A 113,980-nucleotide genomic window follows, 5' to 3' on the forward strand; every position below is an offset into this window, starting at 1 on the left:
TCTCGCTCCAGGAGCGCGGCTCCGCCCTGCTCGGGATGCTCGGCGCACGCCCGCTGCACACCGACGAGATCACCGAACTGCCCGGCGCCGAGCAGTTCGCGCTGCTCCGCGCCCTGCGGCGGGCCGCGCAGGAGCCCGGCACCGATCTCGTGGTGGTGGACCTCCCGCCGCTGCACCAGGCGATCACCACCCTCGCCCTCCCCGCCCAGCTCCGCCGCTACCTCGCCCGGCTGCTCCCCGCGGAGCGCCAGGCGGCCCGCGCCCTGCGCCCCGTACTGGCCCAGCTCGCCGGGGTCCCGATGCCCGCGCAGTGGCTGTACGAGGCCGCCGCCCGCTGGGACGAGGACCTGGCGGCCGTCCAGGACGTCCTGGAGGCCCCCACCACCTCCGTACGGCTCGTCGCCGAGCCCGGCCCCGCCGCCGACGCCGCGCTGCGCCTGGGCAGGCTCGGGCTCGCCCTGCACCGGCTGCCCGTCTCGGCGCTCGTCGCCAACCGGATGCTGCCCGCCGGGTCCGCCGACCCGTGGCTGTCGGGGCTCGCCGCGCAGCAGGAGAAGTACGCCGCCCAGTGGGCCGGGGACGAGAGCCTCCCGGTGCTCCCCGTACCCCACCTGGGCCGGGACCCGCACGGACCCGAGGAGCTGGCGGAGCTGGCTCCGGCCCCCGCCCCGGCGACCGTGCCGCGGCCCGTCTGGGCCGTCGAGGACCGGATCGCCGAGGACGGGGTGCTGCTGTGGAAGGTCCCGCTGCCCCGCGCGGAGAAGCGGGAGCTCGGCCTGGTCCGGCGCGGCGACGAGCTGCTGCTCACGGTGGGCCCGTACCGCAGGATCGTGCCCCTGCCCGCCGCGCTGCGCCGCTGCACGGTCTCCGGCGCCGCCCTCGCCGACGACGAGCTCCGCATCCGCTTCACCCCGGACCCGGGCCTGTGGCCCCGGAGCGGGGACGAGGCGTAGCCGAGCCGTAGCAGACGGCCCCGGGGGCCTGGGGGGCGTACCGCCGTTCGGGTAACGTCGGAGGGAGCAGGAGTCCGTTCCGCACGCCCAGCAGCCGCCGCAGGAGAGTCCGCCATGAGCGAGGCCACCGACCGCCCCACCGATGCTTCCGCCGGGGACGACGCCTGGGCCGAGGCGTGCGCCGAGGACCTCGCCGCCGAGCGGGAGCGCCGCAGGTCCGAGCAGGGCTCCTCCGCGGGCGCCGGGACCGGTACCGCGGCCGAGGAGCTGTTCAAGCTCTTCGAGGCCGTCGCCGGGAAGGTGTCCGACAAGGTCTCCGCGCTCGACAACCCGCTGTTCGGCGTCGCCGCGCAGGGCGCCGTACGGCAGTTCGTCAACCAGGCGAAGAGCGCCGCCAAACCCGTGGTCGAGCGCAACCCCGAGGTCTTCGAGCACCTCGCGGCGGCCGGCTCGGAGCTGCTCGCCGCCTACCGTTCCGCGGTCGAGGGCCACGAGCGCCGCTGGACGCGCGGTGAAACGGCCCCCGGGCGGGGCGACGGGACCGACGGGAGCGCGTCCGGGAACGCCTCCGGGAACGCGAAGGACCCCCGTGACGAGGGCGACGGCGGCCCGACCGAGCGGATCGATCTCGACTGAACCCCCTCCTCCCTCGGGTACGGTTGACAGCGGCGGGGTTTGACCGGAAACCGAGGGACTAATGGGACTCACCATCGGCGTCGACATCGGCGGCACGAAGATCGCGGCCGGCGTGGTCGACGAAGACGGCACCATCCTTGAGACGTACAAGGTGCCCACGCCGCCGACCGCGGACGGAGTGACGGACGCGATCTGCGCCGCCGTGTCCGAGGTCAGCGCCAGCCACACCATCGACGCGGTCGGCATCGGCGCCGCCGGATACGTCGACGACAAGCGCGCGACCGTACTCTTCGCGCCGAACATCAACTGGCGGCACGAGCCGCTCAAGGACAAGGTCGAGCAGCGCATCGGCCTGCCCGTGGTCGTCGAGAACGACGCCAACTGCGCGGCCTGGGGCGAGTACCGCTTCGGCGCCGGCCAGGGCCACGACGACGTCATCTGCATCACGCTCGGCACGGGCCTGGGCGGCGGCATCATCATCGGCAACAAGCTCCGGCGCGGACGCTTCGGCGTGGCCGCCGAGTTCGGTCACATCCGGGTGGTCCCGGACGGTCTGCTGTGCGGCTGCGGCAGCCAGGGATGCTGGGAGCAGTACGCCTCCGGGCGCGCGCTCGTCCGGTACGCCAAGCAGCGCGCCAACGCCACCCCCGAGAACGCGAAGGCTCTCCTCGCGCTCGGCGACGGCACCCCCGAGGGCATCGAGGGCAAGCACATCAGCGAGGCGGCCCGCGCCGGCGACCTGGTGGCCATCGATTCCTTCCGTGAACTGGCCCGTTGGGCGGGCGCCGGCCTCGCGGACCTGGCCTCGCTCTTCGACCCGTCGGCGTTCATCGTCGGCGGCGGCGTCTCGGACGAGGGCGACCTGGTCCTGGACCCGATCCGCAAGTCCTTCAAGCGCTGGCTGATCGGCGGCGCCTGGCGCCCGCACGCGCAGGTGCTCGCGGCGCAGCTGGGCGGCAAGGCCGGCCTGGTCGGCGCGGCGGACCTGGCCCGACAGGGCTGAGGCCCGCGCCACGGCGCCTCGTATCCGCGGACTGCCCGCCGCGCCCCCTGGGGTGCGGCGGGCAGTCTCGTTATGTTGCCGGGTATGGACCTCACCGAGCCGCCGAACTCCCGTACCGAAGCCGATGGTTCCGCCGTGATCCGGGTGCTCTCCTACAACGTCCGCTCGCTGCACGACGACGAGGACGCACTGGCGCGGGTGATCCGCGCGTGTGCGCCCGACCTGGTGTGCGTCCAGGAGGCGCCGCGGTTCTTCCGGTGGCGCAAGCACGCGGCGCGGCTGGCCGCCAAGTGCGACCTGGTGGTCCTGTCGGGCGGCGCGACGGCGGCGGGACCCCTGCTCCTGTGTTCCCTACGGGCCTTCGTGGAGCGGACCGAGGACATACTGCTGCCGCTCACACCGGGCCGCCACCGGCGGGGTTTCGCCACGGCCGTCGTACGGCTCGGCGGGGTCCGGGTCGGCGTGCTCAGCGCGCACCTGTCGCTGGACGGCCCCGAACGGCTCGCCCAGGCGGAGCTGCTCCTCGACCGGCTGGCCCGGATGGACGTGCCCTACGCGATCGCGGCCGGGGACATCAACGAGGGCCCCTCGGGGCCCGCCTTCCGCCGGCTGGCCGGGGCCCTGCAGGACTGCCGGGCGGTGGCGCCGTGGGGCGGTGAGCACACGTGGGTGCGATCTGCTGTCCCGCGGCGGATCGACGCGGTCTTCGCCACCCCGGGGACACAGGTCCTCGCCTGCGGCGTCCCCGAGGGCCTCCCCGGCGTCACCCCCGAAGACCTGGCCCGCGCCACGGACCACCTCCCGGTCCTGGCCACCCTCCGCCTGCCCGCAGCTCCTTCTTGACGCGCCGCCGGCCTTGTTGTGGGTGCCGGTGGGCGGGTGCGGCTGGTTGGGCCCTGCGGGGCTGGGTCCCCTACCCGCCCTTCGCCCGTTCCCCGGGCTGCGCCCGGACCCTTGCCGGGTGCGGCGCCGTTCCGGGGGCCAGCCCCCGGACCCCCGCTCCTCAAACGCCGGAGGGGCTGAACGATCCAGCCTCGCCGGCGTTTGAGGCGCGGGGTCTGGGGCGGAGCCCCAGGGTCTTGGCGGGTCCGGGCAGGGCCCGGGGAACGGTGGAAGGGCGGGTAGGGGACCCAGCCCCGCAGGGCAGCCCAGCCGCACCCGCCCACCGGGCCCGTGCCGGGACGGGAGCGCCGACCGGCCACCGCCGGACGGAGTCCGGCGCAGCGGGGCGAAGCCCGCGCAGCGGTGCGAGCTCCGCGTGAAAAATCAGACGACCGCGCCCCGGCCGGGGTCGTCGTCCTCGTCCTCGTCCGTGGACATCCGGGCGACCAGCGTCGCGAAGCCGCCCAGGAAGCCGCCGACGCCCAGCGTCGTCAGCCACCAGGTCATGTCCCACTGGAACAGCACCGCCAGGAGCAGCAGGACCGGCCCGCCCACCACCGCCAGCCAGGCGAACTTCGACGTCGTGTCCGCCTCCGGCAGCTCTGGCTCCGGGGGTACGAAGTGCCCCTCGTCCTTCGCGGCCTCGGGGGAGTCGTCGGGCTCGGCCAGGGAGTGGTCCCGGGGGCCCGCGCCGCCGATGCCGCCCACGCCCGGGGCGAACACCACCGAGCTGCCCAGCGCCGCCGCCGCAGGCGGTTCCGGGGAGGCCGGGGCGGCCGGGGAGGCGGGGCCCGCCGGGTCGGGCGCCGGTTTCACGTCCTCCTCCGGCAGGAGGAGGTTCTCGATCGGCCGGAACGGTCTCGCGCCCGGCGGATCCGCCGGCTCCTGCCCGTAGCCGGCCACGATCGCCGCCCACGCCGCTTCCTCGTCCAGCGGGGGGACACCCCCGGAGGACTCCTCGTGCTCAGCCACCGCTGGCCGCCCCCTCCCTGCCCAAGCTCTCCGACAGCCGTCCGACGAACGCGAAGCTGTCCGCGAAGATCTTCTCCGCGTCATGGTCCAACGTCGCGACGTGGTAACTCTGTTCCAGCAGCGTCTCGGTGACGTCCGTGGAGGACACCCGCGCCAGGATCCGCGCCGAGTCCGCGGGCCGCACCACGTGGTCCTGCGGGCTGTGCAGCAGCAGCAGCGGCTGCGTCACCTGCGGCAGTTCGGTGTCCAGCATCTGCAGGAACTTCCGCAGCGAGTGCGCGGCCCGGGTCGGGACCCGGTCGTAGCCGACCTCGTCCGCCCCGGGCTTGGCGATGTCGCTCGCGATGCCCGGCGTCGACCGGACGAAGTGCTTGACCACCGGCAGGGCTACGGCCAGCGGGTCGTGGATCTTGTTGACCGGGTTGACGAGGACGATCCCGCTGATGCTGTCCCCGTGCTTCGCCGCGAGCCGCAGCGTCAGCGCGCCGCCCATCGACAGCCCGAAGACGAACACCTGCTCGCAGCTGCCCTGCAGCTCCCGCAGCGCGCGGTCCACCTCGGCGTACCAGTCCTGCCAGCCGGTGAGCTGCATGTCCTGCCAGCGCGTCCCGTGCCCGGGGAGCAGGGGCAGCGACACCGTCAGTCCCTGCGCGGCCAGATGGTCGGCCCAGGGCCGCATCGACTGGGGGGAACCGGTGAAGCCGTGGCAGAGGAGGACGCCGACCTTTCCGCCCTCGTGGCGGAACGGCTCGGCTCCAGGGAGGACGGGCACCAGGGTCTCCTTAGAGGGGGGCGGGGGGTGCGTAGCGCTGTGTGACTTCACCGTACGCGACGGGGGTGGTACCGACCAGGGTCGTCGGACGGCTCCGGGCGCTACCACGGGATATGGTCTGTTCGACAGACACAGGAAGGCTTTCGAGTTGATCTACGGCGCAATGAAGTTCTCCATCGGCGGTTCTCTGAAGCTCGCCTTCAGGCCGTGGGTGGAGGGCCTCGAGAACATTCCCGCAGAGGGGCCGGCGATCCTCGCGAGCAACCACCTGTCCTTCTCCGACTCCTTCTTCCTCCCGGCCGTGCTGGACCGGAAGGTGACCTTCATCGCGAAGGCGGAGTACTTCACCTCCCCGGGCGTCAAGGGCAGGCTGACGGCCGCCTTCTTCAAGGGCGTCGGCCAGCTCCCGGTGGACCGTTCGGGTGCGCGCGGGGCCGGCGAGGCCGCCATCAAGAGCGGCATCGACGTCATCGAGCGCGGAGAGCTGTTCGGTATTTACCCCGAGGGGACGCGTTCACCCGACGGCCGGCTATACCGCGGAAAGCCGGGCGGTCTGGCCCGGGTCGCGCTGGCCACCGGTGCGCCGGTGATCCCCGTGGCGATGATCGACACGGAGAAGATCCAGCCGCCCGGCAAGGTGGTGCCCAAGCTGATGCGCCCGGGCATCCGGATCGGCAAGCCGCTGGACTTCAGCCGTTACCACGGCATGGACGGGGACCGCTTCATCCTCCGCTCGGTGACCGACGAGGTCATGTACGAGATCATGAAGCTCTCCGGCCAGGAGTACGTCGACATCTACGCGACGGCCGCCAAGCGCCAGATCGCTGACGCGGAGAAGGCCGCCTCCCGGAGCGAGAAGGCGGAGAAGGCGGAAAAGGCAGAGGCCGACAAGGCCGACAAGGACACCGACAGCAAGTAGCGGCACACGGGCGGGACCGCCCGTACGGGGTGGGGGAGATGGCGAAGCGCGAGCGCGTCGTGCGCATGTCGGTCGAGCAGCCGCTGTGGCGTGCCCTGACGGCCTACCGGCTGCTCACCATGGTCTACGCGGCCCTGCTGTTCGCGTCCGCCTACCAGCGGTTCGGCCGCCCCTGGGTCGCAGCCTCCTACCTCGCCTTCCTGGCCGGCTGGACCCTGCTGACCCTCCCCAAGGTGGCCAACGCCGCCAGCTGCACCAAGCGGTTCCTGTGCGCCGACCTCACCGTGGCCTGCGTCGGCATCCTGCTCACCCCGCTCGCGGACAGCCAGCAGCGGATCGCCGACGGCGGCCCCACGCTCCCCTCCATCTGGACGGCGGGCTCCGTCCTCGCCTTCGCCCTCAAGGGCGGCTGGCGATGGGCCTGTTTCGCCTCCACCTTCGTCGCCGTCGCCAACATCGTCATCCACGGCGGGGACCCCACCCGGGACGCCCTGCACAACGTGCTCCTGGTCTGGGTGGCCTCCATCGCCATCGGCTACGTCGTCGAGGTGGCCCGGGCCAGTGAGGCCACCCTGGCCCGCGCCCTGGAGATCGAGGCCGCCACCCGCGAGCGCGAACGCCTCGCCCGCGACATCCACGACGGGGTCCTCCAGGTCCTCGCCATGGTCCAGCGGCGCGGCACCGAACTGGGCGGGGAGGCCGCCGAGCTGGGCCGGATGGCGGGGGAGCAGGAGGTGGCGCTGCGCACCCTGGTCTCCAGCGGGCTCGCGCGCCCGTCCCGGATCTCCCGCGACGAGGCGCTCGGCGCGATCGTCGCCGCCTTCGAGGTCGAGGAGCCGGGCGAGGAGGAGGGCGAGCTCGATCTGTGCGCCCTCCTCGCCCCGTACGCCGGCTCGCGGGTGAGCTTCGCCGAGCCGGGAACCCCGGTGCCGCTGCCGGTGGCCGCGGCCAGGGAGCTGGCTGCGGCGGTCGGAGCCGCCCTCGACAACGTGCGCAAGCACGCCGGCGAGGGGGCCAGCGCCTGGATCCTGGTCGAGGACTGGGGCGACGAGGTGATCGTGACCGTCCGCGACGACGGCCCGGGCATCCCGGCCGGCCGGCTCGACCAGGCCGAGGGCGAGGGCCGGATGGGAGTGGCCCTGTCCATCCGGGGCCGGCTCCGCGACCTCGGCGGCAGCGCCGAGCTGGTGTCCGTCCCGGGGCAGGGCACCGAAGTGGAACTGAAAGTACCGAGGGGGAGCACCCAGTGAACCAGTCGAGCGAGTGGAACGACCCGAGCGGCATCAAGGTCATGGTCGTCGACGACCATCCGATGTGGCGGGACGCGGTCGCCCGCGACCTGGCCGCCGCCGGCTTCGACCTGGTGGCCACCGCGGGCGACGGGCCCGAGGCGGTACGGCGGGCCCGCGCGGCGGCCCCGCACGTCCTGGTCCTCGACCTCAACCTCCCCGGCATGCCCGGGGTCCAGGTCTGCAAGGAGCTGGTCGGCGCCAACCCGGCGCTGCGGGTCCTCGTCCTCTCGGCGAGCGGCGAGCACGCCGACGTCCTGGAAGCGGTGAAGTCCGGCGCCACCGGCTACCTGCTGAAGTCCGCGGGCGCCCAGGAGCTCATCGACGCCGTGCGCCGCACGGCGGCCGGGGACCCCGTCTTCACCCCGGGCCTGGCCGGCCTGGTCCTCGGCGAGTACCGGCGCCTCGCTACCGACCCGGCGCCGGCCGCCTCCGACGAGCCGAAGGCCCCGCAGCTCACCGACCGGGAGACCGAGGTGCTGCGGCTGGTGGCCAAGGGGCTCTCGTACAAGCAGATCGCGGAACGGCTGGTCATCTCCCACCGCACCGTGCAGAACCACGTGCAGAACACCCTGGGCAAGCTCCAGTTGCACAACCGGGTGGAGCTCGTCCGGTACGCGATAGAGCGGGGCCTCGACGACGCGTGAGGCGCGTGAGACGTGTGAAGCGGGCGGCGCGGGGCGGGCAGGGCCTCGTAGGGGCCCCTCGTACGAGTGAACGGGTGGATGCAACGCCCCGCAATTCCCCCGGAATTGACCCTTCCCGGCATCTTGCTGTGACCTGAGTCACCACTAGCGTGACCGTCATGCGGGCCCCGCGGCCTCAGCGGGCCCTGTGGCGAAGGGAAAATTCCATGAAGGCCATGAAGGTCGGAGTGCTGACGGGCGGCGGCGACTGCCCCGGGCTCAACGCGGTGATCCGCAGTGTCGTGCGCAAGGGCGTCCAGGAGTACGCCTACGAGTTCATCGGTTTCAAGGACGGCTGGCGCGGCGCGGTCGAAGGCCGCACCGTCCCCCTCGACATCCCCGCCGTCCGGGGCATCCTGCCGCGCGGCGGAACCATCCTCGGCTCCTCGCGCACCAACCCGTTCAAGCTGGACGACGGCGTCCGCCAGATCAAGGAGAACCTCGCCAAGTACGAGGTCGACGCCCTCGTCGCGATCGGCGGCGAGGACACCCTGGGCGTGGCCGCGAAGCTCTACGAGGAGTACGGCATCCCCTGCGTCGGGGTCCCGAAGACCATCGACAACGATCTGTCGGCCACCGACTACACCTTCGGCTTCGACACCGCCGTCGGGATCGCCACCGAGGCCATCGACCGGCTGCACACCACCGCCGAATCGCACATGCGGGTCCTGGTCGTCGAGGTGATGGGCCGGCACGCCGGCTGGATCGCCCTGCACTCGGGACTCGCGGGCGGCGCCAACGTCATCCTCATTCCCGAGCAGCGCTTCGACGTGGACCAGGTGTGCGAGTGGGTGACCTCCCGCTTCAAGGCGAGCTACGCGCCGATCGTGTGCGTCGCCGAGGGCGCGATGCCCAAGGACGGCGACATGGTGCTGAAGGACGCGACGAAGGACTCCTTCGGGCACGTCCGGCTGTCCGGTGTCGGTGAGTGGCTGGCCAAGGAGATCGAGGCACGGACCGGCAAGGAGGCCCGTACGACCGTGCTCGGGCACATCCAGCGGGGCGGCACCCCCAGCGCCTTCGACCGGTGGCTGGCCACCCGCTTCGGCCTGCACGCGATCGACGCGGTGCGCGACGGGGACTTCGGGAAGATGGTCGCGCTGAAGGGGACGGACATCGTGCGGGTGCCGATCGCCGAGGCCACGGCGAAGCTGAAGACGGTGGACCCGGCGCTCTACAAGGAGGCCGGAGTGTTCTTCGGCTGAGCCGCAGGCGCGGGTGCGGACCTTGGGTCGTAAGGTGACAAACGACCCATGGTCCGATTCTTTGGCGCAGTACGGGAGCGAACGTGGAAATCCTGGCATTCGGGGTGACGGCGGACGAGAAGCCGCTCATCGAGAAGGCATTCGCGGGGCAGCACGAGGTGCGCTGCCTGGACGTCTTCCTGAGCGAGGACACCGCCCCCATCGCGGCCGGGTACGAGATCGTGTCCTCCAGCGTCAACGCCGACCTGAGCGGGCGGGTGCTGCGGACCCTGGCGGCGGGCGGGACGAAGATGATCGCCCAGCGCTCCACCGGCTTCAACAACATCGACCTGGACGTCGCACGGCAGCTCGGCCTGACGGTCAGCCGGGTGTCGTACTACTCCCCGTACTCGGTGGCCGAGTTCGCGTGGACCCTGGCCATGGCGGTGAACCGGCGGATCGTCCGGGCCTCGAACCGGACCCGGGACTTCGACTTCCGGCTGAACGGACTGATGGGCCGCGACATGCGCGGCCGGACGGTCGGCGTCCTCGGCACCGGCAAGATCGGCGAGGCGTTCACCCGGATCGCGCACGGCTTCGGGATGAACCTGCTGGGCTGGGACGTGGCGCAGAACCCGGCCTGCGTGGAACTGGGCATGAAGTACGTGGACAAGGACGAGCTGTTCACGTCCTCGGACCTGATCAGCCTGCACGTTCCGCTGCTGGAGTCCACGCACCACATCATCGGCGCCGACGCGCTGCGGATGATGAAGGACGACGCCATCCTGGTGAACTCCAGCCGCGGCGGGCTGGTGAACACGGAGGCGCTGGTCTCGGAGCTGCGGGCGGGGCGGTTCACCGGCGTGGGCCTGGACGTGTACGAGGCGGAGGCCGGCGTCTTCTTCCTGGACAAGTCCCTGGTGGCGGTCGAGGACGACACCCTCGCCCGGCTGATCACCTTCCCGAACGTGGTGGTCACCTCCCACCAGGCGTACTACACGCACGACGCGGTGGGCCAGATCATCGACACCACCGTCGCCAACGTCGCGGACTACACGGCGGGCCGCCGCTCGGAGAACACGCTGAGCCCCGCCTGACGCGGACGGGCTGGTTTTCCAGCCCGTCCGGCGTTTGAGGACCGGGTCCGGGCAGCGCCCGGGGAACGGTGGAAGGGCGGGTAGGGGACGGCCCCGCGCAGCGGCTACGCCGGGGCGGCGGCCCGGACCCCGGCGATCAGCTCGCGGACGATTTCCGCCCCGCGGAGGGTCAGCACCGACTCCGGGTGGAACTGGACCCCCGCGAACCCGCCGGAGGCGGAGCGCAGGGCGTGCACCTCACCCGTCACGGGGTCACGGGAGACCTCGACGCCCCGCAGGGCCAGGGACCGCTCCCGCTCCGCGGAGCAGTGCGCTGCGTACGTGTTGTAGAAGCCGACGACCTCCTCCGCCCCGAACAGCGGGATCCGCGTCTGCGCCCCCTGCGCCGGCTCCGCCTTGCGGACCAGCGGGAGCCCCAGCTCGGCGGCGAGCAGCTGGTGGCTGAGGCAGACCCCGAGCAGCCCGCCCCGGTGCGAGGCCAGGAGCTCCGCCGTCAGCTCGCGCATCGTCCGGATCTTCGGGTCGCCGAAGTCCCCCGGGTCGCCCGGCCCGGGGCCGAGCACGATCGGCCCGTCCCAGGCCAGGGCGGCGGCCCGCAGCCCCGGGTCGTCGTAGCGGCGTACGGTCACCTCCAGCCCGGTCACCCGCAGCACGTGCCGCAGCATCGAGGTGAAGGTGTCCTCCCCGTCCACCACCAGCGCGTGGCCCGTCACCCGCGCCGGCCGCTCCTGCATCCGCAGCCAGAACGGCGCCAGGTCCTCGCGGCGGGCCGCCAGGGCTGCCTGGACCCGGGGGTCGTCGGCCAGCCGGGCCCCGGTGAAGGAGGGCCGCACCGCCGCCGGGCGGACGCCCAGCGCCGCCAGCACCCCGGCCGCCTTCGCGTGCGTCTCCGCCACCTCGCCCGCCGGGTCGGAGTGGCGTACGAGGGTGGCCCCTACGGGCACCCGCAGCGCGCCGTCGGGCGCGATGTCCGCCGTCCGGATGAGGATGGGGGAGTCGAGGGTCTGCGCGCCCGAGGAGTCCACGCCCAGCAGCGCCAGGGCTCCCGCGTAGTAGCCGCGGCCGCCCGCCTCGTACCGCTCGATGACCCGGCAGGCGTTCTGCACCGGCGATCCGGTCACCGTCGCCGCGAACATCGTCTCCTTCAGGACCTCGCGGACGTCCAGCGAGGAGCGTCCGCGCAGCTCGTACTCGGTGTGCGCGAGGTGCGCCATCTCCTTGAGGCGGGGGCCGACGACCACCCCGCCCATGTCCCCGACGGTGCACATCATCTTGAGCTCCTCGTCCACCACCATGGACAGTTCCTCGGTCTCCTTGCGGTCCCCGAGGAAGGCGAGGAGCGAGTCGGCCGTAGGCCCGCCGGCCGGATGGCGGTACGTACCGCTGATCGGGTTCATCACGACCGTGCCGCCGGACATCCGCACGTGCACCTCGGGGCTGGCCCCGACGAGGGTGCGCTCCCCGGTGTGGACCACGTACGTCCAGTAGGCCCCCCGCTCGCCCTCCAGCAGCCGCCGGAACAGCGCGAGGGCGTCGGCGCGGCCGAAGCCCTCGATCCGGCCCCGGTAGGTGCGCCGGATGACGAAGTTCGCGCCCTCGCCCCGGCCGATCTCGTCCTCGATGACCCGCCGGACGGTCTCCGCGTACTCCTCGTCGGGGATGTCGAAGCCGCCGTCGTCGACCCGTACCCCGTGGGCCGGCAGCGCGGCCAGCGCCTCGGCGAGCGGGATCTCGTACGCCTCCTCGGCGACCAGCACGCTCAGCGGCGTGCCGTCGTCGCGTACGTCGAACCCGCGCTCCCGGATCTGCCGGAAGGGGACGAGGGCGAGGGTGGGCAGCTCGCGGACGGGCAGGTCGGCCAGGTGCTCCGCCTCGTGGACCGGGCCGATCAGCACCTCGACGGTGTCGTGGTCGCGGCCGGGCGTGCGGCGGCGCAGCAGCGCGAAGGGCGGGCAGGTGTCGTCGAGCAGACGGCTCAGGTGCGGGTGAGGCTGGGGCTGCTGGTGCGGGTGCATGGGATGGGCGTCCTGTCCGGTGTCGGAGGGTGGGACGGCCCGGGGTTCCCGCGTCTGTGTTGACTCACAGAATGCGGAAGGCCGCCCCTCGGGGCGGCCTTCGTATCGCTCGTGTCTTCAGGTACGCACGAGGAGTGGGCCGCCGGGAGCGGTCCACCACCAGTTCTGGTTCGAGTGCGCGTACATGCTCCGAACCCTAGCCCACCCGTGGGGCGGAGTCAGGTAAACGGGTGAGTAACACAGTGAGAGACATCCGTCTCACGTAGTGGTCCTCGACCGGGAGGCGAGGTGTGACGCCGTAATGTGTGTGGGGTGACCGTGAACGCTGAAACCCAAGCCCCCGCCTCCAAGGCGACCTGGCGAGACCTTCCCGCGGCGCAGCAGCCTTCGTACCCCGATGCCGAGGCCCTGCGCGCTGTCGTCGCGGACCTCGAGTCGTATCCCCCCCTCGTTTTCGCGGGCGAATGCGACCAGCTGCGCGCCCGTCTGGGAGCCGTCGCCAAGGGCGAGGCGTTCCTGCTGCAGGGTGGCGACTGCGCCGAGGCCTTCGATGCCGTCTCCGCCGACCACATCCGCGCCAAGCTGAAGACGCTGCTCCAGATGAGTGCCGTCCTGACCTACGCGGCCTCCGTGCCGGTGGTCAAGGTCGGCCGCATCGCGGGCCAGTACTCCAAGCCGCGCTCCAAGGACACCGAGACCCGCGACGGCATCACCCTGCCGACCTACCGCGGCGACTCCGTCAACGGCTTCGCCTTCACCGAAGAGGCCCGGATCCCGGACCCCGAGCGGCTGAAGCGCATGTACCACGCGTCGGCCTCGACGCTGAACCTGGTGCGCGCCTTCACCACCGGTGGCTACGCCGACCTGCGCCAGGTGCACGCCTGGAACCAGGACTTCGTGAAGAACTCCCCGTCCGGGCAGCGCTACGAGCAGCTCGCGCGGGAGATCGACAACGCCCTGAACTTCATGAAGGCCTGCGGCACCGACCCGGCGGAGTTCAAGGCCGTCGAGTTCTACGCCTCCCACGAGGCGCTGCTCCTCGACTACGAGGGCGCCCTCACCCGTACGGACTCCCGCACGGGCCGCCTGTACGACACCTCGGGCCACATGGTCTGGATCGGTGAGCGCACCCGCCAGCTCGACCACGCGCACATCGAGTTCTGCTCGCAGATCGCCAACCCGATCGGCATCAAGCTCGGCCCCACCACCTCGGTGGACGAGGCGCTGACCTACATCGACCGGCTCGACCCCGAGCGCGAGCCGGGCCGGCTGACCTTCGTCGTCCGCATGGGCGCCGACAAGGTCCGCGACAAGCTCCCCGAGCTCGTCGAGAAGGTCACCGCCTCCGGCGCGACCGTCGCCTGGGTCACCGACCCGATGCACGGCAACACCTTCGAGGCGGCCTCCGGCCACAAGACGCGCCGTTTCGACGACGTGCTCGACGAGGTCAAGGGCTTCTTCGAGGTCCACAAGGGCCTCGGCACCCACCCGGGCGGCATCCACGTCGAGCTCACCGGTGACGATGTCACCGAGTGCGTGGGCGGCGGCGACGAGATCTTCGTCGACGACCTGCACCAGCGCTACGAGACGGCCTGCGACCCGCGCCTCAACCGCAGCCAGTCCCTGGACCTGGCGTTCCTGGTCGCAGAGATGTACCGCGACCAGTAGGCGGAAGCTCGCTGTGAGCACCTCATGACGATGGGGCGCGGATCGAATGTGATCCGCGCCCCATCGTCGTTACCGGCTCTTTTAGGGAACCCTAAGTTTGGGTATGGTTAGGTAAGCCTCACCGAATAGGGGATGGCTGGCCGAACCATTCCTTCCTGGGAGGTGAACCGCGTGTACGTCTGCTCTTGTTTCGGGGTCACCGACAAGCAGGTCAAGGACCACGCGGAGGCCGGAGCCTGCACGCCCCGCCAGATCGCCTCGGCCACGAAGGCCGGCACCGACTGCGGTTCCTGCGTGCGGACCATCCAGGGTCTCCTCGGCCGCGGGGCCTGCCCGCGCCGTGAACTGCTGGAGAAGGGCGACGCCGCCGCCGTGCTCGCGGCCGACCCGCTGGTACCGGCACTGGCGTCGGCCGGCACAGAGCTCGCCGAAGCCGCGTAGGACGCGCTCCGTACGGACCGGCTCGACGTACTAGCTCGGCTGCTCGATGAGCTGCGAGATGTAGAGCGCCTCGCCGATGGACTCGATGAGCTCCAGCTGGGTGTCGAGGTAGTCGATGTGGTGCTCCTCGTCCTCCAGGATCTCCTCGAAGAGGCGCGCCGAGGTGACGTCACCCTTGCCGCGCATGACCTCGATGCCGCGCTTGAGGCGGTCGATCGCCTCGACCTCGACCTGCCGGTCGGCCTGGAACATCTCGGTCAGCGTCTGGCCGACGCGGACGTGGAAGAGGCGCTGGTAGTTCGGCAGACCGTCGAGCATCAGGATGCGCTCGGTGATCTTGTCCGCGTGCTTCATCTCATCGATGGACTCTTCACGCGTGTACTTGGCGAGCTTGGTCCAGCCCTTGTTGTCCTGGATCCGGTAGTGGAGCCAGTACTGGTTGATGGCCGTAAGTTCGCCGGTCAGCTGCTCGTTGAGAAACTCGAGGACCTCGGGGTCGCCCTGCATCGCAGAGGCTCCTTCCAAGCAATGTCAGCAATGTGACGGGGCAGGTGCGCGCATCCTTGCACCGCCGCAGGAGGCCGTCCAGTAAGTGCCTCCTTAGTGGGAGTTACCGTGACTTGCCCGAATCCGGGCGAAGCTGGTCATGACCACCCCGCCAAGTCTGTCACCATGGAGACATGGGTCAGCCGGAAAGCCGGGAATCTCCGGGATCAGAACAACTGGAGCTCCCCCCGGGCCAGCGGTTGCAGCGAGGCTGGCCGGTCACCCATTACGGGCCGGTACCCAAGTTCAAGCCCGAGCGCTGGGAGTTCCGCGTCTTCGGCGCGACGGCCGACGGTGAGAAGCACTGCTGGAACCACGAGGAGTTCGCGGCCCTGCCGTTCGAGTCCGTCGAGGCGGACCTGCACTGCGTGACGAAGTTCAGCATGACCGGTGCCGAATGGGGCGGCGTGCTCGCCCGTGAGATCCTCACCCTGGCCCCGCCGTCCCCGCAGGTCACGCACGTGATGGTGTGGGCCGAGTACGGCTTCAGCTCCAACATGCGCCTCGCGGACTTCGCCTCCGAGCGGACCGTCTTCGCCACTCATCAGGGTGGTGAACTGCTCACCGCCGAGCACGGTTTTCCGCTCCGGCTGGTCGTGCCGCACCTCTACGCCTGGAAGGGCCCCAAGTGGGTCCGCGGCATCGAGTACATGACCGCCGACCGCCGCGGCTTCTGGGAGGAGCGCGGCTACCACAACATCGGCGACCCCTGGCGCGAGCAGCGCTACTCGTACCAGGAGGAGCCGGGGGACGGCCCCGAGCTGTAGCTCATCCGTTCATCCGTTCGGTGGCTCAGTGGTGGTACTGGTGGACCACCGCGTGGCCCTTGCCGCGGCCGATCATCCACTTGTTGACCGGCGTGGTGACGGCGAAGGCCACCGCGAACGCGATCCCGAGCGCCGTCCAGAACAGCGCGTCCGACAGCATCGCGTCCATGGCTCCGGGCCAGAGCAGGAGCACCCCGTTGTCGATCACTTCCATCACGGTGATCGACAGGGTGTCCGCCGCCAACGCCACCCGAATGGCCGTACGGAAGTCCAGGCCGGCGGAGCGGACCGCCCGCAGAGTGAACGCGTAGCCGAAGAAGAACGCGAGGGCGATCGCGAGGACCATCGTCGGGGCGTTCCCCCAGCCGAGCGCGGTGCCGATGACCATGCCGAGCACCTCGCCGATGGCGCACCCGGTGAGGCAGTGGAGCGTGGCCCGCGCGGCGGTGGCCCAGGTGACCTTTCCGCCGGGGGTGGCGTGGTGGTGCGCGTGGTGTCCCTGGTGCTGCTCGTGCTCGTGCTGCTGCTCGTGCGCGTGTTCCATGACAACCCCCTGGCGAGGAACGCCGGATAGCGGCTCTGTCGGTCGATATGACAGAACCGTATACCCCCCAGGGGTATTCCTCAACAGATCATCGGATCGGGGATCAGCCGAGCCCGCGCAGCTCCTTCAGGAGCGCCACGTCCGCCGCGTGCCCTTCCTTGCCGCCCGGCGTCTCGATGATCAGCGGTACGCCCTCCATCGCCGGGTGCGTGAACAGCTCGGCGAAGGCGTCCCGGCCGATGTGGCCCTGCCCGATCTGCGCGTGCCGGTCCTTGTGGGCGCCCACGCCCTCCTTGGAGTCGTTGGCGTGCACCAGCTTCAGCCGGCCCTCGCCCACCGTGTCCACCAGCAGGTCCAGCGTCTGCTTCGTCCCGCCCGGCTCCGCCAGATCGTGCCCGGCCGCGAAGATGTGGCAGGTGTCGAGGCAGATCCCGAGCATCGGGTGGCGGTCGAGGGCGTCGAAGTACGGGCCGAACTCCTCGGCGGTCGAGCACAGCGAGGAGCCCTGCCCGGCCGTGGACTCCAGCAGCAGGAAGGGGTCGTCCTCGTGCGTCAGCTCGTCCAGCAGTGGCAGCATGTGCTCCCTGACCTGCGCGTACGCCGCTTCGCGCGGCCGCCCGCCGGTCGCCGAGCCGGTGTGCACGACCACCCCGAGGGCGCCGATCGCGCGGGCCCGGCGCAGTGAGTGCCGCAGCGATTCCACGGACTTCTCCACGGTCGCCTCGGTGTGCGAGCCGAAGTTGATCAGGTACGGCGCGTGGACGTACGCCGGTATCCCCTCGGCCGAGCAGGCCTCGCGGAACAGCTCGTCCTGGGCGGGATTGCCGGCCGGGGTGGCCCAGCCGCGCGGATTGGCGACGAATACCTGCACGGCCTCGGCGCGCATCTCGCGGGCGTACGTCAGCCCGACCGAGGCGAGCCCGCCCGCGACGGGCACGTGCCCGCCGACTGGATTGCGGCTCGTTGAGTTGTTGTTCATGGCGTGCTGTTACAGCCCCTTGGTCCTGATGGTGATGGTGCTGCCCTCGGCGGCGTTCTGGCCCGCGGGGACCGACTGGGAGTCGACGGTGTTACTGAAGGAGATGAAGGGCTTGTCGATCTTGACCTTGAAGCCCAGGCCCTCCAGGGTCTTGCGGGCCGCGTCGGCCTCCTGACCGGTGACGTCCGGGACCGGGATCTGGCGGGGCCCCTTGGACACGGTCAGGGTGACCGTGTCACCCGTGGCGGCCTGGCTGCCGGCGCCGATCGACTGGTTGGCGACCGTACCGGCGGGGGAGGGGGAATTGACCTCCTCGGGGGCCGTCTCCACCTTCAGACCGAGGTCCTCCAGCGTGGAACGGGCCTGGTCGAGGGAGACGCCCGTGACGCGCGGGACCGGCACCGGACGGCCCTTGCTGACCACCATCGCCACCGGGGTGTCGAGGGACCGCTTCTGGCCGCCCACCGGGTCCGTGCTGATCACCGAGCCCTGCGCGACGTCCTGGCTGAAGGCCTGTGTGACCGCCCCCGGCGTCAGGCCGGCCGAGGTTAGCTCGGCCTTCGCGGCCTCCAGGGGCTTGCCCTTGAGGTCGGGCACCATGACGACCTCGGGCCCGCGCGAGATGGTGAGCGTCACCGCGCCGTTGCCGCGGATGCGCTTGCCGCCGGCGGGATCGGTGTTCATCACGGTCCCCTTGTCGAAGGCCGCGCTGAACTTCCGGTCGATCCGCTTCACCCCGAGCCCGGCCGCCGACAGCTGCGACTTGGCCTCCGCCTCGGTCTTGCCGAGCAGGTTCGGGACCTTCGTGAATTGGCCGGAGCTGATGTACCAGACCCCCGTGCCGAGGCCGAGGAAGAGCAGGACACCGAGTACGACGAGCAGCGGTCCGGGGCGCCGGATCCGCGAGGCGGCCGGCGCCGGCGCGGGCGGCAGGGGCGGAGCCGCGAGCCGGGAGGTGTGGGACACGGGCTCGGCATGCGAGGCGTGCGTGGTGACCGGGCGCGGGATCACGCCCGTACGGTCCTCGGCGGCGGTCCGCTCCGTGGCCCGGGCCTGCGGCGGTACGGCGTCCAGGTCGGAGTCGGCCAGCTGCGCGCGGGCGTCCATGGCCAGCCCGAGGAGCGCGGCAGCGTCGTACGGCCGCAGATCGGGGTTGCGCGCGGTGGCCTGGGCGACGAGCTCGTCCAGCACGGCGGGCAGCCCGGGGACGGCGGCCGACGGGGGCGGTACGTCCTCGTTGAGGTGCTGGTAGAGCACCTGGGCGGGGTTGTCCCCGGTGTGCGGCTTGGAGCCGGTGAGCATCTCGTAGAAGACGACGCCGCAGGCGTAGACGTCCACCCGGGTGTCGGTGACGCCGTTCTCGATCTGCTCGGGGGCGAGGTAGGAGACGGTACCGAGGACGGACCCGGTGGTGTTGGTCACGGAGTCCACGGACCGGACCAGCCCGAAGTCGGCCACCTTGACCCGGCCGTCGTCGCCGATCAGCACGTTCTCGGGCTTCATGTCCCGGTGCACGAAACCTGCGCGGTGCGCGGCGCCGAGGGCGGCGAGCACCGGCTCGAGGATGTCGAGGGCGGCCCGGGGCTGGAGCGCACCGCGCTCGCGGAGCACGTCGCGCAGCGTGCAGCCGGAGACGTACTCCATGGCGAGGTACGTGTACGGCCCGTGCGTGCCCTGGTCGAAGACGGCGACCACGTTGGGATGGGCGAGCCGGGCCACGGACTTGGCCTCCCGGATGAACCGGTCGACGAAGCCGGGATCGGCGGCGAGCGCCGGATGCATCACCTTGAGCGCGAGCACCCGGTCCAGGCGGGTGTCGACGGCCCGGTAGACCGTGGCCATGCCGCCGGCCGCGATGCGGGCATCCACGCGGTAGCGGCCGTCGAGCGTCTGCCCGACGAGGGGATCATCCAGGGTCGTATCCACCCGGAGATTCTACGAGGGCGCGACGGACCCCCGCCCCGGCCGCCGGGGGGTTGCAGCGCAGCTGTGACGTGGGGCGGCGGTACGGGTTCCCGTGCGAGCGGGGCCCTCGCCCCCTCGCGCTCCACCCCTGGCCGATGGCTGCCCACCCGCCGCCGCTCGGTGCGGGGCCGGAACGGGACCAGTACAGCGGAACCGGGTGGGAAGAGAGGGGTTGTGACGGCGGTCAGTCGCTGAGCCGGGGGGTGTGTGTAGCGATCTGATGCGCCCGTCGCCAGCACTGGCGGTTCGTGGGGTGCCTGGGCTCGGGGCGGGCCTTGCGGAGTTTGGTTGCGCCTCCCTGCTGGGCCCGTCCCTGCCTCTCTGGCCCGCCCGTTCTTTTGGGGTTTTCCGGCTGCCTTCGTTTTTCCGTGGCGGGTCGGTCTGTCAAGGGCGGCCGAAGGCCGTCGCGAAGCGACGCGAACGCAGTGAGCGCCCTTGACAGGCCGGGCCGACGCGGAAGGACGATGAGGCTGCCGGGAAACCCCAACCCTTCGACGCTCCCGGCCGGCCCGGACACCGGTTCTTCCCTGGTCCCGCCGGGCTGGGCGGTTCGGTCGCGGCCCGGCATCGGTGGGCAGCCACCGGCTCGGGGTGGGGTGCGAGGGCCCCGCTCGCACGGGAACCCGTACCGCCGCCCCCTCAGAACGCCGGGCGTTCCGGGTCCAGGGTGGCTCGGCCTTCTGTTGGGGAGGAGGCTTCTGCGAAGCGGCGTTGGGGGATGCGGCCCGCGCGGTGGGCCAGGCGGCCTGCCGTGACCGCGTCGCGCATGGCCGCGGCCATCAGGACGGGGAGCTGGGCCCGGGTGACCGCGGAGGCGAGCATGACGGCCGCGCAGCCCAGTTCCATGGCCAGGGCCACGTCCGAGGCCGTTCCGGCGCCGGCGTCCAGGATGACGGGGACACCGGCGCGTTCGGTGATCAGCTCGAAGTTGTGCGGGTTGCGGATGCCCATGCCGGAGCCGATGGGGGAGCCGAGCGGCATGATCGCCGCGCAGCCCACGTCCTCCAGTTTGCGGGCGAGGACCGGGTCGTCGTTCGTGTAGGGGAGGACGGTGAAGCCCTCGTCGACCAGGGTTTCGGCCGCGTCGAGCAGTTCGACCCCGTCCGGGAGGAGGGTGCGTTCGTCCGCGACGACCTCCAGCTTGATCCAGTCCGTGCCGAGGGCCTCCCGGGCGAGGCGCGCCGTCAGGACGGCCTCGCCCGCCGTGAAGCAGCCCGCGGTGTTGGGGAGGACCGCGATGCCGAGGCGGTTCAGGACGGACAGGACCGAGCCCTGGACCGTCGGGTCGAGGCGCCGCATGGCAACCGTGGTGAGTTCCGTGCCGGACGCGACGAGCGCCCGTTCCAGGATGTCCAGGCTCGGGGCCCCGCCGGTGCCCATGATCAGGCGCGAGGAGAAGGTCCGGCCGGCGAGGGTGAAGAGGTCGTCCGCCATGTGTTCCACCATGTGTTCAGCCTCCCTGGACTGCGGTGAGGACCTCGACGCGGTCGCCGTCGGTCACGGAGGTGTAGGGCCACTGGCCGCGCGGCACCACGGTCTCGTTGAGGGCGGCCGCGACTCCCCTGGTGGCCTCGGTGAGGGTGGCGACGACGGCGGCGAGCATGGTCCCGTCCGCGATCTCGCGCGGCTCGCCGTTGACGGAGACGGAGATGGTCATGCGAACGACTCCTGTCGCGCGAGGGCGGAGGTGGGGGTGGCCGTGAGGGCGGGCGTGGCGGCGAAACGGCGCGGGGTGAAGGGGCGGGCGATCTCCGGCAGTTCGCCGGTGGTCAGCAGGTCCGCCATCACGTCCCCCGTGAGGGGAGTGAGCAGGACGCCGTTGCGGTAGTGGCCGGTGGCCAGGTGCAGGCCCGGGAGTTCGGTCGGGCCGAGGAGGGGGGCGTTGTCCGGCGAGCCGGGACGCAGCCCGGCCAGGGTCTCCACCAGGGGGAGTTCGGTGATCCCGGGCACCAGCTCGTGGGCGTCGCGCAGGAGTTCGTAGACCCCGCCCGCGGTGACGGTGGTGTCCCAGCCGAGTTCCTCGCTGGTGGCGCCGACGACGAGTTCGCCGTTCTCGCGGGGCACGAGGTAGACGTGGCTGCCGCGCACCACGGCCCGTACGGTCCGGGACAGGAACGGGGCGTACGCGGGCGGCACCGCGAGCCGCAGCACCTGACCCTTCACCGGGCGTACGGGGGCCACGGCCTCGGGCGGTACGCCGTCCAGCCGGCCGCTGAGCGAGCCCGCGGCCAGCACCACCTGGTCGGCGCGCAGCTCCGAACCGTCCGCGTCGTCGAGGACCGCGCCGCAGGCCCGGTCGGCGGTGGTCAGCAGGCGGGCCGCGCCGGCCCGGTGCAGGGCGACCCCGGCCCGTTCGCAGGCGGCCAGCAGGGCGGCCGCGAGGCGGCGGGGGTCGACCTGGTGGTCGCCGTCCACGCGCAGGCCGCCGCGTACGCCCGGGGCCAGCATCGGTTCCAGGCGTCGGCACTCGCGGCCGGTCAGCCACTCGGACTCCAGTCCGCAGCGGCGCTGGAGGGCGTGCAGTTCGCGCAGGTGCAGCCGGTCGTCGGCGTCGAGGGCGACGGCGAGGGTGCCGCAGGCGCGGTAGCCGATGTCCATGCCGCCGCTGGCTTCGGCGAGCTCGTCGGCGAACTCGGGGTAGCGGGCGGCGGAGGCGAGGTTGAGCCCGAGCAGGGTCTCCTCGCCGTAGTGCAGCTCGGTGACGGCGGCCAGCATGCCGGCCGCGACCTGCGCGGCGCCGCCGCCGGGGGCCGGATCGGCCAGCGCGGTGCGCAGCCCGCGGCGGGCCGCCCGCCAGGCGGTGACCAGGCCGATGATGCCGCCCCCGATGACGAGGACGTCGTAGCCGGGACTCCGGCCGTTCCTGGATGAATGCATGGGCGTCCAGCCCCTCCCTTCGCCGGCATGACCCGGATCAGGTTCGTACGGTCGGAGGCCGGCCAGCCTCCCTCTCAGCCCGGTGCGCCCGGACTCCCGCGATAGGTTCGGAGTCAGAGTAACGCCGAGGCCGACGGGCGGTAAGGCGGCCTCCCCGGTGGGCCGCCGCGGCCGGGCCGCGGCGGGTTTCCGGTCGGTGCCCGCCCGCTATTCCTGACGGACCGTCAGTTGATTAGGCTGGGCCGCGTGAGCGAGCAGAGGCAAGAGCAGGCGGAGCAGCAGACGCGGCAGGCCGACGGCGATCGGCGCGGCGTGGTGATCGTCGGCGCCGGGATGGCCGGGGTCCAGACCGCGGTCGCCCTACGGGAACAGGGCTGGACCGGGCCGGTCACCCTGCTGGGGGCCGAACCCCACCAGCCCTACGACCGGCCCCCGCTGTCCAAGGCGGTGCTCCTCGGCAAGGCCGAGGACTCGGCCTTCGACGTCGACTTCGAGGAGCTCCGCATCGAGCTCCGGCTCGGGGTCGAGGTCACCGGGCTGCGGGCCGCCGACCGGGAGGTGGACACCGAGGCCGGACCGGTCCCGTACGAGGTCCTCGTGCTGGCGACCGGAGCCCTCCCGCTGACCCTGCCCGGCGCGGAGGGCGTCCCCGGCGTCCACCTGCTGCGCACCCTCGACGACGCGGCCCGGCTGCGGCCCGTCCTGGCGGCCGGCTCCGCCGTGGTGGTGGTCGGGGCCGGGTGGATCGGCGCGGAATTCGCCACCGCCGCGCGCGAGGCGGGCTGCGCGGTGACGGTGGTCGAGGCGGCCGACCGGGTACTGGCGGGCGCGCTGCCCGCGGAGGTCGCCGAACCGATGGGCGCCTGGTACGCCCAGGCCGGCGCCGAGCTGCTGACGGGCGCGCGGGTGGCCTCCGTGGAGCCGGGCCGGGTCCTGCTGGCCGACGGGCGGGCGCTGCCGGCCGGTGCGGTGGTCGTCGGCATCGGCGCGCGGCCGGCCACCGGATGGCTGGCGGGCTCCGGCGTGGAGCTCGGGGCGGACGGGGCGGTGGTCGCCGACGAGTGGCTGCGGACCTCGGTGCCCGGGGTGTACGCCGTGGGGGACTGCGCCTCGTTCCCGTCGGGGCGCTACGGGTCCCGCCTGCTGGTGCACCACTGGGACAACGCGCTCCAGGGGCCGCGGGTGGTGGCGGCGGACATCCTGGCCGGGGGCTCCGGGGAGCAGGTCTACGACCCGGTCCCGTACTTCTGGTCGGAGCAGTTCGGCCGCTTCGTGCAGTACGCGGGGCACCACGGCGGGGCGGACGCGATGGTGTGGCGCGGGGACCCGGGGGCCGACACCTGGTCGGCGTGCTGGCTGCGGGAGGGCCGGCTGGTGGCGGTGCTCGCGGTGGGGCGCCCGCGGGACCTCGCCCAGGGGCGGCGCCTCATCGAGTCGGGGGCCCTGGTGGACCCGGCGAAGGTCTCCGACCCGGGGGTCGCCCTGAAGTCCACCCTCCGCTGACCGGGCGGGGGCGGGCGCGCAGACCGGCGCCGGGGCCACCCAGGCCTCGCCCCGGGCCTTGTCCCGGCTCGGCCCCCCCCGAAATTCGGGTCGGCTCCGGCCCGGCTTGGGGGCTGTGTCGTGGCCCCTCCGGACCCCGGACGGGGTCGCTCGGGTACCGGCGGGGAGTTCGAGGTGGCAGGCTTGTGCTCGTGACCGAGATTGACGCAAAGATCGATGCCCTTGTTCCCGCCTGGCTGTACCTCCCCGACATCGCGGAGATGCTCGACATCGAAGTGACCAAGGTTCGCCAGCTGGTCAAGGAGGGTCAGCTGCTCGCGGTGCGCCGCGGCGAGAACCGCTCCCTCCAGGTCCCCGCCGCCTTCATCGACGGAGACAAGATCGTCAAGGGCCTGGTCGGTCTGCTGACCGTGCTCCGCGACGACCGCTTCACCGACGCGGAGATCCTGGAGTGGCTCTTCACCGCCGACGAGACCCTGCCCGGCACCCCCGTGCAGGCGCTGAGCGAGAATCGCGGCACGGAGGTGAAGCGCCGCGCTCAGGCGCTCGCCATCTGACCTGAACAGCAACAGCAAGCACAAGCGCGGTGTGCGGACCCCGGCCGGGTCCGCACACCGCGTACGTACGTACGACACACCACCCGGGGGTACCCATGTCCGCCATCGCCGCCCAGCTGTCCGACGCCCGGCTCTACCTGTGCACGGACGCCCGCAAGCGGCAGGGCGACCTCCCCGAGTTCCTGGACGCCGTGCTCGCCGGTGGCGTGGACATCGTCCAGCTCCGCGACAAGGGCATGGAGGCCGGCGAGGAGCTGGAGCACCTCCAGGTCTTCGCCGAAGCGGCCCGCCGCCACGGGAAGCTGCTCGCCGTCAACGACCGGGCCGACGTCGCGCACGCGATCGGCTCGGACGTGCTGCACCTCGGGCAGGGCGACATCCCGGTGCCCGCAGCCCGCGCCATCCTGGGGCAGACGGTCCTCATCGGCCGCTCCTGCCACTCCGAGGCGGAGGTCGACGCGGCCGCCGCCGAGCCCGGCGTGGACTACTTCTGCACCGGCCCCTGCTGGCCCACCCCCACCAAGCCCGGCCGGTTCGCCCCCGGCCTCGGCCTCGTCCGGCACGCTGCCTCGCTCGCCCAGGACCGGCCGTGGTTCGCCATCGGCGGGATCGACGCGGGCAATCTGGACGAGGTCCTGGACGCCGGCGCCTCCCGCGTCGTGGTCGTACGGGCCCTCACCGAGGCCTCCGACCCCGGCGCCGCCGCCGCCGACCTCGCCAAGCGGGTCCGGGCCCGGCTCGGCTAGCCGACTCGGGCAGGGCCGCCCGCCGCGCGAAGCACCCCGCGTCTCATTTTTGAGTCCAATCCGTGGACAACGCTTCGGTGGACCCCGACCCGCGTCTAACCTCCCCGTATGGCCTTTGGTACCTCTTCCACCTGGTCGGACCGTGCGCACACGGTCCGAGACCTCATCGCGTCCGGGCGCTCGTACTCCTTCGAGTTCTGGGCCCCCAAGACGGAGAAGGGCGAGCGCAACCTCTGGAACGCGCTGCGCCGGGTCGAGGCGGTGGCGCCGAGCTTCGTCTCCGTCACCTACGGGGCCGGCGGCTCCACCCGCGGCGGCACCGTCCGGGCCACCGAGCAGATCGCCTCGGACACCACGCTGACCCCGGTCGCGCACCTCACCGCCGTCGACCACTCGATCGCCGAGCTGCGCAACGTCATCGGGCAGTTCGCCGACGCGGGCATCCGGAACATGCTCGTCGTGCGCGGAGACCCGCCGGGCAACCCCATGGGCGAGTGGGTGCCGCACCCGGAGGGCGTGCACTACGCGGCCGACCTGGTCCGGCTGGTCAAGGAGTCCGGCGACTTCTGCGTCGGCGTCGCGGCCTTCCCCGAGATGCACCCCCGCTCCACGGACTGGGACACGGACATCCGTCACTTCGTGGACAAGTGCCGCGCGGGCGCCGACTATGCGATCACACAGATGTTCTTCGATCCGGAGCACTACCTCCGGATGCGCGACAGCGTGGCGAAGGCGGGCTGCGAGACCCCGATCATCCCCGAGGTCATGCCTGTTGTGAACATCAAGCAGCTCGACCGGCTCCCGCAACTCAGCAACGCGATCTTCCCTGCGGCTGTGAAAGAGCGCATGCTCGCGGTCAAGGACGACGCAGCCGCTGTACGCTCCATTGGCATCGAGTTCGCCACGGAGTTCTGCGCGCGGCTGCTGTCCGAGGGTGTCCCGGGGCTGCACTTCATCACGCTGAACAATTCCACGGCGACGCTGGAGATCTACGAGAACTTGGGCCTGCACCAGCGGGCCTGATCGGCCGGCCCCCGTTCCCGGGCGGGCGGCCGTACCGAGAGGGGCCCCGCATGGGAATGACGGTCCTCTACATCGCGTTCGGTTTCGTCGCGCTGTGGCTGCTTGCCGAGGTCCTGATGCAGTACAAGGCCCGGCTGCGCTGGCGCCTGCTCGCCTTCGCCGGCTTCGTCGGCGTGGTCGCCGGTGTCGTGCTGCCGTCGGTGCTCGTCATCGGGGCCGGCGCCGTCGCCTTCGCGATCGGCCAGACGCTGGTGACCCTCTCCTTCCGCAAGGGCTTCGTGTCCGGCTGGTCGCTGCGCCGGGGCAAGGCCCCCGCGCCCGAGCCCGCCCAGAGCCGGCGCCGCCGGGCCGGGGGCGCACCGCGTCCCGAGCCGGCCCTGGAGGTCACGGCCCTGGAGTACGGGCCCGACCCGGCCGGGGACGCGGACTCCGAGGACGACTCCGCCGAGGATTCCGGCGCGTTCACCGGGGGCGGCGTGCACGCACCGGCTCCCGGGTTCCACCCCGCGCAGCCGGCCGCCGGTTCGTACGCGGCCCCCGGCGAGACCGCCGCCTTCGCCTCTCCGTTCGCCCCGGCCGAGCAGGACGCCCACCAGTACGCGGCGTACTACGACCCGCAGGGCCAGGGCGGCTACGACTACACGACCGGCTATCCGGCCCCCGGCGAGCAGCAGGTCTACGCCGCGTACTCGGATCCGTACATCGGCACCGGCGGAGCCGTCGCCCCGCAGCAGCCCTACGGCTACCCGGCCCCGTACGGCGGCTACGCCCCGGACCCGTACGCGACCGGGCAGCAGGAGCAGTACTCCTTGGACACCCCGCCCGGCGGGGTCTGGGTCCCGCAGCAGCGCGATGCCACCCAGCCCTACCCGGTGGAGGAGCCGCAGCAGCAGCCGTACCCGAACCCGTACCCGTACCAGGGCACGGGGGAGTACGAGCAGTACCGCTACTAGCGGGAGCCGCGGAAGTCCGCGCCCTCCACGATGAGCCCGGCCACCAGGGCCCCCGTCATCCCGGCGTGCGCCAGTCCGCCGCCCGGGTGCGCCCAGCCGCCGGCCAGGTACAGCCCGGGCACGGCCGTGGTGTTGGCGGGGTGCAGCAGCCGGCCCCCGGCTCCGGCCAGTGAGGGCGCGGGCACGCGGCCCTGCGCCGCGCCGGTGGCCGCCTCGACGTCGGCCGGGGTGCGCAGCTCGTGCCACAGCAGCCGCTCCCGCAGCCCGGGGACGACGCGGGCGGCCGCCGCCAGCAGGTCCTCGGCGGACGGAGCGGCCGCTGCCCCCGCCGTCACCACGGCGTGCACGGTGACCGCCTCGTGCTCGGCGTCCGGCCGGGTGGCGGGGTCGTCGGGGCGCAGCACGGTGACGGGGCCTGCCAGCGTGCGGTGCGCGGCCCCGTCCTCGCGGTCCCCGCGCAGCGCGGCGAACAGGGTGTACCAGTGTGCGGGCTCCGTAGGGGCGGGCGCGGCGTCGAACGCGGGCGGCATCTTCACGAGCTGGGGGTCGGCCGCGCAGACCACGTGGTCGGCCGTCACCTCGGTGCCGTCGGCCAGGCGCAGCCCGGCTGCCCGCCCGCCCTGCACGAGGACCTCCCGCACCGCCACGCCGAACTCGAAGACGACCTTCCGCTCCAGGCACCGTTCGTACACGGCGGTGGCCAGCTCCCGGACCCCGCCGCGCACGTACCAGCTGCCGAAGGTCTGCTCCATGTAGGGGAGCACCGCCGCCGAGGCGGGCGCGGTCGCCGGATCGACCCCGTACGCCCGTACGCGCGCGGTGAGCAGCTCGTCGAAGCCGTTGCCGCCGAGCTCGCGGGCCGCGACCTCGGCCAGGGTGGGCGGCCGGCGGCGCAGCAGTCCGCTCCCGCGCAGCGCGGGGTACGGATCGCGGCCCAGGGCCGACCGGTCCTGCTTCAGCGGCTCTTCCAGGAGCGGCCGGCGGGTGGCGTCCCAGGCGTCCCGGGCACGGCCCAGGACCGCGCTCCAGCGGTCCCCGGAGCCGGGCCCGAAGGCCGCGTCGACCGCGGCGGCGGCGCCGCCGTGCGAGCCGCCCGGGAAGGTGACCGTACGGCCGTCCGGGAGGAGGTAGCGGACGGCGGGGTCGATCTGGACCAGCTCGGCGCACTCCTCCAGGGGGCGCTTGCCGGTCTTGACGAACAGGTCGCGGTAGACGGCGGGCAGGTGCACCAGCCCGGGGCCGGTGTCGAAGACGAAGCCGTCGCGGGCGTACCGGCCGACGGCCCCGCCGTAGGTCGCCCCGCGCTCGTACACCGTCACCTGATGTCCGGCCACGGCCAGCCGTGCCGCCGTCGCCATCGCGCCCATCCCGGCGCCGATCACCGCAATTCGTGCCATGCCGCTGAGCCTATCGAGCGACCCGGGAGACCTCTGCGGCGAGCCTCTTTTCCTCGCGGCGCTGGGCGCGGCGGCGCAGGAAGCGGCGGATCCTGGCCCAGAGGTAGATCAGCAGGGCGAGTCCGATGATCAGCAGGACGGCGCAGATGATCGCGGCGGCCTCCGGATTGAACATGGCGAAGGTGACGATGCCGCCCACGCCGAGGTCCTCGGCGGTGCTCATGATGACGTTGCTGAACGGCTCGGGCGAGGTGTTGATCGCCATGCGCGTGCCGGCTTTGACGAAATGGCTGGCCAGGGCGGTGGAGCCGCCGACCGCGCCGGCGGCGATGTCTGACAGCGAGCCGCTCTGCCCGGCCAGCAGTGCGCCGACCACCGCTCCGGACACCGGGCGGATCACGGTGTGGACGGTGTCCCAGAGGGAGTCCACGAACGGGATCTTGTCGGCGACCGCCTCGCAGAGGAAGAGGACGGCGGCGACGGCGAGCACGTCGGTGCGCTGCAGGGACGCGGGGACCTCGTCGGTCAGGCCGGCCCGGCCGAAGATGCCGAGCAGGAGGACCACGGCGTATGCGTTGATCCCACTGGCCCAGCCGCTGGTGAAGACCAGGGGGAGCACACTCATCTGATCATCATGTCCCAGAAGCCGCGATCCGGCGCGGAAGCGGCGATGGCGACAGGCCGCGGGAACGCAGGCCGCGGGAAAACGGTGAGGGGACGGCCGCCTTCCGGCGGCCGTCCCCTCACCCGAGTCTGTCAGCGGGGCCTACTGCCCCTGTTCGTCACGGCGGCGCTGCCACCGTTCCTCGATACGGGTCATCATCGACCGACGCTGCCGGTTCTGCCCTTGGGGCGAACCGGCTGCACTACCGGAGACGGGCTGCTCACCAGGCTTGGGTGCCTTGCGCCAACCGGTGACCACGAGCACCGTACAGCCCAGCATGACGAGGAATCCCACCACGCTGATCCACAGTACGTTCGGCACGATCACACCGGTCATGAGGAGCGCGATACCCACCACAATGCCTGCGACTGCCTGGTAGACCCGTCGCCGGGTGTACGTGCGCAGTCCGCTTCCCTCAAGCGCTGTAGCGAATTTGGGATCTTCGGCGTACAGCGCTCGCTCCATCTGCTCGAGCATTCGCTGCTCGTGCTCCGAGAGCGGCACGGGAGTCCTCCTCATCCGTCGGTCGCGGGGGGTAGCGACCAGGGGTCCCCTTCAGGATAGGCGGGGAATCGCCCCCGTGATACCCGCCCTCTACGCCACGTTCTAAAAAAACACTGCCCGTAAAAAGTACCGCTTGGGGAATGCTCAGCGCCGTCATGAACGGCCCACTGAGGGCGTTATTCCCCAGAGGTCCGCTCGGCATGCCGGGCGCTGACCCCGATCATACGGGTCACGACGCCGGTTCGGAGGGTGAGTGGCGCACCGCGTTCCCGCAAGCTCCGCAGATCAGGCGGGCTTCTCGCCCAGGACGTGCAGCTGCGTGGCGACCGCGTGGAACGCGGGAAGCTCGGCGGCGGCCTCCTCCAGTCGCATCAGGGCCTCGACGGCGCCCGGCTCGGTGTCGACCAGGACGCCCGGGACGAGGTCGGCGAAGATCCGGACCCCGTGCACCGCGCCCACGGCCAGACCGGCGTCGGAGACCAGGGCGGAGAGCTGCTCGGCCGTGAAGCGGCGCGGTACCGGATCGCCCGCGCCCCAGCGGCCGGCCGGGTCGGTCAGGGCCGTACGGGCCTCCGTGAAGTGCCCGGCCAGGGCGCGGGCCAGGACGGCCCCGCCGAGCCCGGCGCCGAGCAGGCTGAGGACGCCGCCGGGGCGCAGGGCGGCCACCGCGTTGGCCACGCCCTCGGCCGGGTCGTCCACGTACTCCAGCACGCCGTGGCAGATCACCACGTCGTAGGAATCGCGCTCGACGACATCGAGCAGACCCTGCGCGTCGCCCTGCACCCCGCGGACCAGATCGGCCACGCCGGCCTCGGCGACCCGGCGCTCCAGCCCGAACAGGGCGTTGGGGCTCGGGTCGACCACGGTGACCCGGTGGCCGAGGCGGGCCACCGGCACGGCGAACTTGCCCGTACCGCCACCCGTGTCCACCACGTCCAGCACGTCCCGCCCGGTCGCCTTCACCCGGCGGTCGAGCGCCTCCTTGAGGACCTCCCACACCACGGCGGTGCGGAGAGAGGCGCGGGGGCGGGAAGTGTCCGACACGGCTGATGGCTCCTCGGCGCGTTGGTGAGCGGTCGCTGCCCACCCTATTGCCTCGCGCTGCCGGGCAGGTCATCCCGCGTCCGGACGCTCCGTACGAGGCAGCGGCAGGCTCTGGGCCGAGCCGGTCGGCGTCAGCGGACGGAGCGAGAGCATCCGCTCCACCAGGCGCAGGAACATCGCGACGGCACGCACCAGATCGTCCGCGTCCCGGCCGGTGGCCGCTCCCGCTATGCCGGCCTCCGCCCGCGCCCGGCGTGCCGCGCCGGAGGCGAAGAGCGCGCTCCACTCGGTCAGTTCGGGCGCTATCTCCGGGAGCACCTCCCACGCGCTGCGGATCCGCGGCCTGCGCCGGGGGTGCACCGGTTCGGGCCGCCCGCGCGCGGCGAGCACGGCCGCTGCGGTGCGCAGCGCGGCGAGATGGGCGGTGGCGTACCGCTCGTTGGGCCGGGTCAGCCGGGCGGCTTCGGCCAGGCCCTCGTGGGCCTTGGCGAGCAGATCGAGGGCGGCGGGGGGTGCCGCCGACTTCCGGGGGACGGGGTGGACAGGGGACGGGGACGGTGTGGCCATGACGAACCTCCTGTCGTTGCGTGCGCTGCGCGCTGCCTGGTGGAGCTCCTACGAGTTGCGCTGTTCCTGCGGGCTGTACCTGCGTGCCGTTCCTGCGTGCTGTTCTTACGTCCCCCATCGTGACGGCCCCCACTGACAATCGCGCTGACCTGCGGTTTCGCCCCCGGTCCCGGGGCCTTGGCCGGGCAACTGCCGCCCGGTGCGCAGCGGATGCCGCAGGGGATGCTAGTTTTTGAACTGACCGGTCAGTTCAAAAGGAGGGGGAGGGCGTGGACAGCCCGCACGGCGCGGCCGTCAGAGCCGAGGACTTCGGAGTCAAGGGCCCGCGCGGCTGGGTGTTCCGGGGGATCGGGATCGACGCGGCGCCCGGCTCGCTCATCGCGGTCGAAGGCCCCTCCGGCAGCGGGCGGACCTGCCTGCTCCTCGCCCTCACCGGCCGGATGAAGGCCACCGAGGGCCACGCCGAGATCGGCCGCCACCGGCTGCCGAAGAAGATGGCCGCGGTCCGCCGCATCGCCGCCCTCGGCCCGGTACCCGGGGTCAACGACCTCGATCAGGCCCTCACCGTCGCCGAGCAGCTGCGCGAGGGCGCCCTGCTCCAGCGCCGCTACGACGGCCCCGTGCGCGCCCTGCTCCGCCCGCGCGGCGAGCGGCGCGCCTCCGCCGCGGCCCGCATCGACGCCGCGCTGGCCGCCGCCGGACTCGACCTCGGCACCCTGCCGAAGGGTCCGCGCACCTCCGTACGGGACCTGGAACGGCTGGAGTCCGTACGGCTGTCGGTGGCCATGGCGCTGCTCGGCTCGCCGCGCCTGCTGGCCCTGGACGACCTGGACCTCAAGCTCTCGGACGCCGAACGCGCCGAGGCCTGGGACCTGCTGCGCTCCCTCGCGGCCCGCGGGACCACCGTCCTCGCGGTGTGCAGCGAAGCCCCGGCCGACGCGACGGTCCTGCGCACCGGCCCGGCGGCGGAGCCCGCCGCGGAACCGGCCGCGGAACCGGCCGCCGAGCCCGCCGCCGCTCCGGCCGGGGGATCTGCCGCGGGCGCAGCGGTCGTACCCCGGCCCCTGGACTCCAAGATCACCTGGGGCACGCGGACCGCCACCCCGCAGGACTCCGAGGGCGCCGCGGCCGCCGAGCCCGACACGACCGCCGAACCGGCCGAGCCCGGCCCGACCGCCGAGCCCGACCCGCACCACACGCCCGACACGAAGGGGGACGACGATGCGCTCGCCGAAGCTGGCCGCGCTTGAGCTGAAGCGGTTCGGGCGGGGGAAGCTGCCCCGGGCCGCCCTCGTCGCGCTGCTCCTGCTGCCGCTGCTCTACGGAGCCCTGTACCTGTGGTCCTTCTGGGACCCCTACAGCCGCCTCGACAAGGTGCCGGTCGCCCTCGTCAACTCCGACAAGGGCGCCACCGTCGACGGCAAGCAGATCGACGCCGGCGGCGAGATCACCCGCAAGCTGCACGACAGCAAGACCTTCGACTGGCGCGAGGTGAGCGAGAAGGAGGCCGCCAAGGGGCTGGAGAACGGCACCTACTACCTCTCCCTCACCATGCCCACCGACTTCAGCGAGAAGATCGCCTCCAGTTCCGGAGCCGACCCCGCCACCGGAGCCCTCCAGGTCCGCACCAACGACGCGAACAACTACATCGTCGGCTCGATCTCGCGCACCGTCTTCGCCGAGGTCCGCTCGGCGGCGTCCACCAACGCCTCCCGCGGCTTCCTCGACAAGATCTTCGTCAACTTCTCCGACCTCCACGACAAGACCGCCCAGGCCGCCGACGGAGCCGACAAGCTCACGGACGGGGCGGGCAAGGCCCAGAAGGGCGCCAAGGACCTGGCCGACGGCCTGGACACGGCGAAGGAGAAGAACGGCGAGCTCACCGGCGGCCTGAAGAAGCTGAACGGCGCCGCCGGACAGCTGGAGACGGGGACGAAGGACATCGCGGCCGGCACCCAGCGGCTCGCCGACGTGGTCGGCGGCGTCGCCGACAAGGCCCGCCCCTTCCTCAAGGACCCCAAGAGCCTCGCGGACAGCGCCGAACTCGTCGCCGACACCGCCAAGGTCGTCAACAAGCACCTCGAAGCCTTCGCCAAGGCGGCCCCGGCGGCCGCCACCGTCACCCAGCGCGTCTCCACCGGCGCCGCCGAGGTCTACGCGAAGACCTGCACCACCGGCGCCCAGCCGCTCCCCGAAACCTGCCCGCAGCTGAAGCGGCTCAAGGAGGACGCCGCCGAAGCCGCCGAGCTCGCCGGTGACGTGGACACCCTGCTCAAGAACGCGAACGGCGACCTCGCCACCCTCCGCCAGCAGCTCACCGACCTGGAGCGCGAAGCCCGCCTCCTCGTCACGAAGGCCCCGGGCCTCTCCGCGGACCTCGAAGGGGCGGTCACCCAGGTGAACGCCCTCAACGACGGCGCCCACAAGGTCGCCGACGGCATGGTCCGGCTGCACACCGGCATCGGCTCGGCCACCCAGGGCTCCGGCGAACTCGGTGCGGGCGTCGGCAAGCTCGGCGCCGGCGCGCACGACCTCGACGGCGGCCTCGTCAAGCTCGTCGACGGCAACGGCGAACTCGCCGGCGGCCTGCACGACGGCGCCGGACAGATCCCGGCCTACGACCAGCAGCAGCGCGAAGCCCGCACCGAGGTCATGGCCGACCCGGTCCGGCTCGCCAACCAGTCCCTGCACAAGGCGCCCAACTACGGCACCGGCTTCGCCCCGTACTTCATCCCGCTCTCCCTCTGGGTCGGCGCGATGGTCGCCTACATGCTGATCGCACCGCTGAACCGGCGCGCGCTCGCCGCCGGAGCCTCGCCCTGGCGGATCGCCTTCGCGGGCTGGCTGCCCGTGGTGGGGATCGGCGCCGCGCAGGTGGGCGCACTGATGTCCGTACTGCACTGGGGACTCGGCCTGCAGATGGCCCGGCCGGCCCTCACCGTCGGCTTCCTGATGCTGGTCACCGCCTGCTTCGCCGCGATCGTCCAGTGGCTCAACGCCAAGTTCGGCGCCGCCGGACGGATCCTGGTCCTGGCCGTCCTGATGCTCCAGCTGACCTCCGCGGGCGGCACCTACCCCGTCCAGACCAGCCCCGGCTTCTTCAACGCCATCCACCCCTACCTGCCGATGTCGTACGTGGTCGAGAGCCTGCGCCGGCTCATCACCGGCGGCGATCTCGCCCCGGTCTGGCAGGGCTTCGCCGTCCTCACCGCCTTCACGGCGGGGGCTCTCGCCCTCACCGCGCTCGCCGCCCGCGGCAAGCAGGTGTGGACGATGGACCGGCTGCGCCCGGAACTGAGCCTGTAGCCCGATGGGACAAGTTGACCTGTGACAATCAGCGCCATGGACAGCAGCAGCACCGGTACGGCCACGGGCGGCGGACGCCGCCAGGCCACACGGCAGAAGCTCTACGAAGCAGCCGTCACCCTCATAGCGGAGCAGGGGTTCTCCGCGACCACGGTCGAGGAGATCGCGGAACGGGCGGGCGTGGCGAAGGGCACCGTCTACTACAACTTCGCCAGCAAGAACGACCTCTTCGAGGAGCTGCTGCGGCACGGGGTCGGACTCCTGACCGCCTCCCTGCGGACGGCCGCGGAATCCACCGAGGCCAGTGGCGGGACCAGGGTCGAGGCGCTCGACGAGATGATCCGGGCCGGACTGGTCTTCATCGACCGGTACCCCGCCTTCACCCAGCTCTACGTCGCCGAGCTGTGGCGCACCAACCGGACCTGGCAGTCCACGCTGATGGTCGTCCGGCGGGAGGCGGTCGCCGTCGTCGAGACGGTGCTGCGGGAAGGTGTGGAACGGGGGGAGCTCAGCGCGGAGATCGACGTGCCGCTGACGGCTGCGGCGCTGGTGGGGATGGTGCTGGTCGCGGCGCTGGACTGGCAGTCGTTCCAGAGCGAGCGGTCGCTCGACGACGTGCACTCGGCGTTGTCGCTGCTGCTGCGGGGGCGGGTGAGCGGGAACCGCTGACGGTGGCTGTCTGTCGGGGGTGACCCCCGATCGGCGGTGCCGCGGGGGTGGCGGGGCCGCGTAGAACTGGTGGGGCGGGTGAGTATCCGTACCTAGTCGCGGAAATGAGTATCTGCGCGGATGGGGTGCGGGTTGCTGGCACGCCAGACTGGGGGCAACGGACAGGGACCCGGCTCGCACCGCCGACACGGGGCGGCAGGTGCGGATCGGGTCTCTCTGGCCGACGGGGTGGGAACACGGCTGAGGCCGGGGCTCGGGGGGATCGAGCCCCGGCCTCGGCCCTTTCCCCGTTCCGGGCCCGGATCCGGTGCGCGGCCCCGGCTGCGAGTGCCCCGCAGGGCCCGGCCCCGCCGTCAGCCGCGGCCGCGCAGCGGGATGCGGGTACGGAGGCGGGCCGTGGCGGCAGCCACGCGGTCGGTCAGGGCCGACCACCGGGCCGAGGCCGCCCAGGCGACCCGGGCCGCCGAGCGGGGGAAGAGCAGCGCACGCAGCCGCGCCCCGCGGGACACCCCGGAGAGCAGCCCCGCCCGGGCCAGGAGGACGTCCTGGGCCAGCTCCCCGTAGGACGGCTCCGCGCCCGGCGGAGCGTATAGCTCCCGCTCCACCGCGCCCGCGACCCGGCGTACGGCATCGGCCGCCCCCGCATCGAGCCCGCCCAGGGACACCACCCGGTCCGCCGCCCCCCGCGGCGACAGCGCCTCGTCCGGGACGATCCCGACGTCCCACGCCGCGTCGCGCAGTTCCCGCCAGGCGGCCAGCACCCGCCCGGAGCCGAGCCGCCGCGCCCGCAGCCGCCCGCGCCACAGGAACGGGAGCAAGGGGAGGGAGAGGAGCAGGATGCCGGCGGCCGTCCAGGCGAGCACCGCCGCAGCCGAGGTGCCGTCGCCGCCCGCGCCCGTGCTCTGCTGCCCCGCGGCCGGACCGCACTCGCCCAGCCTCTTCAGTTCCGGCGGGCAGTCGTCCGCCGTCGAGGGCCCGGCCGAGGGCTGCGCCGCACTCGCGGAGGGGGCCGCCGTGGGCGCGCTCGGCTGGGTCTGCGGGGTGGCGGGCCGGCTGTAGTCCGGGACGGTGATGCCCGACCGGGGCGTCGGCTCGAAGCGGGTCCAGCCCACGCCCTCGAAGTACAGCTCGGGCCAGGCGTGCGCGTCCCGCATGGAGACGTTGACGATCCCGTCGGCCTGCTTCACCCCGGGCGTGAAGCCGACCGCGACCCGCGCCGGGATCCCGAGCGTGCGCGCCATGGAGGCCATCGAGAAGGCGAAGTGGACGCAGAAGCCCTCCTTGTCGGCGAGGAACTTGGCGATGGCCTGCGAACCCGTACCGGAGGAGACCTTGGTGTCGTAGCGGAACCCGCCGCTCACCGCGAAGTACTCCTGGAGCTTGACCGCCGCCGTGTAGTCGTCCTTCGCGCCGTTGGTCACCTCGCGGGCCGTCTGGGCGACGACCGGCGGCAGGTTGTCCGGCACCTTCGTGTACTCGGCCGCGATCTCCGGATTCGGCGCGGGCGCCTTGCGCAGCTGCTCCGCCGTCGGGTTCAGCAGCAGGCTCCGCACGGAGTACTGCACCCCCTGGGCGTTCTGGAACCGGTCCTTGCCCAGCTGGTCCCCGACGAGGGTCCGCCCGGCCGGCTCGAACCGCCACTTCCCGGGGATGTCCACGCCCGTCGCCGGGTACGGCATCGGCAGGTAGCGCTGCGCGTACGTCTGCGCCGAGGAGATGAAGGTCTCCACCTCGGTCGCGCCGTTCAGGACGCTGTCGCTCACCCCGGGCGGGTTCGGCATCCGCTTCGGGACGTCCGTCAGGGCCCGCCCCGACGCCTCCCACTTGATGCCGTTGAACTCGTCCAGCGCGAGGATCCGCAGGTACTGCTCGCTGAGCTGCGGGCTGTTCGTGCGGTACCGCAGCACCACCCGGTTGTCCTGGGTGTTCAGGCTGCTCTGCAGGGAGACCAGCGGGTTGACCGCCTGGATCGAGGGGCCGAGGCCGTTGCCCTCGCCCTCGCCGGCTCCGCCGCCGTTGCCCAGGACTCCGCTGCCCAGCGAGGGCAGCACCGCCGGTACCACCAGGGCCAGACCCAGCGCGACCGCGCCGATCCGCCGCCCGGTGCGCACCGGGGCCACCGCCTGCCCGCCGCCCGCGTACCCGGCCGCCACCTGGCCCCGAGGGGCCGCGCCGAAGACCCGGCCCCACTGGGCGAGCCGGTCGCGGCCCTCGGCCAGGAGGAGGAGCAGGTAGCCGCAGCCGGCCAGCAGGAAGGAGACCCAGGAGGATCCGCCGGAGCCGGCGGCCGCGCCCGACAGGCCCGCCGCCACCGAGTACAGCGCGAGCAGCGGGAGCCCGGCCGCGGCGGCCGTGCGTACGGTCACCGCCAGCAGGTCCACCAGCAGCCCGATCAGCAGCACGCCGGAGACCAGCAGCAGCCGGATCCCGTCCGTCAGCGGGGCCGGCATCGAGAACTCGTTCACGTCCTGCACGCCCTGGCGGAACAGCGCGCCGAAGTCCGTCACGAGATAGTCGAACAGCCCGTCGCCGGCGGCGGACTGCATCTTCCCGCCGAACAGCAGCATCAGCGCCAGCAGGGACACGAGGAGCTGCGCCGCCACGGTCAGCGTCCGGGCCAGCGGCACCCGCCGTGCCCCCGCGCCCACCGCGCTCTGCAGCGCCAGCAGCGCCGCCGCCTGCGGCAGCCAGCTGCCCGATTCCACCAGCGGGTTCAGCGACCAGGCGGTGAACAGCGTCGCCAGAGCCGCGAAGACCGTCAGTCTCGCCCGTCCGCTCATCCCCAGCCCCCCGCCGAACCCGAACCGCCCGCCGTTCCGATCGGTGCGTTCCCCGCCTGCCGCCACAGTTCCCCGAAGGGCGTCCCGGGCGGGGCGGCCAGCGCCGTCCAGCCCGCGTCGCGCAGCCCGGCCAGGCGCTCCTCCAGCGGAGGCAGCCCCTGCGACATCACCGAAGCCAGCCCCTGGGGCCGGCCCGACCACTCCGCGGAGTCCAGGACGAACGCCACGGCGCCCCCGCCGCGCCGGCACATCTTCGCCGCCAGTCCCGTCTGTACGTCGTCCAGGTCTCCGAAGAAGGCGATGAGGAGCCCGTCACCGCCCGCTCCGCCGAAACCACTGCCGGCGCCGTTGCTGCGCACCGCGTCGCAGGCCCGCGAGAGGCCCGCGCCGTCGGAGTGGCCGACCACCGCGAGCGTGTCCATCATCAGCCCCGCCGCCTCCGCGGACTCCTGGCCGCCGGCGGTGAAGCCGCCGCCCTCGCGGGGCACGCAGTCCCCGGTGTCGGTCAGCAGCCGCACCGAGAAGCCCTGCTCCAGGAGGTGCACCAGGGCCGAGGCGGCGGCGGAGACGGCCCATTCGAAGGCCGAGTCGGGGCCGGCGCCCTCGTAGGCCAGGCGCCGGGTGTCCAGCAGCACGGTGGCCCGGCTGCGCTGCGGCTGCTCCTCGCGGCGCACCATCAGCTCGCCGTAGCGGGCGGTGGAGCGCCAGTGCACGCGGCGCAGGTCGTCGCCGCGCCGGTAGCCGCGCGGGATCACGTCGTCCTCGCCCGCCAGGGCCAGCGAGCGGCGGCTGCCGTCGCCGTAGCCGGATGACTCACCGGTGAAGCGCACCAGGGGCAGGGCCTCGGTGCGCGGGATCACGGTGAGGGTGTCGTAGGCGGAGAAGGAGCGGGTCAGCTCGACCAGCCCGAAGGGGTCGGTGAGCCGCAGCTGGAGGGGGCCCAGCGGGTAGCGCCCGCGCAGGTCGGAGCGGACCCGGTAGGACACCTCGCGGCGGCCGCCCGGCTCCACCCGGTCCAGCACGAAGCGCGGCCGCGGCCCCAGCACGTACGGCACCCGGTCCTGGAGCATCAGCAGGCCGGTCGGCATCCGGGAGGTGTTGTCGAGCCGCAGCTGCACCCGGGCCTCGGAGCCGGCGGGCACCCGCATCGGGGTCAGCCTCCGGTTGCCGGAGACCCGGTGGCGGGTGCGGTGCAGGGCCAGGACGCAGAGCAGCGGCAGCACGGCGAGCAGCAGTCCGACCCGGAGCAGCTCGGACTGGCCGAGGACGTACGCGCACAGCCCGGCGGCGATCCCGGCGGCCAGGAAGGACCGGCCCCGGGTGGTCAGCCCGGACAGCGAGGCGCGCAGCCCGGCGGCGCTCCCGGCGGTCTGCGGTCCCCGGCCGCCCGCGTCGTGCGGGGCGCCGGCGCTCATCAGAAGCCCCGGATGCCCGCGCCGGGCGGGATCTCGCCGTGCGAGGGGGCGGCCGGTACGGGCGTGCGCTGGAGGATGTCGGCGACGACCTGCTCGGCGGTGCGCCGGCTCAGCTGGGCCTGCGCGGTGGGCAGCAGCCGGTGCGCGAGCACCGGTCCGGCCAGGGCCTGGACGTCGTCGGGCAGGACGTAGTCCCGCCCGGCCAGGGCGGCGGAGGCCTTCACGGCCCGCAGCAGGTGCAGGGTGGCGCGGGGCGAGGCGCCCAGGCGCAGGTCCGGGTGGCCGCGGGTGGCGGAGACCAGGTCGACGACGTAGCGCCGCACGGGGGCGGCCACGTACACCTCGCGGACCGCTTCGATGAGCTTGACGATGTCGTGGGCGTGCGCGACGGACGTCAGGTCGTCGAGCGGGGAGAGCCCGCCGTGCACGTCGAGCATCCGCAGCTCGGCGTCGGGGCTGGGGTAGCCCACCGAGACCCGGGCCATGAAGCGGTCGCGCTGGGCCTCGGGGAGCGGGTAGGTGCCCTCCATCTCCACCGGGTTCTGGGTGGCGACCACCATGAAGGGGCTCGGCAGCGTGTAGGTGGTGCCGTCGATGGTGACCTGGCGCTCCTCCATCGACTCCAGCAGCGCGGACTGGGTCTTGGGGGAGGCGCGGTTGATCTCGTCGCCGATGACGATCTGCGCGAAGATCGCGCCCGGCTTGAACTCGAACTCCCGGCGCTGCTGGTCGTAGATGCTCACGCCGGTGATGTCCGAGGGCAGCAGGTCCGGGGTGAACTGGATCCGCTGGACCGAGCAGTCGATGGACTTGGCGAGGGCCTTGGCCAGCATCGTCTTGCCGACGCCGGGCACGTCCTCGATCAGCAGGTGGCCCTCGGCGAGCAGGACGGTCAGCGCGAGCCGGACCACCTCCGGCTTGCCTTCGATCACGCTTTCGATCGATTCCCGTACCTGCTGCGCCGTGCTGGTCAGATCCGCGAGGCTCGCTCGGTCGTCATACGTGGTCACCTGGTTCTCCTCGACCCTTTCCCAGGGCCGGCGCCCCATGGCGCATGACCGGCCCACCCCGAAACACCTCAGAAACCGCGAGCAATCAAGAACGTCGAAACGCGATCACCGGCCCGGAAGGGTTCTTCCGGGTGACGTCTCCCCGCATTCTTGACGGCGCTTGGCCCTGGTGTCACTCAAGAGGTGGGATCGATCTCCCGCAGGAGCCCGGTGTGCACGTCGAAGACGAAGCCTCGCACATCGTCCTTGTGGGGGAGGAAGGGGTTCGTGCGGACCCGCTGCATGGACTGGCGGACGTCCTGGTCCACGTCGCGGAAGGCCTCGACGGCCCAGGCGGGGCGCTGGCCGACCTCGTCCTCCAGCTCGTGCCGGAAGTCCTCGGTCAGGCTTTCGAGACCGCAGCCGGTGTGGTGGATGAGTATCACCGTGCGGGTGCCGAGCGCCCGCTGGCTGATGGTGAGGGAGCGGATGGTGTCGTCGGTGACCACCCCGCCGGCGTTGCGGATCGTGTGGCAGTCGCCCAGCTCCAGGCCGAGGGCGGCGTGCAGGTCGAGGCGGGCGTCCATACAGGCCACGACGGCCACCTGGAGGACCGGGCGGGCGTCCATGCCGGGGTCGGTGAACTTCGCTGCGTAGGCGCGGTTCAGTTCCACGAGCCTGTCGGTGGTGGCGGAGCCCTCGCGGGTCAGGTGGTCGGACTCGGCGGGCAGGGATGCGGAAGTCGTCATGGATACGACGTTAGTGGTCACAGGGCGTCTGAGCATCGAGTGAGGGTGGACAAAGAAGGTCACCTGATCCTGTTGTGAGCTAACCCACAGGGGTGAGGAGCGCACGGCCGTCCGGGTGATTCGGGGCTTTTGCGGCTTCGGTCGCAGCGGGGCGCACGGCGCGCGGGGCGGTTCGTTGACCGCGGCGACCGTTGCACTAAAGTGACGCGAACCGGCCGGAGCCCGGCCCTGACCGGCCGCCCGGCCCTTTGGTAACACTCCGCGTGCGCGGCGCGGCGTATGCCTGCCGCGCCGTTATCTGAGAGGGCGCTTTGACTAGCGAGTCCCGACACGTCCCGGTGATGCTCCAGCGGTGCCTGGACCTGTTGGCCCCGGCACTGGAGAGGCCCGGGGCCGTCGTCGTCGACTGCACCCTCGGCCTCGGCGGCCACAGCGAGGCCCTGCTCACCCGGTTCCCCGAGGCCCACCTGATCGGCCTGGACCGCGACAAGGAAGCCCTGCGCCTCTCCGGGGAGCGCCTCGCGCCCTTCGGGGACCGGGTCACCCTCGTCCACGCCATCTACGCCGACCTGGCCGAGGTGCTCGACGGCCTGCGCATCCCCACCGTGCAGGGCATCCTCTTCGACCTCGGCGTCTCCTCCATGCAGCTGGACGAGGCCGACCGCGGCTTCGCCTACGCGCAGGACGCCCCGCTCGACATGCGGATGGACCAGACGACGGGCATCAGCGCGGCCGAGGTGCTCAACACCTACGCGCCCGGCGAGCTCGTCCGGATCCTGCGCCAGTACGGCGAGGAGAAGCAGGCCAAGCGGATCGTGTCCGCGGTCGTGCGCGAACGGGAGAAGGAGCCCTTCACCAACAGCGCGCGTCTCGTCGAACTGATCCGGGACTCCCTGCCGCAGGCGGCGAAGCGGACCGGCGGCAACCCGGCCAAGCGCACCTTCCAGGCGCTGCGCATCGAGGTCAACGGCGAGCTGTCGGGGCTGGAGCGCGCCATCCCGGCCGCCGTGGACCGGATCGCGGTCGGCGGCCGGATCGCGGTGCTCTCGTACCACTCGCTGGAGGACCGCCTCGTCAAGCAGGTCTTCGCCGCCGGCGCGGCCTCGACGGCCCCGCCCGGGCTGCCGGTCGTACCGGAGAAGTACCAGCCGAAGCTGAAGCTGCTGACGCGCGGTGCGGAGCTGCCGACCGAGGAGGAGATCGCGCAGAACCGGCGCGCGGCGCCGGCCCGCTGCCGCGGAGTGGAGCGCATCCGGGAGGCGCGGCTGTGAAACGCCTGGGGCGGGTACTGGGGGGGCCGGTCGCCGGACAGGCGGCGCGGACCCCGTTCGTCCTGCTGGTCGTGGCGCTGCTCGGCGGCGGGCTGATCAGCCTGCTGCTGCTGAACTCGGCGCTGAACCAGGGCTCCTTCCAGCTGAGCAAGCTGAAGCGGGAGACCACCGCCCTCACGGACGAGGAGCAGGCGCTGCAGCGGGACGTGGACGGGTACTCGGCGCCCGATGCCCTGCAGCGGCGGGCGCACGAGCTGGGTCTGGTGCCCGGGGGCAGCCCGGTCTTCATCGGGCCCGACGGCAAGGTCGCGGGGGCCGCCTCGCCTGCCGCGGAGCCGCCGCCCCCGGCGCCGCCGGCTCCGCCCGCGTCCGCCCCGGCGGTTGCGCCCTCCCCGGGTGCGGCCCTCCCGAGCCCGGCCGGCTCCCCGGCTCCGGCCGGTTCCCCGGCTCCCTCGGGTGCGGCCGCTGCCCCGGCCCCCTCCGGCGCGCCTTCGGGCGGCGCTCCCCAGCCCTCCCAGACCCCTGGACGGTGACGTCGTGACGCGTACCCCTGCGGGGGCGGTCCCCTACCCGCCCTTCCACCGTTCCCCGGAGCTCCGCCCCGGACCCGTTGCCGGGGGCCAGCCCCCGGACCCCCGCGCCTCAAACGCCGGCGAGGCTGGATTTCGGCTGATCCAGCCCCTCCGGCGTTCGAGGAGCGGGGTCCGGGGCGGAGCCCCGGGGGTCGCCGCATGAGCCCGCAGGAGCCGCCGCGGCGGCGGGTGCCCGGGCCCGGGCGGCCCCGGCCCGCCGGGGAACGGGGGCGGGCCACGGCCCGGCCGGGCGGGGCCAGGCCCGCGACCCGCCGCCCCGCCCCCGCGAGGAAGCCGCACACGATCCGGCTCGGCTCGCCCAAGCCCCGGCTGCGGCTGGTCAGCGTGGGGCTGACGGTGGTGATGCTGGTGTTCGTCGTACGGCTGCTCCAGGTGCAGGCCGTCGACGCGTCCGCGTACTCCGCCAAGGCCTCGGAGAACCGCTTCGCCAGCTACACCCTGGCCGCCGAGCGCGGGGAGATCACCGACCGCAAGGGCGTGGCGCTGGCCACCAGCGTGGACGCGTACGACATCACCGCGGACCCGCACATGTTCACCGTGCAGGAGAGCAAGGCCCCCGACGCCCCCGAGCAGGCCGCGGCCCTCCTCGCCCCGATCCTCGGCAAGGACGCCAAGGAGCTCACCGAGCGCCTGCAGACGAAGAACACCCGCTACGTGGTCCTCGCGCGCCGCCAGACCCCCCAGGTCTGGAACCAGATCAAGGACCTCAAGAAGGTCTTCGCCGAGAAGGCGACCGCGGACAAGAGGAACAGCGGCCCCGGCGCCAACGTCCTGGCCGGCGTGTTCAACGAGCCCAGCAGCAAGCGCGTGTACCCGAACGGCGACCTCGCCGCCGGGATACTGGGTTACGTCAACGCCGAGGGCAAGGGCGGCGGCGGTCTGGAGTCCTCCCTCGACAAGAAGCTGGCCGGCAAGGACGGGGAGCTCAGGTACGCCCAGTCGGGCGGCCGCCGCGTGCCGACCGCCGGGTCCAGCGAGAAGCCCGCCGTGCCCGGCGAGGACATCGAGCTGACGATCGACCGCGACATCCAGTGGGCCGCGCAGAGCGCGATCACCGAGCAGGTCGCCAAGTCGGAGGCCGACCGCGGGTACGTCATCGTCCAGGACACCACCACCGGTGAGGTCCTCGCGATGGCCAACGCCCCCGGCTTCGACCCCAACGACCTCTCCAAGGCCACCTCCGCCGCCATGGGCAACGCCGCGCTCCAGGACGTGTACGAACCCGGCTCCACCGCCAAGGTGATGTCGATGGCGGCCGTCCTGGAGGAGAAGAAGGCCCAGCCCGACACCCACGTCGAGGTCCCCAACCGGCTGCACCGCGGCGACCGGCTCTTCAAGGACGACATCGACCACCCGACCTGGTACCTGACCCTCAACGGGGTCCTGGCCAAGTCCTCCAACATCGGCACCATCCTGGCCACCGGCCAGCTCGGCCCGACGCAGCCCGAGGCCAACAAGGTCCTGCACTCGTACCTGGACAAGTTCGGCATCGGCCGGCCCACCGGCCTGAACTACCCCGGTGAGTCCCGCGGCATCCTCGCCCCGCCCGAGAAGTGGTCCACTTCCCAGCAGTACACGATCCCCTTCGGCCAGGGCCTGTCCCTCAACGCCATGCAGGCGGCCTCCGTGTACTCGACCATCGCCAACGGCGGGGTCCGCATCGCCCCCACCCTGGTCCGCGGCACCAAGGGCCCCGACGGCCGCTTCACCCCGGCCCCGGCGCCCGCGAAGAACCGCGTGGTCAGCAAGGAGACCGCCAAGACCCTCGCGGAAATGCTGGAGTCGGTGGTCGACGACCAGGAGGGCACCGGCACCAAGGCCCGCATCCCCGGCTACCGGGTCGGCGGCAAGACCGGCACCTCCAACCGGGTGGATCCGGTCACCGGCCGCTACAAGGGCTACACCGCCTCGTTCGCGGGATTCGCACCCGCGGACAACCCCCGCATCACCGTGTACTGCGCCATCCAGAACCCCACCAAGGGCAGTTACTTCGGTGGCCAGATCTGCGGGCCCATCTACAAGAAGGTCATGGAGTTCGCCCTCAAGACCCTCCAGATCGCCCCCACCGGAACCGCCCCCGCCGGACTTCCGGTCACCTACGAACCCGGCGCGCAGCCCGGCCCCCGGCCGAGCCCGCAGCCGGGCCAGTGACCCCGACCCGGCCGGCCCGCCCCAGAAAAGCGTGAGGCACCATCAGTGACAACGATCACCCCCGAATCCGGGAACCACGCGTCCGCCGCCCCCGAGGCCGGGCCCTCGCTTCGCGAGCGGCCCGCCGGGCCCGGTACGCTCACCGCCGTGCCCCACGCTGATCAGCCCAGAACCACCCAGAACGACGCACCGGCAGCGCCGCCGGGAGCGCCACGCCCCCTGTCCGTCCGCCCGACCCCCCTCGGTGAGCTGGCGGAGCTGCTGGGAGTGGAAGTTCCCGGCGCCCCCAGTGCGCTGACGCGGATCACCGGCATCACGCACGACTCCCGTGCCGTGCGCCCCGGAGACCTCTACGCGGCCCTGCCCGGCGCCAAACTGCACGGCGCGGACTTCGCCGCCCAGGCGGCCGCCCTCGGCGCCGCCGCCGTGCTGACCGACCCGGCCGGCGCGGAGCGCGCCGCGGCCACCGGACTCCCGGTCCTCGCCGTCGCCGACCCGCGCGGCCGGATGGGAGAGCTGGCCGGCGCCGTCTACAACTGGCCGGGCGAGGCCCTGCTCCAGATCGGCATCACCGGCACCTCCGGGAAGACCACCACGGCGTACCTCGTCGAGGGCGGTCTGCGCGGAGCCGGACGCCGGACGGGGCTCATCGGCACCGTCGAGATGCGCATCGGGGACGAGGCCATCAAGTCCGAGCGCACCACCCCCGAGGCCACCGACCTCCAGGCGCTCTTCGCGGTCATGCGCGAACGCGGCGTCGAGGCCGTGGCCATGGAGGTGTCCAGCCACGCCCTGGTGCTCGGCCGGGTCGACGGATGCGTCTTCGACGTGGCCGTCTTCAACAACCTGAGCCCGGAGCACATGGAGTTCCACTCCGACATGGAGGACTACTTCCAGGCGAAGGCGCAGCTCTTCGCCGGGCGCCGGGCCCGCGTCGGCGTGATCAACATCGACGACGAGTACGGCCGCCGGCTCGCCAAGGAGTCGCCGATCCCGGTCGTCACCTTCTCCGCCGCGGGCGACCCGGCCGCCGACTGGCGGGCCGAGGACGTGGTCTCGCGCCACATGGACTCCACGCTGACCCTGGTGGGCCCCGCGGGCGAGCGGATCCGGGCCACGGCCCCGCTGCCCGGCCCGTTCAACGTCGCCAACACCGTGGCCGCCGTCGTCACCCTCGCCGTGGCCGGCCTCGACCCGCAGACCGCCGCCGACGGCGTTGCCGCGGTCCCCGGGGTTCCCGGCCGGCTGGAGCGGGTCGACGCGGGACAGCCGTACCTGGCCGTCGTGGACTACGCGCACAAGACGGACGCCGTCGAATCGGTCCTGCGGGCCCTGCGCGAGGTCACCACCGGCAAGCTGCACGTCGTACTGGGCTGCGGCGGCGACCGCGACACCACCAAGCGGGCCCCGATGGGCGCGGCGGCCGCGCGGTTCGCCGACACGGCCGTACTGACCTCCGACAACCCGCGCTCCGAGGACCCGCTGGCGATCCTCGCCGCGATGTTCCGCGGGGCCGTGTCCGTGCCGCCCGCCGAGCGCGGCGCCGTGCTCGTCGACGCCGACCGGGCGGCGGCCATCGCCGCGGCCGTCGCGCGCGCCGAGCCGGGGGACACCGTGCTGGTGGCCGGCAAGGGCCACGAGCAGGGCCAGGACACCGCGGGTGTCGTCCGCCCCTTCGACGACCGGGCGGTCCTGCGCGCGGCCATCGAGACCCAAGCACGCCAGCGTCCCCGACAGGCCGAGGTGAACCAGTGATCGCCCTTTCCCTCGCCGAGATCGCCGAGATCACCGGCGGGCAGCCCCACGACATACCGGACCGGTCCGTCCTGGTCACCGGTCCCGTGGTCTACGACTCCCGCGAGGTCGAGGCCGGCAGCCTGTTCGCCGCCTTCGTCGGGGAGCGGGTCGACGGCCACGACTACGCCGAACGCGCCCTGGCCGCCGGGGCCGTGGCCGTTCTCGCGACCCGTCCCGTCGGCGTCCCGGCCATCGTCGTCCCCGACGTGGTGGCCGCCCTCGGCGCGCTCGCCCGCGCCGTCGTCGAACGGCTGGGCACCGACGTCGTGGCCCTCACCGGCTCCGCCGGCAAGACCTCCACCAAGGACCTGATCGCCCAGGTCCTGCAGCACCACGCGCCGACCGTGTGGACCCCCGGAAACCTCAACAACGAGATCGGCCTGCCGATCACGACGCTGCGGGTCACCGAGGAGACGCAGCACCTGGTCCTGGAGATGGGCGCCCGCGGCATCGGCCACATCGCCTACCTCACCGGACTGACGCCCCCGCGGATCGGCCTGGTCCTCAACGTCGGCACCGCGCACATCGGGGAGTTCGGCGGCCGGGAGCAGATCGCGCAGGCCAAGGGCGAGCTCGTCGAGGCCCTGCCGTCCGAGGCGGAGGGCGGCATCGCCGTCCTCAACGCCGATGACCTGCTGGTACGTGCAATGGCCGGGCGCACGAAGGCCCGTACGGTGCTGTTCGGCGAGGCCGAGGACGCCGACATCCGGGCCACCGAGGTCCGGATGACGGACAGGGGACAGCCTTCGTTCACATTGCGAACACCGACCGGGTGCAGCGACGTGACCTTGCGGCTGTACGGTGAGCACCACGTGTCGAACGCGCTCGCCGCGGCCGCCGTCGCCCACGTACTGGGCATGTCAGCACAGGAGATCGCCACCGCGCTCTCCGGAGCGGGCAGCCTGTCCCGGTGGCGGATGGAGGTCACCGAGCGGGCGGACGGCGTGACGATCGTCAACGACGCCTACAACGCAAACCCCGAGTCCATGCGGGCCGCACTGCGCGCACTCGCCGCGATGGGCGGTGCCGGCAAGGCGAACGGGGGCCGCACGTGGGCGGTGCTCGGCCCGATGGCCGAGCTCGGGGACGACGCGCTCGCCGAGCACGACGCGGTCGGACGGCTTGTCGTCCGGCTCAACGTGAGCAAGCTGGTCGCGGTCGGGGGCAGGGAAGCCTCCTGGCTGCAACTGGGCGCATATAACGAGGGTTCGTGGGGTGAGGAGTCGGTGCTCGTGTCCGACGCGCAGGCGGCGGTCGACCTGTTGCGCAGTGAGCTGCGCCCGGGAGACGTCGTGCTGGTGAAGGCTTCCAGGTCAGCCGGCCTGGAGCGGGTGGCGCAGGCCCTGCTCGACGGCGAGGTCGCCGGCCGATGAGGCAGATCCTGTTCTCCGGAGTCATCGGACTCTTCCTCACGCTCATCGGCACCCCGCTGCTGATCAAGGGTCTGGCCCGCAAGGGCTACGGCCAGTTCATCCGGGACGACGGGCCGCGCGGTCACGCCGGGAAGAAGGGCACGCCCACCATGGGCGGCATCTCCTTCATCCTGGCCACGCTGATCGCGTACGCCCTCACCAAGGTGATCACCGGAAGCCAGCCGACCTTCTCGGGCCTGCTCGTCCTCCTGCTGATGGCGGGCATGGGCCTGGTCGGCTTCCTCGACGACTACATCAAGATCGTCAAGCAGCGTTCGCTCGGTCTGCGGGCCAAGGCCAAGATGGCCGGCCAGCTGATCGTCGGCATCGCCTTCGCGGTGCTCGCGCTGCAGTTCAAGGACGCGCGCGGACTGGCGCCGGCCTCCACCAAGCTGTCGTTCGTCACGGACTTCGGCTGGTCGATCGGCCCCGTGCTGTTCGTGGTCTGGGCCCTGTTCATGATCCTGGCGATGTCCAACGGCGTGAACCTGACCGACGGTCTGGACGGCCTGGCCACCGGCGCCGCCGTGATGGTCTTCGGCGCCTACACCTTCATCGGCGTCTGGCAGTACCAGGAGTCCTGCGCCAACGCGCAGACCCTGACCAACCCGGCCGCCTGTTTCGAGGTGCGCGACCCACTGGACCTCGCGGTCGTCGCCGCCGCCCTGATGGGCGCCTGCTTCGGCTTCCTGTGGTGGAACACCTCGCCGGCCAAGATCTTCATGGGCGACACCGGTTCGCTGGCCCTCGGCGGCGCGCTCGCCGGCCTCGCGATCTGCTCCCGCACCGAGTTCCTGATGGCGCTCCTCGGCGGCCTCTTCGTCCTGATCACCATGTCGGTCGTCATCCAGGTCGGCTCCTTCAAGCTGACCGGCAAGCGCGTCTTCCGGATGGCACCGCTGCAGCACCACTTCGAACTCAAGGGGTGGTCGGAGGTCCTCGTCGTCGTCCGGTTCTGGATCATCCAGGGCATGTGCGTGATCGTGGGCCTGGGAGTCTTCTACGCGGGATGGGCAGCCGACAAGTGACCGCCTGGCACGGCAAGAACATCACCGTCGCCGGCCTCGGCGTGAGCGGCATCAGCGCCGCGCGCGCCCTGGCCGGGCTGGGTGCGCTCGTCACTGTCGTGGACGGGGGCGACAGCGAGGGCCACCGCACACGGGCCGCGGAGCTGGAGGCGGCGGGCATCTCCGTACGCCTGGGCGACGCCCAGACCCTGCCGGAGGGGACCGGCCTGGTCGTCACCTCGCCCGGCTGGAAGCCCGACAGCCCGCTGTTCGCGGCAGCCGCCGCGGCCGGCGTGGACGTGGTCGGCGACGTCGAGATCGCCTGGCTGCTGCGCGAGGTTGCGGAGGACCTGCGCGCCGCCCGTTCCGGCGAGCCCCGCAGGGAACCGGCCCCGTGGCTGGCGATCACCGGGACCAACGGCAAGACCACCACCACCCAGATGCTCGCCTCGATCCTGAAGGCGGCCGGTCTCAGGACGGCCGCCGTCGGGAACATCGGCACCCCGATCATCGACGTGGTGCTCGGCGAGGAGCAGTACGACGTACTCGCCGTCGAGCTCTCCAGCTACCAGCTGCACTGGGCGCCCTCGGTGCGCCCCCACTCCGCGGCCGTCCTGAACCTGGCCCCGGACCACCTCGACTGGCACGGCTCGATGGAGGCGTACGCCGCCGACAAGGGCCGGATCTACGAGGGCAACACGGTCGCGTGCGTCTACAACGCCGCGGACAGGGCCACCGAGGACCTGGTCGTCGAGGCCGACGTCGAAGAGGGCTGCCGGGCCATCGGCTTCACCCTCGGCGCCCCCGGCCCCTCCATGTTCGGCGTCGTCGACGGCATCCTCGTCGACCGGGCCTTCGTGGCGAACCGGCAGAAGAACGCCCAGGAACTCGCCGAGGTCGCGGACGTCAACCCGCCGGCCCCGCACAACATCGCCAACGCCCTCGCGGCCGCGGCCCTGGCCCGCGCCTTCGGCGTGGAGCCGCGCGCCGTCCGCGACGGACTGCGCGACTTCCGGCCGGACGCCCACCGGGTCAGCCACGTGGACGAGGTGGGCGGGGTCACCTACGTCGACGACTCCAAGGCCACCAACACCCACGCCGCGGAAGCCTCCCTGGCGGCCTTCGAGCCGGTGGTCTGGATCGCCGGCGGCCTCGCCAAGGGCGCGACCTTCGACGAGCTCGTGCAGAAGGCCGGGAAGCGGCTGCGGGGCGCCGTCCTGATCGGCGCCGACCGGGCCCTGATCGCCGAGGCACTGGCGCGACACGCCCCGGAGGTCCCGGTCGTGGACCTCGCACGGACCGACACTGGGGCGATGCTCGCGGCGGTCCGGGAAGCGGCCCGGCTCGCGGAGCCCGGCGACACGGTCCTGCTGGCACCGGCCTGTGCCTCGATGGACATGTTCGCGAACTACGGCAAGCGTGGGGATGCGTTCGCCGACGCGGTGCGCGAACTGGCCGCCGAGCGGGCCTAGGTCCGGCCCGACCCGGGGCAGGTTCCCTCCGGCCGACCGGCTGCTCGCCTCGTACGAGTTGGAGGGGAAGATCACAGATGCCGGCCAAGCAAGTGCTGCCGGGGCGGCGGCCGTCCACCGACAAGAGCGCCAAACCCGGTGCCCCCAGGGCGCCCAGGGCCGGCCGGGGGGTGCTGGGCGGCAGAGGTCGCCCCGCCGCACGTCCGCGGCGGCCCGCCGGCGGCGGGCCGCTGACCCGGCTGCGGCGTACGCACCGGCAGTTGCGCCGGGCCTGGGACCGGCCCCTCACGGCGTATTACCTGATCTTCGGCAGCTCGCTGCTCATCACCGTGCTCGGCCTGGTGATGGTCTACTCGGCCTCCATGATCAAGGCGCTCCAGCTCGGCCTGGGCGACGCGTACTTCTTCAAGAAGCAGTTCCTGGCGGCCGCGATCGGCACCGGACTGCTCCTGATCGCCTCCCGGATGCCCGTCAAGCTCCACCGGGCCCTGTCCTATCCGGTGCTCACCGGCACGCTCTTCCTGATGGTCCTGGTCCAGGTCCCCGGGATAGGAGTGTCGATCAACGGCAACCAGAATTGGATCTCCCTTGGCGGTCCGTTCATGCTGCAGCCCAGTGAGTTCGGCAAACTGGCCCTCATCCTCTGGGGCGCCGACCTGCTGGCGCGCAAGGGCGACAAGGACCTGCTGAGCCAGTGGAAGCACCTGCTGGTGCCGCTGGTCCCGGTCACCTTCCTGCTGCTCGGGCTCATCATGCTGGGCGGGGACATGGGCACCGCGATGATCCTCGGCGCCATCCTGTTCGGCCTGCTGTGGCTGGCCGGGGCCCCGACGCGGATGTTCGCGACGGTCCTGGCCCTTGCGGGCGTGCTCGTGGCGCTGCTCATCAAGACCAGCCCGCACCGCATGGACCGGCTCCAGTGCATCGGAGTGACCGAACTGCCCGAGAACGGCCTGTGCTGGCAGGCCGTCCACGGAATCTACGCCCTCGCCTCAGGCGGATGGTTCGGTTCCGGACTGGGTGCCAGTGTGGAAAAATGGGGGCAACTGCCGGAGGCCCACACCGACTTCATCTTCGCCATCACCGGCGAGGAACTGGGGCTGGCGGGGACGCTGTCGGTGCTCGCCCTGTTCGCGGCCCTAGGCTATGCGGGTATCCGCGTGGCCGGACGCACGGAGGACCCCTTCGTACGGTTTGCCGCGGGAGGCGTGACCACCTGGATCACGGCGCAGGCCGTGATCAACATCGGGGCGGTGCTCGGCCTGCTGCCGATCGCCGGGGTTCCGCTCCCGCTGTTCTCCTACGGCGGGTCAGCCTTGCTGCCGACCATGTTCGCGGTCGGACTGCTCATCGCCTTCGCGCGGGAGGAGCCGGCGGCACGGGCGGCGCTCGCGATGCGGAGGCCCAAGAACGGCCGGACGCGGACCGGGCAGAGATGGAAGTCGATGGGACGGCGCGTCAAGAAGCGTCCGTCCGGAGAGCGGTGATTTTCCGTGCATGTCGTACTCGCCGGTGGGGGGACCGCCGGCCACATCGAGCCGGCGCTCGCCCTCGCGGACGCCCTGCGCAGGCAGGACCCTTCCGTGGGCATCACCGCCCTCGGCACGGAACGCGGACTCGAAACCCGCCTGGTGCCCGAGCGCGGCTACGAGCTGGGACTGATCCCGGCCGTCCCGCTGCCCCGCAGGCCCACGCCCGAGCTGATCACCGTCCCGGGACGGCTGCGCGGCACCATCAAGGCCGCGGAGGAGATCCTGATCCGCACCAAGGCCGACTGCGTCGTCGGATTCGGCGGCTACGTGGCCCTGCCCGGCTACCTCGCGGCCAAGCGCCTCGGGGTGCCGATCATCGTCCACGAGGCCAACGCCCGGCCCGGACTGGCCAACAAGATCGGCTCCCGGTACGCGTTCGCCGTCGCGGTCTCCACCCCCGACAGCAAACTGCGCGGCGCCCGCTACGTGGGCATCCCGCTGCGCCGCTCCATCTCCACCCTCGACCGGGCCCTGGTCCGCCCGGAGGCGCGCGCCGCCTTCGGCCTGGACCCCAACCTGCCGACGCTGCTGGTCTCCGGCGGTTCGCAGGGCGCCCGCCGCCTCAACGAGACGATCGAGCAGATCGCGCCGACCCTCCAGCGCTCCGGGGTCCAGATCCTGCACGCGGTCGGCCCGAAGAACGAACTGCCGCGTGTCGACAACATGCCCGGGATGCCGCCGTATGTGCCGGTACCGTACCTGGACCGGATGGATCTCGCGTACGCCGCGGCCGACATGATGCTCTGCCGCGCGGGCGCGATGACCGTCGCCGAACTGTCCGCCGTCGGGCTGCCCGCCGCCTACGTCCCGCTGCCGATCGGCAACGGCGAACAGCGGCTCAACGCCCAGCCGGTGGTCAAGGCCGGCGGCGGCCTGCTCGTGGACGACGCGGAACTGACGCCCCAGTGGGTGCAGAGCCAGGTCCTCCCGGTGCTCGCCGACCCGCACCGGCTGTACGAGATGTCCCGCGCCGCCGCCGAGTTCGGCCGCCGGGACGCGGACGAGCTCCTCGTCGGCATGGTGTACGAGGCGATCGCAGCCAACAGAGCCCGCTGACGCGGGAAGCACCGACGCAGGAGGCACAGGAGTGGCCGGAGCGAGCACCGCGCGCCGTGGCGGTCCGGGAGCCGCCGGGAAGGGCTCCGGCCCCCTCCGGCGGCTGGGGACCCCGAAGGCCCCCAAGCCGCCGAAGCCGCCCGGGGGATCCGGCCCGGGGGGACCCCGCGGGCCGCGCCCCGGCGGGCGGCTCCCGGGAGGACTGCGCCGGGGTCCCCTCGTGGTGGCCTGCACGGTCCTCGCCCTGCTGCTGGCCGCCGGCTGCACCTGGGTGCTCTACGGCTCCTCCTGGCTCCGGGTCGAGAAGGTCACCGCGGCCGGCACCGAGGTCCTGACCCGGGACCAGGTGCTGGCGGCGGCGGCCGTTCCGGTCGGCGCACCCCTGGTGTCCGTGGACACCGACGAGATCGAAGCCCGGCTCCGCGGCCGCCTGCCCCGTATCGATTCGGTCGATGTGGTGCGGGCCTGGCCGCACGGAATCGGGTTGAAGGTGACGGAACGCAAACCCGTTCTGCTCATCAGGAAGGACGCGCAGTTCGTGGAAGTGGACGGTTCCGGTGTGCGATTCGACACGGTCGGACAAGCACCGGAAGGCGTTCCGCTCCTCGACCTGAGCGCCCAGCAGTCTCCGAGCGGCCGCCGTTTCGACGAGGAACGGCTGCTGCGCGAGGCCGTCGGGATCGCCGGAGTCCTTCCGGAACCCGTCCGCAAGGAGACCGTGCAGGTCAAGGTCCGGTCCTACGACTCGGTGGTACTGGAGTTGACCGGCGGCCGAACGGTGGTCTGGGGGAGCGGCGAACAGGGCGAGGCGAAGGGCCGGGCACTGACCGCACTCCTGAAGGCCTCGCCCAAGGCTGACCGATTCGACGTGAGCGTCCCCACCGCCCCGGCGGTGTCCGGTAGTTGACGTCCGGTCGAACAGCGTCGCACCCTGGTTGGCCACCGATACGGGTGATCACATAGGGTGAAAAGAAAAACGGGAGGTTCGGCGTGTTCGTTGAACACGCGCTACTTGTCGACTTAGTGTCCTGTTCGGAAGAGTCCAAGGAACAGACACACTCATAACCCTAAACTTCAGGGTTAGGGTTCGGGTCGGCGTGTACGGACCGTCCCAATTTCGGCATCAGTCGTCGCACCGCAGGCCCGCGAGGCGAACGACACGTAACTCGAGGCGAGAGGCCTTCGACGTGGCAGCACCGCAGAACTACCTCGCAGTCATCAAGGTCATCGGTGTCGGCGGCGGTGGTGTCAATGCCATCAACCGAATGATCGAGGTCGGTCTCAAGGGCGTCGAGTTCATCGCCATCAACACAGACGCCCAGGCGCTGTTGATGAGCGACGCCGACGTCAAGCTCGACGTCGGCCGGGAACTCACGCGGGGTCTTGGCGCAGGCGCCAACCCGGATGTCGGCCGCAAGGCGGCAGAGGACCACCGCGAGGAGATCGAGGAGGTCCTCAAGGGGGCCGACATGGTCTTCGTCACCGCCGGCGAAGGCGGCGGCACCGGAACGGGCGGCGCACCCGTCGTCGCCAACATCGCGCGCTCGCTGGGCGCCCTGACGATCGGTGTGGTCACCCGGCCGTTCACCTTCGAGGGCCGGCGCCGCGCGAACCAGGCCGAGGACGGCATCGCCCAGCTCCGCGAGCAGGTCGACACCCTCATCGTCATCCCCAACGACCGCCTGCTGTCCATCTCGGACCGCCAGGTCAGCGTGCTCGACGCCTTCAAGTCGGCGGACCAGGTCCTGCTGTCCGGCGTCCAGGGCATCACCGACCTCATCACCACCCCGGGTCTGATCAACCTCGACTTCGCGGACGTCAAGTCCGTGATGTCCGAGGCGGGCTCGGCCCTGATGGGCATCGGCTCGGCCCGCGGCGACGACCGCGCGGTGGCCGCGGCCGAGATGGCGATCTCCTCGCCGCTGCTGGAGGCGTCCATCGACGGAGCCCGCGGCGTGCTGCTCTCCATCTCCGGTGGCTCGGACCTCGGTCTCTTCGAGATCAACGAGGCCGCGCAGCTGGTGAGCGAGGCCGCGCACCCCGAGGCGAACATCATCTTCGGTGCCGTCATCGACGACGCGCTCGGCGACGAGGTGCGGGTCACCGTCATCGCGGCCGGGTTCGACGGCGGACAGCCCCCGGCCCGCCGTGACAACGTCATCGGCGCGGCCTCCACCAAGCGCGAGGAGCCGGCCCCGGCTCCGGTCCGTGCCGCCGAGCCGGCCCGCCCGGCCTTCGGCGGACTCGGCTCGGTCACCCCGCGCGAGGAGCCGGTCCGCAGCGAGCCGGTCCCGGTCGCCGAGGCTCCGGCCCCGCAGGTCCCGACGGCCCGGCCGTACCAGGACAGCCCGGCCGAGGAGCTGGACGTCCCGGACTTCTTGAAGTGACCCTGGAGCAGCACAGCGAGAGCGGCGCCCACTTCGCCTTCACCGACCGGTGGGGCGGGGTGAGCGCCGTTCCGTACGAGGAGCTCAATCTCGGCGGCGCGGTCGGAGACGACCCGGCCGCCGTTCGTGCGAACCGGGCCCTCGCGGCGAAGGCGCTGGGCATCGCGCCGGACCGGGTGGTCTGGATGAACCAGGTGCACGGCCGCGAGGTGGCGGTGGTCGACGGCCCGTGGGGCCCTGACCAGCAGGTCCCCGCTGTGGACGCGGTGGTGACCGCCCGTCGGGGGCTCGCCCTCGCCGTCCTCACCGCCGACTGCACCCCCGTCCTGCTGGCCGACCCCGTCGCCGGCGTCGCGGGAGCCGCCCACGCCGGGCGGCCCGGACTGGTCGCCGGAGTCGTGGGGGCCGCCGTCGAGGCGATGGTCGCGCTCGGGGCCGACCCCGCGCGGATGGTGGCCCGTACCGGACCGGCGGTGTGCGGACGCTGCTACGAGGTTCCCGCCGAGATGCGGGCGGCCGTCGCCGAGGTGGTGCCGGCCGCTTACGCCGAGACGAGCTGGGGAACACCGGCCGTCGACGTGGTGGCAGGAGTGCACGCCCAGCTCGCGGAGGCGGGGGTGGCCGACCTCGGCCGGTCCCCGGTCTGCACACTGGAGTCGCGGGACCACTTCTCGTACCGCCGCGACCGGATGACCGGGCGGCTTGCCGGATATGTCTGGTTGGACTGAAGAATGACGGATCGTAAGTCCGAGCTCGCCGAGAACCTCGCGCGGGTGGAGGAGCGGATCGGGGCCGCCTGCGCGGCCGCCGGCCGCAAGCGGGAAGAGGTGACCCTCATCGTGGTCACCAAGACCTACCCGGCGAGCGACGTACGACTGCTGGCGGACCTGGGTGTCCGTCACGTGGCGGAAAACCGGGACCAGGATGCGGCCCCCAAGGCCGCAGCCTGTGCGGATCTGCCCCTCACCTGGCACTTCGTCGGCCAGTTGCAGACGAACAAAGTCCGTTCGGTGGCGGGATACGCGCACCTCGTGCAGTCCGTCGACCGCCCGAAGCTCGTCACCGCCCTCTCGGCGGCCGCGGAAGGCGCCGGACGGGAACTGGGCTGCCTGGTGCAGATCGCCCTCGACGCCGAGTCGGGCGAACGGGGGGCCCGCGGCGGTGCGGCGCCCGAGCAGCTCGCCGAGCTGGCGGACCTCGTGGCCGCGGCTCCCGGACTGCGCATCGACGGCCTCATGACGGTCGCTCCGCTGGCCGGGCGGTACGCGGGACGCGAACAGGCGGCCTTCGAGCGGCTGGTGGAATTGTCATCCCGCCTGCGCGCGGACCATCCGGCTGCCACGATGGTGTCGGCCGGGATGAGCGCAGACCTGGAACAGGCCGTTGCGGCCGGTGCGACACATGTACGCGTCGGCACTGCGGTACTCGGCGCGAGACCCCGGCTCGGGTAACGTCGCGAAGAAAGTCGGACCACAGCAGAAAATATGGTCATTTCCGCTGATGAGCGGACAGGCCACGTGGATCGCGGGCAGTTGGTGACATTCGTGACACGGCGAGACACCTGCGACAGGGCGATCCACCACAGAGCGGAGGACTCAGAGAATGGCCGGCGCGATGCGCAAGATGGCGGTCTACCTCGGCCTCGTGGAGGACGACCGGTACGACAACCCGGGGTACGACCCCGACGACGAGTTCGAACCCGAGCCGGAGCCCGAGCGGCCGCGAGAGCGGGACCGCCGACAGCCACCCGTTTCGCATCAATCGCCCGTATCGGACGAACCGGTGCGAGTTGCCCAGCCTCCGGCACCAAGAGAACCCCTCCCAATGCCGGTTGAAAACGGACGTCCCGCGCGAATCGCCCCCGTGGCGTCCATCACACCCGAACGCTCGAATCTGGAGAAGAACGCCCCCGTGATCATGCCCAAGGTCGTCTCCGAGCGGGAGCCGTACCGCATCACGACGCTGCACCCCCGGACCTACAACGAGGCCCGTACCATCGGGGAACACTTCCGTGAGGGCACTCCGGTGATCATGAATCTCACGGAGATGGACGACACGGACGCGAAGCGTCTGGTCGACTTCGCCGCAGGCCTCGTCTTCGGTCTGCACGGCAGCATTGAACGCGTGACACAGAAGGTGTTCCTGCTGTCTCCTGCTAACGTCGATGTCACGGCGGAGGACAAGGCCCGCATCGCGGAGGGCGGGTTCTTCAACCAAAGCTAGACCGATCCGTCAGATACGGGACCGGGTACAGGGCGGAAGCAGGGGAGAGGGAAGCGCTAGATGGGCGTCGCACTGCAAGTGGTCTACATCGCGCTGATGTGCTTCCTCATCGTGCTGATCTTCCGACTGGTCATGGACTACGTGTTCCAGTTCGCACGTTCATGGACACCCGGCAAGGCGATGGTGGTCGTTCTGGAGGCCACCTACACTGTCACCGATCCACCGCTCAAGCTCCTTCGGCGGCTCATCCCGCCGTTGCGTCTCGGGGGCGTGGCACTCGACCTGTCCTTCTTCGTTCTGATGATCATCGTTTACATCCTCATCAGTTTCGTGAGCACCGCTGCGAGAAGCGTGTGAACGATGAGCTCCCCCGCAGGTGCGGGGACAGTCCCGATACGGTCCTGCCGACTGCCGACGACTACGTAGAGGTGAAGAAGACATGCCGCTGACTCCCGAGGACGTGCGGAACAAGCAGTTCACGACCGTCCGCCTGCGAGAGGGCTATGACGAGGACGAGGTCGACGCCTTCCTCGACGAGGTCGAGTCCGAACTGACGCGCCTGCTGCGCGAGAACGAGGACCTGCGCGCCAAGCTGGCGGCCGCCACGCGTGCCGCCGCGCAGAACCAGCAGCAGGGCATGCGCAAGCCCGAGCCCCAGGACCAGCGTGGCCCCGGAGCCCCCGTGCCCGCGGCCATATCCGGCCCCCCGCAGCAGCAGCCCCCCATGGGTCAGCCGCAGCTCCAGGGTGGTCCGCCCCAGCTTCCGGCCGGCCCCGGCGGGCACGGCGGTCCGCAGGGTCCCGGCCCGATGGGCGGCCCCATGCAGCAGCACACCATGGGTGGGCAGCAGCAGATGGGTCAGCCCGGCATGCCGCAGGGCATGGGCCAGCAGGGTCCGGGTCCGATGGGCAACCCCATGCAGCAGTCCATGGGTGGCCAGAACCCGCTCGGCCAGCAGATGGGCCAGCCGATGGGGCAGCAGATGCAGCCGATGGGGCAGCAGATGCAGCCCATGGGCCAGCAGATGCACCAGCAGCCGCAGCAGCTCCCCCAGCAGGGTCCCGGTGGCGACAGCGCCGCCCGCGTCCTGTCGCTCGCGCAGCAGACCGCCGACCAGGCGATCGCGGAGGCCCGCTCGGAGGCCAACAAGATCGTCGGCGAAGCCCGGTCGCGCGCCGAGGGCCTGGAGCGGGACGCCCGCGCCAAGGCCGACGCGCTGGAGCGGGACGCGCAGGAGAAGCACCGCGTCGCGATGGGCTCCCTGGAGTCCGCCCGCGCCACGCTGGAGCGCAAGGTCGAGGACCTGCGGGGCTTCGAGCGTGAGTACCGCACCCGTCTGAAGTCCTACCTGGAGTCGCAGCTGCGCCAGCTGGAGACGCAGGCCGACGACTCGCTGGCTCCGCCGCGGAACCCCGCCGGTCCCGCGCTGCCGCCGTCGCCGACCCCGTCGATGGCTCCGGCCGGTGCGATGCACTCCATGGGCGGTCCGTCCATGGGCGGCGGTCCCTCGCCGATGGGTGGCCCGTCCCCGATGGCGCCCTCCTACGGTGGCGGTCAGCAGCAGATGTCCCCGGCGATGACGCAGCCGATGGCTCCGGTGCGGCCGGCTGGGCCGCAGCCGATGCAGCAGGCGCCGTCTCCCATGCGGGGCTTCCTGATCGACGAGGACGACAACTAAGCGGTAGCCGTCGGCAGACGGTTCGGGCCGGGCCCGGTTCCCCCTCGGGGGCACCGGGCCCGGCCCGTTTCCGTACCCCGGGCGGTACGGGGCCCCCGCGGGCCGGGCGGGGGAGCCCTGCGGGGCCGTCCCCTACCCGCCCTTCGCCCGTTCCCCGGGGCTCCGCCCCGGACCCCGCGCCTCAAACGCCGGCGGGGACAGGAAACGGCTGTGGCCCGGTACCCCCCAGGAGGGGCGCCGGGCCACAGGTCGGAGGAGCTATGCCTTGCGGAGGCGGAAGGTCAGGCCCAGGGGCTCGTCCTCGAACGGGTCGCCGTACGACGCGTCGGCCTCGCCGGAGGCGTAGTCCGTGGCCAGGACCTCGTCCGCGATCAGGGTCGCGTGGTCGGTCAGGGCCTTCGCCAGCTCCGGGTCCGACGTGGACCAGCGCAGGGCGATGCGGTCGGCCACGTCGAGGCCGGAGTTCTTCCGGGCCTCCTGGATCAGGCGGATCGCGTCACGGGCCAGGCCCGCGAGCCGCAGCTCCGGAGTGATCTCCAGGTCCAGGGCGACCGTCGCGCCGGAGTCGGACGCCACCGACCAGCCCTCGCGCGGGGTCTCCGTGATGATGACCTCCTCCGGGGTGAGGGTGACGGTCTCGCCGTTCACCTCCACCGAGGCCTCGCCCGAGCGCAGGGCCAGGGACAGCGCCGCCGCATCGGCCGCGGCCACCGCCTTCGCCACGTCCTGCACGCCCTTGCCGAAGCGCTTGCCCAGCGCACGGAAGTTCGCCTTGGCCGTCGTGTCGACCAGGGAGCCGCCCACCTCCGAGAGGGAGGCCAGCGAGGAGACGTTCAGCTCCTCCGTGATCTGCGAGTGCAGCTCGGGGGAGAGGGTCTCGAAGCCCGATACGGCGACCAGGGCCCGGGACAGGGGCTGGCGGGTCTTCACGCCCGACTCCGCCCGCGTCGCGCGGCCCAGCTCCACGAGGCGGCGTACCAGCAGCATCTGCCGGGACAGCTCCGGGTCGATCGCCGAGGAGTCCGGGACCGGCCACGTGGTCAGGTGCACCGACTCCGGGGCGTCCGGGGTGACCGGGACGACCATGTCCTGCCAGACCCGCTCCGTGATGAAGGGGGTGAGGGGGGCGAGGAGGCGGGTGACCGTCTCCACCACCTCGTGCAGGGTGCGCAGCGCGGCGGCGTCGCCCTGCCAGAAGCGGCGGCGGGAGCGGCGGACGTACCAGTTGGAGAGGTCGTCGACGAAGGCCGAGAGGAGCTTGCCGGCGCGCTGGGTGTCGTACGCCTCCATCGCCTCCGTGACCTCGGTGGTCAGGCTGTGGAGCTCCGAGAGCAGCCAGCGGTCGAGGACCGTGCGGTCCGCGGGCGCCGGGTCGGAGGCCGACGGGGCCCAGTTCGAGGTGCGGGCGTACAGGGCCTGGAAGGCGACCGTGTTCCAGTACGTGAGGAGCGTCTTGCGGACGACCTCCTGGATGGTGCCGTGGCCGACGCGGCGCGCCGCCCACGGGGAGCCGCCGGCGGCCATGAACCAGCGGACGGCGTCCGCGCCGTGCGTGTCCATCAGCTGGATCGGTTCGAGGGTGTTGCCCAGGTGCTTGGACATCTTGCGGCCGTCCTCGGCGAGGATGTGGCCCAGGCAGACCACGTTCTCGTAGGAGGACTTGTCGAAGACGAGGGTGCCGACCGCCATCAGGGTGTAGAACCACCCGCGGGTCTGGTCGATGGCCTCCGAGATGAACTGCGCCGGGTAGCGCTTCTCGAAGATCTCCTTGTTCTTGTGCGGGTAGCCCCACTGCGCGAACGGCATCGAACCCGAGTCGTACCAGGCGTCGATGACCTCCGGCACGCGGACCGAGGTGAGCGTGCAGCCCTCCGCCGTGCAGGGGAAGGTGACCTCGTCGATGTAGGGGCGGTGCGGGTCCAGGTTCGACTGGTCCGTGCCCGTCAGGTCGCTCAGCTCCGCGAGCGAGCCGACGCAGGTGAGGTGGTTCTCCTCGCAGCGCCAGATGGGCAGCGGGGTGCCCCAGTAGCGGTTGCGGGAGAGCGCCCAGTCGATGTTGTTGTTCAGCCAGTCGCCGAAGCGGCCCTGCTTGACGGAGTCCGGGAACCAGTTGGTCTTCTCGTTCTCCCGCAGCATCGCGTCCTTGACGGCGGTGGTGCGGACGTACCAGGACGGCTGCGCGTAGTAGAGCAGCGCGGTGTGGCAGCGCCAGCAGTGCGGGTAGCTGTGCTCGTAGGCGATGTGCTTGAAGAGCAGGCCGCGCGCGTCGAGGTCGGCGGTGAGCTTCTCGTCGGCCTTCTTGAAGAAGACCCCGCCGACGAGCGGGACCTCCTCCTCGAAGGTGCCGTCGGGGCGGACCGGGTTCACGACGGGCAGGCCGTACGCGCGGCAGACCGCGAGGTCGTCGGCGCCGAAGGCGGGGGACTGGTGGACCAGACCGGTGCCGTCCTCGGTCGTGACGTACTCGGCGTTCACGACGTAGTGGGCGGGCTCCGGGAACTCGACCAGGTCGAAGGGGCGCTGGTAGGTCCAGCGCTCCATCTCCTTGCCGGTGAAGGACTCGCCGGTGGCCTCCCAGCCCTCGCCGAGGGACTTCTCCAGGAGGGGCTGGGCGACGACCAGCTTCTCCTCACCGTTGGTCGCGACCACGTACGTGACGTCCGGGTGCGCGGCCACGGCGGTGTTGGAGACCAGGGTCCAGGGGGTCGTCGTCCAGACGAGGAGCGCCGCCTGGCCCGCGAGGGGGCCGGAGGTCAGCGGGAAGCGGACGTAGACCGAGGGGTCGACGACCGTCTCGTAGCCCTGGGCCAGCTCGTGGTCCGAGAGGCCGGTGCCGCAGCGGGGGCACCAGGGGGCGACGCGGTGGTCCTGGGTGAGCAGGCCCTTGTTGAAGATCTCCTTCAGCGACCACCACACGGACTCGACGTACTCGGGGTCCATGGTGCGGTAGGCGTCGTCGAGGTCGACCCAGTAGCCCATACGGTTCGTGAGCTCGGTGAACGCGTCGGTGTGGCGGGTCACCGACTCGCGGCACTTGGCGTTGAACTCGGCGATGCCGTACGCCTCGATGTCCTTCTTGCCGTTGAAGCCCAGCTCCTTCTCGACGGCGAGCTCGACGGGCAGGCCGTGGCAGTCCCAGCCGGCCTTGCGGGCCACGTGGTAGCCGCGCATGGTGCGGAAGCGGGGGAAGACGTCCTTGAAGACGCGGGCCTCGATGTGGTGCGCGCCGGGCATGCCGTTCGCGGTGGGCGGGCCCTCGTAGAAGACCCACTCGGGGCGTCCCTCGGACTGCTCCAGGGTCTTGGCGAAGGTCTTGCTCTCGCGCCAGAAGTCGAGGACCGCGTGCTCGAGGGCAGGCAGGTCGACCTGGGCGGGTACCGGGCGGTACTGCGGCGGTGTGGTCATGAGGCTGAACTCTTCCTCCGGCGGGGTGTCACTTCCGTCCGGAGGGACGAGAGCCCGTCCTTGTCTCCAAGGACCAGCCGCTCCCGCGGTACCACCCTCCTTGGCCTCCGGACCTGCGGTCCGAGGGCCCCCTCATTGGGGTGCGAGCCGGTTCTACTCGCCCTACGGGAATCCCGGCGGGCTTTCTTCCGGCGGCTCCGGGGTGATCCTTCACATCGCGCTCGCCCCCGGGCTCTCACCGTCCCCGGGTCGCTCCTGGCTGCGTCCGACGCTACTCGTCCCCATCCATGCCTTTCGCTGGGCCCAGTGTACGGGCCGGGGGGCGCGTCGGCAGACCGGTTTACGGGGCGTGGCGCGGGGGTCCGGGCGGGGCGCGGACCGGGGCTCGGGCTGACCCGAATGGGCCGACGGGGCGCTCCGGGGTGCGGAGGGGGCGGGTGGGGCGGATTATCGGGCTCACCGCTGGGCACAACGGATGCAGGTTGACCTCGATGGACGCGTGCCCCGTTGCCGCGGGGCCGGAGTCGATTTATCGTTCCGGCACGATTCGCGAGCAATGATCACAGTATGTGAAGGGGCCGCGGCCATGGTGGCGAAGAAGACCGCCGGGAGTACTGCCAAGAAGGCTGTCGCGAAGGCTGCGGAGAAGCCGGCTGCCGCGAAGAAGGCGGCTGTCACGACGAAGGCGGCTGCCGCGAAGGCGGCCACGACGAGGACGGGCGCCACGGCGAAGGCGGAGACCGGAACGAAGGCCGCCGGTGCGAAAAAGGCGGCGGCCGCCGTCAGGAAGACGGCCGCGAAGAAGGCCACGGCCAAGACGGCCGGGGCCGAGGGGGCGGCGCAGGCCGCGCACGAGACGGGAGCCCGGAAAGTGGTTGCCAAGAAGAGCACCGGCACGGCCAGGAAGACGGCCGCCGCCGCGACCAGCGGGCTGCCGAAGGCGCGGGGCACCGAGGGCCTGGCGCCCGGAGAGCTCGCCGTACGGCCCGGAGAGGACCCCTGGACCCCGGCGGAGGTCGCCGACGCGCGGGCCGAGCTGGAGAGCGAGGTGCTGCGGCTGCGCGCCGAGCTCCAGGCCTCCGACGAGGCCATCTCCGGACTGATGAGGGACTCCGGCGACGGCGCCGGCGACGACCAGGCCGATACCGGAACCAAGAACATCACCCGGGAGTCCGAGCTCGCCCTCGCCGCGAACGCCAACTCGATGCTGGAGCAGACCGAGCGCGCGCTGGAACGGCTGGAGTCGGGCACGTACGGCCTGTGCGAGAACTGCGGCCAGCCCATCGGCAAGGCGCGGATGCAGGCCTTCCCCCGGGCCACGCTGTGCGTGGACTGCAAGCAGAAGCAGGAGCGGCGGCACTGAGCCGGGAACGGGTGGTGCGGGCAGGGTGGGCCCCCGGAGGGCGCCGGACGGGCGCCTGAGGGCCCGGGGGCCGGGTCGGCAGGCTCCGCCGGTCCGGCCCGGGGTGTGACGGCCGGGGCGGTGCGGCCCGGGGTGCCCTGACGTACTCTCGTGTCTCGTCAGGGTCCAGAACCTGGCGGGTCGGTCGGCGCAGTACCGTTCGACAACCTGGTTCGAGCTAGTTCGAGGGACTCACGTGGCAGAGGCGGAGCGCATCATCGGTACGCCGGAGACCGGGGAAGACGGCACCCAGCCCGACTCCGCCGCGCCCAGGGGGCATCGGCGGATCGTCGCGCTGCTCGTGGTGGCCCTCCTCGCCTACCTGGTCGACCTGGGCAGCAAGATGCTGGTCGTCGCGAAGCTGGAGCACCAGCCGTCGATCCAGGTCATCGGCGACCTGCTGAAGTTCGACGCGATCCGCAACCCCGGGGCCGCCTTCGGCTTCGGCGAGGCCTTCACGATCATCTTCACCTGCATCGCCGCCACCGTCATCGTGGTGATCGTGCGGCTCGCGCGGAAGCTGTACAGCCTGCCCTGGGCGATCGCGCTGGGCCTGCTGCTCGGCGGGGCGCTGGGCAACCTCACCGACCGGATCTTCCGCTCGCCGGGCGTCTTCCGCGGAGCGGTCGTCGACTTCATCGCACCCGCCCACTTCGCCGTCTTCAACCTCGCGGACTCGGCGATCGTGTGCGGCGGGATCCTGATCGTCCTGCTGTCGTTCAAGGGCCTGGACCCGGACGGCACCGTCCACAAGGACTGAATGGACTGAGTGGGCGGGCGGTCCGCGGGCTGATCGCGGGAATGGTCTTCGGCCGAGTCCTGCATACTCGACGGGTGAGTACGATTCCCGAGATCCGCACCCTGCCCGTTCCCGATGGCCTCGAGGGCGAGCGCGTCGACGCCGCCATCGCCCGTATGTTCGGTTTTTCCCGGACGAAGGCGGCCGAACTCGCGGCTGCGGGAAAGGTGCTGGTCGACGGCAGTGTCGTCGGGAAGTCCGAGCGCGTGCACGGCGGCGCCTGGCTCGAAGTCGAGATGCCCGAGCCGCCCCGGAAGGTCGAGGTCGTCGCCGAGCCCGTCCCCGGCATGGAGATCGTCCATGACGACGACGACATCGTCGTCATCATGAAGCCGGTCGGCGTCGCCGCGCACCCCAGCCCCGGCTGGACCGGCACCACCGTCATCGGCGGCCTCGCCGCCGCCGGGTACCGCATCTCCACCTCCGGCGCCTCCGAGCGCCAGGGCATCGTGCACCGGCTCGACGTCGGCACCTCCGGCCTGATGGCCGTCGCGAAGTCGGAGCGCGCGTACACCTCGCTGAAGAACCAGTTCCGCGAGCGGATCGTCGACAAGCGCTACCACGCGCTGGTGCAGGGCCACCCGGACCCGATGAGCGGCACGATCGACGCGCCGATCGGGCGGCACCCCAGCGCCGACTACAAGTGGGCCGTGACCCAGGAGGGCAAGCCCTCCGTCACCCACTACGACCTGATCGAGGCCTTCCGCGCCGCGTCGCTGCTGGACATCAAGCTGGAGACCGGGCGCACGCACCAGATCCGCGTGCACATGGCGGCCCACAAGCACCCCTGCGTCGGCGACCTGACCTACGGCGCCGACCCGACCGTCGCCAAGCGGCTCGGGCTCACCCGGCAGTGGCTGCACGCGGTGCGGCTCGGGTTCGAGCACCCGTCGGACGGGCAGTGGGTGGAGTTCGAGAGCACCTACCCGGCGGACCTGCAGAACGCGCTGGACGTGATCCGCAAGGAGAGCGAGTGACCGCGGGCGGCGTCACCGTACGGGTCGTCGCCACGGAGGCGGACCTGAAGGCCTGCTTCGCCGTGCGGACCGAGGTCTTCGTGGTCGAGCAGTCGGTGCCGGAGTCGATCGAGTACGACGCGTACGACGAGATCGCGGTGCACGTGCTGGCCGAGGGGCCGGACGGGGTGCCGCTGGGCACCGGCCGGCTGCTGTACGGGCCGCGGGCCCTGGGCAAGACGGGCTCCCCGGAGGTCGGCTCGCTCGGGAGGCTGGCCGTCACCAAGTCCGCGCGGGGGCTCGGGGTCGGGGTGGCGCTGGTGCGGGCGATCGAGGCGGAGGCGGGTCGGCTGGGCCTTTCGGCCGTCGACCTCGGTGCGCAGACCCATGCGATGGGGTTCTACGAGCGGCTCGGGTACGAGGCCTACGGGCCGGAGTTCGAGGACGCGGGTATTCCGCACCGGTCGATGAGGCGCGCTCTGCCGTAGCCCGGCGGGGGTGCGCAGCCCTGCGGGGCCGTCCCCTACCCGCCCTTCCACCGTTCCCAGGGCTCTGCCCTGACCCGGTCCTCAAACGTCGGACGGGCTGAAAAGATCGCCTCAAACGCCGGCGGGGCTGGACTGCCCGGAGGGCAATTCCAGCCCCGCCGGCGTTTGAGGCGCGGGGTCTGGGGCGGAGCCCCAGGACACGGCGCGGCACGCGTCCTCAACCGCCTCGCCGAGCGCAGCGCCCTGGCAGGGTGTGGGAGTGGATCAGCTTCTGCTGTTGTTCGTGCTGTTGCTCGGGGCCGTGGTGACGGTGCCGCTCGGGGACCGGCTGGGGCTGCCCGCGCCAGTGCTGATGACGCTCGGCGGCGTCGTGCTGGCGCTGGTGCCCGTGGTGCCCAATGTCGACATCCCGCCCGAGTACATCCTGCCGCTCGTGCTGCCCCCGCTGCTGTACGCCTCCGTGCAGCGGACCTCCTGGCGGCAGTTCGCCGCCAACGTACGGCCCATCCTGCTGCTGGCCGTCGCCCTCGTCTTCGTGACCACCGTGGCGGTCGCCGCCGTCGCGAACGCCGTCGTACCGGGGCTCCCGATCGCCGCCGCCGTCGCGCTCGGTGCGCTCGTGGCCCCGCCCGACCCCGTCGCCGCCACCGCCGTGGCCGGGTCGCTCGGGCTGCCGCGGCGCATGGTGTCGATCCTGGAGGGCGAGGGGCTCTTCAACGACGTCACCGCCATCGTGCTCTACCACGTGGCCGTCGCCGCCGCCGTGAGCGGTACCTTCTCGTGGCCCGGGGCGCTCGGGGAGTTCGTGCTGTCGGCCGTCGTGGCCGTCGCGGTGGGGCTCGGGCTCGGCTGGGCCGCCAACCGGCTCATGGGGCGGCTCGGCGATGCCACGCTCCAGATCGGGCTGACGCTGCTCGTGCCGTTCGTGGCCTACGTGGTGGCCGAGGAGTTCCGCGGTTCCGGTGTGCTGGCCGTGCTGACCACGGCGCTGTTCCTGGCCGAGTACGCGAACGACGCCGACGACGTGCTGGGCCGGCTCGCCGGCCACACGTTCTGGGAGGTCGTCGACATGCTGGTCACCGGTGTCGCCTTCGGGCTCATCGGGCTGGAGCTGCACAACGTCTTCGGGGCGGCCAGCGGCCGGGCCGGGGAGATGGTCGGGTGGGCGGCGGCCGTGGTCGCGGTGGTGGTCGGCGTCCGGCTGGTGTGGCTGCTGCCGGCCGGCTGGCTCGCGAAACGGCTCCACTCGCGGCGCGACTACGACGAGGAGATCCCGCTGAGCTGGCGGGAGTCCGTGGTGATGTGGTGGGCGGGCATGCGGGGCGTGGCCTCGGTGGCGCTCGCGCTCGCCCTGCCGTACGAGACGGACGCGGGGGAACCCTTCCCGGCCCGGCAGGAGATCGTCTTCATCGCCTTCGCCGTGATCATGACCACCCTGGTGGTCCAGGGGCTGACCCTGCCGTGGCTGGTCCGCCGGCTCGGGGTGGAGGCCGACTCGGACGCCGAGGCGGAGATCGCCCGCGGGCTGGCGATCCGCGCCGCCAAGGCCGCGAAGCGGCGGCTGAAGGAGATCGAGGAGGTGGAGGACCTGCCCGAGGACCTGGTGGAGATGCTCTACCGCCGGGCGTACGACGTGGGCGCCAGGATCAGCCCGGACATGGTCGACGAGGAGCGGCGGGAGGCGTACGCGAAGCGGGTGGAGCGGATCCGCGACGTGCAGCGCATCCAGAAGGAGATGATGTCCGCCGCCCGGCACGAGGTGCTGTCCGCACGCAGCGAACCCGGCGCCGATCCGGAGATCGTCGACCGGGTGCTGCGGCATCTGGACGTCCGCAGTCTGCGCAATCCGTAGAACGCGGGCCGACGGAGGCCGGGCGGGCCTATACCTGGTAGCGGTCCGGGGCGAAGAGGTGGAGGTGGGCGGCTATCCACTCCGAGGTGCGGGTCAGGCCCTCCTGGAGGGAGACCTCGGGCTTCCAGCCCGCCCACTCCCGGGCCCGGCTGTTGTCCGACAGCAGGCGCTGGACCTCGCTGCCCGAGGGGCGCAGCCGGGCCGGGTCGACGACCACCTCCGCGTCCCGGCCCGACGCCGTGATCAGGGCCCGGGCCAGGTCGCCGATGGAGATCTCCTCGCCGGCGCCGAGGTTGACCACCTCGCCCAGGGCCCGGTCGCACTCCGCGACCGCGAGGAAGCCGGCCGCGGTGTCGGTCACGTAGGTGAAGTCCCGGGTGGGGGTCAGGGAGCCCAGGCGGACCTCCCGGGCGCCCGAGTGGAGCTGGGCGAGGATGGTGGGGATGACCGCGCGGGCCGACTGGCGGGGGCCGTAGGTGTTGAACGGCCGGACCACCGTCACCGGCAGTTCGAAGGCGTGGTGGAAGGAGAGCGCCATCATGTCGGCGCCGATCTTCGAAGCGGAGTACGGGGACTGCGGCTGGAGCGGGTGGCTCTCGGAGATCGGGGCCGTCAGGGCCGTCCCGTAGACCTCGCTGGTGGAGGTGTGGACCAGGCGGCGCACGCCGTGGCGGCGGCAGGCCTCCGCCATGTTCTCGGTGCCGGTGACGTTGGTCTGGACGTACGCGCCGGGCGAGTCGTAGCTGTACGGGATCCCGATCAGCGCCGCCAGGTGGAAGACGGTGTCGCAGCCGGCCACCGCGTCGCTGACCCGGCCCGCGTCGCGGACGTCGCCGGCCCACATCTCCACCGGGCCGCCGGGGTCGGCCAGGTACCGGGCCAGGTGGCCCTTCTCCGCGTACGGCTTGTAGTGCACGAAGGCGCGCACCTTCGCGCCCCGTGCGACCAGCAGGTCGATGAGGGTGGAGCCGATGAACCCCTCGGCGCCCGTGACGAGGACGGTCCGGCCGCTCCAGTCGGCGGGAGCGTGAAGGGGCGTGGGCGTGGTCATACGAGCTCCAGGGGAATGGGGGTGGGAGTGGGGGAGAGGGAGGGGAATCCGGCGATCCGCAGGACCTGCGAGGCCAGCAGTTCGGCGGCCCGTGCGTGCGGGCCCGGGTCGGCCGCGCCGGCCATCGCCGCCAGCCGCGCCGGGTCGGCCAGGAGCGGGGCGAGCAGGTCCGCGAGGCGGCCGGCCGTGGCCTCGGCGTCCGCCAGCAGCAGGCCGGCACCCGCGTCGGACAGCACCCGCGCGTTGTGGGTCTGGTGGTCGCCCGGGGCGTACGGGTAGGGGACCAGCACCGCGGGGACCCCGGTCGCCGCGAGCTCCGCCACCGTCGCCGAGCCCGCCCGGCACACGACCAGGTCGGCGGCGGCGTAGACCAGGTCCATCCGGTCCAGGTACGGCACGGCCCGCGCGATCCGCCGCCCGCCCGAGGCGGACAGCTCCGCCACCGTGTCCGCGTGCGCCGCCGGCCCCGTCTTGATCAGCAGCTGTACGTCCTCCCGCGCCTGCCAGGCCGCCGCCAGCCCGGCCGCGGCCGCGGTCAGGCGTACGGCGCCCAGGCTGCCGCCGTTGAACACCACCAGCCGCCGCCCGTCCGGCACCCCGAGCTCCCGCCGGGCCCGCGCGCGCAGGGCCGTACGCTCGGGGCCCGGCAGTTCGGCGAGGCCCGACAGGGCGGCGGAGATCGGCATCCCGGTGGTCAGCGCCCGGGCCCCGCCCGCCAGGTGCTCCCGGCTGCGGTCGAAGGCCACCGCCATGTGCGGGGTGAGGCGGGCCGCGAACTGGTTGGCGCGGCCCGGTACCGCGTTGGACTCGTGGATGACCGCCGGCAGTCCCGCCAGCCGGGCCCCGAGCACGGCGGGCGCGCTCGGATAGCCGCCCATCCCGACGGCCACGTGCGCGCCCTGCGCCCGGATCACGGACCGGGCCTGCCCGGCGGAGCGCAGCAGCGCGGCGGGGAGGAGATAGCGCTTGGCGCCCAGCGCCGGGTCGAAGGGGATCATGTCCACGGTGTGCAGGCGGTAGCCCGCGGCCGGGATCAGCTCGGTCTCCAGACCGCGTTCGGTGCCGATGAAGGAGACCAGCGCGTCCGGGAGGGCGGCACGCAGCGCCTCCGCCAGCGCGAGCCCGGGATAGATGTGGCCGCCGGTGCCGCCCGCGCCGATCACGACGGAGAGCGGCGGGTGCGGGGGCCGGCGTGAGGAGGTGGGTGAGGGTGAGGAGGTCATGGACGCAGACTCCCGCTGCGCCCTAAGAAGGTTCTAAGAGGGCGGTCGCCGGCGCGGAGTGCGACGAGGCGCCGGAGCACGACGAGGCCCCGGGGTGTCGTCACCCCGGGGCCTCGTGCGTTTGCTGCGTGCTGACTGCTACTTGACGGCGATGCCGCCGTTGCCCGCGTAGACGGAGTCGGCGATGGGACGCTCACCGTCGGGTGAGTGGTTGACCGAGTCGGTCCGGCCCGTCTGGCGGACACCGCCGACGATCATCGTGGTGGAGCCGCCGCCGTCGAAGTTGATGGCGTCGATCACCTCGAAGTTGTCCTTGAGCATTTTGGCGACGTTCGCCATGAAGTCGCCGTCGGGGTTCCCGGCCGCCGCGTCCCGAGGGCCGGTGAGCGTCGCGAGCACGGTGCGGCCTTGGGCGTCGACGCCCAGTACGGTCCGGGCGTCCAGGCAGGCGTCGCTTTCCTTGACGGTGGGGTCTTCCTCCTGCTCCACCTCATCCGGCAGGGTGCTCGCTCCCTCGCCCGGCAGGGTGCTCGCGGATACGATCAGTCGGGCGCAGGACGGGAGGATCTTGGAGGTCTCCCCGTCCTGCAGCAGCCGGTGGATGCCGCTGACGATGTCGACCGACTCGTCCAGGTCCACCGACCGCTGGACGGTCGTGCTGTCGACCTGCTTGGTGTGGTCCATGTCCTCGACCTGCTGGGTGACCTTGAGCGTGTAGCCCTGCGCGGTCGCGTCGTTGACGAACGCGGTGAGGTCCGTCGCGCCTTGGCCGATGGCCTGGAGGACGTAACCGCCGGACTTCACGGACAGGCCGCCGCGGCCCGTCGTCGGCGGGTCCATCGTGCCGTCGGCTCCGACCGAGACCTCGATGCCCTGGGCGTCGTCCTCGTTGATCGCGGGCGTCGTGTCGAGATTCGGCTTCGGTGTCTTCACGTCGTAGCCGTCGTGGAACAGGACGATCTCGTTGGCGGTCGTGTAGGCCGGCTTCGCCACGGGGGCGAGGGTCTCCTCCTGGCTGTTCAGCGTCGCCTTGTCGTAAGCGCAGGGCGCGCGGCCGGGATCCCGGTTGACACCCCCGACGGTGAGGGTGCGGCCCAGGACCTCCTTCTTGTCCTTGTCGAGGTACGACAGGGTGACGGAGGCCTTCAGGCGTGCGATGTAGGGAACCCCGTACTGAAGGACGACGGCCTGGTTTCCGTAGTCCGGCACCAGCTTGTTCTTGTCGTCCTTGACGAACCCGCCCGCGGAGTTGCGCAGGGGCCTCACACAGCTGATCGAGTTGAGGACCCCGTCCCGGGCCGAGACACCCAGGAAGGCCAGGGTTTCCTCGGAGCCCGGAACACCGGACTTCGGCTCGGGGAGGAAGTAGGAGCCGTTGATCCCGGCGAGCGGCGGGTGATCCTTGAAGAAGCCCGCCTTCAGCTGGTCCCGGACGCTCTCCCTGCCGCTGATCGAGGCGCCGACCGTGCTCTCGATCCGCAGGGCCCCCTTGGCCGGGTCGAGGCGCAGCACGTTCAGCTCGCGCCTGGTCGGGTGGCCCGGGGTCGCGACGTCCTCGATGAAGCGGAAGTGTTCGGCGCCGCCGGCCAGTTCCTTGCTGTCCGGCTGCTTCGTCCACCCGGTGGGGCTTTCGACGGCGGTTCCCGCGGCCCCCGAGGGGCTCGACGTGGCGAGCAGGAGCATCGCGCTCAGGGCGGCGGCGGAGGCGATCAGTCCGCGCGGGGCGCGGCGGAAGGTGTTGGTCATGAGGTGCAGTCCGAGTTCGAGGCGAGCTTGTGGGATTGGACGTCGCCCAGGTACGGCTGTACCAGGCTGGTGCTGTCACCGCTGAGGACGGCGTAGGCCTTGTGGACGCCGTTGGTGACCGAGTTCCAGCTGCCGGTCTGACCGATGTTGCTGTAGAGGCAGGCGTGCTTGGTGGTGCGGTTCATGACGGACATGGCCGCGCGGTCCCATTCCGTGGCGTACGCGTCGGTGCTCGCGGTGAAGGCGATCCACGCGCCGCGGCCGGCGGTCTCCTTGAACAGGCACAGCTGGTTGTCCGGGCAGCGCTCGTAGCCCGTGAAGCAGAGCCCCCTGCTGGGGGCCAGCTTGTGGGAGCTGACGCCCACGGCCGCCATGTTCTTGAGTTCCTCCACAGAGCTCTGCGCGGAGATGTCCGCCGTGCCCCCCGGCTTCACGGCCGCGACGGCCGAGCCCCAGCCGGTCTCCCCGTAGAGGCAGGCCCAGTAGCCGGTGTTGTTGAACACCGACTTGGTCTTGTCGCTGAACTCGCCGGAGTAGGACTGCGGGTTCTGGTGCTCGTAGGCGCGGGGCTTCGTCTCTCCGGCGGCCATCGAACCCTTCTGGCCGGTGTAGAGGCAGAGCCGGTCGGTTGCGCAGTCGGGGTAGGCGTCGGCGGACGCCGGCAGGGCGAACAGCGCTGAACACAGCAGCGCCAGGGCTCCGACAATCCAGGAGCCGCGCAGGATGTTGATCTTCACGGGGCGGGAGTCTGTCATCGCGAACAAGAAAGAGTGAACAGGTTTTCGACACGTGAGATCGGCTCGGGGGACCATCTCGTACTTTGGTGAGACTTAGCGCTCTAGTTTTAGCGTTGTAGTTGGCCTCGATGCGCGTTCTAGTTGGCATGCGGAGTGACGACGCCCGCCTCTACCTGCGATGACTTCGGGGGAATCCCTGTGCGGGCCCTCCCGGGTCTGGGCGAGCCGCGAGATCCTGGACCCCACCCCTGGTCGCACCTCTGCACCCCTTGACGATCTTGTTTTGCCCCATGGCGTTGAGCCGACTGCCTCCGGATGACATCGAGTCGTACCGAGTGACACCGAGCATTCGCGTCGCTGGCCAGGGAAGGCCGCGAGTCTGCGGCCGGCAGAACATCCCGGCTTCGCCGTCGGAACGCGGGCGGGGCATGATTCCCGCTGTGCATGGAGACGAGAACAAGCTCGGGTTCGCGCGGTACACGCTGACCCGGACGGAGGACGGCCACGTCTGGGGCGTCTGCGCCGAGGCGAAGGGACTGTTCGGAGAATCCCCGCGCGGGACGTACGAGCTGTTCGGCTGGGTTCCGGAGGAATCCGGCGGACCCGCTTGGGTCGGCAGCCGGGTGTGGCTCGTGCCGGATGACGAGGCACTCGACGCCTGGCTGCTGGAGGACGCGGAGAGTTCGGGGCAGGTCCCCGGGACGGACAGTCTGCTGCTCACCGGCCTGGACGACTACGAAGGTCCACCCGAGGGGCACAGAGGCCGCGTTCGCCTGCACGACGGGCACCGCTGGCTGGGATCATGCCGAGAATTCGCCCGCATCCTGTCGCCCGAGCAGCTGCAGCCCTCCCTTGTCCTGCGGGGGCTCGCCCAGAGCGATCAGCTGAGGGTGGCACTGATGAAGGGCACCCGGCGGGCGCTGGATCTGGAGGAAGCCGCTCTGGAGATACGGGACAGCCAAGGTGACCTGCTTACTGATCGGCTGCTCTGGGCCACGGTCAGCGACTGGCGCCCCTCCTCCCGCGGGGCGGACCTGATCGACCTGGAGCTCGAAAGAGGCCGCTTCACGCCCGTTCCCGAATACGCCCGGCCCATCTGGGAACGGTGGCTTGCTGGGCCGCCGGACGCCGTGAATGCTTGGGCCGGCCTTGATACCCGCCGCCGCGGGGCCTGGCATGACCTCGTCCGAGAGCGGGCCTGCAGCCAATCCCACCACGACCGGCCAGCCGGTCACGCCTACGAACTCGATGGCCAGCACATCACCGACGAACCAGCCCTCTACCTGGCGCTCGGCGAGGCGGTCAACGGGCCGGGTGGCTACTTCGGCGGGTGTCTCGCCGCCCTGGACGACTGCCTGCGCGGCACCTTCGGCTACACCGCCCCCGCCACCCTGCTCTGGCGAGACGCCGCGGTCGCACGCGAGCACCTTTCCCAGACCCTGACACCGGAAGGCCAGCCCTACGACCTGTTCACCGCAGTCCTTGAGGCCCTCGCCGAGGGTGGTATGGACGTCACCCTGGCATGAGCTGCTGTCCGGCTACTCGCCTGCGGTGATGCGCTCGGCAGTGGCGGTGGAGCCGGACCGCCTGGCCCACGGGCCAGGAATTTAGCGTCGTCGTTGGCCGACGGGGCCAACTACGACGCTAAGTCATATTTGGGAGACTTTGTCGTATGCAGCGGATTCTGGTGGTGGACGACGAGCCCGAGGTGCGGGTCGCCGTCGAGGACGGGCTTGCCGTCGAGGGGTACGAGGTGCGCGGGGCGGCCGACGGGCTGGCCGCGCTGTCCGAGGTGGCGCTGTGGGAGCCGGACGCGGTGGTGCTCGACGTGATGATGCCGGTGCTGGACGGGCTCGCGGTCTGCCGGCGGCTGCGCGCGGTGGGGGACCGGACGCCCGTCCTCGTCCTCACCGCCCTGGACGCGGTGAGCGACCGGGTCGACGGGCTGGAGGCGGGCGCCGACGACTACCTGGTCAAGCCCTTCGCGCTCGACGAGCTCGTGGCCCGGGTACGGGCCCTCCTGCGGCGGGCCGCCCCCGACGACCCGGCCGGGGGACGGGCGCTGCTCGGCTACGGGGACCTCGTCCTCGACCCCGCCACCCGCACCGGGCGGCGCGGGGAACGGCCGCTGGAGTTCAGCCGCACCGAGTCGGCGCTGCTCGAACTGCTGCTGCGCCACCCCGGGCAGGTGCTGCCGCGCGAGCTGGTGCTGGAACTGGTGTGGGGCCGGGACTTCGGGCCCGACTCCAACTCCCTGGCCGTCTACGTCGGCTACCTGCGCCGCAAGCTGGAGGCGGGCGGCGAGCCCCGGCTGGTGCACACCGTGCACGGGGTCGGATACCGGCTGGACACCGCGTGAGCGGGCGTCGGCTCGGCGCACGGTGGAGGCGCAGGCGCCCGCTGCGGACCCGGCTGGCGCTCGCCGTCACGGCGGCGGTGGCCCTCGTCGCGCTCGGCGTGTGCGCGGCGGCCTTCCTCGTCGTGCGCGGGGCTCTGTACCGGCAGCTCGACCTCAGCCTGACCCAGTCCGCCCGCCTCGCCGCCCAGCGCAACCCGGACTCCGGACCCGGCACCCTGTCCGGGGAGTGCCGGTTCCGGGCGGCGCCCGCCTGCGCCGAGGTGGTGCCCGCGGATCCGGGGCGCGACCCCAAGGCGCCCTACCTCCTCCCGGTGGACCCGGCCGCGCGGGAGGTGGCCGCCGGCACGCGGGCCCCGTACTACACCGCCATCGAGCACGCCGGGCATCCGGCGCGGATGCTGACCACCGACTACGGCAAGGGCCGGGCCCTCCAGGTCGCGCTGCGGGCGGACACCGTGCAGGACGGCATCGCGCAGGCCGCGTGGTGGCTGGCGCTGACGGCGGCGGTGGGGGTGGTGACGGCCGCGCTGCTCGGCCACTGGGTCGCGCGGACCGGGCTGGCACCGGTCACCCGGCTCACCGCCACCGCCGAGCGGATCGCCGCCACCCGGGATCCGAGACACCGGATCGAGCTGCCCGCTCCCGGTCCCCGCGGGCGCGAGGACGAGATCACCCGGCTGGCGGGGAGCTTCAACACCATGCTCGGGGAGCTCGAACAGTCCGTCACCGCGCAGCGGCGGCTCGTCGCCGACGCCTCGCACGAGCTCCGCACCCCGCTGACGGCGCTGCGCACGAACGCGGAACTGCTCGCGCGGGGGGACCGGCTGACGGTGCAGCAGCGGGAACGGGCCTCGCTGGCGCTCGGGCGGCAGCTGCGGGAGGTGACGGGGCTGGTCAACGACCTCATCGAGCTGGCCCGGGACGAGGAGCCGCAGCTGCTGGTCGAACAGGTCCGGCTGGCTCCGCTGGTGGAGTACTGCGTGGGGGCCGCGCGGGCGCACTGGCCGGGGGTGGCCTTCCGGGTGCGGGGGCCGTCGTCGGAGGAGGCCGTGGTGGTGGCGGGGGTGCCGGCGCGGTTGAGTCGGCTGCTGGGGAATCTGCTCGACAACGCGGCGAAGTTCAGCCCGGCGGGGGTGGGGGCGGGGGCTGAAGTGGAGGTGGCGGTGGTGGTGCGGGGGGACGGTGGGGTGGATGTGACCGTACGGGATCACGGGCCGGGGATCTCGGAGGAGGATCTGCCGTACGTCTTCGACCGGTTCTACCGGGCGGGGGCGGCGAGGGCGCTGCCGGGGTCGGGGTTGGGGTTGGCGATGGCTCGGCAGATTGCGCGGGCGCACGAGGCGGAGTTGACGGCCGAAGCCGCCCCGGGTGGGGGCGCGCTGTTCCGGCTGGCCTTCGCGGCCCCGGCGGGCTGAGGGGGCGTGCGGGGGTGGGCCCTGCGGGGCGGAGTCCCCTACCCGCCCTTCCTCCGTTCCCCGGGCTGCGCCCGGACCCCTTCTGGGGCTCCGCCCCAGACCCCGGTCCTCAAACGCCGGACGGGCTGGAGTTTGGTTGCGGTGGGAGTGCTGCCTCCGTTGTGGCGATGTGGGGGAGGGCGTAGGGGTGGTTCGTGGTGAGCCAGGTGATCAGGCGTTCGCGGACTGCGCAGCGGACGGTCCAGACGGCGTCGCCGTCCTTGGCGGTGACCACCGCGCGGACCTGGATGGTGTGCGGGGTGGTGTCGGTGACGGCCAGGGAGCCGGTGCGGCCGTCCCATTCGGGGATGTCCTCCAGGATCCGCTGGAGCTCCTCGCGCATCAGGTCCACGGGGGCGCTGTGGTCCAGGTGCCAGAACACGGTGCCCGTCATCTGCGCGCCACCGCGCGACCAGTTCTCGTAGGGCTTGCTCGTGAAGTACGCGACCGGCATCGTGATGCGGCGCTCGTCCCAGGTGCGGACGGTGAGGTAGGTGAGGGTGATCTCCTCCACCGTGCCCCACTCCTTGTCCACCACCACCGTGTCGCCGATCCGGACGGTGTCGCCGAAGGCGATCTGCAGGCCGGCGAAGAGGTTGCCCAGGGCGGCCTGTGCCGCGATGCCCGCCACGATGCCGAGCACGCCCGCCGAGGCCAGCATCGAGGTGCCGACCGTGCGCATCTCGGGGAACGTCAGGAGCATCGCACTGAGGGCCACCACGATCACCACCGCCGTGACCACCCGCTGGATCAGCGTGACCTGGGTGCGGACCCGGCGGACCCTGGCCTGGTCGGAGGCGTCGGCGGCGTAGCGGGCGTACGTGGAGTCCACGACCGCCGTCGTGATGCGGATCAGCAGCCACGCGGCGGCGGCGATCAGGATCAGGGTCAGCACGTGCCCGGGGCCGTCCGCGCGCCGGCGCACGGCCTGGAGCAGGGAGGCGGCCATGACCAGGAGGAACGGAGGGCGGCAGCGGCGCAGCAGTCCCCACAGCGGGGTCTCGCTGTGCCGGGCGTCGGCGCGGCGGAGCAGCCGGTCCAGCAGCCAGCCCGCGAACAGGGTGACGGCCAGGGTGCCGGCGACGGCCGCGACCGGGCGGAGGAGGGAGTCCGTGTCCATGCAGGCCAACGTAACCGGAGGGGGTCCGTCGAAACTGGCACGATGGGGGCATGAACATCATGCTTTTCCATTCGACCTACGGGCTGCGGCCCGCCGTGCGGGAGGCGGCCGACCGGCTGCGCGCGGCCGGGCACCAGGTCCAGGTGCCGGACCTCTTCGAGGGACGCACCTTCGAGACCGTCGAGGAGGGCATGGCCCACCGGGACGAGATCGGCCGTGACGAGCTGCTGAAGCGGGCGGTCCTGGCCTCGGCCCCCTATTCCGACCAGGGCCTGGTCTACGCCGGCTTCTCCTTCGGCGGCTCGATCGCCCAGCACCTGGCGCTGGCCGACGAGAAGGCGCGCGGGCTGCTGCTCCTGCACGGGACGGCCGACCTGGAGGAGGGGGCCTACGTCGACGAGCTGCCGGTGCAGCTGCACATCGCCGACCCGGACCCCTTCGAGCCGCACGACTGGCTGACGGCCTGGTACCTGCGGATGCGCAAGGCCGGGGCGGACGTGGAGGTCCACGGCTATCCGGGGGCCGGGCACCTGTTCACCGACCCGGGGCTGGACGACTACGACGCCGAGGCGGCGGAGCAGGCCTGGGCGGTCGCCCTCGCCTTCCTCGACAGCCTGTAGGCGACGCACGGATGGGGCCCCGCTCGCGGGGCCCCATCGTCGTGATGCCGGCGATCAGGCGCGGTACGCCGTCCACATGCTCTTCATGCGGGTCACCTGGCCCGCGGTGAACTGGTACATGCAGGAGTCGTACGTGTAGTCCATGAAGTTGTGGATCGGGTCGACCCCCGCCTTGCTGGCGCAGGTGTCCCGGCCGGTCGGGCACTCGAAGGCCGCGCTCTTCTCGGCCGGGGTGTCCGAGACGGAGTCGCCGGCGCCATTGCAGCCGCCCTGGAAGGTGTGGTAAAGGCCCATCCAGTGGCCGACCTCGTGGGTCGCGGTGTCGCCCTCGTTGTAGTTGGCGGCGGAGCCGCCCGGCAGCGAGGTGTCCAGGACGACGACGCCGTCCATCTTCGGCTGGGAGGCGTAGGAGCTGGGGAAGGTGGCCCAGCCCAGCAGCCCGCCGGAGAGGTTGGCGGTGTAGAAGTTGAGGGCGTTCGCCCCGCCCTTGCGCAGGGTGTTCTTCATGTTCTTCTCGGCGGTGGAGCCGGAAGCCAGGTTGTACCAGCTCGCGTTGTCCGTGTAGTCGGTGCCCGCGAGGGTGAACTGGTAGCCGCTGTCGACGTTTCCGGTGCCCTGGCCGGCGTAGGCCGCGTTGAGGACCGCCAGCTGCTTGCTGATGTCGGTGGCCGTCAGCTTTCCGGTGGTGCCGGAGTGGATGACGTGGAAGTACACCGGGATGGTCGTGGCGGCCTCGGCGACGCGCAGGCTGCGCGGCTCCTTCGAGATCTTGTCCAGCTTCGCCTTGAGGTCGGCGTCCATGGCCTTGGACTGGGCCTCGGTGACCTCGTTGGGCTCGGCCGCGTGCTGGTCCTTCGGGCGTGCCACGCGGGCGTTGGCCGCGGCGCCGGAGGCGTCCTCGGCGCACACCTCCGCGCCGGTTCCGGCGGCCGCGACCGTCGTGGGGGCGGCGAGCGGGGTGAAGGCCAGGGTCCCGGCGAGTACGGCGGTACCCATCAGGCGGCGGCGAAGAAGGGGGGATATGCGGGCAAGAGCGCGCACGTGTGCTCCTCGCGAGTGGGGGGTCGAGCGGAGGGATCTCCTCAGCTGGCGGGAATCTTACGTGCGCATGTCATAAACAGGTCAAGTGCTCTACGTAAAAGATTTGTTGCTTCTGATGCCGAAGGGGCACCTGGTCTACGCCAAGTGCCCCTCTCGACAGGAAATCCGACGGAGTGTCAGCGCACCGGCTGGGTCACCCGTTCCACCTTCTGGGTCCCGTTCAGCGTCCGGTACGAGCGCGCCCAGGCGGCCGTGGCGTCCTGGCGCCGCTTGTCCGAGACGACGTAGTAGTCCATCTGGGAACGCTCGGCCGTCACGTCCAGCACGCCGTAGCCGTGGGCGTCCATGTCCAGCCACTTCACGTGCCGGTTGGCGGCCTTGATCGCCGTCTCGGCGACCAGGGAGGCCGTGTCGGCCGGCACATGCAGCAGGTCGTCGATGTTGTCGGAGGTCACCGACGTCACCACGAACTCCACGCCCGCCGACCGCGACCACGGGTAGGTGGCCGCCGTCACCGGGACCTCGTTCGCCCAGGCCATGTGGATGTCACCGGTCAGGAAGACGGTGTTGCGGACGGAACGGTCCGTCAGGTGCCCCAGCAGCTCCCGGCGGTCGTCCGTGTACCCGTCCCACTGGTCCACGTTGACCGCGAGGCCGCCCGCGGGCAGGCCGAGCAGCTCGGTCAGGGGCGCCAGCAGGTGCGCCGGCAGCGAGCCGAAGGCCACCGGGGAGATCATCACCGAGGTGCCCACCAGCTTCCAGGTGGCCTGCGAGCCGGCCAGCCCGGCCTTCAGCCAGTCCAGCTGGGCCCGCCCGGTCAGGGTGCGCTCCGGGTCGTCCACCGCGCCGCTGCCGGTGCCCGCCTGCTGCGAGCGGAAGGTGCGCAGGTCCAGCAGGTGCAGGTCGGCGAGGGTGCCGAAGCGCAGCCGGCGGTAGACGGTGCCCTCAGTGGAGGTGCGGACCGGCATCCACTCGAAGTACGCCTGCCGGGCGGCGGCCGCGCGGGCCGCGAAGGAGCCCTCGGTGGCGGGATCGTGGTTCTCGGCGCCGCCGGACCACGTGTCGTTGGCTATCTCGTGGTCGTCCCAGATCGCGATGACCGGGTGGGCCTGGTGCAGGGCCTGCAGATCGGGGTCGGTCTTGTACTTCCCGTGCCGGGTGCGGTAGTCGGCCAGGGTGAGGATCTCGTGCAGCGGCTCGTGCTGCCGTACGACGTACTTCGCCTCGGGGTAGCCGCCGCTCTGGTACTCGTAGATGTAGTCGCCCAGGTGCAGTACGGCGTCCAGGTCGGCCCGCGCGGCCAGGTGGCGGTACGCGGAGAAGTAGCCGGACTCCCAGTTGGCGCAGGAGACCACGCCGAAGCGGACCCCGGCGGGCGCGGCCGAGTCTGCGGGGGCGGTACGGGTGCGCCCGGCCGGGGAGACGGTGGCGCCGGCGGTGAACCGGTACCAGTACGCCGTCTGCGGCCGCAGGCCCCGTACATCGGCCTTGACGGTGTGGTCGGAGGCCGCGCTCGCGGTGACGGTGCCGCTCGCGACGATCCGGGAGAAGGCCTTGTCCTCGGCGACCTCCCAGCCCACCGCGACGGCCGGACCCGCGCCGGAGCCCGGTACGGCCGCGGCGGTCGGGGTGACGCGGGTCCACAGCAGGACCCCGTCGGGGAGCGGGTCGCCCGAGGCGACGCCGTGCAGGAAGGAGGGTGCGTCGGTGGTGCCCGTGGCGGCGTGGGCGGCTTCGGCGCCCAGCGCGGCGATCGGGACGAGTGCCGCCGTGGCCGCCGCGGCCAGGACGACCGTACGGCGGCGGGGAGTCGGCGCAGGCGCCGATTCCGGTGCGGAAGGGGAGAGTTGACTGGTCACGGATGATCATATTACCGACGGGTATGGGATCCGGACCAGCCCCGGAAAAGCAACGGACGGGCGAACTCTGGGAGTTCGCCCGTCCGTCGGGGTGCTGCGAGGGGAGGAGAGGGGTCAGCCCGCGATGGCCTTGTCGATCGCCGCCGTGAACGCCTCGGGCGTCTGCGGCAGCGGGTCGATCTTCTTGCCGTCCATCTTCAGCGTCGGGGTGCCCGTGGCACCGCTCTTGTCGAAGGCCTTGGACATCTCCAGCGCCCACCGGTCGTAGGTGCCCTCCTCGACCGCCTTCTTGAACTCGGCGTTCCCCTTGAGGGCCGGGACCTGGTCCGCGACCGTCAGCAGGTAGGCGTCCTTGGCGAACTTGTCGTCCTTCTCCTCCGGGTGGTTGGCCGCGGAGTAGAGGGCCGTCTTGTACTCGAGGAAGGCCTCGGAGCTGACGTTGAGCGCCGCGCCCAGCGCGCTCAGGGCGTTCTTCGAGCCGCTGCCGGGGAAGCCCTTGTCGAGGAAGGTGGCGCCGATGTACTGGATCTTGTACTTGCCGGCGTCGAGGTCCGTCTTGATCTGCGGGCCGACCGCCTGCTCGAAGCTCGCGCAGACCGGGCAGCGCGCGTCCTCGTACAGCTCCAGGGTCTTCTTCGCGTCGGCCTTGCCGACGACCACCGTCGTGTTGTTCTCGCCCGAGGTGTTCTTCGGCGCGACCAGGGGGGCGTCGGCGGCCTTGTCCCAGGCGCTCGGCTGGTTGGCCTGGACGACGGCGTAGCCGACGCCGCCGGCCAGGGCGAGGGCGGCCACGACGCCGCCCGCCACGAACACCTGCCGGCGGACCTTGGCCTTCTTGGCCTGCTGCTCGCGCTCCAGGCGCAGCCGCTCGCGGGCCGCCGCCTTGTTCGCCTGGCTGTTGCGTGCGCTCATCGTTCTCTCCGTGGGGTGTGGCTCCGCGGTGGAGCCGGCTGGAATGGGGGGACTGTCCTCGTACGTCAGGCGCTGACGAACGCGCCGTGTGCGCGAGGAGGTCCCCGCCGGCCCACGGAGTGCGCGGGGAAGCGGGTACGGGCCACCGTGCTCCGCAGCGACGCCGGCGGCGAGAGCCGTACGGGAGCCAGGGCCCGCGCCGCACGGGCCGCGGCCATCCGCAGCGGACGGAAGGCGCAGGCGGAGGCCGCGCTCAGCAGCCGGCCGAGCGCCCGCTCCCCGCGGTGCAGCCACAGCGAGGCGAGCAGTCCGACCGATACGTGCGCCCCCAGCAGCAGCCAGGGCGCCCACGGACCGGGTGCCGCCAGCACCGCGGCCTGCTCGGCGGGCCCGCCCACCTCGGCCAGCGCCCCGCCCACCGGACCGCCCCCGCAGAAGTCGGCCAGGCCCATGGCGCGCAGCGGACCCGAGACGGGGCCGCCCGCGGGGCCGTAGCAGAGGTGCTGGCCGGAGGTCAGGACGGTGTCGGCGGCCAGTTCCAGGGGGACCAGCAGCCCGGCGATGTGACCAAGGCCTCGCTCGCGTCCGGCCAGGGCGAAGGCGATCGCGAACACCGCGGCGAAGGCCCCCGCCACCAGGGCGGGAGGCAGCGGTACCCGGGAGAGCAGGACGTGGGAGCCGGTCGAGAGCAGCACGACGACCGCGCTGAACAGCGCGGCCCGCAGCCCTCGGAGACCCACCCCGGATATGTCCATCGTCGCGAGTGTGCCATGCGTCCCTGTGGGGGCGGGCCCTAGGTCCCGGACTAGGGGAGGATCCGGCCGTTGCGGAAGAGGTCCACGAAGATCTGGTGGTCGGCTCGGGCCCGGGCGCCGTAGGCGTGGGCGAAGTCCACCAGCAGCTCCGCGAAGCCCTCCTCGTCGGCGGCGATGGCCGCGTCGATGGCCCGCTCGGTGGAGAACGGGACCAGCGTGTGGCCGCTCTCCTGCTCGTCCGCCGCGCCGTGCATGGTCGCCGTGGCCCGGCCCAGGTCCGCGACCACGGCCGCGATCTCCTCCGGGTCGTCCAGGTCCGACCAGTCCAGGTCCACTGCGTACGGGGAGACCTCCGCGACCAGCTGCCCGGCCCCGTCCAGCTCCGTCCAGCCGAGCCACGGGTCGGCGTGCGCCTGCAGGGCCCGCTGGGAGATCACGGTGCGGTGCCCCTCGTGCCGGAAGTACTCGCGCACCGACCGGTCGGTGACGTGCCGGGACACGGCCGGGGTCTGCGCCTGCTTGAGGTAGATCACGACGTCGTTCTCCAGGGCGTCGCTGTGCCCCTCCAGCAGGATGTTGTACGAGGGCAGGCCCGCCGAGCCGATCCCGATGCCCCGCCGGCCGACCACGTCCTTGACCCGGTAGGAGTCCGGGCGGACCAGGGACTCGTCGGGAAGTGTCTCCAGGTACCCGTCGAAGGCGGCGAGCACCTTGTACCGGGTGGCCGCGTCCAGCTCGATGGTGCCGGGGCCGGGGGAGAAGCGGCGCTCGAACTCGCGGATCTCGGTCATCGAGTCGAGGAGCGAGAAGCGGGTGCGGCGGCGGGCGGCGCGCAGGGCCTCCAGCAGCGGGCCCTCGGCGGTGTCCAGGGTGAAGGCGGGGACCTCCTCGTGCTTGGCGCCCGTGGCCAGCGCGTGGATGCGCTCCCGGTAGGCGGCCGCGTAGATCCGTACCAGCTCGCTGATCTGGTCGTCGCTGAGCGCCTTGGTCTAGCCGAGCAGGGCGACCGAGGCGGAGAACCGCTTCAGGTCCCAGGTGAAGGGGCCCACGTAGGCCTCGTCGAAGTCGTTGACGTTGAAGACCAGCCGGCCGTTGGCGTTCATGTAGGTGCCGAAGTTCTCGGCGTGCAGATCGCCGTGGATCCACACCCGGCCGGTGCGCTCGTCCAGGTAGGGGCCGCCGTGCCGCTCGTGCTCCAGGTCGGCGTAGAACAGGCAGGCGGTGCCCCGGTAGAAGGCGAAGGCCGAGGCCGCCATCTTGCGGAACTTGACCCGGAAGGCCGCGGGGTCGGCGGTGATCAGCTCGCCGAAGGCGGTGCCGAACACGTCGAGTATCTGCTCGGCGCGCTGCTCGTCGGTCGGCTCGGGAACCGCCATGGGGGGTGCCTCCTGGTGGTACGGGGTGGATCGCATTTCGGACAGTTGTCCTTGGGTCTGCAACGGACGAAGGTACCCGTCGGTGCCCGTCTTCTGTCACCGGGGCCACGTAGGATTCATAGCTGCCGCCCCCTCTCTCCCGCCCGGAGGCCCCCACCGTGACCAAGACGCCGTTCACGCACCTGCACGTCCACACCCAGTACTCCCTGCTGGACGGTGCCGCGCGGCTGAAGGACATGTTCAACGCGTGCAACGAGATGGGCATGACGCACATCGCCATGTCCGACCACGGCAACCTGCACGGGGCGTATGACTTCTTCCACACCGCGAAGAAGGCCGGTGTGACGCCGATCATCGGCATCGAGGCGTACGTGGCCCCGGAGTCCCGGCGCAACAAGCGGCGCATCCAGTGGGGCCAGCCCCACCAGAAGCGCGACGACGTGTCCGGTTCCGGTGGTTACACCCACAAGACGATCTGGGCGGCGAACTCCACCGGGCTGCACAACCTCTTCCGGCTGTCCTCCGACGCGTACGCCGAGGGCTGGCTGACCAAGTGGCCGCGCATGGACAAGGAGACGATCTCCCAGTGGTCGGAGGGGCTGATCGCCTCCACCGGCTGCCCCTCCGGCGAGGTGCAGACCAGGCTGCGCCTCGGCCAGTTCGACGAGGCCGTGCAGGCCGCCTCCGACTACAAGGACATCTTCGGCGAGGGGCGCTACTTCCTGGAGCTGATGGACCACGGCATCGAGATCGAGCGCCGGGTCCGCGACGGTCTGCTGGAGATCGGCAAGAAGCTCGGCATCCCGCCGCTGGTGACGAACGACTCGCACTACACGTACGCCCACGAGGCCGGCGCCCACGACGCCCTGCTCTGCATCCAGACCGGCAAGAACCTCTCGGACCCGGACCGCTTCCGCTTCGACGGCACCGGCTACTACCTGAAGTCCACGGACGAGATGTACGCGGTCGACTCCTCGGACGCCTGGCAGGAGGGCTGCGCCAACACCCTCCTGGTGGCCGAGCAGATCGACACCACCGGCATGTTCGAGGCCAAGAACCTCATGCCGAAGTTCGAGATCCCCGAAGAGGGCTACACGGAGATCACCTGGTTCCGCGAGGAGGTGCGGCGCGGCATGGCCCGCCGCTACCCCGGAGGCGTCCCTGAGGACCGCCAGCGCCAGGCCGAGTACGAGCTCGACGTCATCATCCAGATGGGGTTCCCCGGCTACTTCCTCGTCGTCGCCGACTTCATCATGTGGGCCAAGAACCAGGGCATCGCGGTGGGCCCCGGCCGAGGCTCCGCCGCCGGCTCGATCGTCGCGTACGCCATGGGCATCACCGACCTCGACCCGATCACCCACGGCCTGATCTTCGAGCGGTTCCTCAACCCCGAGCGCGTCTCCATGCCCGATGTCGACATCGACTTCGACGAGCGCAGGCGCGTCGAAGTGATCCGGTACGTGACCGAGAAGTACGGCGACGACAAGGTCGCCATGATCGGCACGTACGGAAAGATCAAGGCGAAGAACGCCATCAAGGACTCGGCCCGCGTCCTCGGCTACCCGTACGCCATGGGCGACCGGCTCACCAAGGCCATGCCCGCCGACGTCCTCGGCAAGGGCATCGACCTCAACGGCATCACCGACCCCTCGCACCCGCGCTACGGCGAGGCCGGCGAGATCCGCGCGATGTACGAGAACGAGCCAGACGTCAAGAAGGTCATCGACACCGCCCGCGGCGTCGAGGGCCTGGTCCGCCAGATGGGCGTGCACGCCGCCGGCGTGATCATGTCCAGCGAGCCGATCGTCGACCACGCGCCGATCTGGGTGCGGCACACGGACGGCGTGACCATCACGCAGTGGGACTACCCCCAGTGCGAGTCGCTCGGCCTGATCAAGATGGACTTCCTCGGCCTGCGCAACCTCACGATCATGGACGACGCCGTCAAGATGGTGAAGGCCAACAAGGGGATCGACCTCGACCTCCTCGGCCTGCCGCTCGACGACCCCAAGACCTTCGAACTGCTCGGCCGCGGTGACACGCTCGGCGTCTTCCAGTTCGACGGCGGGCCCATGCGCTCCCTGCTGCGCCTGATGAAGCCCGACAACTTCGAGGACATCTCCGCCGTCTCGGCCCTGTACCGGCCGGGCCCGATGGGCATGAACTCGCACACGAACTACGCCCTGCGCAAGAACAAGCAGCAGGAGATCACCCCGATCCACCCGGAGCTGGAGGAGCCGCTCAGGGAGATCCTCGGCGTCACCTACGGCCTCATCGTGTACCAGGAGCAGGTGCAGAAGGCCGCCCAGATCATCGCCGGGTACTCCCTCGGCGAGGCCGACATCCTGCGCCGCGTGATGGGCAAGAAGAAGCCCGAGGAACTGGCGAAGAACTTCGTCATCTTCGAGGCGGGCGCCAAGGAGAAGGGCTTCAGCGACCAGGCCATCAAGGCGCTCTGGGACGTCCTGGTCCCCTTCGCCGGCTACGCCTTCAACAAGGCCCACTCGGCCGCGTACGGCCTGGTCTCCTACTGGACCGCCTACCTCAAGGCCAATTTCCCGGCCGAGTACATGGCGGGCCTGCTCACCTCGGTCAAGGACGACAAGGACAAGTCCGCGATCTACCTGAACGAGTGCCGCCGCATGGGCATCAAGGTGCTCCCGCCGAACGTGAACGAGTCGGAGGCGAACTTCGCCGCCCAGGGCGACGACGTGATCCTCTTCGGCCTCACCGCCGTGCGCAACGTCGGCCAGAACGTCGTCGAGTCGATCATCAAGACCAGGAAGGCCAAGGGGAAGTACTCCACCTTCCCGGACTTCCTGGACAAGGTCGAGGCCGTCGTCTGCAACAAGCGCACCGTCGAGTCCCTGATCAAGGCCGGCGCCTTCGACGAGATGGGCCACACCCGCAAGGGCCTGGTCGCCCACCACGAACCGATGATCGACAACGTGGTCGCCGTCAAGCGCAAGGAGGCCGAGGGGCAGTTCGACCTCTTCGGCGGAATGGGCGACGAGGACGCGGGCGACGAGCCCGGCTTCGGCCTCGACGTGGAGTTCTCCGACGTCGAGTGGGAGAAGTCCTACCTGCTCGCCCAGGAGCGCGAGATGCTCGGGCTCTACGTCTCCGACCACCCGCTCTTCGGCCTGGAGCACGTCCTCTCCGACAAGACCGACGCGGGCATCTCCCAGCTCACCGGCGGCGAGCACTCCGACGGGGCCGTCGTCACCATCGGCGGCATCATCTCGGGCCTCCAGCGCAAGATGACCAAGCAGGGCAACGCCTGGGCCATCGCCACCGTCGAGGACCTGGCCGGCTCCATCGAATGCATGTTCTTCCCGGCGACCTACCAGCTCGTCTCCACGCAGCTGGTCGAGGACACCGTCGTCTTCGTCAAGGGCCGCCTGGACAAGCGCGAGGACGTCCCCCGGCTGGTCGCCATGGAGATGATGGTCCCCGACCTCTCCAACGCCGGCACCAACGCCCCCGTCGTCCTCACCATCCCGACCGTCAAGGTCACCCCGCCGATGGTGACCCGGCTCGGCGAGATCCTCCGCCACCACCAGGGCAACAGCGAGGTCCGGATCAAGCTCCAGGGGCCGCGCACCACCACCGTGCTCCGGCTCGACAAGCACCGGGTCAAGCCGGACCCGGCGCTCTTCGGCGACCTGAAGGTGCTGCTCGGGCCGTCCTGCCTGGCCGGGTAGCCGGCGGGCGCGGCGCTTCCGCGGGGGAAGCGCCGGGCCGGGTGTTTCGCCGCCGGGCACGCATGATGTGATCACCCGTGGGAGGGACTGCTCGTCTCGCTTCATCACCAGGGGGGAATCTTGCGCATGCGCTCCACCATCACCTTCGCCGTCACCGGCATCACGGCTCTCGCCGCCATCGGCCTCGCACCGGCCACTGCCGGAGCCGCCACCACACCGGCCAAGCCGCGGGCCCAAGCCGACTTCAACGGCGACGGCTACCCCGATCTGCTCATCACCGCCCCGAACACCGAAGTCCGCGGCAAAGCGAATGCGGGCGCGCTGGCCATCCTCTACGGATCCGCCGCGGGGTTCCGCAACGACCAAGCCGTCGTCCTCGACCCCGCCAGCCCCCACATGCCGAGGCCCCGCGACTTGTGGTTCACCAACGCGAAGGATCACGGGGACCTGGACCGGGACGGCTACGACGACCTGGTCAGCTACGACAACTCGGTCAGCAGCACGAAGGTGTTCTTCGGGGGAAAGGAACCCGGCTTCGCCGGATCGGCCGTCCTCAACCCGGGCTCGGTCCTCAGCCCCCGCACCAGGGTCCGGGATCTGAAGATCGGTGACCTCAACGGCGACGGCAAGCTCGACGCCGTGGTGGCCGTCGACAACTCCGTCCCCGGCTCGGAACCCACGAAGACCGGCATCGTGGCCATGTTCGGCCCCTTCGACCGCACCGGCAAGCCCGCCTACAAGGGCACGTTCCGTGACACCCTCGCCAAGGACGGGTTCCGACCCCGGGCACTCGCCATCGCTGACATGACCGGCGACGGCCGCTCCGACATCGTGGTCAGAGACTTCTACAACGACAACGGCCAGGCCGCCGCCACGCTGCTGACCACCTCCCCCACCGGAGCACTGCTGCCCACCGGGAGCAAATTCGCCACCGGAGGCGAAGACGCCCCCTTCGAGTTCGGCGACATCAACAAGGACGGATACCTCGACCTGGTCAGCGGCAGGCAGCTCTACGGCCAGGTCCACGTCACGTACGGCGGCCCCAAGGGCGTGCACGAAACCCTCAAGCCGCAGGTCCTCGTCCAAGGCAAGGACGGCGTCCCCGGTGCGGACGAGAGTTTCGACGCCTGGGGCCGCACGGTGACCGTCGGCGACACCAACGGCGACGGCTACGCCGACATCGTCATCGGCGCGATGACGGAAGACGGCGCCACCGACGCACAGAAGGACACCGGAGCGATCACCGTCCTGCGCGGCGGCCCGACCGGCATCACGGGCACCGGGGCCAAGGCCCTGACCCAGAACTCCACCGGCATCCCGAACACCGCCGAGCGAGAAGACCACTTCGGCAGCGACGTCGCCCTGATCGACAGTGACAGGAACGGCCGTCCCGAGCTGTACGTGGGCGGATACGGCGAGGACGCCTACACCGGACGGGCCTGGAAACTCCCGATCAGCGCCACCGGCGTCATCGGCGGCACCGGTTCGACCGACTTCGGCCTGTCCGACCTCACCAAGCGGCCGCAGGACTACAAGTCCGCCTACTTCGGCGCCGTGCTGTACCACTGACGGACCGCCCGCCGCTTGCTCGTGCGCGGGAAGGCCCGCCCCTGTCGACGGGGGCGGGCCTTTCCACGTGCGCGGGCAGTCGAGTCGTCAGTTGTGGCCGAACTTCTTTTCCCGCTTCTTGCCGGCCATCTGCAGCGGACTCGGGGCCGCCGGGGTGGCGGACGCGGGCGAGGATTCCATCGAGCTCTTCGCCGGATCCTGCGAAGCCGAGCGGTCCTGGGACTTGGCGGGCTGCTGGCGGTTCTTGTTCTTGGCCATGGGATGCCTCCGTGGGGGGTGTAGGGGCCAGGGCCGCCTTCACCCTCACACAGGGCCGTAAACGGCGCATTTTGGATCATTACCGCGCGTAGTCGGGGCTCCGGCCGGGGGACTCCGGGAGATACGCCACGCCGATGATCGAGTTCCGGCCGTCAAGGCCGTTGCCGTCGGGCAGACTCGGGGAAACCGCGAAAGACCAAGAGGACCCCCAGGGAAGAGGGTGGTACGCGTGGACCGCTGCGTCGTCCTGGTGGACGCCGGCTATCTGCTGGGCGCCGCCGCGAGCCTCCTCGCAGGAGAGCCCTCCCGCTCCCGGATCACCGTCGACCATGCGGCGCTCATCCAGGGCCTGCGCGAGCGCGCCGAAGCCGACACCGAGCAGCCGCTCCTGCGGATCTACTGGTTCGACGGCGCACCCGACCGGGTGCCCCAGCCCGAGCACCGGCGGCTGCGCGTCATGCCCCGCGTCACCGTCCGCCTGGGCGCCCTGACCCGCAGCGACGGCCGCTGGGCCCAGAAGGGCGTCGACGCGGCCATGCACGCCGAGCTCACCGAGCTCGCCCGCAACCGGGCCTGCTCGGACGTCGTGCTCGTCACCGGCGACGGCGACCTGCTGCCCGGCCTGATGTCCGCCAAGGAACACGGGGTCGCCGTCCACCTGTGGGCCGTCCAGGCCGCCGACGGGGACTACAACCAGTCCGAGGACCTCGTCGCCGAAGCCGACGAACGCCGCGTCCTGGACCGCACCTGGATCACCCGCGCCGTCCGCGCCCGCGACCTCACCGGACTCTGCGCCCCGGCACCCGCCCCGCGCCCCGAGATCGCCGCCATCCTCTCCGCGCCGCTGCCCGAGGCCGCCCTCGCCGAGGCCGCCCGCGGCAACGGCAACGGCGGCGGAACCCGGCCCGCGGCCCCCGTGGAGCCCGAGGAGGGCGGCGTATCCGCCACCGCGGCGGCCACCACCGCGGGCGGCAGGACCGTCCCGACCCCGAAGGACCTCGCGGGCGCCCTGCGGGCCCCCGGCACCACCGCACCCGTCCCCGGGCCCGGCCAGGCCCTCGGCGCGGCCCCGGCGGGCAGCGCCCTGCGCTGGTCCTCCGACAAGGGGTGGATCGACCGCGCCGGGCCGCTCGGAGAGCCCGCCGAGACCGCCTCGCTGCCCACCCTCGCCCAGCTCACCTCCGCCGAACAGCGCTGGGCGGACCGCGAGGAGGACATCACCACCGTCGGCGGCGACCCCTTCGAGGTCGGCCAGGTCTTCGCCCGGCGCTGGATGGAGCGGCTCCCGGAAACCGTGCACCTGCAGAAGCTCGCCACCATGTACCCGCGGATCCCGCACCGGATCGACGGGGAGCTGCTGCGCTACGCCGCCCGCTTCGGACTCCTCGCGCACAAGGACGACCAGATCGACGAGCACGACCGCTACGCCATCAGGGCCGGCTTCTGGCGCGAGATCGACGTACGGGCGGCCGCGGAACACGTGGCCGGCGCCGGCCCGGCGGCCGGTCCCGCCCCCGGCCCCGCTCCGGCCCCCGGAGCTCCCGCGACCCCCGCCGTGGCCCCCGTCGCGGTGGCCCAGACGGCCCCGGCAGCCGAGTAGGGGCCGCAACCCCGTAGGCTGCTCCCTCGTGAGTACGGGGACAGCACAGGCGGATACGGACACGGCAGGGGCCGCGGGAACGGCCCCGGACGTGGTCTGCGCGGTACGTGACCTGGTCAAGACGTATCCCGCGGTCCGAGGACGGCGCGGGGCCCCGGCCCTGCCCGAGACCCGTGCCACCGACGGGATCTCCCTGGACGTGCGGCGCGGCGAGATCTTCGGACTGCTCGGCCCCAACGGCGCCGGCAAATCCACCCTGGTCCGCCAGCTCACCGGCCTGCTGCGGCCCGACTCCGGCTCGGTGACCCTGCTCGGCCACGACCTCGTGCGCCACCCCGACCGGTCGGCCCGGCTGCTCTCCTACCTCGGGCAGGAATCCACCGCCCTCGACGAGCTCACGGTCTCCCTGGCCGCCGAGACCACCGGCCGGCTGCGTGGCCTCGGCCTGCGCGAGGCCCGCGCCGCCCGCGACTCCGTCCTGGAGGAGCTCGGCCTGACCCCGCTCGCCGGACGCCCCCTGAAGAAGCTGTCCGGCGGGCAGCGGCGCCTCGCCTGCTTCGCCGCCGCGCTGGTGGGGGAGCGGCCCGTCCTGGTGCTCGACGAGCCCACCACCGGCATGGACCCGGTGGCCCGGCGGGCCGTCTGGGCCGCCGTCGACCGCCGCCGCGCCGAGACCGGGGCCACCGTGCTGCTGGTCACCCACAACGTCATCGAGGCCGAGACCGTCCTCGACCGGGTCGCCGTCATCGACCAGGGCCGGGTCATCGCCTGCGACACCCCGGCCGGGCTCAAGGCCCGGGTCTCCGGCGAGGTCCGGCTCGAACTCGTCTGGCGGACCGCGCCGCCGCTGGAGCTCCCGGAGGTCGCCGCGCTCGCCGGGGCCGCCACCGAATCCGGGCGGCGCTGGGTGCTGCGCCTGGGACCCGACGAGGCGCGGGCGGCGGTCGCCGCCGTGACCGGCGGCCCGGCCTTCGCCGCCCTCGACGACTTCACGCTGGCCACCCCGAGCCTGGAGGACGTGTACCTCGCCCTGGGCGGACGCACCTCGAAGGGACTGGTGAAGGCGTGAGCGCCACCGTCACCACCGCTGCCGCCACGGCCGCGCACACGGCTGTGGGCGTACTGGCACCCCGCGCCCGGTTCTTCCCGGCGCTGGCCGCCGTCTACCGGGCCCAGCTGTCCCGCGCCCGGGTCTCCCGGATCCCGCTGCTGTTCGTGGCCACCTTCCAGTCCGTCGGGATCATGATCCTGATGCGGGGCGTGGTCGACGGGGGCTCCGAGGCGCGGGCCGTCGTCGCCGGCTCCTCCGTGCTGGTCGTCGCCTTCGTCGCGCTGAACCTGCTCGCGCAGTACTTCGGCCAGCTCCGGGCCAGCGGCGGGCTCGACCACTACGCCACCCTGCCGGTGCCGCCCGCCTCCGTGGTGCTGGGCGCGGCCGCCGCCTACGCCTCCTTCACGCTGCCCGGCACGCTCGTCACGGCCGTCTTCGGCAGCGTGCTGTTCGGGCTGCCGATGGGCGGACTGTGGATCCTGGCCGCCGTGGTGCCGTTGGCCGGCGCCGCCCTCGCCGGGCTCGGAGCGGCCCTGGGCCTGCTCGCCCCCCGGCAGGAGCTGGCCACCCTCGCCGGACAGCTCGGCATGTCCGCGGCCTTGCTGCTGGGCGTGCTGCCGCCCGAGCGGATGCCGGAGGTCATCGTCTGGGCGCGGGACCTGCTGCCGTCCACGTACGGCGTGGAGGCCTTCGCCCGGACCTTCGAGCCGCACCCCGACTGGGCGGCGGTCCTCCTCGACCTCGGCGTGTGCGCGGGGGTGGGGGTGCTGTCCCTCGCCGTCGCGACCTGGGCCTACCGGCGGGCAGCCGTCCGCTGACGCCCCGCCGGGGGCAGGTGGCCGCCTCACGCACTTCTGGCACGATGTGGAGGTGACCGAAGCCGTGACCCCCTATGACAAGCCCGACCAGCCGCCGTCCGAGGCGCCTTCGGCTCCGGCCGCGCCCGCGTCCGAGCCCGCCTTCTCCCCGGCCGACGTCCGGGACGGGGCCGCCATCGCCCTCGTGACCGGCATCGCCGGCGTACTCCTCGGGCTGCTGTGGGTCTGGCTCGCGCCGCGCGTGCAGTACGTCTCCAACGGCGAGGCGGTGTTCCTCCGGGACACCGAGAGCGAGGCGCGGATCGGGGCGGACGGCACCTTCCTGCTGCTGTCCGTCGGATTCGGCATGCTGAGCGCGGTGGCCGTTTTCCTGTGGCGGCGGGGCGGGGGTGCGGCGCAGGTGGTCGGGCTCGCGGTCGGGTCGGTCTTCGCCGCGCTGGTGGGGTGGCGGGTCGGTCTGTGGCTGGGGCCGTCCTCCGACCTGGTGGCGGCCGCGCGGAAGGCGGGGAAGGGCGTGCCCTTCGAGGCCCCGCTGCAGTTGCTCGCGCACGGGGCGCTGCTCGGGTGGCCGATGGCCGCGGTCCTCGTGCACCTGGCGCTGACGGCGCTGTGGGGTCGGCGGGACCCCGAGCCGGAGCTCGCGGTGTGGCCGTCCGCGTACTACCAGGCCCCGGTGGATGCCGCCCCCTCCGCGGACTCGGCCGGTACGGAGCCCCCGCGCCCGTAGCCCCGGCCGGTCGGGGTGTGCCGCTGCGCGGGGCGGGGCCCCTGCGGCGACCCTTGCCGCTGCGCGGGGCGGGGCCCCTGCGGCGACCCTTGCCGCTGCGCGGGGCGAGGTCCCCTACCCGCCCTTCCACCGTTCCCCGGGGCTGTGCCCCGGACCCCCTCGGGGGCTCCGCCCCCGGACCCCCGCGCCTCAAACGCCGGCGAGGCTGAATTTGTCCGGCGTCAGGGCCGGGCGATCGGGGCCACGGTGGCCGAGGTCAGGGTGGTCAGGGTGGCCGGGGCCAGCTCGACCTCCAGGCCGCGGCGGCCCGCCGAGACGCAGATGGCGGGGAAGCCGGACGCCGAGGCGTCCAGGACCGTGGGCAGCCGTTTGCGCTGCCCCAGCGGGGAGATGCCGCCCAGGACGTAGCCCGTGGTGCGCTCCGCCAGCGCCGGATCGGCCATCGCGGCCCGCTTGCCGCCCACCGCCGAGGCCAGGGCCTTCAGGTCGAGGCTCCCGGAGACCGGGACCACCGCGACCACCAGCGAACCGTCCACGTCGGCCAGCAGCGTCTTGAAGACCTGCGCGGGGGAGACCCCGAGGGCCTCGGCCGCCTCCTCGCCGTACGAGGGATGGGCCGGGTCGTGCTCGTAGGCGTGCACCGTGAATTCCGCGCCGACGGCCGTCAGCGCCACGATCGCCGGAGTGCCCGCCGGCTTCTTCTTCGCCATGGGGCCCCTCTCAGTTCGGGCTCGTCGGGGCGCGGGTGAGGTCCACGGCCGGGAGCGAGGGGAGGTGGCGGATGACGGCCGTCTCGGTGCGCAGCAGCTTCAGCTCCTCCGCGAGGCGGGTCGCGGTGTCCGGGGCCTGGAGCAGGCGCTGCTTCGCCGGGATGTCCAGCACCGCGGCGGCCGCGACCAGGTACGAGACCACCGACGGCTCGTCGGGGAGGTCCATGCCGGTCAGGGACCGTTCGCGGGCCCCCGCCAGCCGCTTCTGGTACGTGCGGAACGCCCGCAGCACGCCCTCCGCCAGTGCGCCCGCGCCCTCGCCGGTGTCCTCCGGGAGTTCCTCCAGCTCCGCGACGAGGAACGGGCCGGACGCGTCGACCGACAGCAGCCGGACCCGGACGGTGCCGGTCGCCATCACCTCGAAGCTGCCGTCCTCCCGCTCCCGGATCGAGGCCGCGTCCGCGATGCAGCCCACCCGGTGGAAGGCCTGGACCGGGTCCGCGCCGAAACCGGCGGCGGGGCCGCGCTCGGGCACGGCCGTCTGGTCGGGCAGGCCGGGCGCGGTCGGAGCGACCTCCCGGCCGTCGCGGATCGCGACGACCGCGAAACGGCGGGGCTCGTCCTCTCCCGCCTTCAGCAGCTCGCGCATCATGGCGCGATAACGCTCCTCGAAGACGTTCAGCGGGAGGACGAGTCCCGGGAACAGCACCGAGTTCAGCGGGAAGAGGGGCAGGCGAACGGTGGTCACGAGGCACAGGGTAGTGGCCGCGGCCCGGGAGCGGTCACCCCCGCCTCAGGACGCGGGAGGCTCCCGCCGCGACCGTCGTGGCCAGGATCCAGCCCAGGATGATCAGCGCGGCCCCGCCCCACTGCCAGCCGGCCTTCAGGATCCACTGGTCCTGAAGGCCGAGGTCGATCACCGGCAGCAGCAGGTCCAGGGCGAACAGTGCCGCGTCCCAGTCGGGGTGCTCGTCCGCCTTGATCGGCGGCGGCTCGCCGTGGGCCGTGAAGAGCACGGCCCCGGCCGCCCACAGCACGGCCATCCACAGCGCCGCCCGGCCCGGCCGGTAGCCGTAGACCACCGTCCAGTCCTGGAGGTACCCCCACGCGCGCAGCGCCGGCGGCAGCGTCGCCCGCCGGCGCCGCTGTTTGGCCAGCAGCACCTCGCGGGCGTCCGCGTCCTCCCCGGAGGCCCGCAGGACCGCGGCGAGCCGCTCGTACGGTTCCGGGGAGTACTCGGGGGTGGCCGCCTCGACCCACTCCAGCCGCAGCGCCGGCGGGAAGAGGCCCCGGGGCGCGAGGTTCTCGTAGGCGAAACCCTCGATGGCCAGCCGGCCCGGGCGCCCCGGCCAGCTGCCGGCGGTGTCCACCAGCTTGACCACCTGCGAGCCCGACAGCACCACCCGCCCCCGCTCCGGCCGCTCGCCGACGAACCGCAGCTCCGGGGTGTGGATGCGGCGCAGCGAGACCTCCTGCTCCTCCGTGAGGGTGAACCGGGCCCCGTAGAAGTCCACGGCGTCCCCGAAGCGGCCGTCGTCCAGCCGCAGGCCGCCCCGGCACTCGAAGTGCTGCGCGGGCTCGCCCCGCAGCGGGGTGTAGCCCTGCCCGTAGGGCGGCGTGGCGGAACCGGAGTCGCCCGAGGTGTAGTCCAGGGCGATGGAGGTCAGGTAGAGCGTGCGCTCGACGGTGAGCTGCGGGGCGTTCAGCGCCCGCTTCCCGGCCGGATTGCTCAGGCGGGCCCCGCGCAGGCTCATCGACACGCCGACCTTGGCGCCGCGCAGGCTCACCTCCCCGTAGGCCCGGAGCAGCTCGGCCTGGAAGTCCTGCGCGACCGACATCCCGTCGGCGGCCAGGGCCCGCCCCTTGTTGTCGCGCTGCAGCACCGCCTCGCTGATCAGCAGGTCGGTGCCGATCTGCGCGTCGGTCAGCCGGATCCCGCGCGCCACCCGGCAGCGCGGCAGGTGCAGGTCGCCCTCGGTCTGCAGGCGGGCCGCCTCCAGCCGGGGTATCGCGCAGTTGACCAGGCGCAGCGTGCCGAAGCGGGTCTCGGAGAGCTGCACCTCGCCGTCGAAGCGGCAGGACTGGAGCTCCACGTACGGGGTGACCGTGCCCCCGGAGAGGTCGAGGCGGCCGGTGATCCGGACGCCGCGCAGCTTCAGGGAGGCCACCCGGCCCGGCACCGGGCCCGGCCCGTGGAGCAGCAGCAGGGCCACCACGTCCGCGCGCACGCTGCGCTCGGGGCCCCAGACCCGGTCGGCGTGCGGATCGTCCCGCTCGGCGGTGCGCGTGCTCAGATCGCAGACGCTGCCGGTCCGGTACGCGTCCCACATGAGCCGTTCGGGGCCGGTGAGATCGGCCGGTGCCCCGTCCGGGCGTGCTTCGGCCATGGCGGCCCCCCTCCGCTCGTCGGCGCGGACCGCACCGCGCCTACCCGCACGCTAGGGGGCCGCTGTGACATCGGGAAACGTCCGTGGCCTGTATCAGCCAGTGATACGGACGAACGGTGGCGCGAGGCGGTCTGAGAGAATTGCCGGGTGATCTCTCGTATCGACCTGCGCGGCAACACCCTCCCCGAGGGTGGCGCCCTGCGCGATCTGCTGCCCCGTGCCGAGTTCGACGTGGAAGCCGCCCTGGAGAAGGTGCGGCCCATCTGCGAGGACGTCCACCATCGTGGGACGGCGGCGCTGATCGAGTACGCGCAGAAGTTCGACGGGGTGGAGCTCCAGCAGGTCAAGGTGCCCACGGAGGCCCTGACGGCCGCTCTGGAGCAGCTCGACCCGGCCGTCCGCGCCGCCCTGGAGGAGTCGATCCGGCGCGCCCGGATCGTGCACCGGAACCAGCGCCGCTCCGAGCACGTCACCCAGGTGGTCCCCGGCGGCACCGTGACCGAGAAGTGGGTTCCGGTGGAGCGCGTGGGGCTGTACGCCCCGGGCGGCCGCTCGGTGTACCCGTCCTCCGTCGTCATGAACGTGGTCCCGGCCCAGGAAGCGGGCGTGGAGTCCATCGCGCTGGCGTCCCCGCCGCAGAAGGAATTCGGGGGCCTGCCGCACCCGACGATCCTCGCCGCGTGCGCGCTGCTCGGCGTGGACGAGGTGTACGCGGCCGGCGGCGCCCAGGCCGTCGCGATGTTCGCGTACGGCACCGATGAGTGCGCCCCGGCGAACATGGTGACCGGCCCCGGCAACATCTGGGTCGCCGCCGCCAAGCGCTACTTCACCGGAAAGATCGGCATCGACACCGAGGCCGGCCCGACCGAGATCGCGGTCCTCGCGGACTCCACGGCCGACCCGGTGCACGTCGCCGCCGACCTGATCAGCCAGGCGGAGCACGACCCGCTGGCCGCCGCCGTCCTCGTCACGGACTCCGCGGAGCTCGCGGCCGCCGTCGAGAAGGAGCTGGAGCCGCAGGTCGCGGCCACCAAGCACATCGAGGACCGGATCAAGCCCGCCCTGGCCGGCCGCCAGTCCGCGATCGTGCTGGTCGACAGCCTGGAGGACGGGCTCAAGGTCGTCGACGCGTACGGCGCCGAGCACCTGGAGATCCAGACCGCCGACGCGGCCGCCTGGGCCGCCCGCGTGCGCAATGCCGGCGCGATCTTCGTCGGCCCGTGGTCCCCGGTCTCGCTCGGCGACTACTGCGCCGGCTCCAACCACGTGCTGCCCACCGGCGGCTGCGCCTGCCACTCCTCGGGCCTGTCCGTGCAGTCCTTCCTGCGCGGCATCCACATCGTCGACTACACGCGCGACGCCCTCGCCGAGGTCACCCACCACGTGGTGACCCTGGCCGAGGCCGAGGACCTGCCCGCGCACGGCGCGGCTCTCAAGGCACGTTTCGGGTGGAAGGTTCCCCAGGCATGACCAGCACCAACGACATCACCGACGAAACCGGCACCGGCACCGGCGCCGAGGCCGTCATCGGTATCGACGACCTCCCCATCCGGGACGAGCTCCGCGGCAAGACCCCGTACGGCGCCCCGCAGCTGGACGTGCCCGTCCAGCTCAACACCAACGAGAACCCGTACGGGCTGCCCGAGCCGCTCGTCGCCCGCATCGCCGAGCGCGTGGCCGAGGCCGCCCGCACCCTCAACCGGTACCCCGACCGGGACGCCGTCGAACTGCGCACCGAGCTGGCCGCCTACCTCACCCGGACCGGCAAGCACCCGGTCGCGCAGGAGAACGTCTGGGCCGCCAACGGCTCCAACGAGGTCCTCCAGCAGCTGCTGCAGACCTTCGGCGGGCCCGGCCGCACCGCGATCGGCTTCGAGCCCTCGTACTCGATGCACGCGCTGATCGCGCGCGGCACCGGCACCGACTGGATCTCGGGGCCGCGCAACGAGGACTTCACCATCGACGTGGAGACGGCCGAGCAGGCGATCGCCGAGCACGCCCCCGACGTCGTCTTCATCACCTCCCCCAACAACCCCACGGGCACCGCGGTCGGGGCGGAGACGGTCCTGGCCCTCTACGAGGCGGCGCAGGCGGCCAAGCCGTCCCTCGTCATCGTGGACGAGGCCTACGTGGAGTTCAGCCACCGGGACTCGCTGCTGCCGCTGATCGAGGGCCGCCCGAACCTGGTGGTCTCCCGGACCATGTCCAAGGCCTTCGGCGCGGCCGGCCTGCGCCTGGGCTACCTGGCCGCGCACCCGGCCGTGGTCGACGCCGTACAGCTCGTACGCCTGCCGTACCACCTGTCGGCCGTCACCCAGGCGACCGCGCTGGCCGCCCTGGAATTCACCGACACCCTGCTCGGCTACGTCGAGCAGCTCAAGGCCGAGCGCGACCGCCTGGTCACCGAGCTGCGGGGGATCGGCTACGAGGTCACCGACTCCGACTCGAACTTCGTACAGTTCGGCCGGTTCGAGAACTCCCACACCGCCTGGCAGAAGATCCTCGACCAGGGTGTCCTGGTCCGGGACAACGGCGTACCGGGATGGCTGCGGGTCACCGCGGGCACCCCGGCCGAGAACGACGCGTTCCTGGAAGCGGTTCGCGCACTGAAGAAGGAGCAGCACGCATGAGCCGCATCGGACGGGTCGAACGGACCACGAAGGAGACCTCGGTCCTCGTCGAGATAAACCTCGACGGCACCGGCAAGGTCGACGTCTCGACGGGCGTGGGCTTCTACGACCACATGCTCGACCAGCTCGGCCGCCACGGCCTCTTCGACCTCACGGTCAAGACCGAGGGCGACCTGCACATCGACAGCCACCACACCATCGAGGACAGCGCCCTCGCGCTCGGCGCCGCCTTCAAGCAGGCCCTCGGCGACAAGGTCGGCATCTACCGCTTCGGCAACTGCACCGTGCCGCTCGACGAGTCCCTCGCGCAGGTGACCGTCGACCTGTCGGGCCGCCCGTACCTCGTGCACACCGAGCCCGAGAACATGGCGCCGATGATCGGCACGTACGACACGACGATGACCCGGCACATCTTCGAGTCCTTCGTCGCGCAGGCCCAGATCGCCCTGCACATCCACGTGCCGTACGGCCGCAACGCCCACCACATCGTGGAGTGCCAGTTCAAGGCGCTCGCCCGGGCCCTGCGCTACGCCGCCGAGTTCGACCCGCGCGCCGCCGGGATCCTGCCCTCCACGAAGGGCGCCCTCTAGCGTGAACGGGCTCAACACGATCCTGATCTTCCTCGGCCTCTTCCTGGCCGGTGGCGCGTATTCCTTCAAGAAACAGGACATCTCCACCTCCGTCGTCGTCCTGCTCGGCCTCGCCTCCGTGATGTGCCTGGTCGCCGGAGTGCTGCGGATCCAGGGAATTTGGGAGTGAGCACCTTGGCCCCCACCAAGAAGGTCGTGGTCTTCGACTACGGCTTCGGCAACGTCCGCTCCGCCGAGCGCGCCCTCGCGCGCGCCGGCGCGGACGTGGAGATCACCCGCGACTACGACAAGGCCATGGACGCCGACGGACTCCTCGTCCCCGGCGTCGGAGCCTTCTCCGCCTGCATGCAGGGGCTCAAGGACGCGCGCGGCGACTGGATCATCGGCCGCCGGCTCTCCGGCGGCCGCCCGGTCATGGGCATCTGCGTCGGCATGCAGATCCTCTTCGAGCGCGGCATCGAGCACGGCGTGGAGACCGAAGGCCTCGACGAGTGGCCCGGCACGGTCGGCCCGCTCCAGGCCCCGATCGTCCCCCACATGGGCTGGAACACCGTGGACGCCCCGGCCGACAGCCAGGCCTTCGCCGGCCTCGACGAGGACGCCCGCTTCTACTTCGTGCACTCCTACGCGGCCCACGACTGGTCGCTGGAAGTCACCAACCCGCTGATCAAGGCCCCCAAGGTCACCTGGGCCACGCACGGCGAGCGGTTCGTCGCGGCGGTGGAGAACGGGGCCCTGTGGGCCACCCAGTTCCACCCCGAGAAGTCCGGGGACGCCGGCGCCCAGCTCCTCACCAACTGGATCGAGACCCTCTGATGACGACGTCGAAGAAGCTCGAACTGCTCCCCGCCGTCGACGTCCGCGACGGCCAGGCCGTCCGGCTCGTGCACGGCGTGTCCGGCAGCGAGACCTCCTACGGCTCCCCGCTCCAGGCCGCCCTGGCCTGGCAGTCCGCCGGCGCCGAATGGCTGCACCTGGTCGACCTCGACGCCGCCTTCGGCACCGGTGACAACCGCGCGCTCGTCGCGGAGATCACCGGCGCCATGGACATCAAGGTCGAGCTGTCCGGCGGCATCCGCGACGACGCCACGCTCGCCGCGGCCCTCGCCACCGGCTGCACCCGCGTCAACCTCGGCACCGCCGCCCTGGAGACCCCCGAGTGGGCCGCCAAGGCCATCGCCGAGCACGGCGACAAGATCGCTGTCGGCCTCGACGTGCGCGGCACCACCCTCAAGGGCCGCGGCTGGACCAGCGAGGGCGGGGACCTCTACGAGACCCTCGCGCGCCTGGACTCCGAAGGCTGCGCCCGGTACGTCGTCACCGACATCGGCAAGGACGGCACCCTCACCGGCCCCAACCTGGAGCTGCTGACCAACGTCTGCGCCGCCACCGACCGGCCCGTCGTCGCCTCCGGCGGCATCTCCTCCCTCGACGACCTGCGCGCACTGGCCGGGCTCGTCGGGGCCGGCGTCGAGGGCGCCATCGTAGGCAAGGCCCTGTACGCCAAGGCGTTCACGCTCGAAGAAGCCCTGAAGGTGGTCTCCGCATGAGTTCTGAGAACAACTCCGCCGTCCGCCGCATCTCCTCCGGCGGCCCCTACGAGGACGTCCTCGGCTACTCCCGCGCCGTGCAGCTCCCCAATGGCCTCGTCCTGGTCTCCGGCTGCACCGGGGCCGACGCGGGCGGCCCGTACGACCAGACGATGAAGGCCTTCAGCGTGGCCTTCGCCGCCCTGGAGCAGGCCGGGCTCGGCCCCGAGCACGTGGTCCGCACCCGCATGTACCTCACGCACGCCCGTGACGTGGACGAGGTCGGCCGCGCCCACAGCGAGCTCTTCGACAAGGTCCGCCCCGCCTCGACGCTCCTCATCGTCAACGGGTTCGTCGACCCGAGCATGGTCGTCGAGGTCGAGGTCGAGGCCTTCGGCCCCGTCGGGGGAGGCGCGGAATGACCCTCGCCGTACGGGTGATCCCCTGCCTGGACGTGGACAACGGCCGCGTGGTCAAGGGAGTCAATTTCCAGAACCTGCGCGACGCCGGCGACCCCGTCGAGATGGCCAAGCTCTACGACGCCGAAGGCGCCGACGAGCTGACCTTCCTCGACATCACCGCCTCCTCCGGCAACCGGGAGACGACCTACGACGTGGTGCGCCGCACCGCCGAACAGGTCTTCATCCCGCTGACCGTGGGCGGCGGCGTCCGCACCGCCGACGACGTGGACAAGCTGCTGCGGGCCGGCGCCGACAAGGTCGGCGTGAACACCGCCGCCATCGCCCGCCCCGAACTCATCCAGGAGATCGCGGAACGCTTCGGCCGGCAGGTATTGGTCCTGTCCGTCGACGCGCGCCGCACCACCTCCGGCTCCTTCGAGGTGACCACCCACGGCGGCCGGCAGAGCGCCGGCATCGACGCCGTCGAGTGGGCACACCGGGCGGCCGAGCTGGGCGCCGGGGAAATCCTGTTGAACTCGATGGACGCCGACGGTACCAAGGACGGCTACGACACCGAGATGATCGCGGCCGTGCGCAAGCACGTCACGGTCCCGGTGATCGCCTCGGGCGGCGCGGGCAGGCTCGCGCACTTCCCGCCGGCGATCGCGGCGGGCGCCGACGCGGTGCTCGCGGCGTCCGTGTTCCACTTCGGCGACCTGCGCATCGGCCAGGTCAAGGACGCGCTGAGGGAAGCGGGCCACCCGGTCCGCTGAGGCCTGCTTCGCCCGTGGGGGGCCCGCAGTGAACGCGAACGTGTGGCGGGACGGCAACGTCCTGCGCTGGCTGGCCGCCTACGGGGCTTCGCTCGTCGGGGACGGGGTCTACTTCCTCGCCCTCGGCTGGGCGGCCGCCCAGGCGGCCGGACCGGCCGAGGTCGGCCTGGTCATGGCGGTCGGCGCGATACCGAGGGCGCTCCTCATGCTGGGCGGCGGGGTGATCGCCGACCGCTTCGGACCCCGGCTGGTGGTGATCTCCTCCGACGCGGTGCGGTGCGCCGTCGTCCTGGCCCTGGCGCTCGTCCTCGCCCTCGGCTCCCCGGGCCTGTGGGTCCTCGTCCTCGTCGCCCTGGTCTTCGGCATCGTGGACGCGCTGTTCATGCCGGCCGTCGGCGCGCTGCCGCCGAGGATCGCCGGCCCCGGGCAGCTGGTACGGGTCCAGGGGCTGCGCAGCCTCGCCGAACGCGTCGGGCACACCGCCGGGCCGCCGGTGGCGGGGCTGGCGATGGGGCTCGGCGGGCCGGCGTCGGCCTTCGCGGTGGCGGCGGCGCTGTTCGGGGTCTCGCTGGTGCTGCTGATGGCGGTACGGATCGCCCCGCTGCCGGCTCCGGCCGCGGCCTCCCCCTCGGGGGAGAGCCCCTGGCGGCAGCTCCGCTCCGGACTCGGCTACATCCGGCGGCACGGGCTGATCGGGCCCCTCGTCCTGTCCGGGGCGCTGAGCCAGCTGGGCACCTCCGCGCCGCTGACCCTGGGGCTGATCCTCGTCTCCGAGGAGCGCGGGTGGGGGCCCGGCGGGGTCGGCTGGATCATCGGCGGGATGGGTCTGGGCGCGGCGTCGAGCGCGCTGCTGCTCACCCTGATCCCGAAGTTCCCCCGGGCCGGGGCCATCCAGAACCTCACCCTCATCGTCGGCTCGGCCGGCATCGGCGGGCTGGTCCTGGCGCCGAGCCTGCCGGTGGCCGTGGGGCTGGCGGTGCTGACGGGGCTCGTCTGCGGGATCTGCGGCGGCCTGGCCATCGCCCTCATCCAGACCGCCACGGATCCCTCGTACCTGGGCCGGGTCAGCTCGGTCATGGCCTTCACGGCGGTCGGCCTGGCCCCGCTGGCCTATCCCGTCTTCGGCCTCGCCGCCGACCTGTGGGGGGTCACCCCGGTGTTCCTGGCGGGCGGAGCGGTGAGCATGGCCGGAGCGATAGTCGGCACCTCGGCCCCCGCGGTCCGCCGAGCGGAACTCGCCCTGGCCTGACCCTGCGGGGCCGTCCCCGACCCGCCCTTCCACCGTTCCCCGGGCTCCGCCCGGACCCCCCTGGGGCTCCGCCCCAGACCCCGCGCCTCAAACGCCGGCGAGGCTGGATGTGGCCGGCGCCGCAGCCAAGACCAGCCCCTCCGGCGTTTGAGGAGCGGGGGTCCGGGGGCCGGCCCCCGGCAACGGCGCCGCACGCGGCAACGGGTCCGGGGCGGAGCCCCGGGGAACGGGCGAAGGGCGGGTAGGGGACCCAGCCCCCGCAGGGCCGAGCCAGCCGCACCCGCCCACCGGCACCCACGCCAGACGGCAGTGGCGCCCGCGCCGACCAGCCACCGCCGGACGGAGTCCGGCGCAGCGGCGCGAAGCCGGGGAGGCCCGCCAGGGCCGAGCCGCGCGAGCGGCGCAAAAAAAATTCAAATGCCGAGCTGGGTCACCGTGAGCTTGGCGACCGCCTCCTTCGGGCCGTCCAGTTCCACCGCGGCAGCGTCCTGGCGGCCGAAGCAGAAGAGCGTCAGCTCACCCGGCTCGCCCGTGACCGTCACCACCGGCGCCCCCTTGTGGGCCACCGCCGTCTGGCCGTTCGGGCGGCGCAGGACCAGGCCCACGGGGGAGCGGCGGCCCGTGAGGCGGGCGAGCCTTTCCAGGCGGGACCAGAGGGAGTCGGAGAAGACCGGGTCCAGCACCCGCGGGGACCAGTCCGGCTGGGCGCGCCGGACGTCCTCCGCGTGGACGTAGAACTCCACCGCGTTCGCCGCCTCGTCGATCTGCTTCAGGGAGTAGACGGACATCTTCGGCGGGCCCGTGCGGATCAACTGGATGAGTTCCTCGTACGGCTTGGCCGTGTACTCCTCCATCGCCTTGTCCAGGCGGGCCTTCAGCACGTTCAGCAGCAGTCCGCCCGCCGCGTCCGGGCGACGCTCCCGGACCACCACGTGCGCGGCGAGCTCCCGCGTCCGCCAGCCGTCGCACAGCGTCGGCGCCTCCGGGCCGGCGGACTCCAACAGGTCGGCCAGCAGCAGTCGTTCACGCTTCGCATGGGTAGACATGCGGGCCAGCCTACGGCTGGAACCCGCCCCGTGCCTGCCCATCAGGCGGACAGGGATCCTTGATCGTCCCCCGGGCCCGGCACAATGGCCCCATGAGTACGTCCTCCCTCGATCCCGCCATCGCCGCCCGCCTCAAGCGCTCCGCGGACGGTCTGGTCCCGGCCATCGCCCAGCAGTACGACACCGGTGAGGTGCTCATGCTCGGCTGGATGGACGACGAGGCCCTGCACCGCACCCTGACCACCGGCCGTTGCACGTACTGGTCGCGCAGCCGTCAGGAGTACTGGGTGAAGGGGGACACTTCCGGCCACTTCCAGCACGTGAAGTCCGTCGCGCTCGACTGCGACGCCGACACCGTGCTCGTCAAGGTGGACCAGGTCGGCGCGGCCTGCCACACCGGTGCCCGGACGTGTTTCGATGCCGACGTCCTCCCCCTGGCCGGTCCCTCCGGCCCCACCGCCGAAGCCGAATAGCCGAAGCCGATCACAAGTAAGGTCCCACGCCATGGATCTTGAGACGTTCCGCAAGCTCGCGGCCGACCGCCGCGTCATCCCCGTCAGCCGCAAGCTGCTGGCGGACGGGGACACGCCCGTCGGGCTCTACCGCAAGCTGGCCGCAGAACGCCCCGGGACGTTCCTCCTGGAGTCCGCCGAGAACGGCCGCTCCTGGTCGCGCTACTCCTTCGTCGGCGTCCGCAGCGCCTCCACCCTCACGGTCCGGGACGGTCAGGCCCACTGGATCGGCACCCCGCCCGTCGGCGTCCCGACCTCCGGCGACCCGCTGGAGGCCCTGCGCCGGACCGTGGAGGCCCTGCACACCCCCCGGGACCTGGCGTCCGGCATGCCGCCCTTCACCGGCGGCATGGTCGGCTACCTCGGCTACGACATCGTGCGCCGCCTGGAGCGCATCGGCGAGCACACCCGGGACGACCTCGAGCTCCCCGAGCTGACCATGCTGCTCACCTCCGACCTGGCGGTCCTGGACCACTGGGACGGAACCGTCCAGCTCATCGCCAACGCCATCAACCACAACGACCTCGCGGCGGGCGTGGACGAGGCGTACGCGGACGCGGTGGCCCGCCTCGACGCCATGGAGGCCGACCTCGCGCGGCCCGCCCCGTACCAGCCGATGCCGCTGCCCGACTCCGAGCTGCCGGAGTACTCGGCCCTGTGGGGCGGCGAGAAGTACCAGGCCGCCGTGGAGGACGTGAAGGAGCGGATCCGGGCCGGCGAGGCCTTCCAGGTGGTGCCCTCGCAGCGGTTCGAGACCCCGTGCAGCGCCTCCGCGCTCGACGTGTACCGGGTCCTGCGGGCCACCAACCCCTCCCCGTACATGTACCTCTTCCGCTTCGAGAACGGCTTCGACGTCGTCGGGTCCAGCCCCGAGGCGCTGGTCAAGGTCGAGGACGGGCGGGCCATGGTCCACCCGATCGCCGGCACCCGGCACCGGGGCGCCACCCCGCAGCAGGACAACGAGCTCGCCGACGAGCTGCTGGCCGACCCCAAGGAGCGCGCCGAGCACCTCATGCTCGTCGACCTCGGCCGCAACGACCTCGGCCGGGTCTGCGAGCCGGGTTCGGTGGAGGTCGTCGACTTCATGAGCATCGAGCGGTACTCGCACGTCATGCACATCGTCTCCACCGTCACCGGGCGGGTCGCCGAGGGCAGGACCGCCTTCGACGTGCTCACCGCCTGCTTCCCGGCGGGCACCCTGTCCGGGGCGCCCAAGCCGCGCGCCATGCAGATCATCGAGGAGCTGGAGCCCACCCGCCGCGGGCTGTACGGCGGCTGCGTCGGCTACCTCGACTTCGCCGGGGACTCCGACACCGCCATCGCGATCCGCACCGCGCTGCTGCGCGACGGGAAGGCGTACGTGCAGGCAGGCGCGGGTGTCGTCGCCGACTCGGTGCCCGAGCTGGAGGACGCGGAGTGCCGCAACAAGGCCGCCGCGGTGCTCCGCGCGGTCGCGGCGGCGAACCGCCTCCACGGCGCCTGAGCCCGTAGGGGATAGTGGGGTACGTGAGTGCCGTACCCCCGCCCCGAACCGAACACGCCGATGCCGCCGAGACCGGGGCCCCCTCGGGCCGCGGCGGCCGCCGCAGCGTGGCCGTCGCCCTGCTGCTCGGCGCGCTCGGCGCCACCGTCGTCCTGCTCGCCTCCGGCCGCGTCTGGGCCCGGGGCGTCGCCGCCGTCGGCGGCGGCTCGCTGCCGGTGACCGCCGACGGGCGGGCCGTCACCGGCCTGCCCGCCGCCCTGGCCATCGTGGGGCTCGCCGCCCTGGTCGCCGTCTTCGCCGTCCGCGGCCGGAGCCGGCTGCTGGTCTCGGCGCTGCTCGCGCTGAGCGGCCTGGGTGCGGCCCTGGCCGCCCTGGCCAACGCCGACGGGCGCAGCGCACTGGACGCGGAGGCGGCCCGTACGACGGCCGACACGGCGGCCCAGGTGGCCGGCCTGACCCATACGGCATGGCCCTACGTGACGGCGGCCGGCGGGGCGCTGATCCTGCTGGCGGGACTGCTCGCGCTGCGCTTCGGGCGCGCCTGGCCCGCGATGGGCGGGCGCTACGAGCGCGACGGCAGCCCGCGCCCCCGCAAGGCGGCCGTGGTGGACCCGGACCGGCCCGAGGACCTGTGGAAGGCCCTGGACCGGGGCGAGGACCCGACGGGTCCCGATCCGACCCCGTGAACGAGGCCGTCCGCCGGTGCGGGACAATGACCATCGAGCGTTCGACACAGCATGTGCGGCGTGCGACAGAGCACACCCGAGTACGAGGAGCAACTCATGGCGGGCACTAGCCACGGACACACCCCGGCCGCCTGGACCGGTGTCATCATCGCAGTCATCGGTTTCTGCATCTCCGGCGCCTTCATGGTCCTGGCGAACCCGCTGGGCTTCTACGCGGGCCTCGTCGTCGTCGTCATCGGCGGTGTCGTGGGCATGGCGATGAAGGCCGCGGGCATGGGCGCGCCGAAGGCCGCGCACAAGGACCTGTCCGAGGTCATCGCCGCGAACCGCGTCGCCGCGAAGGTCTGACCGGGCGGTAGCGCACACGCGGGTTTTCGAAAGGCGCGGCCCTGTCGGGCTGCGCCTTTTGTCATGAGCGGAGAGAATCAGCGGGTGGACGCCTCCTCTGGAACGACCGACCTCGCGCCGCCTCCCGCGCCCGCGCCCGTATCCCGGGCCGGCCGGCTGGCGCGTCCGGCGCTCGTGCTGGGTGCGGCCGCCGCGGCCCTCGCGTACGTGGGGACCGTGGATCCGAACGAGCCGGGCCACTATCCGGTCTGCCCGCTGTTCCGGCTGACGGGGGTCCTGTGCCCCGGCTGCGGAGGGCTGCGCAGCGCCCACGCGTTCGCCCATGGCGATCTCGTGACAGCTATCGGGGCAAATGCCATGGCGGTCGCCGGCTACTTCTTCTTCGCCGGTTTCATGGTCCTGTGGCTGGTTCGGGCCTATCGGGGGGTGGCGTCCCCGAAGCTCGTCGTACGGCCGTTGTACTGGTGGGCGCTGGGCGTGGTGGCCGTCGTCTTCTCCGTTGTCCGGAACCTGCCCATGGGCTCCTTCCTGGCCCCCTGAGGCCCGGCAGAAGCAACGATTCCGGATGTCCACTTAATGGGACGCCGTCAACCGCGTGCGGAGGGCAAGGCGTCCTGCGGATACCATTTGAACTGCTGACCTTGCAGTTGTACGTGTCTGCAAGGCGGCCGACCGTCATCGACCCGGAAGGGGGCCGCTCGCGTGAGTGTGCTCGACGAGATCATCGAAGGGGTCCGCGAAGACCTTGCCGAACGGCAGGCTCGCGTCAGCCTCGACGAGCTCAAGGAGCGTGCCGCCAAGGCGCCCCAGGCCAAGGACGGCGTCGCTGCCCTGCGCGGCGACAGCGTCAAGGTGATCTGCGAGGTCAAGCGTTCCAGCCCCTCCAAGGGTGCGCTGGCCGCCATCGCCGATCCGGCCGGGCTCGCCGCCGACTACGAAGCGGGCGGTGCGGCGGTCATTTCCGTCCTCACCGAGCAGCGTCGTTTCGGTGGCTCGCTGGCCGACCTGGAGGCCGTCCGCGCCCGCGTGGACATCCCGATCCTGCGCAAGGACTTCATCGTCACGGCGTACCAGCTGTGGGAGGCCCGCGCCTACGGCGCCGACCTCGTGCTGCTGATCGTCGCGGCCCTGGAGCAGGAGGCCCTCGTCTCCCTCATCGAGCGGGCCGAGTCCATCGGCCTCACCCCGCTCGTCGAGGTCCACGACGAGGAGGAGATCGAGCGTGCGGTCGCGGCGGGCGCCAAGATCATCGGCGTCAACGCCCGCAACCTGAAGGACCTCAAGGTCGACCGCTCCACCTTCGAGCGGATCGTCGGCGAGATCCCGGCCCACATCGTCAAGGTTGCCGAGTCCGGCATCCGCGGGCCGCACGACCTGATCGCCTACGCGAACGAGGGCGCGGACGCCGTCCTCGTCGGGGAGTCCCTGGTGACCGGCCGCGACCCGAAGGCGGCCGTGGCCGACCTCGTCGCCGCCGGCGCCCACCCCGCCCTGCGCCACGGGCGGAGCTGACCCGTCCCCATGGCCCGAAACCGCCCCTCCGTCCGCACCCGACCGGGCTCCGGCCTGGCCGGTGTGCCGACGGCGCACGCGCCCCTGGCGCGCGGCTGCCGCCCTCGCGGCTGCCGCGCCCCGGCCCGGCGCGTGCGCGGGCGGCGGGTCCGGTACGTGATCGGCTCCGAGCCCGGTCAGGTCAACGGCATGCGATGGCGCCCCGGAGCCGCGTCGTAACGAGGACCGCCGCACGCGGTGTACGTCGTACACCGCCTGCTTCGGCGTCCCCCTCCACGGTCCGCCACCCCGAGCCGCCGGCTCCGGGGCGGACCGCTCCGCACCGTCGTACGGCATGCCCCAGCGGGGTGTGCGCGTCCGGGGCGGACGGCGCAATACGGTGAAGACATCCGCGTCGCATCCGTAGGAGTACCTGGGCATGTCCAGCGCCAGCAGTTTCTTCATCCCGGACCCCGAGGGTCACATCCCGAACGCCGAGGGCTACTTCGGCGACTTCGGCGGCAAGTTCATCCCGGAGGCGCTCGTCGCCGCCGTGGACGAGGTCGCCGTCGAGTACGAGAAGGCCAAGGGCGACCCGGCCTTCGCGGCCGAGCTCGACGACCTGATGGTCAACTACACCGGCCGCCCCAGCTCCCTCACCGAGGTGCCCCGGTTCGCCGAGCACGCGGGCGGGGCGCGGATCTTCCTCAAGCGCGAGGACCTGAACCACACCGGCTCGCACAAGATCAACAACGTGCTGGGCCAGGCGCTGCTCACCAAGCGCATGGGCAAGACCCGCGTCATCGCCGAGACCGGCGCCGGCCAGCACGGCGTGGCCACCGCCACCGCCTGCGCCCTGTTCGGCCTCGAGTGCACCATCTACATGGGTGAGATCGACACCCAGCGCCAGGCCCTGAACGTGGCCCGGATGCGGATGCTGGGCGCCGAGGTCATCGCGGTGAAGTCCGGTTCGCGGACCCTGAAGGACGCCATCAACGAGGCGTTCCGCGACTGGGTCGCCAACGTGGACCGCACCCACTACCTCTTCGGCACGGTCGCCGGACCCCACCCCTTCCCGGCGATGGTCCGCGACTTCCACCGCGTCATCGGCGTCGAGGCCCGCCGCCAGATCCTGGAGCGCGCCGGCCGCCTGCCCGACGCAGTCGCGGCGTGCGTGGGCGGCGGATCGAACGCGATCGGCCTGTTCCACGCCTTCATCCCGGACACCGACGTCCGCCTGGTCGGCTTCGAGCCCGCCGGGCACGGCGTGGAGACCGGCGAGCACGCGGCCACGCTGACCGCGGGCGAGCCCGGCATCCTGCACGGATCGCGCTCCTACGTCCTGCAGGACGAGGAGGGCCAGATCACCGAGCCGTACTCCATCTCGGCCGGTCTGGACTACCCGGGCATCGGCCCGGAGCACTCGTACCTCAAGGACGCCGGCCGGGCCGAGTACCGCGCGGTCACCGACGACCAGGCGATGCAGGCCCTGCGGCTGCTCTCGCGCACCGAGGGCATCATCCCGGCCATCGAGTCGGCGCACGCCCTCGCGGGCGCCCTGGACCTCGGCAAGGAGCTCGGCAAGGACGGGCTGCTCGTCGTCAACCTGTCCGGCCGCGGCGACAAGGACATGGACACCGCCGCCCGCTACTTCAACCTGTACGACGCCGAGACCACCGGCAGCACCGAGGGGGAGACCAAGTGAGCGGCAACATCGAACTCCTCTCGGCCACCCTCGCCAAGGCGAAGTCCGAGGACCGCGCGGCCCTCGTCGCCTACCTCCCGGCCGGCTTCCCGACCGTGGACGGTGCCATCGAGGCCGTCAAGGCCGTCATCGCCGGCGGCGCGGACGTGGTCGAGATCGGCCTCCCGCACAGCGACCCGGTCCTGGACGGCGCCATCATCCAGACCGCCGACGACATCGCCCTGCGCGGCGGGGTCAAGATCGCGGACACCCTGCGCACCGTCCGCGAGGCGCACGAGGCGACCGGCGCCCCGATCCTCGTCATGACGTACTGGAACCCCATCGACCGCTACGGCGTCGAGCGGTTCACCGCGGAGCTCGCCGAGGCCGGCGGCGCGGGCTGCATCCTGCCCGACCTGCCGGTCCAGGAGTCCGCGCTGTGGCGCGAGCACGCGGCCAAGCACGGTCTGGCGACCGTCTTCGTCGTGGCTCCCAGCAGCAAGGACGAACGCCTCGCCACCATCACCGCGGCCGGCTCCGGCTTCGTCTACGCCGCGTCCCTGATGGGCGTCACCGGCACCCGCGAGTCGGTCGGCAACCAGGCGGCCGACCTGGTCCGCCGCACCCGCGCCACCAGCGACCTGCCGGTCTGCGTGGGACTGGGCGTCTCCAACGCCGCCCAGGCCAAGGAGGTCGCGGGCTTCGCCGACGGGGTCATCGTCGGCTCGGCCTTCGTGAAGCTGCTGCTCGACGCGCCGGACCTGCCCGCAGGGCTGGCCGCCGTGAAGGCACTGGCGGGCGAGCTCGCCGCGGGCGTGCGCCGGAGCTGACGGGCGTGCGCCGGAGCTGAACGGGCGGCGCGTTCGATCGGGCAGCCGGACCCCTGAACGGGTTCTGTAGCCCGATCGGGTGGAAGTGGGGGCAGGGAGGCACGAGAGTGCCTCCCTGCTTCGTTTGGCCGAACGTGAGCGACATGAACGACGGTGCGAACCGCGATGCGACCAAACGATCGGCCCGCGAGCGACTCCAGCTGGAGCGCGAGAAGCAGAAGGCGAGGGACAAGCGCAGGCGCACCCTCGTCGTCTCGGCGGCGGTGGTCGGCGTGCTCGGACTGGCGGCCGTCGTCGGCCTGATCGCGGCCAACGCCGGCAAGGGCGGATCCTCCGCCAAGGGCGGCCCGCTGGTCGCCCCGTCCGGGGCCACCGGCAAGGACGCGCTCGCCATCCAGACCGGCAAGGGCGAGGCCCCCTCCACGCTGACCGTGTGGGAGGACTTCCGCTGCCCCGCCTGCAAGGCCTTCGAGACCAACTACCGGGACACGATCCACGAGCTCGAGGCCAAGGGCCTCCTCAAGGTCGAGTACCACCTCGTCACCCTCATCGACGGGAACATGGGCGGCAGCGGCTCGCTCAAGAGCGCCAACGCGGCGGCCTGCGCCCAGGACGCCGGGAAGTTCGCCCCGTACCACGACGTGCTCTTCGACAACCAGCCGGAGGAGACCGACGACGCCTACGGCAAGAACGCCAAGCTGCTGGAGCTCGCCGGGAAGGTCGACGGACTGGACACCCCCGCCTTCCGCACCTGCGTCGAGGACGGTACGCACGACAGCTGGGTGAACAAGTCGCAGGACGCCTTCCGCACCGGCAAGTTCCGCGGGACCCCGACCGTGCTGCTCGACGGCAAGGACATCTTCGGGGACCAGGCCAACCCGCTGACCCCGCAGAAGCTGAAGGAGACGGTGGAGGCGGCCGGCAAGAGCGGCCCCGGCGCCGCGAAGGCCTCCCCGTCGGCGTCCGGGTCGCCGTCGGCCAAGGGCTCGGCCTCGCCGTCGGCCTCCGCGCAGGGCTCGGGGAAGGCCTCCTCCGGCCGGTCGGCCACGCCTTCGGCCTCCTCCGCGGGCGCCTCCGCGGCCCCGTCGGCACGCTCGGCGGGGCGGTCT

General features: G+C 72.2%; 104 protein-coding genes, 2 pseudogenes and 1 riboswitch (1 of these 107 running past the window's edge). Of the genes and pseudogenes, 70 read left to right on the forward strand and 36 right to left on the reverse strand.

What is annotated here, in order from left to right:
- From NLX94_RS16355 to NLX94_RS16370, 4 genes are all read left to right on the forward strand, one after another.
- Positions 1-953, forward strand: partial view of an ArsA family ATPase gene (locus NLX94_RS16355; RefSeq protein WP_254383488.1) — the 3' portion only. It extends 196 nt beyond the left edge of the window; 953 of the gene's 1,149 nt are visible here — the last part of the coding sequence; the start codon falls outside the window, past its left edge; the stop codon is at positions 951-953.
- A 114-nt stretch (positions 954-1,067) separates the two neighbouring features.
- The gene (locus NLX94_RS16360; RefSeq protein WP_254383490.1) at positions 1,068-1,589 is read left to right on the forward strand and encodes a DUF5304 domain-containing protein; all 522 of its coding nucleotides are present in this window, start codon (positions 1,068-1,070) and stop codon (positions 1,587-1,589) included.
- A 61-nt stretch (positions 1,590-1,650) separates the two neighbouring features.
- On the forward strand, positions 1,651-2,592 hold the full coding sequence (locus NLX94_RS16365) for an ROK family glucokinase (RefSeq protein ID WP_254383492.1): 942 nt from the start codon (positions 1,651-1,653) through the stop codon (positions 2,590-2,592).
- Positions 2,593-2,676: 84 nt separating this feature from the next.
- Positions 2,677-3,435, forward strand: a complete 759-nt coding sequence (locus NLX94_RS16370) for an endonuclease/exonuclease/phosphatase family protein (protein WP_254383494.1) — start codon at positions 2,677-2,679, stop codon at positions 3,433-3,435.
- 423 nt (positions 3,436-3,858) lie between these two features.
- Here NLX94_RS16370 and NLX94_RS16380 read toward each other — a convergent pair whose 3' ends face one another.
- Both NLX94_RS16380 and NLX94_RS16385 read right to left on the reverse strand, forming a co-directional pair.
- A complete protein-coding gene (locus NLX94_RS16380) occupies positions 3,859-4,446 on the reverse strand; it encodes a hypothetical protein (RefSeq protein WP_254383496.1) in 588 nt (195 codons plus the stop codon).
- Entirely contained in the window at positions 4,439-5,218 is a 780-nt protein-coding gene (locus NLX94_RS16385) for an alpha/beta fold hydrolase (RefSeq protein WP_254383498.1), read from the reverse strand. Before NLX94_RS16385 ends, NLX94_RS16380 begins: the two co-directional genes overlap by 8 nt.
- A gap of 163 nt (positions 5,219-5,381) precedes the next feature.
- Between NLX94_RS16385 and NLX94_RS16390 the strand changes: the two genes are divergently transcribed.
- From NLX94_RS16390 to NLX94_RS16410, 5 genes are all read left to right on the forward strand, one after another.
- Positions 5,382-6,137: a 1-acyl-sn-glycerol-3-phosphate acyltransferase gene (locus NLX94_RS16390; RefSeq protein ID WP_254383950.1), complete on the forward strand. Its 756-nt coding sequence runs from the start codon at positions 5,382-5,384 to the stop codon at positions 6,135-6,137.
- A 38-nt stretch (positions 6,138-6,175) separates the two neighbouring features.
- Complete coding sequence (gene macS, locus NLX94_RS16395) at positions 6,176-7,387, forward strand: MacS family sensor histidine kinase (RefSeq protein ID WP_254383500.1); 1,212 nt, start codon at positions 6,176-6,178, stop codon at positions 7,385-7,387.
- Between the two features lie 41 nt (positions 7,388-7,428).
- Positions 7,429-8,073 (forward strand): response regulator transcription factor, encoded by a 645-nt coding sequence (locus NLX94_RS16400; protein ID WP_250743819.1) that lies wholly within the window; start codon positions 7,429-7,431, stop codon positions 8,071-8,073.
- Between the two features lie 215 nt (positions 8,074-8,288).
- On the forward strand, positions 8,289-9,317 hold the full coding sequence (locus NLX94_RS16405; protein WP_254383951.1) for a 6-phosphofructokinase: 1,029 nt from the start codon (positions 8,289-8,291) through the stop codon (positions 9,315-9,317).
- Between the two features lie 83 nt (positions 9,318-9,400).
- On the forward strand, positions 9,401-10,393 hold the full coding sequence (locus NLX94_RS16410; RefSeq protein ID WP_254383502.1) for a 2-hydroxyacid dehydrogenase: 993 nt from the start codon (positions 9,401-9,403) through the stop codon (positions 10,391-10,393).
- A gap of 104 nt (positions 10,394-10,497) precedes the next feature.
- Here the strand turns inward: NLX94_RS16410 and NLX94_RS16415 are convergent, their stop codons facing one another.
- Positions 10,498-12,408, reverse strand: coding sequence for an anthranilate synthase family protein (locus NLX94_RS16415; protein ID WP_254383503.1), 1,911 nt, complete (start codon positions 12,406-12,408; stop codon positions 10,498-10,500).
- 117 nt (positions 12,409-12,525) lie between these two features.
- Positions 12,526-12,594, reverse strand: coding sequence for a trp operon leader peptide (locus NLX94_RS39610; protein ID WP_374683977.1), 69 nt, complete (start codon positions 12,592-12,594; stop codon positions 12,526-12,528).
- Between the two features lie 117 nt (positions 12,595-12,711).
- Between NLX94_RS39610 and NLX94_RS16420 the strand changes: the two genes are divergently transcribed.
- Positions 12,712-14,076, forward strand: coding sequence for a class II 3-deoxy-7-phosphoheptulonate synthase (locus NLX94_RS16420; protein ID WP_374683967.1), 1,365 nt, complete (start codon positions 12,712-12,714; stop codon positions 14,074-14,076).
- A gap of 162 nt (positions 14,077-14,238) precedes the next feature.
- Positions 14,239-14,517 carry a (2Fe-2S)-binding protein gene (locus NLX94_RS16425; RefSeq protein ID WP_254383952.1) on the forward strand — a complete coding sequence of 93 codons (279 nt, stop codon included), beginning with the start codon at positions 14,239-14,241 and terminating at the stop codon, positions 14,515-14,517.
- 30 nt (positions 14,518-14,547) lie between these two features.
- Here the strand turns inward: NLX94_RS16425 and bfr are convergent, their stop codons facing one another.
- Positions 14,548-15,024: a bacterioferritin gene (bfr, locus tag NLX94_RS16430; RefSeq protein ID WP_254383505.1), complete on the reverse strand. Its 477-nt coding sequence runs from the start codon at positions 15,022-15,024 to the stop codon at positions 14,548-14,550.
- A 173-nt stretch (positions 15,025-15,197) separates the two neighbouring features.
- Here bfr and NLX94_RS16435 point away from each other — a divergent pair, with 173 nt between their 5' ends.
- Positions 15,198-15,830 (forward strand): sulfite oxidase-like oxidoreductase, encoded by a 633-nt coding sequence (locus tag NLX94_RS16435; RefSeq protein WP_254383506.1) that lies wholly within the window; start codon positions 15,198-15,200, stop codon positions 15,828-15,830.
- 25 nt (positions 15,831-15,855) lie between these two features.
- Here NLX94_RS16435 and NLX94_RS16440 read toward each other — a convergent pair whose 3' ends face one another.
- The 6 genes from NLX94_RS16440 to thiO form a co-directional block, all read right to left on the reverse strand.
- Positions 15,856-16,374, reverse strand: a complete 519-nt coding sequence (locus NLX94_RS16440) for a DUF4396 domain-containing protein (RefSeq protein ID WP_254383507.1) — start codon at positions 16,372-16,374, stop codon at positions 15,856-15,858.
- A 103-nt stretch (positions 16,375-16,477) separates the two neighbouring features.
- Positions 16,478-17,353 (reverse strand): deoxyribonuclease IV, encoded by an 876-nt coding sequence (locus NLX94_RS16445; RefSeq protein ID WP_254383508.1) that lies wholly within the window; start codon positions 17,351-17,353, stop codon positions 16,478-16,480.
- Between the two features lie 9 nt (positions 17,354-17,362).
- Positions 17,363-19,279 carry a Stk1 family PASTA domain-containing Ser/Thr kinase gene (gene pknB, locus NLX94_RS16450; protein ID WP_254383510.1) on the reverse strand — a complete coding sequence of 639 codons (1,917 nt, stop codon included), beginning with the start codon at positions 19,277-19,279 and terminating at the stop codon, positions 17,363-17,365.
- Between the two features lie 678 nt (positions 19,280-19,957).
- A complete protein-coding gene (locus tag NLX94_RS16455) occupies positions 19,958-20,752 on the reverse strand; it encodes a thiazole synthase (protein ID WP_254383953.1) in 795 nt (264 codons plus the stop codon).
- Between the two features lie 16 nt (positions 20,753-20,768).
- The gene (gene thiS / locus NLX94_RS16460; RefSeq protein WP_254383512.1) at positions 20,769-20,975 is read right to left on the reverse strand and encodes a sulfur carrier protein ThiS; all 207 of its coding nucleotides are present in this window, start codon (positions 20,973-20,975) and stop codon (positions 20,769-20,771) included.
- Entirely contained in the window at positions 20,972-22,195 is a 1,224-nt protein-coding gene (gene thiO / locus NLX94_RS16465) for a glycine oxidase ThiO (protein ID WP_254383514.1), read from the reverse strand. Before thiO ends, thiS begins: the two co-directional genes overlap by 4 nt.
- Positions 22,193-22,305, reverse strand: a riboswitch (TPP riboswitch). Its footprint overlaps the gene before it by 3 nt.
- Positions 22,306-22,528: 223 nt before the next feature.
- Between thiO and NLX94_RS16470 the strand changes: the two genes are divergently transcribed.
- From NLX94_RS16470 to NLX94_RS16490, 5 genes are all read left to right on the forward strand, one after another.
- Positions 22,529-23,698 (forward strand): FAD-dependent oxidoreductase, encoded by a 1,170-nt coding sequence (locus NLX94_RS16470; protein ID WP_302169753.1) that lies wholly within the window; start codon positions 22,529-22,531, stop codon positions 23,696-23,698.
- A gap of 191 nt (positions 23,699-23,889) precedes the next feature.
- The gene (locus tag NLX94_RS16475; protein ID WP_243330105.1) at positions 23,890-24,255 is read left to right on the forward strand and encodes an Rv2175c family DNA-binding protein; all 366 of its coding nucleotides are present in this window, start codon (positions 23,890-23,892) and stop codon (positions 24,253-24,255) included.
- 95 nt (positions 24,256-24,350) lie between these two features.
- A complete protein-coding gene (gene thiE / locus NLX94_RS16480; RefSeq protein WP_254383516.1) occupies positions 24,351-25,001 on the forward strand; it encodes a thiamine phosphate synthase in 651 nt (216 codons plus the stop codon).
- 108 nt (positions 25,002-25,109) lie between these two features.
- Positions 25,110-26,024: a methylenetetrahydrofolate reductase [NAD(P)H] gene (gene metF / locus NLX94_RS16485; protein ID WP_254383517.1), complete on the forward strand. Its 915-nt coding sequence runs from the start codon at positions 25,110-25,112 to the stop codon at positions 26,022-26,024.
- A 50-nt stretch (positions 26,025-26,074) separates the two neighbouring features.
- On the forward strand, positions 26,075-26,977 hold the full coding sequence (locus NLX94_RS16490; protein ID WP_254383519.1) for a hypothetical protein: 903 nt from the start codon (positions 26,075-26,077) through the stop codon (positions 26,975-26,977).
- Here the strand turns inward: NLX94_RS16490 and NLX94_RS16495 are convergent.
- The 5 genes from NLX94_RS16495 to NLX94_RS16515 form a co-directional block, all read right to left on the reverse strand.
- Positions 26,974-28,374 (reverse strand): NAD(P)/FAD-dependent oxidoreductase, encoded by a 1,401-nt coding sequence (locus tag NLX94_RS16495; protein WP_254383521.1) that lies wholly within the window; start codon positions 28,372-28,374, stop codon positions 26,974-26,976. The genes NLX94_RS16490 and NLX94_RS16495 overlap by 4 nt on opposite strands.
- A gap of 10 nt (positions 28,375-28,384) precedes the next feature.
- Positions 28,385-28,999 (reverse strand): DUF4126 domain-containing protein, encoded by a 615-nt coding sequence (locus tag NLX94_RS16500; RefSeq protein ID WP_254383523.1) that lies wholly within the window; start codon positions 28,997-28,999, stop codon positions 28,385-28,387.
- A gap of 141 nt (positions 29,000-29,140) precedes the next feature.
- Positions 29,141-29,542 (reverse strand): DUF3040 domain-containing protein, encoded by a 402-nt coding sequence (locus NLX94_RS16505; RefSeq protein ID WP_254383525.1) that lies wholly within the window; start codon positions 29,540-29,542, stop codon positions 29,141-29,143.
- A gap of 285 nt (positions 29,543-29,827) precedes the next feature.
- Complete coding sequence (locus NLX94_RS16510; RefSeq protein WP_254383527.1) at positions 29,828-30,586, reverse strand: methyltransferase; 759 nt, start codon at positions 30,584-30,586, stop codon at positions 29,828-29,830.
- A gap of 69 nt (positions 30,587-30,655) precedes the next feature.
- Positions 30,656-31,153 (reverse strand): SAV_6107 family HEPN domain-containing protein, encoded by a 498-nt coding sequence (locus NLX94_RS16515; RefSeq protein WP_254383529.1) that lies wholly within the window; start codon positions 31,151-31,153, stop codon positions 30,656-30,658.
- A gap of 269 nt (positions 31,154-31,422) precedes the next feature.
- Between NLX94_RS16515 and NLX94_RS16520 the strand changes: the two genes are divergently transcribed.
- From NLX94_RS16520 to NLX94_RS16530, 3 genes are read left to right on the forward strand one after another with little or no spacing between them, the layout of a single operon-like run.
- Positions 31,423-32,403: an ATP-binding cassette domain-containing protein gene (locus NLX94_RS16520; RefSeq protein ID WP_254383531.1), complete on the forward strand. Its 981-nt coding sequence runs from the start codon at positions 31,423-31,425 to the stop codon at positions 32,401-32,403.
- Positions 32,375-34,459, forward strand: a complete 2,085-nt coding sequence (locus NLX94_RS16525; RefSeq protein ID WP_254383532.1) for a YhgE/Pip family protein — start codon at positions 32,375-32,377, stop codon at positions 34,457-34,459. Before NLX94_RS16520 ends, NLX94_RS16525 begins: the two co-directional genes overlap by 29 nt.
- 36 nt (positions 34,460-34,495) lie before the next feature.
- Positions 34,496-35,128, forward strand: coding sequence for a TetR/AcrR family transcriptional regulator (locus tag NLX94_RS16530; RefSeq protein WP_302169630.1), 633 nt, complete (start codon positions 34,496-34,498; stop codon positions 35,126-35,128).
- A gap of 353 nt (positions 35,129-35,481) precedes the next feature.
- Here NLX94_RS16530 and NLX94_RS16535 read toward each other — a convergent pair whose 3' ends face one another.
- The 4 genes from NLX94_RS16535 to NLX94_RS16550 all read right to left on the reverse strand — a co-directional run bounded on the left by NLX94_RS16535 (position 35,482) and on the right by NLX94_RS16550 (position 41,061).
- A complete protein-coding gene (locus tag NLX94_RS16535; protein WP_254383534.1) occupies positions 35,482-37,908 on the reverse strand; it encodes a DUF3488 and transglutaminase-like domain-containing protein in 2,427 nt (808 codons plus the stop codon).
- On the reverse strand, positions 37,905-39,323 hold the full coding sequence (locus NLX94_RS16540) for a DUF58 domain-containing protein (protein WP_254383535.1): 1,419 nt from the start codon (positions 39,321-39,323) through the stop codon (positions 37,905-37,907). The genes NLX94_RS16535 and NLX94_RS16540 overlap by 4 nt, the downstream gene beginning before the upstream one ends.
- A complete protein-coding gene (locus tag NLX94_RS16545) occupies positions 39,323-40,333 on the reverse strand; it encodes a MoxR family ATPase (protein WP_254383536.1) in 1,011 nt (336 codons plus the stop codon). The genes NLX94_RS16540 and NLX94_RS16545 overlap by 1 nt, the downstream gene beginning before the upstream one ends.
- Before the next feature lie 176 nt (positions 40,334-40,509).
- Positions 40,510-41,061 carry a carbonic anhydrase gene (locus tag NLX94_RS16550; RefSeq protein ID WP_254383537.1) on the reverse strand — a complete coding sequence of 184 codons (552 nt, stop codon included), beginning with the start codon at positions 41,059-41,061 and terminating at the stop codon, positions 40,510-40,512.
- Positions 41,062-41,402: 341 nt separating this feature from the next.
- Here NLX94_RS16550 and rsmH point away from each other — a divergent pair, with 341 nt between their 5' ends.
- From rsmH to NLX94_RS16630, 16 genes are all read left to right on the forward strand, one after another.
- Positions 41,403-42,332 carry a 16S rRNA (cytosine(1402)-N(4))-methyltransferase RsmH gene (gene rsmH, locus NLX94_RS16555; RefSeq protein WP_254383954.1) on the forward strand — a complete coding sequence of 310 codons (930 nt, stop codon included), beginning with the start codon at positions 41,403-41,405 and terminating at the stop codon, positions 42,330-42,332.
- On the forward strand, positions 42,329-42,865 hold the full coding sequence (locus NLX94_RS16560; protein ID WP_254383538.1) for a hypothetical protein: 537 nt from the start codon (positions 42,329-42,331) through the stop codon (positions 42,863-42,865). Before rsmH ends, NLX94_RS16560 begins: the two co-directional genes overlap by 4 nt.
- Before the next feature lie 198 nt (positions 42,866-43,063).
- Positions 43,064-45,076 (forward strand): penicillin-binding protein 2, encoded by a 2,013-nt coding sequence (locus NLX94_RS16565; protein ID WP_254383540.1) that lies wholly within the window; start codon positions 43,064-43,066, stop codon positions 45,074-45,076.
- Positions 45,077-45,121: 45 nt separating this feature from the next.
- Positions 45,122-46,831 carry a UDP-N-acetylmuramoyl-L-alanyl-D-glutamate--2,6-diaminopimelate ligase gene (locus tag NLX94_RS16570; protein WP_254383542.1) on the forward strand — a complete coding sequence of 570 codons (1,710 nt, stop codon included), beginning with the start codon at positions 45,122-45,124 and terminating at the stop codon, positions 46,829-46,831.
- On the forward strand, positions 46,828-48,246 hold the full coding sequence (gene murF / locus NLX94_RS16575) for a UDP-N-acetylmuramoyl-tripeptide--D-alanyl-D-alanine ligase (protein WP_254383544.1): 1,419 nt from the start codon (positions 46,828-46,830) through the stop codon (positions 48,244-48,246). The genes NLX94_RS16570 and murF overlap by 4 nt, the downstream gene beginning before the upstream one ends.
- Positions 48,243-49,313: a phospho-N-acetylmuramoyl-pentapeptide-transferase gene (gene mraY, locus NLX94_RS16580; RefSeq protein ID WP_254383546.1), complete on the forward strand. Its 1,071-nt coding sequence runs from the start codon at positions 48,243-48,245 to the stop codon at positions 49,311-49,313. Before murF ends, mraY begins: the two co-directional genes overlap by 4 nt.
- Positions 49,295-50,764, forward strand: coding sequence for a UDP-N-acetylmuramoyl-L-alanine--D-glutamate ligase (gene murD, locus NLX94_RS16585; RefSeq protein WP_254383548.1), 1,470 nt, complete (start codon positions 49,295-49,297; stop codon positions 50,762-50,764). The genes mraY and murD overlap by 19 nt, the downstream gene beginning before the upstream one ends.
- 77 nt (positions 50,765-50,841) lie before the next feature.
- Positions 50,842-52,251 carry a putative lipid II flippase FtsW gene (ftsW, locus tag NLX94_RS16590; RefSeq protein WP_254383550.1) on the forward strand — a complete coding sequence of 470 codons (1,410 nt, stop codon included), beginning with the start codon at positions 50,842-50,844 and terminating at the stop codon, positions 52,249-52,251.
- Positions 52,252-52,257: 6 nt separating this feature from the next.
- Positions 52,258-53,352: an undecaprenyldiphospho-muramoylpentapeptide beta-N-acetylglucosaminyltransferase gene (murG, locus tag NLX94_RS16595; RefSeq protein WP_254383552.1), complete on the forward strand. Its 1,095-nt coding sequence runs from the start codon at positions 52,258-52,260 to the stop codon at positions 53,350-53,352.
- Positions 53,353-53,383: 31 nt separating this feature from the next.
- A complete protein-coding gene (locus tag NLX94_RS16600) occupies positions 53,384-54,259 on the forward strand; it encodes a cell division protein FtsQ/DivIB (RefSeq protein WP_374683968.1) in 876 nt (291 codons plus the stop codon).
- Positions 54,260-54,539: 280 nt separating this feature from the next.
- Positions 54,540-55,739 (forward strand): cell division protein FtsZ, encoded by a 1,200-nt coding sequence (gene ftsZ / locus NLX94_RS16605; protein ID WP_243330151.1) that lies wholly within the window; start codon positions 54,540-54,542, stop codon positions 55,737-55,739.
- A complete protein-coding gene (pgeF, locus tag NLX94_RS16610) occupies positions 55,736-56,467 on the forward strand; it encodes a peptidoglycan editing factor PgeF (protein WP_254383554.1) in 732 nt (243 codons plus the stop codon). Before ftsZ ends, pgeF begins: the two co-directional genes overlap by 4 nt.
- A gap of 3 nt (positions 56,468-56,470) precedes the next feature.
- Positions 56,471-57,190 (forward strand): YggS family pyridoxal phosphate-dependent enzyme, encoded by a 720-nt coding sequence (locus NLX94_RS16615; RefSeq protein ID WP_254383556.1) that lies wholly within the window; start codon positions 56,471-56,473, stop codon positions 57,188-57,190.
- 151 nt (positions 57,191-57,341) lie between these two features.
- Entirely contained in the window at positions 57,342-57,962 is a 621-nt protein-coding gene (locus NLX94_RS16620; protein WP_254383557.1) for a cell division protein SepF, read from the forward strand.
- 60 nt (positions 57,963-58,022) lie between these two features.
- The gene (locus tag NLX94_RS16625) at positions 58,023-58,319 is read left to right on the forward strand and encodes a YggT family protein (RefSeq protein ID WP_112450285.1); all 297 of its coding nucleotides are present in this window, start codon (positions 58,023-58,025) and stop codon (positions 58,317-58,319) included.
- Between the two features lie 82 nt (positions 58,320-58,401).
- Positions 58,402-59,640: a DivIVA domain-containing protein gene (locus tag NLX94_RS16630; protein ID WP_254383559.1), complete on the forward strand. Its 1,239-nt coding sequence runs from the start codon at positions 58,402-58,404 to the stop codon at positions 59,638-59,640.
- Positions 59,641-59,898: 258 nt separating this feature from the next.
- Here NLX94_RS16630 and ileS read toward each other — a convergent pair whose 3' ends face one another.
- Entirely contained in the window at positions 59,899-63,045 is a 3,147-nt protein-coding gene (gene ileS, locus NLX94_RS16635) for an isoleucine--tRNA ligase (RefSeq protein WP_254383561.1), read from the reverse strand.
- A gap of 586 nt (positions 63,046-63,631) precedes the next feature.
- Between ileS and NLX94_RS16640 the strand changes: the two genes are divergently transcribed.
- The 5 genes from NLX94_RS16640 (at position 63,632) to NLX94_RS16660 (ending at position 68,542) form a co-directional block, all read left to right on the forward strand.
- Positions 63,632-64,408 (forward strand): TraR/DksA family transcriptional regulator, encoded by a 777-nt coding sequence (locus tag NLX94_RS16640; protein ID WP_254383563.1) that lies wholly within the window; start codon positions 63,632-63,634, stop codon positions 64,406-64,408.
- Positions 64,409-64,643: 235 nt separating this feature from the next.
- Positions 64,644-65,207 carry a signal peptidase II gene (gene lspA / locus NLX94_RS16645; RefSeq protein WP_254383565.1) on the forward strand — a complete coding sequence of 188 codons (564 nt, stop codon included), beginning with the start codon at positions 64,644-64,646 and terminating at the stop codon, positions 65,205-65,207.
- 74 nt (positions 65,208-65,281) lie between these two features.
- Positions 65,282-66,223, forward strand: coding sequence for an RluA family pseudouridine synthase (locus NLX94_RS16650; protein WP_254383567.1), 942 nt, complete (start codon positions 65,282-65,284; stop codon positions 66,221-66,223).
- Positions 66,220-66,690 (forward strand): GNAT family N-acetyltransferase, encoded by a 471-nt coding sequence (locus NLX94_RS16655; protein ID WP_254383569.1) that lies wholly within the window; start codon positions 66,220-66,222, stop codon positions 66,688-66,690. Before NLX94_RS16650 ends, NLX94_RS16655 begins: the two co-directional genes overlap by 4 nt.
- Positions 66,691-66,949: 259 nt before the next feature.
- Complete coding sequence (locus tag NLX94_RS16660; RefSeq protein WP_254383571.1) at positions 66,950-68,542, forward strand: Na+/H+ antiporter; 1,593 nt, start codon at positions 66,950-66,952, stop codon at positions 68,540-68,542.
- 28 nt (positions 68,543-68,570) lie between these two features.
- On the opposite strand, the gene NLX94_RS16665 is transcribed toward NLX94_RS16660, so the two are convergent.
- The 4 genes from NLX94_RS16665 to NLX94_RS16680 all read right to left on the reverse strand — a co-directional run bounded on the left by NLX94_RS16665 (position 68,571) and on the right by NLX94_RS16680 (position 73,317).
- Positions 68,571-69,593, reverse strand: coding sequence for an SDR family NAD(P)-dependent oxidoreductase (locus NLX94_RS16665; RefSeq protein ID WP_254383572.1), 1,023 nt, complete (start codon positions 69,591-69,593; stop codon positions 68,571-68,573).
- Positions 69,590-70,816 carry a glycosyltransferase gene (locus NLX94_RS16670; protein WP_254383573.1) on the reverse strand — a complete coding sequence of 409 codons (1,227 nt, stop codon included), beginning with the start codon at positions 70,814-70,816 and terminating at the stop codon, positions 69,590-69,592. Before NLX94_RS16670 ends, NLX94_RS16665 begins: the two co-directional genes overlap by 4 nt.
- A 138-nt stretch (positions 70,817-70,954) precedes the next feature.
- Positions 70,955-72,562, reverse strand: a complete 1,608-nt coding sequence (locus NLX94_RS16675; protein WP_254383574.1) for a phosphodiester glycosidase family protein — start codon at positions 72,560-72,562, stop codon at positions 70,955-70,957.
- Positions 72,559-73,317 carry a peptidase inhibitor family I36 protein gene (locus tag NLX94_RS16680; RefSeq protein ID WP_254383575.1) on the reverse strand — a complete coding sequence of 253 codons (759 nt, stop codon included), beginning with the start codon at positions 73,315-73,317 and terminating at the stop codon, positions 72,559-72,561. The genes NLX94_RS16675 and NLX94_RS16680 overlap by 4 nt, the downstream gene beginning before the upstream one ends.
- A 410-nt stretch (positions 73,318-73,727) precedes the next feature.
- On the opposite strand from NLX94_RS16680, the gene NLX94_RS16685 reads away from it, so the two are divergent.
- From NLX94_RS16685 to NLX94_RS16695, 3 genes are all read left to right on the forward strand, one after another.
- Complete coding sequence (locus NLX94_RS16685) at positions 73,728-74,825, forward strand: barstar family protein (RefSeq protein WP_254383956.1); 1,098 nt, start codon at positions 73,728-73,730, stop codon at positions 74,823-74,825.
- Positions 74,826-74,971: 146 nt separating this feature from the next.
- Complete coding sequence (locus NLX94_RS16690) at positions 74,972-75,658, forward strand: response regulator transcription factor (RefSeq protein ID WP_254383576.1); 687 nt, start codon at positions 74,972-74,974, stop codon at positions 75,656-75,658.
- Positions 75,655-77,073, forward strand: a complete 1,419-nt coding sequence (locus NLX94_RS16695; RefSeq protein ID WP_254383577.1) for a HAMP domain-containing sensor histidine kinase — start codon at positions 75,655-75,657, stop codon at positions 77,071-77,073. The genes NLX94_RS16690 and NLX94_RS16695 overlap by 4 nt, the downstream gene beginning before the upstream one ends.
- Before the next feature lie 109 nt (positions 77,074-77,182).
- Here the strand turns inward: NLX94_RS16695 and NLX94_RS16700 are convergent, their stop codons facing one another.
- Positions 77,183-78,232 (reverse strand): mechanosensitive ion channel family protein, encoded by a 1,050-nt coding sequence (locus NLX94_RS16700; RefSeq protein WP_254383578.1) that lies wholly within the window; start codon positions 78,230-78,232, stop codon positions 77,183-77,185.
- A gap of 50 nt (positions 78,233-78,282) precedes the next feature.
- Here NLX94_RS16700 and NLX94_RS16705 point away from each other — a divergent pair, with 50 nt between their 5' ends.
- Positions 78,283-78,852, forward strand: a complete 570-nt coding sequence (locus NLX94_RS16705) for a dienelactone hydrolase family protein (protein WP_254383579.1) — start codon at positions 78,283-78,285, stop codon at positions 78,850-78,852.
- Positions 78,853-78,906: 54 nt separating this feature from the next.
- Here NLX94_RS16705 and NLX94_RS16710 read toward each other — a convergent pair whose 3' ends face one another.
- The 5 genes and pseudogenes from NLX94_RS16710 to NLX94_RS16730 all read right to left on the reverse strand — a co-directional run bounded on the left by NLX94_RS16710 (position 78,907) and on the right by NLX94_RS16730 (position 84,795).
- The gene (locus NLX94_RS16710; protein ID WP_254383957.1) at positions 78,907-79,848 is read right to left on the reverse strand and encodes a zinc metalloprotease; all 942 of its coding nucleotides are present in this window, start codon (positions 79,846-79,848) and stop codon (positions 78,907-78,909) included.
- Positions 79,849-80,069: 221 nt separating this feature from the next.
- Positions 80,070-81,752, reverse strand: coding sequence for an alkaline phosphatase (locus tag NLX94_RS16715; RefSeq protein WP_254383581.1), 1,683 nt, complete (start codon positions 81,750-81,752; stop codon positions 80,070-80,072).
- Between the two features lie 114 nt (positions 81,753-81,866).
- Positions 81,867-82,664, reverse strand: a complete 798-nt coding sequence (locus tag NLX94_RS16720) for a thioredoxin domain-containing protein (RefSeq protein WP_254383583.1) — start codon at positions 82,662-82,664, stop codon at positions 81,867-81,869.
- A 65-nt stretch (positions 82,665-82,729) separates the two neighbouring features.
- On the reverse strand, positions 82,730-83,419 hold the full coding sequence (locus NLX94_RS16725) for a hypothetical protein (protein WP_254383585.1): 690 nt from the start codon (positions 83,417-83,419) through the stop codon (positions 82,730-82,732).
- Between the two features lie 50 nt (positions 83,420-83,469).
- Positions 83,470-84,795: pseudogene (locus tag NLX94_RS16730) on the reverse strand (DUF2252 domain-containing protein).
- A 158-nt stretch (positions 84,796-84,953) separates the two neighbouring features.
- Here NLX94_RS16730 and dnaE point away from each other — a divergent pair.
- Together dnaE and NLX94_RS16740 are read left to right on the forward strand one after the other, a co-directional pair.
- Positions 84,954-88,499, forward strand: a complete 3,546-nt coding sequence (gene dnaE / locus NLX94_RS16735) for a DNA polymerase III subunit alpha (RefSeq protein WP_254383586.1) — start codon at positions 84,954-84,956, stop codon at positions 88,497-88,499.
- Positions 88,500-88,625: 126 nt separating this feature from the next.
- Positions 88,626-90,068: an FG-GAP-like repeat-containing protein gene (locus NLX94_RS16740; RefSeq protein WP_254383587.1), complete on the forward strand. Its 1,443-nt coding sequence runs from the start codon at positions 88,626-88,628 to the stop codon at positions 90,066-90,068.
- Positions 90,069-90,155: 87 nt separating this feature from the next.
- Here the strand turns inward: NLX94_RS16740 and NLX94_RS16745 are convergent, their stop codons facing one another.
- Positions 90,156-90,326, reverse strand: a complete 171-nt coding sequence (locus NLX94_RS16745; RefSeq protein WP_254383588.1) for a hypothetical protein — start codon at positions 90,324-90,326, stop codon at positions 90,156-90,158.
- A 229-nt stretch (positions 90,327-90,555) separates the two neighbouring features.
- Between NLX94_RS16745 and NLX94_RS16750 the strand changes: the two genes are divergently transcribed.
- Genes NLX94_RS16750 through NLX94_RS16765 form a run of 4 tightly spaced genes read left to right on the forward strand, consistent with a single transcriptional unit; the run spans position 90,556 to position 94,522 of the window.
- Positions 90,556-91,926 carry an NYN domain-containing protein gene (locus tag NLX94_RS16750; protein ID WP_254383589.1) on the forward strand — a complete coding sequence of 457 codons (1,371 nt, stop codon included), beginning with the start codon at positions 90,556-90,558 and terminating at the stop codon, positions 91,924-91,926.
- Positions 91,927-91,954: 28 nt separating this feature from the next.
- Positions 91,955-92,995, forward strand: coding sequence for an ABC transporter ATP-binding protein (locus NLX94_RS16755; RefSeq protein WP_374683969.1), 1,041 nt, complete (start codon positions 91,955-91,957; stop codon positions 92,993-92,995).
- Positions 92,992-93,795, forward strand: coding sequence for an ABC transporter permease (locus NLX94_RS16760; RefSeq protein WP_254383590.1), 804 nt, complete (start codon positions 92,992-92,994; stop codon positions 93,793-93,795). Before NLX94_RS16755 ends, NLX94_RS16760 begins: the two co-directional genes overlap by 4 nt.
- 52 nt (positions 93,796-93,847) lie before the next feature.
- Positions 93,848-94,522, forward strand: a complete 675-nt coding sequence (locus NLX94_RS16765) for a hypothetical protein (protein ID WP_254383592.1) — start codon at positions 93,848-93,850, stop codon at positions 94,520-94,522.
- Positions 94,523-94,743: 221 nt separating this feature from the next.
- Here the strand turns inward: NLX94_RS16765 and ybaK are convergent, their stop codons facing one another.
- Genes ybaK through NLX94_RS16780 form a run of 3 tightly spaced genes read right to left on the reverse strand, consistent with a single transcriptional unit; the run spans position 94,744 to position 97,619 of the window.
- Complete coding sequence (gene ybaK, locus NLX94_RS16770; RefSeq protein WP_254383593.1) at positions 94,744-95,232, reverse strand: Cys-tRNA(Pro) deacylase; 489 nt, start codon at positions 95,230-95,232, stop codon at positions 94,744-94,746.
- Between the two features lie 10 nt (positions 95,233-95,242).
- Complete coding sequence (locus NLX94_RS16775) at positions 95,243-95,980, reverse strand: LON peptidase substrate-binding domain-containing protein (protein WP_254383594.1); 738 nt, start codon at positions 95,978-95,980, stop codon at positions 95,243-95,245.
- A gap of 34 nt (positions 95,981-96,014) precedes the next feature.
- A complete protein-coding gene (locus tag NLX94_RS16780) occupies positions 96,015-97,619 on the reverse strand; it encodes an oxidoreductase (protein ID WP_254383595.1) in 1,605 nt (534 codons plus the stop codon).
- Positions 97,620-97,766: 147 nt separating this feature from the next.
- Between NLX94_RS16780 and hisD the strand changes: the two genes are divergently transcribed.
- The 9 genes from hisD to NLX94_RS16825 are packed head-to-tail and all read left to right on the forward strand — an operon-like array spanning position 97,767 to position 104,791.
- Entirely contained in the window at positions 97,767-99,089 is a 1,323-nt protein-coding gene (hisD, locus tag NLX94_RS16785; protein WP_254383596.1) for a histidinol dehydrogenase, read from the forward strand.
- Complete coding sequence (locus NLX94_RS16790) at positions 99,086-100,249, forward strand: histidinol-phosphate transaminase (RefSeq protein ID WP_254383597.1); 1,164 nt, start codon at positions 99,086-99,088, stop codon at positions 100,247-100,249. Before hisD ends, NLX94_RS16790 begins: the two co-directional genes overlap by 4 nt.
- A complete protein-coding gene (hisB, locus tag NLX94_RS16795; RefSeq protein ID WP_031148346.1) occupies positions 100,246-100,839 on the forward strand; it encodes an imidazoleglycerol-phosphate dehydratase HisB in 594 nt (197 codons plus the stop codon). The genes NLX94_RS16790 and hisB overlap by 4 nt, the downstream gene beginning before the upstream one ends.
- Position 100,840: 1 nt before the next feature.
- Positions 100,841-101,008 carry a hypothetical protein gene (locus NLX94_RS16800; RefSeq protein WP_254383598.1) on the forward strand — a complete coding sequence of 56 codons (168 nt, stop codon included), beginning with the start codon at positions 100,841-100,843 and terminating at the stop codon, positions 101,006-101,008.
- Positions 101,009-101,013: 5 nt separating this feature from the next.
- Positions 101,014-101,655 carry an imidazole glycerol phosphate synthase subunit HisH gene (gene hisH, locus NLX94_RS16805; protein ID WP_254383959.1) on the forward strand — a complete coding sequence of 214 codons (642 nt, stop codon included), beginning with the start codon at positions 101,014-101,016 and terminating at the stop codon, positions 101,653-101,655.
- On the forward strand, positions 101,655-102,389 hold the full coding sequence (priA, locus tag NLX94_RS16810; RefSeq protein WP_254383600.1) for a bifunctional 1-(5-phosphoribosyl)-5-((5-phosphoribosylamino)methylideneamino)imidazole-4-carboxamide isomerase/phosphoribosylanthranilate isomerase PriA: 735 nt from the start codon (positions 101,655-101,657) through the stop codon (positions 102,387-102,389). Before hisH ends, priA begins: the two co-directional genes overlap by 1 nt.
- A complete protein-coding gene (locus NLX94_RS16815) occupies positions 102,386-102,790 on the forward strand; it encodes a RidA family protein (protein WP_254383601.1) in 405 nt (134 codons plus the stop codon). The genes priA and NLX94_RS16815 overlap by 4 nt, the downstream gene beginning before the upstream one ends.
- Positions 102,787-103,542: an imidazole glycerol phosphate synthase subunit HisF gene (gene hisF, locus NLX94_RS16820; protein ID WP_254383603.1), complete on the forward strand. Its 756-nt coding sequence runs from the start codon at positions 102,787-102,789 to the stop codon at positions 103,540-103,542. Before NLX94_RS16815 ends, hisF begins: the two co-directional genes overlap by 4 nt.
- Positions 103,543-103,570: 28 nt before the next feature.
- Positions 103,571-104,791, forward strand: coding sequence for an MFS transporter (locus NLX94_RS16825; RefSeq protein ID WP_254383605.1), 1,221 nt, complete (start codon positions 103,571-103,573; stop codon positions 104,789-104,791).
- A gap of 413 nt (positions 104,792-105,204) precedes the next feature.
- Here NLX94_RS16825 and NLX94_RS16830 read toward each other — a convergent pair whose 3' ends face one another.
- Positions 105,205-105,837, reverse strand: coding sequence for a TIGR03085 family metal-binding protein (locus tag NLX94_RS16830; RefSeq protein ID WP_254383606.1), 633 nt, complete (start codon positions 105,835-105,837; stop codon positions 105,205-105,207).
- A 92-nt stretch (positions 105,838-105,929) separates the two neighbouring features.
- Here NLX94_RS16830 and hisI point away from each other — a divergent pair, with 92 nt between their 5' ends.
- From hisI to NLX94_RS16880, 10 genes and pseudogenes are all read left to right on the forward strand, one after another.
- A complete protein-coding gene (gene hisI, locus NLX94_RS16835) occupies positions 105,930-106,310 on the forward strand; it encodes a phosphoribosyl-AMP cyclohydrolase (RefSeq protein ID WP_254383608.1) in 381 nt (126 codons plus the stop codon).
- A gap of 31 nt (positions 106,311-106,341) precedes the next feature.
- Positions 106,342-107,832 (forward strand): anthranilate synthase component I, encoded by a 1,491-nt coding sequence (locus NLX94_RS16840; protein ID WP_254383610.1) that lies wholly within the window; start codon positions 106,342-106,344, stop codon positions 107,830-107,832.
- A 14-nt stretch (positions 107,833-107,846) separates the two neighbouring features.
- Positions 107,847-108,518, forward strand: a complete 672-nt coding sequence (locus NLX94_RS16845; protein WP_254383612.1) for a TIGR02234 family membrane protein — start codon at positions 107,847-107,849, stop codon at positions 108,516-108,518.
- A gap of 96 nt (positions 108,519-108,614) precedes the next feature.
- Positions 108,615-108,866, forward strand: a complete 252-nt coding sequence (locus NLX94_RS16850; protein WP_254383960.1) for an HGxxPAAW family protein — start codon at positions 108,615-108,617, stop codon at positions 108,864-108,866.
- Between the two features lie 63 nt (positions 108,867-108,929).
- On the forward strand, positions 108,930-109,406 hold the full coding sequence (locus NLX94_RS16855; RefSeq protein ID WP_254383614.1) for a DUF2752 domain-containing protein: 477 nt from the start codon (positions 108,930-108,932) through the stop codon (positions 109,404-109,406).
- 162 nt (positions 109,407-109,568) lie between these two features.
- Positions 109,569-110,378 (forward strand): indole-3-glycerol phosphate synthase TrpC, encoded by an 810-nt coding sequence (gene trpC / locus NLX94_RS16860; protein ID WP_250743801.1) that lies wholly within the window; start codon positions 109,569-109,571, stop codon positions 110,376-110,378.
- A 9-nt stretch (positions 110,379-110,387) separates the two neighbouring features.
- Positions 110,388-110,597 carry a tryptophan biosynthesis modulator TrpM gene (gene trpM, locus NLX94_RS16865; protein ID WP_254383616.1) on the forward strand — a complete coding sequence of 70 codons (210 nt, stop codon included), beginning with the start codon at positions 110,388-110,390 and terminating at the stop codon, positions 110,595-110,597.
- Positions 110,598-110,796: 199 nt separating this feature from the next.
- Positions 110,797-112,062 (forward strand): tryptophan synthase subunit beta, encoded by a 1,266-nt coding sequence (gene trpB / locus NLX94_RS16870; protein WP_254383618.1) that lies wholly within the window; start codon positions 110,797-110,799, stop codon positions 112,060-112,062.
- The gene (trpA, locus tag NLX94_RS16875) at positions 112,059-112,871 is read left to right on the forward strand and encodes a tryptophan synthase subunit alpha (protein ID WP_254383620.1); all 813 of its coding nucleotides are present in this window, start codon (positions 112,059-112,061) and stop codon (positions 112,869-112,871) included. Before trpB ends, trpA begins: the two co-directional genes overlap by 4 nt.
- Positions 112,872-113,014: 143 nt before the next feature.
- Positions 113,015-113,797, forward strand: a pseudogene (locus NLX94_RS16880) (DsbA family protein); the annotation flags it as partial.
- Positions 113,798-113,980 lie beyond the last annotated feature (183 nt).

Source organism: Streptomyces sp. TBY4 (assembly GCF_024213195.1).
GTDB lineage: Bacteria > Actinomycetota > Actinomycetes > Streptomycetales > Streptomycetaceae > Streptomyces.

Coding starts and splice junctions, on each gene's coding strand:
- thiO (WP_254383514.1), bottom strand. CDS start 22,195: ATGCATTCATCCAGGAACGGCCGGAGTCCCGGCTACGACGTCCTCGTC.
- thiE (WP_254383516.1), top strand. CDS start 24,351: ATGTCCGCCATCGCCGCCCAGCTGTCCGACGCCCGGCTCTACCTGTGC.
- priA (WP_254383600.1), top strand. CDS start 101,655: ATGACGACGTCGAAGAAGCTCGAACTGCTCCCCGCCGTCGACGTCCGC.
- NLX94_RS16840 (WP_254383610.1), top strand. CDS start 106,342: ATGGATCTTGAGACGTTCCGCAAGCTCGCGGCCGACCGCCGCGTCATC.
- NLX94_RS16565 (WP_254383540.1), top strand. CDS start 43,064: ATGAGCCCGCAGGAGCCGCCGCGGCGGCGGGTGCCCGGGCCCGGGCGG.
- NLX94_RS16640 (WP_254383563.1), top strand. CDS start 63,632: ATGGTGGCGAAGAAGACCGCCGGGAGTACTGCCAAGAAGGCTGTCGCG.
- NLX94_RS16830 (WP_254383606.1), bottom strand. CDS start 105,837: ATGTCTACCCATGCGAAGCGTGAACGACTGCTGCTGGCCGACCTGTTG.
- NLX94_RS16665 (WP_254383572.1), bottom strand. CDS start 69,593: ATGACCACGCCCACGCCCCTTCACGCTCCCGCCGACTGGAGCGGCCGG.
- NLX94_RS16525 (WP_254383532.1), top strand. CDS start 32,375: ATGCGCTCGCCGAAGCTGGCCGCGCTTGAGCTGAAGCGGTTCGGGCGG.
- NLX94_RS16700 (WP_254383578.1), bottom strand. CDS start 78,232: ATGGACACGGACTCCCTCCTCCGCCCGGTCGCGGCCGTCGCCGGCACC.
- NLX94_RS16815 (WP_254383601.1), top strand. CDS start 102,386: ATGAGTTCTGAGAACAACTCCGCCGTCCGCCGCATCTCCTCCGGCGGC.
- NLX94_RS16740 (WP_254383587.1), top strand. CDS start 88,626: ATGCGCTCCACCATCACCTTCGCCGTCACCGGCATCACGGCTCTCGCC.
- NLX94_RS16625 (WP_112450285.1), top strand. CDS start 58,023: ATGGGCGTCGCACTGCAAGTGGTCTACATCGCGCTGATGTGCTTCCTC.
- NLX94_RS16670 (WP_254383573.1), bottom strand. CDS start 70,816: ATGACCTCCTCACCCTCACCCACCTCCTCACGCCGGCCCCCGCACCCG.
- NLX94_RS16445 (WP_254383508.1), bottom strand. CDS start 17,353: ATGAACAACAACTCAACGAGCCGCAATCCAGTCGGCGGGCACGTGCCC.
- NLX94_RS16495 (WP_254383521.1), bottom strand. CDS start 28,374: ATGGCACGAATTGCGGTGATCGGCGCCGGGATGGGCGCGATGGCGACG.
- NLX94_RS16500 (WP_254383523.1), bottom strand. CDS start 28,999: ATGAGTGTGCTCCCCCTGGTCTTCACCAGCGGCTGGGCCAGTGGGATC.
- NLX94_RS16675 (WP_254383574.1), bottom strand. CDS start 72,562: ATGACCAACACCTTCCGCCGCGCCCCGCGCGGACTGATCGCCTCCGCC.
- NLX94_RS16435 (WP_254383506.1), top strand. CDS start 15,198: ATGGGTCAGCCGGAAAGCCGGGAATCTCCGGGATCAGAACAACTGGAG.
- NLX94_RS16390 (WP_254383950.1), top strand. CDS start 5,382: ATGAAGTTCTCCATCGGCGGTTCTCTGAAGCTCGCCTTCAGGCCGTGG.
- macS (WP_254383500.1), top strand. CDS start 6,176: ATGGCGAAGCGCGAGCGCGTCGTGCGCATGTCGGTCGAGCAGCCGCTG.
- NLX94_RS16855 (WP_254383614.1), top strand. CDS start 108,930: ATGAGCGGAGAGAATCAGCGGGTGGACGCCTCCTCTGGAACGACCGAC.
- NLX94_RS16415 (WP_254383503.1), bottom strand. CDS start 12,408: ATGCACCCGCACCAGCAGCCCCAGCCTCACCCGCACCTGAGCCGTCTG.
- hisF (WP_254383603.1), top strand. CDS start 102,787: ATGACCCTCGCCGTACGGGTGATCCCCTGCCTGGACGTGGACAACGGC.
- rsmH (WP_254383954.1), top strand. CDS start 41,403: ATGCTCCAGCGGTGCCTGGACCTGTTGGCCCCGGCACTGGAGAGGCCC.
- NLX94_RS16690 (WP_254383576.1), top strand. CDS start 74,972: ATGCAGCGGATTCTGGTGGTGGACGACGAGCCCGAGGTGCGGGTCGCC.
- NLX94_RS16470 (WP_302169753.1), top strand. CDS start 22,529: ATGGCCGGGGTCCAGACCGCGGTCGCCCTACGGGAACAGGGCTGGACC.
- hisI (WP_254383608.1), top strand. CDS start 105,930: ATGAGTACGTCCTCCCTCGATCCCGCCATCGCCGCCCGCCTCAAGCGC.
- NLX94_RS16440 (WP_254383507.1), bottom strand. CDS start 16,374: ATGGAACACGCGCACGAGCAGCAGCACGAGCACGAGCAGCACCAGGGA.
- mraY (WP_254383546.1), top strand. CDS start 48,243: ATGAGGCAGATCCTGTTCTCCGGAGTCATCGGACTCTTCCTCACGCTC.
- NLX94_RS16515 (WP_254383529.1), bottom strand. CDS start 31,153: ATGGCCACACCGTCCCCGTCCCCTGTCCACCCCGTCCCCCGGAAGTCG.
- bfr (WP_254383505.1), bottom strand. CDS start 15,024: ATGCAGGGCGACCCCGAGGTCCTCGAGTTTCTCAACGAGCAGCTGACC.
- NLX94_RS16850 (WP_254383960.1), top strand. CDS start 108,615: ATGGCGGGCACTAGCCACGGACACACCCCGGCCGCCTGGACCGGTGTC.
- NLX94_RS16615 (WP_254383556.1), top strand. CDS start 56,471: ATGACGGATCGTAAGTCCGAGCTCGCCGAGAACCTCGCGCGGGTGGAG.
- metF (WP_254383517.1), top strand. CDS start 25,110: ATGGCCTTTGGTACCTCTTCCACCTGGTCGGACCGTGCGCACACGGTC.
- trpM (WP_254383616.1), top strand. CDS start 110,388: ATGGCCCGAAACCGCCCCTCCGTCCGCACCCGACCGGGCTCCGGCCTG.
- ybaK (WP_254383593.1), bottom strand. CDS start 95,232: ATGGCGAAGAAGAAGCCGGCGGGCACTCCGGCGATCGTGGCGCTGACG.
- trpB (WP_254383618.1), top strand. CDS start 110,797: ATGTCCAGCGCCAGCAGTTTCTTCATCCCGGACCCCGAGGGTCACATC.
- NLX94_RS16530 (WP_302169630.1), top strand. CDS start 34,496: ATGGACAGCAGCAGCACCGGTACGGCCACGGGCGGCGGACGCCGCCAG.
- NLX94_RS16630 (WP_254383559.1), top strand. CDS start 58,402: ATGCCGCTGACTCCCGAGGACGTGCGGAACAAGCAGTTCACGACCGTC.
- NLX94_RS16725 (WP_254383585.1), bottom strand. CDS start 83,419: ATGGACATATCCGGGGTGGGTCTCCGAGGGCTGCGGGCCGCGCTGTTC.
- murD (WP_254383548.1), top strand. CDS start 49,295: ATGGGCAGCCGACAAGTGACCGCCTGGCACGGCAAGAACATCACCGTC.
- NLX94_RS16535 (WP_254383534.1), bottom strand. CDS start 37,908: ATGAGCGGACGGGCGAGACTGACGGTCTTCGCGGCTCTGGCGACGCTG.
- NLX94_RS16720 (WP_254383583.1), bottom strand. CDS start 82,664: ATGAGCGCACGCAACAGCCAGGCGAACAAGGCGGCGGCCCGCGAGCGG.
- NLX94_RS16365 (WP_254383492.1), top strand. CDS start 1,651: ATGGGACTCACCATCGGCGTCGACATCGGCGGCACGAAGATCGCGGCC.
- NLX94_RS16370 (WP_254383494.1), top strand. CDS start 2,677: ATGGACCTCACCGAGCCGCCGAACTCCCGTACCGAAGCCGATGGTTCC.
- NLX94_RS16680 (WP_254383575.1), bottom strand. CDS start 73,317: ATGACAGACTCCCGCCCCGTGAAGATCAACATCCTGCGCGGCTCCTGG.
- NLX94_RS16705 (WP_254383579.1), top strand. CDS start 78,283: ATGAACATCATGCTTTTCCATTCGACCTACGGGCTGCGGCCCGCCGTG.
- NLX94_RS16620 (WP_254383557.1), top strand. CDS start 57,342: ATGGCCGGCGCGATGCGCAAGATGGCGGTCTACCTCGGCCTCGTGGAG.
- NLX94_RS16405 (WP_254383951.1), top strand. CDS start 8,289: ATGAAGGTCGGAGTGCTGACGGGCGGCGGCGACTGCCCCGGGCTCAAC.
- NLX94_RS16400 (WP_250743819.1), top strand. CDS start 7,429: ATGGTCGTCGACGACCATCCGATGTGGCGGGACGCGGTCGCCCGCGAC.
- NLX94_RS16550 (WP_254383537.1), bottom strand. CDS start 41,061: ATGACGACTTCCGCATCCCTGCCCGCCGAGTCCGACCACCTGACCCGC.
- hisB (WP_031148346.1), top strand. CDS start 100,246: ATGAGCCGCATCGGACGGGTCGAACGGACCACGAAGGAGACCTCGGTC.
- NLX94_RS16540 (WP_254383535.1), bottom strand. CDS start 39,323: ATGAGCGCCGGCGCCCCGCACGACGCGGGCGGCCGGGGACCGCAGACC.
- NLX94_RS16685 (WP_254383956.1), top strand. CDS start 73,728: ATGATTCCCGCTGTGCATGGAGACGAGAACAAGCTCGGGTTCGCGCGG.
- NLX94_RS16360 (WP_254383490.1), top strand. CDS start 1,068: ATGAGCGAGGCCACCGACCGCCCCACCGATGCTTCCGCCGGGGACGAC.
- NLX94_RS16490 (WP_254383519.1), top strand. CDS start 26,075: ATGGGAATGACGGTCCTCTACATCGCGTTCGGTTTCGTCGCGCTGTGG.
- NLX94_RS16790 (WP_254383597.1), top strand. CDS start 99,086: ATGACCAGCACCAACGACATCACCGACGAAACCGGCACCGGCACCGGC.
- ileS (WP_254383561.1), bottom strand. CDS start 63,045: ATGACCACACCGCCGCAGTACCGCCCGGTACCCGCCCAGGTCGACCTG.
- NLX94_RS16745 (WP_254383588.1), bottom strand. CDS start 90,326: ATGGCCAAGAACAAGAACCGCCAGCAGCCCGCCAAGTCCCAGGACCGC.
- ftsW (WP_254383550.1), top strand. CDS start 50,842: ATGCCGGCCAAGCAAGTGCTGCCGGGGCGGCGGCCGTCCACCGACAAG.
- NLX94_RS16455 (WP_254383953.1), bottom strand. CDS start 20,752: ATGGCGGACGACCTCTTCACCCTCGCCGGCCGGACCTTCTCCTCGCGC.
- NLX94_RS16710 (WP_254383957.1), bottom strand. CDS start 79,848: ATGGGTACCGCCGTACTCGCCGGGACCCTGGCCTTCACCCCGCTCGCC.
- NLX94_RS16780 (WP_254383595.1), bottom strand. CDS start 97,619: ATGGCCGAAGCACGCCCGGACGGGGCACCGGCCGATCTCACCGGCCCC.
- thiS (WP_254383512.1), bottom strand. CDS start 20,975: ATGACCATCTCCGTCTCCGTCAACGGCGAGCCGCGCGAGATCGCGGAC.